The sequence below is a fragment of the Tsuneonella aeria genome (assembly GCF_009827495.1).
Taxonomy (GTDB): Bacteria; Pseudomonadota; Alphaproteobacteria; order Sphingomonadales; family Sphingomonadaceae; genus Tsuneonella; species Tsuneonella aeria.
This window is the reverse complement of the sequence record NZ_WTZA01000001.1, coordinates 1,724,957-1,838,301: the sequence shown is the minus strand read 5'-3', so window position 1 is coordinate 1,838,301 and position 113,345 is coordinate 1,724,957. Positions and strand designations below refer to the sequence as shown.

Here is a 113,345-nt window from a genome sequence, read left to right as displayed (position 1 = left end):
GTTGACGACCAATCTGCCTGAAGATGTCTACGCCAAGCTGGATCGTGCCGCCGGACATTTGGCCGAACTTGCGCGGGTGGAACAAGACCTGCTCGCCGCTGCTCGACCTCGAGTAGAGCTCGACCAAAGGGGCGAACAGCCATGCTATCGGTTCCGCCGCGACGCTCCGCCGGGACAGGTGATTGGCGCGGCTATCGGCGACGTCGTGCACAACTTGCGCTGTGCGTTGGACTACTCCGCTTGCCGGCTCGCCACGAGGCACTGCGCCGCTGCGGATCTTACGAAGGTGCAGTTCCCCTTCGGATCGGAAGACGAATGCTTAAGATCGCGCGATTTGCGGGCCTTTTCGGGGATTAGCACCGATGGCCGCGACCGCCTGGAACGCGCACGAACCGCTGGAGGCCGAGCACTTCATCTACTCCGCGCACTGAGTAATCAGGACAAGCACCGCCTGATCGTCACGCACTTCTTCCAAACCGAAGAGGCCGGCTTCACCGTCGATCTGGCCGGAGCAGAGGGCACCGTAACCGCTCCCGCACTCGACATGTGGAAGGTGAACGTGCCGCTCGAGGACGGCGATGTTCTCGCGGTTGGACACCACGCTCGGTTCACACCCAACTTTGCCTTCATGCTGAGCTTTTCGATCGACGGTTTCCACGGGACCTATCGGCTATCGGTACTTTCGGCCATTCAGGCGAAAGTCCATGAGGCACTGAGCGAACTCGCGCCGGCAATGGGATCGATACCGAAATGACTGGTCGCAAAGATGGCGGTGCTAGCAACGCAAGCGGCAAAGGCGCCAAGTCACTGAAGACCCTCGATCTCGATAAGCTGATATCAAAGTACGAAGCTGCCAGTCCGGTTGGTCCCGTAGTGATCCGACGGCTCACGATGAGCGATCACATCGCCATCGAGAAGGCGGACAACGAACAGCGGCTCGACGCCAATGAACTCGTCCGACTGCTAATCGAACGGTCGGTCAAGCGCAGGGGGCAAGACGAACCGCTCGCGTCTGATGAGGTCATTCGCCTTAGCGGCGACCCCGAGTTCCTGGAGGAGCTGATCGCGGGGCATCCGGATCTGACCACCTTCAACGAGAAAGATGCCCCTACCGATGCGCAGGAGGGATCTGTCGATGATGACGACATGCCGCCGGTTCGAGGGGACGGAGAAACAGCCGGTGAATACCTGTTGCGTGCCTGGCGGGCGTACCACCGGCACTTCACCGCGAAGTTCCGCGGCGTCGGAGAGGCCCTTGCCAAACAGTTGTCCGGGCTGACCGGTGCGTTGAGTGCATCGGGTCTGCAGTCACTCACGAAGAACTTCGCCGCTTCGAGGGGCCTTCAAGAGGCAATCGATAAGGCGACCACTCACGCTCAGCCGCGATGGTCTCCCACGTTCGAACCCTCGCGCTTCGAGCCGATCGAGTTGCCGCCCAACCCTATCCACGAGACCAATGAGCACCTTAACCAGTTGGTGGGTTCGATTGATCAGATGCGCGATCTCGCCGTGAAGACAGCGGAGATGCAGCGTGGTCTGAACGACGTCGCCACCGAGATACTCGACAAGTTCGTCACTGGGGCGAATGCGGCGGAACAGGCATCGACGAAAAACCTGAAGATCGCGAAGATCGGCTTGGGAATCGCCGTTGCCTCGATCATTGTGACGCTTTTGGTTTCGATAGCGCAGATCGTAATGTCGGGCCCGTCCCAGCAGGAAACTGAGCAGATGAGTCGTATGGAAGCGTTAGCGCGGGATGCGCGTAATCAGTCAGCGCGTCAGGAGGATCTGCTTAAGCAGGTAGTCGACTTTGAGCGGATGCGGGCGCGGGACGCCGCAGAAGCTCGCAGGGCGGCGCAGTCTCGCGGCAAACCTAATTGACCACCTGAACCGTTCGAAAAAGCGGTCAATCTGTGGTAGGGCAATGGCATGGACCCCGTTCTCCGCACCAGCCTGATCGTCTTCGCCGCCGTCCTGCTGAAATCGGTCATCCTCGGCTGGTGGGAGCGCTTCAGGACGGAGAAGGCCAACCAGCCGATCCGGATGAGGCTCCGGGCTGGGCGCTACGTCGCCTGGGGCCCGGTGCAGAAGGTGCAGCACTACGGCTGGCGCCTCACTCAGCTCTGGCTCGTCTACATCGCCGTGCTGCTCGCGCTGCTCACTTACACGAAGCTGATCGGGCCGATCTTCTAGCGCGCCAGCTCTGACGCAATTACCGCGGTCGTTCCCGCCCCAATGTGTCCGGCGCGCTCAGACGCGGACTTCATCAGCTCCTCAAGGATGATGTCGTAAGCGTCCGCCCGATCCTTGATGTCTCGCAGGCCAGCTGCAGCGGTGGCAGGCGCATCGTTCAGGGTGAGGGGCACGATCTGGTCCGCAAGTTCGGTCGCTCGCCGACCCAGGCCCAACGCCCGGTAATCGCGGATTGCACCCGTAAGGCCGCGTCCAGCACCGGCCCGAAGCGCGGTGGCGACCGGCGCACCGGTGACGGCCGTCTCAAGCGCACCTTGAAGCATGGTTCCGCCCAAGCTCTGTTGCCCAAATGCCTCGTCAGCGACTTGGCGCTCTGCCGTGAGCGAATTGCCGACCAGCCGGTTCGTCGAGCCTGCCAGCTGCCCCTCGAGGTCACGCTGAAGTAACAGCCGGGCGATATCGGCGTCAGGACTGTCGGCGTACATCGTTGCCAGCCGCTGCTCCATCGCCGGGGTGTTCAGCACGCTGTTGAACGGATTCGCGCTGTTGCGATACCGCCCCGCCTGCTCGCCGAGCGCGGACTGAAAACCGAGGCGCATCTGTTCGACCTGGGATGTCGAGGCATTGGCGACATTCACGCTGAGCTGATCAGGCGACATGCGCATGGCGTTCTGGCCACGACGCATCGCATCCCGCTCGGCGGCTGGACCGGCGTAGGCGGCGCGGGCGGCGGCATAGTCGGGATTGGCAGTGTCCGCCCGCTTGAGCAGTTCCCGCAGCGTGTCGTTCACCGCGCGGCCCTCGTCATCCAGCACGAGCTTGCCCGTGGTCTTGTCGCGGTAACCTTCCACGACGTCATCGAGTCCGCGTTTTACGTAGTCGATCGTCTGCCATGACGGCTGGCGGATCATAGTGGCATTGCCCGCGTCGTCGAATACGAAGCCGAGTTGAACAGGATCGCGCCCCTCTTCGCGTGCGATCCTCACGGCGTTGTCGAGCGCCTTGGACATCGACGGCCGCGATAGAAGATCGTCGATCCGGAACACCGAAGCCCCAGGCGCCGAATAGGCTGCTTCGTAGAGCGGGCCAGCCGCGGTGCGGGCCTGACCGATCAGATCCTCACTGCGTTGCGGGATGTTCTCGATCGGGCCCAGGTCGCGCTCCACCGCCCCGAGGAAGCGGTCGTATTGCCCCTGGCCCCGGCGAAATAGCGTCTCGCGCGCACTGCCGGCCGCATTGGGCGAGCGCCGGATTGCCGCGCCGGTGAGAGTGTTCGCGGCGGGCGAAACGTCGGCGATCGTCGCTGGCACGCCAAGCTGATCGGCTTGGGTCAACGCAACTACGACGGGGTCGATATCGCCCACCGCATTGTAGACGGCCCGCTCTCCGCGGCTCAGGGCGTCGGCAGGGCGCTTTGGGCCAAACGCGCCGGGCAGACGCTTCCCGACTTGGCTGCCGATGACATTGCCTGCCACCGCGCCGCCTGCCCCCATGACGGCCCCCAAGAGCGGGTCGTCGGGGTTCTCGGTGGCGCCGTAGACGGTGCCGTAGGCGAGATCGCCCAGCGGGGCAGCCTTGCTTGCCACGCCGGTCAAACCGTAGCGGCCGGCCAGCCCACCGACGGCTGCGCCACCCGTAATCGCGCCGCTGACGCCGCCAACGACTTCGCCCAGCATCGAAGCGGTGGGGCTTTCCTCCCGCAGAGCAGCCATCTGGTCGCGCAAGATCGCGTTGGGAATACCGAAGCCACCCGCATTGGCGACGCCGGCGACGAACGCGCCCGGGGCTGAGCTGACGATATTGTTGCGCACCTGCTCGGTCTCGGTGAGCTCGCGATTGACGGCCGGGATGTTCAATCCGTTCGGCGCACCGCCTTGAGCCGCCCTCGCGTTGAGGTCAGGCACGATGGCCCGGTAGGCGTCGAGGCGCGGTTCGAATCCATACCGGCGATCGAGTTGCGCACGGAATGCGGCGTAACCTTCCGGCGTCAATTTGCCCCAGTTGTCGCGCAGGTATGCTTCATGCGCCGCCTGCATTTCCGGCGGAATCAGCATGCTGCCCTCGGTGGCGCCGCCGCCCGCAGCTTTCGGCGGAGGAATGCCGTCGCCGCCGCCTCCGCCTCCGCCAGTGCGGTTGAGGAAGGTCTGGAAGCGGGCGTCCGCAAGAAGCGGATCGTTCTGATCCGTGAGCCCGAGCATTGAGCGCCCCTTGGTGCGGGCCGAACCGATCAATTCCTCGAGCGTCTTCAACTTGGCTTGGATCTGGCCATCGGTATCTCCGGCGGTCGGAAGAATGCTCTGGATGAACAGCTTCTGCTCCGCTGGCGTGTTGAACTGCTGCCCGGTTAGCCCCAGCGCCGTTGCGATGAATGCGGTGAGCGACCCGGAGCGATCGTTGAACACCCGGTCCTGCTCGCGAATGAACGGCACGTAGGCCCCGGCACCTTCGAGTGGATTGCGGCCCTTGAAGTTGGTGTCGAACTGGGTGCGAAGATCGTTCACCCCAGCCGCAAGGTTGGCCAGGGTGCCATACTGATTCATCGCAGCGCCGCGCATCTCCGCCGTCAGCGCTCCGGCTCCGCCAGCCGCTTCGCCAGGCTTCACCCACCCGGGGATCGGCTCGATCTGGCCATTCGCGCCGACGCGCAGGCCCTTCGAGTAGAGCTCTCCTGCCAGCTGGGTATCGGCGCGCTGGTTGTCCGCCGTCCGGTCAGCGATTGCCCCTTGCGTGTTGGCAAGATCCGCGGCCGCTTTGGGGGCCTCATAGGGCGCAGCGGGGTTCGGGCGACCCACCGTTACCGGTTCCGGAGCGCCCCGCTGTTGCGCCGGCTGGACCAGCCGAATGGGATTGCCCTGGGCGTCCACCTCCCAGACGTTACCTGCCTCGTCGCGTGCCTGTGCCATCAGCGATTCCTTAGGGTGGCGAGATTGCCGGAAATGTATTTGCGGGTTTCGGGCGGAGCATTCGCGAACCAGCCATGTTCACCGTGACGCGCGAGCAACCTGTCGAACGCCCCCGGTCCCATGTTGTAGGCGGCCCACATCTTGCGCAGGTCGCCGCCATAGCGCCGCTGCATCTCGGCTCGATATTCGCGCCCGAGCCGGTTCATGTCGGCGGGATCATTCGGATTGGCAGGACGAAGACCAAAGCCGGGGTCGCGCGCTGTCTCAGGCATCACCTGCATGGCGAACCGTGCGCCAGCCGGTGAGGTGACCGGCCTGCCGTTGATGTAGTCGCGATTGCGGCTCTCGCCGTGCGCCGTGACTGCATCGAGGGTGCTCGCGCTAACTCCCACCGGGAAACCTATCCGACGCGGGTTGCGTCGGTCCTCCTTCGGTAATCGGAGTGAGCTTGCCCACTGGCGCGGTGGGCAGAGAAGGCGCAGCAGCACCGCTGACGGGCCCCTCCGCATCGAACGGCATGAAGGTGAACGTGCCGTCGCCGTTGTCGACCTTCTGCCAGTTGAGCACCGGCTTCGGGTTCGGATCGGGACGGGTGAACATCACCTCACCGGTCATCGGATTCAGGCCGATGATGTCACCGTTGTTCGCACGCTGAATCACCGGTTCGACCGGCTTGGGAGTGCGAGCCTCGAGCGCGGCGAGTCCGGCCCGCTGCAACTGAGGGTCGAGCAAGGCCGCGGCAACCGGATCGGAGCCGTCGTCCAGCTTGGAGCCCGTCGATAGCGCCTGAGCGACAACCCTCTGCCGCTCGGCGTTCTGCGCTGCGGCGCGATCGGCCCGGCGCATTTCGAGCGCACCGGTTATACCGCCGAGGGCGCGCGCAGCCCCTTGAAGCCAGTGCCCGACGGGAGCCGTGCTGCCCGCTTCCTCGATCTCCTGAGCCGCGAGGTGGCGCGCGATCTCGATATCTTCGGGCGACATGCGCTTGCCACCGCTTCCCCAAACGAAGGCTTGCGGTGCGGGCGAGAGCGGCGTGCCAAGCCCGGGAGTGGCAGACGCCAAGTCCGCCGCGGGGGCGGGTGCTGGGAAGCGACCGGGATGCCGCATGTCGAAAAGCCCGGCAGGCAGAGCGAGCATTCTAGCCTCGGCCGCTGACTGGGGCTGGCGAGCGGTCATTCGGGCGCTCCTTCTGCGATACGAACGGTCGGCTCGCGCCTGCGCAGTCCGAAGAAACCGGCTGCGTTGCTTGCTACCAAGGCGCTCGCCACGATCGTATCGTGGTCAGCGGGCAGCGGCTGGCGCTTCTTAAGCCTCAGGGTTGGTCGACGCATCGGACGCCTCCTTTTCACGACGGGCGTAGAACTGGGCGCGCGCCACCACCTCGCATGGGAGCGTCGGAACCAGATCGTCGACGATGTCAGTGGCTTCTACGTCGCCTGCGGCGGACATGCGTTCATAGAGCGAGAGGCTCTCTGCGATGAACTCCCAGCCGAGCGGGACCCGACCGCTGTCATGCAGACGGGCGCCTGCCGTCAGCAGGAGCGTTGCTAGCATCTGTGCGTCGGAATGGTCGCCGTTGGCTGCGCACATGCGCGCGACGAAGAGACCGCTCGCGGCCATCATGTCGTCATTTGCGCCAGCCGGCCGGGCAGGATCGAGCCGATCGCACCAAGCCTGCCGTATGCGGCGCTGGGCCGCGAGGTCGCCGGAGGCGGCACTCCGAATTATCGCCGCAGCGATCGGCGGCAACGCCCCGTTCGGCTCTATCTGATCGCAGGATTCGGCCACAGCATGAACTCCGCTTCCAAGGTCTTCGGAAGCGCCTGAGGGAGTTCAACGGCACTTAGGATGCAGCGGACCTAACATTTTTCGGCCCGAAAGGCAAGCTTATGCGCAGGGAACGATCAACGGGCTGATCGCCTTCACAACCAGCCGAGCCGCAGTGTTATGCCTCTCCTGCGGATTCTCGCGCAATTGCGCCACTACTAGATCCCGCACCTGCACGCCCGTTACTCCTGCGGCGAAGCAACTCGGCTGGTTCGTTTCAGCGCGAAACGTCATGTAGGCGTCCATCGTGCCTTGAATATAGCCCATGCAGTTACCGTGCTCGATCAGGCCAGTGGGCGCATTCAGGTCGGTTCCGCATGCGGAGTGCAGATCATTGCCCGACTTGAAGATCGAGAGTTTCGTTTGAGATAGCGCCGGCTGACTCAGCGCAGCGAGAGCAATCAAGCTGACCAATCGAAACCTCATTTCATCATTCCCTGCCGCTGCCGTGAATTGGGCATGGTACCCCACCACCGCAGTCCTATCGAGTGTGTACTTCCTCAAAGACTGCACGTGCGAATGCCTTCCGCGTGGCCTCCGAGCGGCGACGGTCGTCCAGGGAAATGACACCGCCGTCAGTGGCGGGCTCGAGCGTGGAGAGATAGGCCTCCAGTTCGGACGCGCTTCCAACGGTTGCGGCCACCGCGCGAATCTGGCGCATGTCGCTCTCAGTGACGCCCGGGTCCCGGTCGGAATGCGCCGAAGAACGGGCGAGGTGCTCCAGTTTCGCGAGCCGCTTCTCCATGCTCATTTCAATTCCCCTCCGGCTTGCTTGCAAAAGGCTGAGCCGGACGGCCGGGCAGAACGCCAGTTTCGTTGAAACGGCGCAGATGCTCGTCGATCGCTTTCTCTGTCGGTGGAATCCCTTCGCCTTCGAGAATGTCGGCAATCAATTCACGGTCCGTCATGTCGGCGACACGTCGTGATCCACCTGACGCGGCTTGCTCGCGCTCCAGCTTTCCGAGGCGATTTGAGATTGAGGACATGTCTAGCTCCTTCTGGGGGTACGTGCTTCCTCGAGCGCCGCAATGCGGGCTGCGAGTTCGGCGGTTTCGAGAATGGTCCGGTGCGCGGTGAGGAGTGTCATCACCCGACCGGCTTCGTCGGGCGTAATCTCGCCGGTGCTGACGGCTTCGATGAGGGCCGCTGATGCCGCCACGGCGTCGGCAGGTTTCTCGATCCGCGGCAATTCGACAGAGACCGGCGCGTCCTTGCGCGCGGGAGCCAGCCGTTCGAGACAAAGACGCAGCGCGGTCGTGTCCCCTCCGAGTGCGAGCTCTACGGCCTTCCGCGTCAGCTTTTCGTGCTCGCCTTCCAGCAAGGCCTCGATCGCGAGCGTCGTGCGATGGCGCGCACCCTTCGGCCGTCCTGGATTGCCGGGTTCGAATGGCCGGCCTCGCGTTGTGGGCGCGTTTTTTCGCGGCTGGGTCATTACGCCGCCCCGACCGTGTCTTGCCTGGGCCTCGAAGAAGATGCTGCTAGTTGCTGCTTGCGCGCGCGATGCGTTTGGGAATTTCCTGCAAGAGAGAGGGCCGAGAATTTTTTATATCTCGTGCGCGCAAGCAGCATCTGACAGCAACTAGGCTGCGTATTCATATTGAGGGCGGAAAGCCTGAACGACGGCTGGTGCCGATGGGAGTCAGGACCTGAAATCGAATGTGGTCTCGTGACCCCTGACAGCAACTTACCGGCATAGCGTGCTCCTGATGATTTCACGGGCGGCAGCGCGCCGCTCGATCTCTTCCTTGCCCCGATCGGCGAATCGTTCGTGGACCAATGGATTGACGAGAAAGCGCGGCTTGTTGCTCTTGGGCGCAGGCTCGGCCCATTCGCCCCAGCCAAACGCCTCGAGCTTCTCACACAGCGTCCGAACTTCGTCCGCGGTTACGTGGCGGAACGACTGCGAAGAACTCTGGACGTCCCGAGCCTTCACCTCCTGGACGCCCGTGCCGACGATCCACGACGCCAGGTCGACCAGCTGCTCATGGCCAGCGGATAGCCCGAGAATGCCTGCATAGAAGGCGATCGCGCTCGGACGCAGGAATTGCTCCATGAAAGCGGCAACGCAGTTCGCTGTGTCGCCTGATACCTCGGCTGGCGGATGCAACTGCTCGGCGTTGTCGACGCAATGCCAAAGCACGCACAGGCGGGCGAACAGGCCGTCATACTTGCCGAAGTGGGCCGCGAGCTTCGGTGACACGCATTCAAGCGCGCGGACCAGATCCAGGTGCTCCTGCTCCAGCCTTTCGCGCACTGACCGTGCCGCATCGCTCAGCTTCAAAGGTGACGGCGTGTCGCCATAGCCGATCGGTCCGCTGCGTACCGGCGGCCGCATGACTTCCAGCCGTTCGATGAGCCGCTCGTAATCGGTCAACGTGGCGTCGGCCGGCACGTCGCGCCCAACCTTTCCGGGGCGCAGGATCACCGGCAGCAGGCGCTGGACCAGGCCATCGTCATGCGTGTCTCCGGCGATCGCACGCATTGGCTCCGGCTGGATGCCACCGAGCAGGCTGATCGAGCAGTTCGGAATGTACGACGCGCCGCGAGCAATGCGGTTGAGGCTGTAGGACCCGCCATTGAACGCCTGGAGCCAGAACCCCCGGTCCGCCTGCGAGCCCTTGCCGGGAGCGTACTTGTCCATCTGGCCGAACCAGCCGGAAAGCTCGTCCTGGGCGGAGAGCACTCCCCGCGGGGAATCACGCAGAACTTCCTGCGCGGCCTCGACCGTTGCGTCCGAGATGATCCGGCGCTCCTGCTTCGGTCGATCGGCTTCCTTGCGCTCCTTCGCCGTCAGCGCGTCGTATTGCTGCCGCTTCTCTGTGAAGGCCCGCATCAGGTTTGCATCGATGCGTTTCAGGGGACGAAGCGCAGCGCTCATGATCGGCGTCTTCTTCATTGACGGGGACCCGACGAGCCCGACCCATAGCCGGGCGCTTTCGCACCAAGTCGGATCGTGCCGTTTCACCTGTAGCTTGATCGAGTCAGGAATGGTCGCGGCGCAGACACACAGCGTCGCCATGGCGAGGCCAGCGGGATCTACGCCCATGATGTCCGCATGAGAGCGGACAAAGCGTTCCACGCTCTCGGGCAGAAGACCTTGTGGCAACTCGGGCGCGCCGTAGTGCTGCCAGAGGTCGACTGGCTCCGGCCTCGGAGACTGTTGAGCCGCCGCAGCTTTGGTAAGAGCGACGAGTTCCGCAGCAGTTCCGCCCCAATCAAGAATGTCACCTCCAGTGGGCAGGCCGGGGAGCTCGATCAAATGCGGTTTGCCCTCCGCCCGTTCGACCGCCTCGAAAGCACTCTGAGCCAGCCTGAGGCCGGTCTCGTCGTTGTCCGGAAGGATGAACACGGTGCGACCCTTCACGTATCCGGAGAATTCGAAGCTCTTCCAGTCCTTGTGAGAGGTGGCGAGGAGGCCCCAGCTTGCCAGCCGATCGGCCTTTGCCTCGCCTTCCGTCATGAACATGGGAACGTCGCGTGGCGCTGCGATCAAGTCAGTCAGGCGATAAGGAACCGGCTCGCATCCGCGCTTGGGGAGCCAGCCGCCTTTGCCGTCGGGATGATCGTAAAAGAAGTCCTTTGGACGCTCGCGCCCCGGCTCGACCCGGTGCTTGCGGTAAAGGAGGTCCCCGTCCGAACCGAAGTATTCAAAGGTCGCCACAACGGACTGACCGGCAGCCAGCCGCACGGCATGACTGGGGGCTACCTGCACCTCGCGAACGGGTGGACGCCACGGAATGACATCGTCACGGCGCTTAAGCGGCGCGAGAATGCCGCGATCACGGAGAAGGTCCTTTATCTCGAGCGCGGTCCGGCCATCCGCGTTGCTGCAATGAACGAGGAGCCCGTCCGGCGCACCAGGCTCGATGCTCGCCCAGCTTCCGCGATCCTTCGCGCTATGGCCCGGGGTGGGGAATATGGCGCGGTTGCCCTGAACATCACCGCCCATCACGTCTGCGATCTGGTGAAGAAGGCTCATGATTCCGGCCTCCGGACGCGATGCCCTGGCTGCCGATGCATTCGACAGCGCCGGTTCGGCTGGAACTTTGTCGATGAGATTGGCGTCGAGAACGTGAATTCGCCGCCACACTCGGCGCACTGCGAGAGCCAGCGAACGAGTGTTGTCTCCGTTCCGTCACGGCGCGCGTACGGAAGGCGGCCGCACTCGACATACCATTGTCCATCATGAAGGCGCGCGCTCATGCCGCGTCTCCCGACCGGACATCAAAGCGCCTCACGTTGGGGAGTGAGAGCTCCGGCGTCGCCGGTCCATCCTCGTCGACGATCGGGAGGCCGTGTCGCACGTCTGCTCGCAGGACTGCATCCCGGACGAGCCAACGTTCTCCCGGTGGGGTGTGAAACGGGCCTGTCCATTGATCGCCGGAGTAAGTCGCCTGCCATTGCCCTCCGGAAACCCGACGAAGGTAGATGGCTCGAACGGGCACCGCGCGATGAAGCGCCAGATTATCGAGGCGCCTCATACATCACCGCCGGCCATGAGCACAGCGAGGTGCGCGGCGCCAATATGCTTGGCGATCAAGGGCGGAATGACAGCGTTCGAAAGCTCTTCGGAGGCTTTCAAAACCTGCCGGCTAGTGCTAGATACTTGGTGTCCCGCCAGAGACATTTCGAGCCGCTGCCCTTGCCCAGGGTGGCGGCTTCGGCGTTTACGGGAGCCGAACCCGTTCATTTCGAGCATGGCCGATCACGCGGCCTGATCCACGAGGGCGCGAATGCTGTCGGTGCGCACCAGGGTGCGGCGACCGATTTTCACTACCTGGAGTTTTCCGTCGCCGATAAGCTCATACAGCTTCGTACGTCCAAGACCTGTTACTCGCTGGGTATCCGCGATCGTGACGGTGAGGGGTTCCATATTGCCGTACTCCAATGAACCAGCATGGGCGCTGGCGGACGGCAATCCAGTTATGGGACACGGCGATAGCGGGCCACCTATCGCACTTTACTGCGATAACCCGAGGTCGCGTAGCAGGTCTCTGTTGATCTGACGGAAGCATGTCCGATCTTCTGGGTCAGAGTCGAGCGCATGATAAATCTGCTCGATCGTTGCCCGGTCCAAGCCAGTGCCCGCATCAGTCTTCAGCGCTCGCTCTATTCTCGGGCCCGCCGCTTGGAAGTACTCGATCGACTTCTTACCCTTGCCTTCGCTGATGCCGAAGTGCTCGCTGGCATCCCAGATAGCCTGCTCTTTATTGCCGCTCGCCGCCCACCTTGAGCTGATCCAACGACCGATTTTCATCCAGTCGTGGCGCGCTGAAACGCTTTCCTGGTGGCGGCGATCCCCATCGTGATTAGCCAAGTTAAGTCGCGCCCCCGTGTCCTTTTCGTTGAGAAAGGCGGCCGCCAACCGCTCCCTAAGCCAAGGCTCAAGAGGGGCGTCGGATGAAAACAGTTCTGCGAGGTCGGAACGCCAAGACGCGCTTGCCCCCCCGAGGGCCGCGAGCGCTCTGATGTTGAGCCGAAGATCGTTGTCCTGCGCCACTATGCATTTGCCGACAGAGAGGATTGGTCAAGAAACTCGCCCCATGCGTCCAGCAACTTTCGCCGCATCTCTAGGAAGTTCGTGCGCTTGTATGCGCGGACAACCTTGTCGGGCACTTCGTGTGCAAGCGCCGCCTCGACCACGGGGTCAGGGATCTCCGGCATCTGCTCGGCCGCCCAGTCCCGGAATGAGCTGCGAAAGCCATGCACGTTCCACTTGAGCCCGGCATCGCGCAGCACCTTGTTCATGGTCATGTCGGAGATCGGCTCACCATGGCGATTGGCGAAGAAGAGCGCGTCCGGCTTCGTCGACCCGCCTGCCTCGGTGATCTCCGCGAGCAAAGCCAATGCCGGCTTATTCAGAGTGACGCTGTGCGCGATCCGCTCCTTCATGATGTCGGCTGGGCGGTTCCAAAGGCGTTTTGCCCGATCGACCTGGCCCCAGCGCCCGCGACGTATCTCGCCGGACCTTGATGCGGTCAGGATCAGCAACTGGAGTGCTTGGCGGCCCTGTGTCGGGGCTTTCGAACGCAGCTGCTGCACGAAGCCGGGCACGTCGGCATAGGGCATCGCGAGGTAGTTCTTGCCCTTCGGCTGCTTGGGCAGACCGATCGACACAGTCTTCCCGGGAGCCTCGGTCGATCTCCACCCTTTCGAATGGCTGAAATTCAGAACCTGGCCGACGCGCATGCGCACCTTCCGCGCCAGCTCCGGCTTCGTGGTCCAGATCGGCGCCAGCATGTCGCGGATGTGAGCAGCCTCGATGGTGTCGACGCGCAGGTTGCCGAGCGCCGGGTAGGCGTAGGTCTCAAGCGATGTCAGGAAAGCCGCGGCGTTCTTGTCGACCCAACCGGCCTTCATCTGCTCGTGGGTGTATTTGACGGCTTCGCGGAAGGTGGGCGCTGGCCGCCGGTCGCGGTCCCGCTCCGCAATCGGGTCGCGGCCATTCAGGGCGTGCTTGCGAAGCTCCGCCGCTTTCTCGCGCGCCTCAGACAGACTCAGAGCAGCAAGCGAGCCGAGCCCAACGTCCCGCCGCCTGCCATCGCGCTGGACACGCAACACCCATGATTTAGAACCGCTTGGCTTGACGAGCAGGTAGAGCCCGGCGCCATCCCCGTGGCGACCCGGCTTTGCATTTTTCACCTGCAGTGCATTCAGCTTCGCCATGTTCCCCACCTTGTTCCCACACTTTCGCGCGGTTCGGCGCGAAGGTCAACGAACAAAGGCGAAACGGGAGTGCGGAATCAACAGGGAACACAAGGGGAAGCGCGGCTGGTGGCGAATGATCGCGAATAGGCAGTTATGGTCCTGTCGGGTGCGCCAGTGCAGGAATGATGGGTTTTCAGCCGTTTCTTGATTCGCCCGGCATCGTGAAGACATGCACTCGCGGCCGATGCGGACGTTGTCCCGGAATATCTGCCCCGATCTGTACTGCAACGTGAGCGCAGAAGGCGTCACGAGGGGACGGCACGCCCTGCGGCTGTCGATGTTCGACGCTGGAGCTGATTCCCTGCGCCTTGGGAAAGACACGCCTTCACCAGCGCCAAGAGCGGGGAAAGTCGGAACAAGCGCCCCACTTCCCGAACACTCGGCGAAATCCTTGCTGCCAGGCGCGGCAGGCGCAAACAGGCCGCGCGATGTGGCGTTCGAATGCAGTGAGGAAAGCGGCGCCGCGACGCTGCCGCCCGACGTTCCGGCGGACCAGTCGAACATCTGATGCGCCCGGGCGGACCCGATCACCCGATCCGGCGGGTCATCCATCTGCTGCCGGGGCCATAGCCTTGCAGCTTCGGCCGAATTCGGGCCGCAGCCGCGCCTTCCGCGAAGCCGAGGCGTCTCCAGAACGGTTCCGCGCCGCCGACGGCGATGAGCTGCGCCTCTTTAATGCCATCGCCCGCGGCCAATTCCATCGCGCGTAGGGCGAGCGTCCGACCGATACCCGAGCCGCGGCCTTCGCGCGAAACGCCCAGGTCGTGGATGTACAGGACATCGCCTGGCGCTTCGGCGGTCAGGACCGCCCCCAGCGGCGGGGGCGCGTTCGCAAACCAGCCATGCGCGACCAGATAGCCGATGAGCCGCGCCCCTTCCCGCGCGGCCAGGCAGTAACTGCGCGGCAGCGCGATCCGGCTGAGGAAGACCGGGCGGTCCTCGACCAGCGCTGCGGGATAGACATCGTGCTGGATCGCAAGAACGGCCTCGACATCGGACACCTGGAGCGGATCGAGCCGAACCTGCGCTGTGCCCTGTGTCATCCCGCGCCTTCTAGCCGACCCGCGAACGTCGAGGGATCGTTTTGCTGAACGTCCGCGTCCGACCTGGGACACCGAGCCTGCCCGCGGGCGTTGCTTTCCTGCGCAATCGGGAGCCGGTCCGGAATGGCGGGGGACGCCCTTCAATTCACCTGCCGGTCGCGCCCTTCCCAGTATGGCGCGCGCAACTCGCGGCGCAGGATCTTGCCCGAAGGATTGCGCGGCAGGGCATCCACCACGTCCACGGTCTTGGGGCATTTGAAGCCGGCGATGCGCTGGCGGGCCCAGTCGATCACCCTGTCGGGTTCGGGCGCGGTGCCGGGGCGGGGGACGACGATGGCCTTCACCGCTTCGCCCCACAGTGAGTCCGGCACGCCGATCACGGCGACGTCGGCCACGTCGGGGTGGCCGTAGATCGCGCTTTCCACTTCGGCGGGATAGATGTTCTCGCCGCCCGAGATGATCATGTCCTTGATGCGGTCCTGGATGTAGAGATAGCCTTCCGCGTCCATGATCCCGGCATCGCCGGTCAGCAGCCAGTTGTCGGGGGACAGCACGCGCGCGGTTTCTTCCGGCTTGTTCCAGTAACCGGTCATGTTGGTCGGGCTGTTGATCGCCACTTCGCCGATCGTGCCGGGCGGCAGCGGGTTGCCGTCCTCGTCCAGGATGCGGATCTCGACCGAAGGCAGGGCCTTGCCGGCGGAGCGCATGACATGTTCCCGCCCCGGCCTGTGATCCTCGGGCGCCAGGCTGACGACGGTGCCGTAGGTTTCCGTCATGCCGTACATCTGCGCAAAATCGCAGCCCAGCCGCTCCACCCCGCGTTGCAGCAGGTCGAGCGGGATCGGGCTCGCGCCATAGGCCATACCTTCGAGCCCCGAGAAGTCGGCGTCCTTCGCATCGGGATGGTCCAGCATCATCGCCAGCGCGGCCGGCACCAGGAAGGCCCACTTGGCGCGGTAACGCTGGATGTCCTTCAGGATCAGCGCCGGATCGAACTCGGTATGGATGATGAGTTCCTGCCCGCCGTTCGCCGCGCTGGTGACCGATCCCACGCCGGCGATATGGCCGAACGGCATCGCGTGGATCAGCGTGTCGCCCGGGGCCGCGCTGAACCAGCCAAGGCCCTGGTCCTGCATGATCGGCCGCAGCACGGTGGCGTTGCGGTGCGTCAGCATGACCCCCTTGGGCATGCCGGTGGTGCCGGAGGTGTAGAGCTGCAGGAACACGTCGCCGCGGTCGATGGCGGCCGCGGCGGGCGCGTCGCTCTGCCCGTCGCGCCACGCGTCGAACGCGTCGTCCATCGTCATGCGCGGGCCCTCGAATGCCTGGCCTTCGAACATCGGTTCGACGAACAGCGCGGCGGCCTGCGCGTCCTCGACGATGTAGGCGATCTCCACCGGCGCGAGACGCCAGATAACGGGCACGATCACCATGCCTGCGCGCGCCGCGCCCATGGCGAGCTCGCAGGCGCGCCAGCCATTCTTGCCGAGATAGACCACGCGGTCGCCCCGCTTCAGGCCCATGGCGGCAAGGCCGTTGGCGACCTGTGTGGCGTGGCGATCATAGGTGCGCCAGTCGACCGTGACCTCACCATGGCGCAGCGCCACGCTGCCCGGAATGGCGCGCGCCCACTGGTCCAGCGCTTCGCTCAGGGTGCGCGAATTGTCGGGATAATTCATCAGCCTCTCCCCATCACGGCCCCGAGCGTCTGCCGTCTCGCGCGGCGAATCCCTCGGCTCGGGCAGGTTGCTGCACGCAGGCGGCGCGTGCAAGGCGCTAGTCGAAGCCGCGCTCCAGGAAACGCAGCGCGCAGCCGGCCAGCAGGGCGCTGCCGCGGGGCAGCGCGCGCTCGTCGACGTACATCCGGGGGCTATGGATGGCGCAGGCGCTGCGCCAGTCCTCGTTGTCCTCTGCCGCGACACCGAGGAAGAACATCGCGCCGGGCACCTGTTCGAGGACGTAGGAGAAATCCTCCGCCCCCATGATCGGCGCGGGCAGGGCGATCCAGTCCCGGGCGCCGAACAGCGCGGTCGTCACCCCCTCGCCGATGGCGACCGCGCGGGCGTCGCATACGGTGACCGGAAAGCCCGGGGTGATGGTGACGTGCGCCGCCGCGCCGTGGCCGGCCGCGATGCCTTGCGCTGTCTCGGCGACGAGTTCGTGAACGCGCGTCCGGTTGCGCGGGGTCAGCGTCCGGATCGTGCCGCGCAGGGTCACCTTGTCGGGGATCACGTTGTGGGCCGATCCGGCCTCGATCATCGTCACCGTCACCACGACCGCCTCCGCCGCGTTGAAGCGGCGCGTGACCATTGCCTGCAAAGCCGTCACCACGGCGCAGGCGGCCGGCACGGGATCGAGGGTGTGGTGCGGCATCGAGGCATGGCCGCCGCGCCCTTCGATCACGATGTCGAGCTGGTCCGCACTCGCCATCAGCGCACCGGCTCGCCCAGCGACCGCGCCGTGACGGGCGTTGGGCATGATGTGCAGCGCGAAGGCGGCTTCGGGCAGCGGCTCGATCAAACCGTCCTCGAGCATGTGGCGCGCACCATGAAACCCCTCTTCGCCCGGCTGGAACATGAATTGTACCTCGCCTGAGAATTCTCTTTGACGTGCCGCGAGCAGCTCGGCCGCGCCAGCGAGCATGGCCGTGTGGGTATCGTGGCCGCAGGAATGCATGCGTCCGGGGATGGTCGATGCGAACGCAAGGCCGCTCTGCTCCTCCATCGGCAGCGCGTCCATGTCGCCCCGCAGCAGCACCCGGCGGCCGGGCTTCGCGCCTTTCAACGTGGCAACCGCCCCCGTGGTGGAGCCCCCTTCCCGCCACTCGAGCGGCAGGTGGGCGAGGGCGGCACGCACCTTGGCAAGGGTCTTCGGAGTGTCCAGCCCCAGTTCCGGCTCGGCATGGATGGCGCGGCGCAGCGAGACGATCCGGTCGGAAAGCGCCTGGGCCGAATCGATGAGGTCGGGATGAAGCATGCCCGTGACGATAACGCGCGGCGCTGGCGCGGGCAAAAGTGTTCTGGCACGCCCCGCGGTGGGCGTCTAAAGGCGCCGGACCCATGTCCGCCATGCCGCCCGCACCATCAGCGTCGCCGAAGATCGGGCTGATCTTCAACCCGCGCAGCCACCGCAATCGTGCGCTGGCGGGCGAAGTGGCCGGCCGCCCCGACGTGATCGTCGCCACTCCCGCCCAGCGCGGTGAGCTGACTGCCGTCCTGGAAGGATTCCGCCAACAGGGCGTGCGGTGCATAGCGATAAGCGGCGGGGACGGTACGGTTCGCGACGTGCTGACCGCAGGTCTCGCGGTGTACGAGGACGACTGGCCCGAATTCGCGGTCATACCGGCAGGCAAGACCAATGCGCTCAATGTGGACCTGGGCGCGCCGAACCACTGGACGCTGGCGGGCGTGATCGATGCCGTGGCGCGCGGCAGCCGCATCGAACGGCGGCCGATGTGCGTGAGCGATCGCGAAGGCGGCGGGACGATGCTCGGCTTCGTGTTCGGGGCCGGCATCTTCACCACCGCCGTGCGCGCGGGTCAGGACGCGCATCGCCTCGGCGCGTTCGACAGCGTTGCGGTGGCGGCCACGGCCGCCTGGGGTGTCCTCCAGGGCCTGTTCGGGTCTGACCGCAACGTCTGGCGGCGGGGCGCCCCGATGCGCGTGCGCACCGGTGCCGATGCCGCCGAGCTGCCGCATGGTGGCCAGGGCGATCCGGACCGCCGTACGTTCCTGCTCGCTGCGACACTCGAACGCTATCCCTTCGGGATGAAGCCATTCGGCGATCTCCGCGGCCTGAAGCTGGCGGTGATGGATCACCCACGCCGGAGAGTGCTGGCAACGATTCCGATGATCGCGTTCGGGTGGAATGGCGACTGGCTGCGCGAGGCGGGCGTGCATCGTTGCTCCACGGACCGGATCGAACTCGATCTGGGCGACCGGTTCATTCTCGATGGCGAGGCGTTTCCGGCCGGATCGTACGTCATCACGCCCGGCCCTGCCTTGCGTTTCGTGGTGCCGTGACGTCCGCCCTGGAATCGCGTGTCAGCGCCACGCTTGACGCGCCGGTGACCGCCGAGGTGCGCGCAGCGGCAGCCATGATTGGGCAGGAAACCGGTGCGCGCGCGGTGCTGTTCTACGGGTCGAACCTCAGGACGGGATCGCTCGAAGGGGTGCTGGATTTCTACGTCCTTTTGCCGTGGCGGCAGCGGGAACGAATCTGGCCCCGGGTATCCTATCGTGAATGGGCGGGGACGCCCGGACCAGTGCGCGCAAAGATCGCCGCCATGTCGATGGAAACGTTCGCCCGGGCCGCGCGCGGGATGTCGCGCGACACTACCATCTGGGCGCGCTTCGTGCAGCCGTCAGCGCTGGCCTGGGCAGCGGATGAGGAGGCGCGTGCGCAGGTCGTGACGGCGATCGCCGATGCTGCGTGCACCGCCGGCCGACTTGCCGCCGCGCTCGGTCCGCCGCACGGGACGGCTGAGGATTTCTGGCGGGCGCTTTTCCGCGCCACCTACCGCGCGGAGCTGCGCGTGGAAAAGCAGGGGCGGGAGGACAGCATACTGGCGGCAGACCCTGGGCATTTCTCGGGCTTGTTGCCCCTCGCCTGGAGTGCAGCGGGCATCGCGTTCGAGCAGGACGGAAACGAAATCGCGCCACGCATTCCGCCGGCGGAGCGGCGGCGCGTCCTGGCATGGTGGAACGGCCGGGCGCGTCTTGGCAAACCGCTCAACGTGCTGCGTCTTCTGAAGGCCAGCACCACGTTCGACGGGGCGGCCGGATACGCCGCGTGGAAGATCGAGCGGCACACTGGGATTCCGGTCCCGCTCACCCCATGGCGCGAGCGGCACCCGGTGCTTGCGGCACCCGGAGTGCTGCTGCGGCTCTGGCGCGCCCGGCGAAAGGCCGCGCGCCGATCCGATCACATGTAGCGCATCCGGATGGAAATTGCTTTCGGCCCGTTGCCGACCGCGAACGAAGCCTTGTCGACGCCCGGCTTGCCGAGATTGAAGATGTTGATCGAAGGGTTGTTAGACATCCCGCCGCCGTCGCTGGAAAGATCGGTCTTGCCGTTGCCGTTGACATCGTGGCGGACCGCGATGGCATAGGAACCGGACTGAGGGAGCGGCACGCAGAATGTCATGGTGCCCGGCCGCGCCGGCGCTTCGATACGGTTCAGCCAGCGGCCGGACTTCAGCCAGTCGCCCGAAGTGGCGCGATAAGCCTGAACCCGCACCTTGCCGCCGCCCGTGATGCCGCTCACCGTGACCAGGGCGGCGGGTCCGCTGCCCGCGCGGCACTGGGCCATGTCGTTGCCGATCTTCTGACGATACTGCGCCTCGGCCGGCGCGGCGGTGCCGAGCGCGACAGTGCCAAGAGCAAGCAGGAAGGCGGTAATTCGGGTGGACTTCGCGAACATGGGGTATCCCTGTGGCGGGGCCGGCCGATGCGCAGGTTCATGGCCGCGCGCGGCCGAAACGCCCCTGTTTCGGGGGCCGATATGGTGTCGCGGGCCTTAATTGCCACTGAACTGGCGCTGCGGGCGCCCGCAGCGGGCGGGGATAGTGTGGTCGGGGGTAGTGTGGAAAAGGGTGTGCATCCGCTTGTGCCCTGCAGCGCGGGATGGTTTAGCGAAATGCAGGCATCAGGAAAGCGTCTGCCCCGTCCATGACCAGCCCGCTCATCAGCCCATCCATACTTTCGGCCGATTTCGCGCGGCTGGGCGAAGAAGTGCGCGCGATCGACGCTGCGGGCGCGGACTGGATCCACGTCGACGTTATGGATGGCCATTTCGTGCCCAATCTGACGATCGGCCCGGGCGTGGTGAAGGCGCTGCGTGCGCATACGGACAAGCCGTTCGACGTGCATCTGATGGTGAGCCCGGTGGACACATGGCTGCAGTCGTTTGCCGATGCCGGCGCGGATGTGATCACCGTTCACCCGGAGGCCGGTCCGCACGTCCACCGCACGGTGCAGGCGATCAAGGCGTTGGGCAAGAAGGCGGGCATCAGCCTGAACCCAGCCACGCCGGCCAAGATGCTGGACTACCTGATCGACGAGATCGATCTCGTGCTGGTCATGAGCGTGAATCCCGGCTTCGGCGGGCAGAGCTTCATCGCGAGCCAGCTCCGCAAGATCGAGGCAGTGCGCAAGATGATCGACAGGGCCGGCCGCCCGGTTCACCTGGAGGTTGATGGCGGTGTCGATGCGGTCACCGCGCGACAGTGCGTCGATGCAGGCGCGGACGTTCTGGTCGCGGGTTCGGCGACATTCAAGGGCGGGCCCGAACGATACGCGGCCAATATCGCCGCCCTCAAGGGCCTGGGCTGATGGCCGGCGCGGCGCTCGAGCAGCGGCGCGCCGCTTCGCAGCCGGCGGTCGGCGCGGCCATTCCCCTGAGCCCCAGATCCGAACCGCTGGTCACCGGGCCGTCGGTTCACGCGGAAAGCAACCCGACAAACGAAATCGGGGAAGCGGGTCGCGCACTTGCGCTTGCCGACTTTGCACCACCCGCCGTCGGCCCCGGCGATGCGCTGATCCGGTTTGCCTATCGCATGGGCGTTTCGTGTGCCACGCTCGCCCGGCCGTTCGGCAAGCCCGCCCGTCCGCGCCTCCTCGCGACGGTCGAAAGCTCGCTGACAGGCGATCGGTCCGCTGGAATGGCGCTTCGCGCAGGGCATTTCCTGATCCACGGGGTCAAGTTGCCGGTCACCCAGATGGACTTTTCGCCTCTCGCCCGGCTTGCTCCTCCCGTCGAGCGGACGGTGCACGGGTTCACCTGGCTTGACGACCTCGGCAGCTGCGCGGCGCGCGCGCAGTGCACCGCAACCGCCGAACGGGTCCTCACCGCCTGGCTCGACGCAAATGAGGCCGGCGGCAAGCGGACCCGGGCGGGGCCGGCGTGGAACGTCGAGTACGCAGGATGGCGCCTGCTTGGCTGGCTGGTGCACGCGCCCCTGATCCTATCAGGCCCGGACGCCCGCCTGCGCGGCCGCGTGCTCTCGGAAATGGAAGCGACCGCCCGTTGGCTCGACCGCAACGCCGGCAAGGCCCGGGACGGGCTGGGCGAGGTTGCAGGATGGTCGGCGGTCGTGGCGGCCGGCCTCCTTCTTCCCGACGGCAAGCCGCGCCGCCTTCATGGCGAGGCTGGACTGATCCGCGCATTGGGCGAACTGGTCGCGGACGATGGCGGTGTGCTGTCCCGCAGCCCCCTGGCGCAGGCCGAAGCGATCACGCTGCTGACCGCTCTCAGGGCCTGCTATCGCGCAGTTCGCCGCGACCCACCCGATGCCCTCGAGACGATGACAGGGCTGCTGGTGCCGCCGCTTCTCGGCTTGCTGCACAGCGACGGCGGGCTCGGTTCATGGCAAGGTGCCGGTGCCGTTTCGGCGGAGCGGATTTCCGCGCTGGTTGCGGCGAGCGGGGTGCGCACCCGCCCCCTCAAGGATGCGCGCCAATGGGGATACCAGCGGGTCACGGCGGGCAAGTCCGTGCTCCAGTTCGATGCCGCTCCGCCGCCGCTTGCGCGCCATGCTCGTTCCGGCTGCGCATCGACGCTCGCTTTCGAGTTCAGTCACGGATCGCAGCGTCTGATCGTCAATTGCGGAGGGGCCGCATTCGCCGGCGGGCAAGTTCCCGCCCGCATCGAACAGGGCCTCCGCGGCACTGCGGCCCACTCAACACTCGTGCTCGACAATGCCAATTCGACCGCAGTCCTCCTCCACGGCAAGCTGGGGGCCGGCGTCGGTGAAGTGGAAATCGACCGCCGCGTCCTCGCGCTCGAAAACGGCGGCGCCACCCGGCTCGAGGCGAGTCATGACGGCTACGTCAGCCGCCACGGGCTGCTCCACCGACGTATCTTGATCCTGCGCGACGATGGCGCGGAAATGCGGGGCGAGGACCTCCTCGTGCCGGCCGGCCGCCGCGGTAAACGGGGCAAGATCGCCTTCGCCATCCGATTCCATGTCGGGCCAGGCATCGAAATGGGCTTGAGCAAGGACGGCCGGGGCGCCGGCCTGTCCCTGCCCGATGGCAGCTACTGGCAGTTCCGCATCGGCAAGCTGGCCGAAGGGGTAGCGCTGTCCATCGAGGAAAGCCTGTGGGTGGATGGGCAGGGACGCCCGCAACCGATAGAGCAGATCGTTCTGCACGGTCTGACGCCGAGGAGCGGCGGCAGCTTTTCATGGCTGCTCAAGAAGATGGGATGATCTCGAAGTGACGGATGTGACAATCAGGCGGGCACTGCTTTCGGTGTCCGACAAGGACGGCGTGGTCGACCTCGGCATGAAGCTCGCCAAGGGCGGCGTGGAGCTTGTGTCGACCGGCGGCACGGCCAAGGCGCTGCGCGACGCGGGGTTGACGGTGCGCGATGTGAGCGACCTGACCGGCTTTCCGGAGATGATGGACGGCCGGGTGAAGACTCTCCATCCGATGGTCCACGGAGGATTGCTGGCAGTTCGCGACAACCCTGAACACGCCGCCGCGATGGAGGCGCACGAGATCGGCGCGATCGACCTCGTGGTCGTGAACCTCTATCCCTTCGAAGCGACCGTGGCGCGCGGTGCCGGGCGGGACGAAGTGATAGAGAACATCGACATCGGCGGACCGTCGATGGTGCGTTCGGCCGCCAAGAATCACCAGTTCGTAACGATCGTGACCTCTCCCGCCGATTATCCGGAACTGCTGGACGAGCTTGCCGCACATGACGGCGGCACTTCGCAGGCCTTCCGCCGGCGCATGGCGGCCAAGGCCTTCGCCGCCACCGCCGCATACGATTCCATGATCGGGCAATGGTTCGCCTCTGCCGACCAGCAGGAACGCTTCCCGCAATCCGTAAGCATGACCCGGACCCTCAAGGGCACTCTGCGGTATGGTGAGAATCCGCACCAGAACGCGGCACTTTACGTGCCGGCCGGGCCGCATACGAAAGGCCTCCCCCAGGCCGAACAGGTGCAGGGGAAGGAGCTGAGCTACAACAATTACAACGATGCCAATGCCGCGCTGGAGCTGGCGGCGGAGTTTCGCGGACAGCGGCCCGCTGTCGTGATCGTGAAGCACGCCAACCCCTGCGGTGTCGCGCAGGCCGGGACTTTGCTGGAGGCTTGGCAAGGTGCGCTCGCGTGCGACGACGTTTCGGCTTTCGGCGGCATCGTCGCGACCAACGTCCCGCTCGACGGACCGACCGCGGAGGCGATCTGCGAGATCTTCACCGAAGTCGTCGTCGCGCCGGGTGCCGACGCGGCGGCCCGCGCGGCCTTTGCAGCCAGGAAAAACCTGCGCCTGCTTCTTACGGACGATCTCCCCGATCCGCGCCGACCAGGGCAGACGCTGGCGATCATCGCGGGCGGCCTGCTTGTGCAGGATCGTGACAACGGCGCGATCACCAAAGCCGATCTCAAGGTCGTGTCCAGGCGCGCGCCGACCGAACAGGAATTGAAGGACTGCCTGTTCGCCTGGACCGTAGCGCGCCACGTCAAGTCAAACGCGATCGTCTATGCCAAGGACGGGATCACCGCAGGGATCGGGGCCGGTCAGATGAACCGCCGCGATTCAAGTCGCATCGCCGCAATGAAAGCTGCCGAAGCGGCAGACAAGTTCGGCTGGGCGGAGCCGCGCACCGTGGGCAGCGCGGTGGCGTCCGATGCATTCTTCCCGTTCGCGGATGGCCTCCTCGCGGCCGCAGAAGCGGGTGCCACGGCCGTAATCCAGCCCGGCGGCTCCATCCGCGACGAGGAGGTGATCCGCGCGGCGGACGAGGCCGGTCTCGCCATGGTATTTACGGGAATGCGCCACTTTCGGCACTGATCGCGGGCGGGCAGCGCGCGGCGCGGCGTGTTAAAGGCGCGCGGCCCGCCCCCACAGGGTCTGGCTGCGCAGGATCGCATGGGCGCAATTGTGCCCCGGCGCCCCGGTCACGCCTCCGCCGGGATGCGTGCCCGATCCGCACAACCACAGACCTGCGATTGGCGTGGCGTAGCTTCCCGCGCCGAGCGCCGGCCGCGCGGCCCATAGCTGGTCCAGGCTCATGCGGCCGTGGAAGATGTCTCCGCGCCACAGCCCGAACTTTGCCTCCAGCGCGCGGGGGCTGTGGACCTGTTTGTGGAGAACCAGTGCACGGAATCCGGGGGCGTGGTGTTCGACGGTATCCAGGACGGCCTCGACCGCCGCGTCCTCCAGCTCTTCCGGCATGTCGGGATCGACGTGCTGGCAGAACAGGCTTGCGACATGATGTCCCGGAGGCGCGAGGCTGTCATCCACCAGGGATGGGATCAACATCTCGACGATCGGCGCGGCGCTGAAACCGCGCTCGGATGCGTCGCGCCAGGCGCGGTCCATGTAATCAAGGCTGGGAGCGATCACGATTCCGGCCTTGAGATGGGAATCGCCGGGAGGGGCGAATGCAAAGCGCGGCAGTCCGGTCAGCGCGACGTTCATGCGCAATGACCCGGAGCCCCCTGCATACATGGCCATCGCGCGTGCGAAGTCCGCGGGAATGGCCTCCGCCGGAACGAGCGTATCGAACAGCGGCCTTGGTCCGAGGTTTGCAATCACCCTGCGCGCGCGCACGTCTTCGCCGCTGGTCAACCGCAGGCCGACGGCCCGCCTATCTTCCACAAGGACGCGCTCCACCGGTGCGTTCGTCACGATTTCGCCACCCGCCTCGCGGACGGCCGCGGCCATTGCCTGCGTTATCGTGCCCATCCCGCCCGGGACGTGGCCCCAACTTCCCTTGTTTCCATTCACCTCGCCGAACACGTGATGCAGGAGCACGTATGCACTGCCCGGCGCATCAGGGCTGGCATAGTTGCCCACGCAGGCATCGAAGCCGAACGCGGCCTTGACCGGCTCGCTTTCGAACCAGCTGTCGAGAACCTCGCGGGCAGAGCGGGTGAACAGCGCCAGCACGTCCCGCTGCGCTGAGAGCGGGAGGCGCGCGACCTTTCGCGACTGCATAGCCATGTCGGTCAGCGCGACGAGGCCCCCGTCCGCTCGCGGCGGGATCTTGAGCACGAGGTCGCGCAGAACGTCTGCGACGGTTTCGAGCATGGCATAGTATGCAGGCAGCGTGTCGGCATCCCGCGTGGAGAAGCGCGCAAACTCCGCCTGCGTTGCTGCGACACCCCCGCCCAGCACAAGATAATCGTCCGGGAGCGGAAGGAAATTCGACACCGGCCGCTCGATCACGCGGTATCCGCGCCGTTCCAGGGCCATGTCGGCGATGACCTTGGGCTGCAGCAGGCTGACGGTATAGCTGGCGGTCGAATTGCGATAGCCGGGCGCGAATTCCTCCGTCACCGCGGCGCCGCCAACGATGCCGCGCGCTTCATAGAGCCGCACCCGGTGCCCGGCGCGCGCCAGGTAGAAGGCGCAGACCAGGCCGTTGTGCCCCGCGCCGATGATGGCCGCGTCAAGCATACCGATTTCCCCCCAACGCCTTCCACCCATCGTCACGGCTCGATGAACCGCGGGCAACCCTTCGATTAAGGGCCTCGCAATTGGCGCAACGCTATCCACATCGGACGCACAAAGGAAAGACGCCATGCGACTGTTGAAGTCGGACCTCTATCGCAACATCGCTCTCGGCTTCGTCGTGGGCACCGGTCTTGCGATGTTCCAGATTGCCCCCGAACTCGGCGCGGATGCCGTTCCTGCGGCGCGCGCCGCGCCGATGGATGCACCCACCCGTTGAGGCGGGCGCCGCTGGCCCTTGCTGCGTCGGCGATGATCCTTGCCGGATGTCAGCCAGCCGCGGCTGACGTAACGGCCGTCAAGACACCGCACCCCGTTCGGCCCGCCGCGGAAGGCGCGGGTCTCAAGACCGCCGTGTTCGCCGGCGGCTGCTTCTGGGGCGTGGAGGCCGTATTCAGCCATGTGAAGGGCGTGCGCAGCGCGGTCAGCGGATACACCGGCGGGACGGCCGCCAGTGCTAGTTATGATGCCGTCTCGGGCGGATTTACCGACCACGCGGAAGCCGTCAGATTGACTTACGATCCGGCCATCATTCGCTACGATCAGCTCTTGCGAATATACTTCTCCATCATCGCCGATCCCACGCTCGAGAACCGGCAAGGACCCGATGTCGGCACGCAATACCGCAGTGCGCTGTTCCCGGTATCCGCTGAGCAGAACGCGGTCGCCAAGGCCTATATCGCTCAGCTTTCGTCCGCCAGGGTTTGGGCGAAACCGATCGTCACTCGGATCGAACGGGCGCAGGCATTCTACCCCGCTGAAACCTACCATCAGGATTTCGCGCGCAAAAATCCCGAGCACAGGTACATCCTTCAATTCGACGCGCCGAAGCTCGCGGCCCTGAAGGCGATGTACCCTGGCGTCTGGAAGACATCCTTTACCCCGGGATAAGGGTGACTGGCGCTTCTGCCGCGGGCGCATTACATCGCGATCATGGCAAACCCGCACCAGCACCATGAGCACGCCGGCGTGGATCTGGCACGCGCAGCCGAGCGTGCGCTGACCGACGCCGGCGAACAGTGGACTGACCTGCGAGCGGACGTTTTCGCCGCGCTCTCAGTCCATGCCTCGCCCACTTCGGCCTACGATATCGCCGACCAGGTGTCGGCCCGCCGCGGCAAGCGTATCGCGCCCAATTCGATCTATCGAATCCTCGACCTGTTCGTGTCGAACAATCTCGCCATGCGGGTGGAATCGTCGAATGCCTATCTCGCGAACAGCCACCCCGGATGCCTGCATGACTGCATATTCCTGGTTTGCGACGAATGCGGCGAAGCGACTCACCTCGATAACGATTCGGTATCGCGCAATGTTCGCGCCTTGGCCGAGGATGCGGGTTTCAAGGCGGAGCGGCCGGTAATCGAAATCAGGGGCCTGTGTGCCGACTGCCGCTAAAGACGATGCTCATGAATTGCTCAGCGTTTGCTGATCCGCCTTTGATCGACAGCGTTGCAGCCCGCGTGTAGGGCAGAGAGATGAATTCGCGCCCACAGACACCGCTGCTCGATACGGTCGACACGCCTCACGACCTCCGCAAGCTCCCGCCCGAGGCCTTGCGCCAGCTCGCCGACGAGCTGCGCGACGAAATGATCAGTGCAGTCGGATCGACGGGGGGGCACCTTGGTTCGGGCCTTGGTGTCGTGGAGCTGACGGTCGCTATTCATTACGTGTTCGACACACCGACTGACAAGTTGGTGTGGGACGTGGGTCACCAGGCCTACCCGCACAAGATCCTCACCGGACGGCGCGATCGCATTCGCACGCTGCGCCATGGCGGCGGCCTCAGCGGGTTCACCAAGCGCAGCGAGAGCGAATACGATCCATTCGGCGCGGCGCATTCCAGCACTTCGATCTCTGCCGCCTTGGGCTTTGCTATCGCCAACAAGCTCAACGACGCCCCCGGCAAGGGAATCGCCGTGATCGGCGACGGCGCGATGAGCGCGGGCATGGCGTACGAGGCGATGAACAATGCGGAAGCGGCCGGGAATCGCCTGGTCGTGATCCTCAACGACAACGACATGTCGATCGCGCCGCCCGTTGGCGGGCTTTCTGCCTATCTCGCGCGGATAGTTTCAAGCAGCGAGTATCTCGGACTGCGCAGCCTCGCCAAGCGGCTCTCCGCCAAGCTGAGCCGGCGGCTCAACCACGGCCTGGAAAAGGCCGAGGAATTTACCCGCGGGATGGTGACCGGTGGCACCCTCTTCGAAGAACTGGGCTTCTATTACGTTGGCCCTATCGACGGCCACAATCTTGAGCACCTGATCCCGGTGCTGGAGAACGTGCGCGACAGCGAACAGGGGCCTATCCTGGTTCACGTCGTGACCAAGAAGGGCAAGGGCTACGCACCGGCCGAAAATAGCGCCGACAAGTACCACGGGGTGCAGAAGTTCGACGTCATCACCGGCGAACAGAAGAAGAGCGCGGGCGGCCCCCCGGCCTACCAGAATGTTTTCGGGGACACGCTAGCTAGGCTGGCGGAGACCGACGACCGGATCGTCGCGATCACCGCAGCCATGCCGAGCGGGACGGGGGTCGATCGGTTTGCGAAGGCGCACCCCGACCGCAGCTTCGACGTCGGCATTGCGGAACAGCACGCAGTCACCTTTGCCGCGGGCCTCGCCGCGCAGGGCATGCGGCCGTTCTGCGCGATCTATTCAACGTTCCTGCAACGGGCGTTCGACCAGGTGGTGCACGATGTCGCGATCCAGAACCTGCCGGTTCGCTTTGCAATCGACCGCGCGGGGCTCGTTGGCGCCGACGGCTGCACGCACGCCGGCTCGTTCGACGTAACGTATCTCGCGACCTTGCCCAACATGGTTGTCATGGCCGCCGCGGACGAGGCGGAACTGGTCCACATGACGTATACCGCCGCCCAGTACGATGCCGGCCCCATCGCGTTCCGCTACCCGCGCGGCAACGGCACGGGCGTCGCCTTGCCCGGCGAACCCGAACTGCTTGAGATCGGCAAGGGCCGGTTGGTGCGGGAGGGCACCAAGATCGCGATTCTCTCACTCGGTACGCGCCTTGCCGAAGCGATCAAAGCGGCCGACGCGCTCGAGGCGAAGGGCTTGTCGACCACCGTCGCCGACCTGCGTTTTGCCAAGCCGCTCGATACCCGCCTCATCGACCGGCTCATGCGGACGCACGAGGTGGTGGTGACGGTCGAAGAAGGCGCGATCGGCGGCCTCGGTGCGCACGTCCTGACGCACGCCAGCGACGCGGGATTGCTCGACGGCGGGCTCAAGATCAGGACCATGCGCCTGCCGGACCTGTTCCAGGATCACGACGATCCGGCGAGGCAGTATGATGAAGCTGGCCTCAACGCGCCGCAGATCGTCGACACTGTGTTGAAGGCACTGCGTCATAACAGCGCCGGAACCGACCAGCGAGTTGAGGAAGCGCGGGCGTAAGGCCCGCGTTCAGGCGCGCGCGAGCGCTGCGGCAATCAACACTGCAAGATCATCGGCCGGCACCGGTTTGTGCGGCGCGAAATTGAGGCAGGACTTGCCGTGCATCCGCGCACGAAGCGATGCCGGCATCTCGAGGACAAGCTCCGGATGACAATAAAGCGGCATCAGGTGTAGGGCGACGTATCGCTTGCCGGCTTTCACCGCGACGACGAACGCGGCCGCCGAGCCGTCGGCCGGGGCCGTGCTGTAAGAGAGATGACCGGCTTCATCGATCGTCGCAATCAAACCTGACGCTTCTTGGCGAACGAGCGCAGCGATCGTGTCGAATGCTTCGTTCATCTCAAGGCGCCCCCTGTCAGCCGCTGATGCCTGTAGCCTGTTGCGGCAACCTGCCGGGACTCAGTCGGCCCGTTCGATATCCAGCAACCTGACCGTGAACAGAAGCGTGGCACCACCCGGGATCGGACCCTTGCCCTTGGCCCCGTAACCGAGATCGGAAGGCACCGCGATCTCGATGGTGTCGCCCACGCCGGCCTTTGGAATGGCCATCTGCCAGGCCGGGATGAGCTTGCCGAGTGGGAACGTGGCGGGCTCTCCGCCTTCGGAACTGTCGAACTGCGCGCCGTCCGCGAAAGTGCCGGTGTAATGGACCATCACGGTATCGGCCGGGGTTGGGCGGGCGCCGCGGCCGTCGCCGGCTACGCGGCGCCAGAGAAGGCCGCCGTCAAGCGCCTGCCAACCAGGTTGCGCGGCGCGCTCGGCAAGGGCGACCTGCTGCGCATTCATCCACGCGACATCCTGGCTGCGATCGGGCGGGCCGGCAGGTGACTGCGCCAGCGCCGCGGCGCCCACGATAAGCGCCGCGCCCAACGCGAGCGTCGCGCCGCCGTGGTTGGCGAAGCCGAGCTTCACCAGTCGTACGCCTTGGGCAAGTCGCTTTCATCGAGGTCGCGGTAACGATCACCGAGACGTTTCTGATGGCCATCGCGCGGCTGCTCCACGCCATCGATAAACACGCGTTCCGGAGCGCTGGCGTTTTCCAGCGGGTCACCGCTCCATACGACGACATCGCCCGCGGCGCCTGGTGCGAGCACGCCGGCCCGGCTGCCAAGGCCGGAGATTTCAGCCGGGACCGAAGTGATCGCGGCAAAAGCCTCGCCCCATGAAAGCCCGGTCGCGCCGGGCACTTTGGTCAGCGCGACCAGGTTGCCGGCAAACTGCTTCAGATTCCGTGGCTGGTCGCCGGTCGTGCCTGCGAGGCCTCCCAAGGCGACCTTGACGCCTGCGCGAACCATGCGGCCCACGTTGGACTGCGTCGCTGCGAGTTGTTCGAAGCTCGAAGGCAGGTCGTCGACGGGGTCGGCGATTACCGGCACATTTGCCGCGGCGATCTCGTCCGCCGCTCGCCACCCTTCGCTGGCGCCCACGAGCACGAGGCGCAAGCGCGGGAATTCGCTGCGAAGCGCCAGGACCGAGCGAATGTCGGATTCGCGCTCCACCGCAACATAGAGCGGTTGCTGTCCGTTGACGACTGGCACCAGCGCGGCAGCGTCGAAGCGGGTCAGCAGCACATCATCGCGTTCGGCCTGGGTATCGACAAGGCGCGTGTCGATCGGAATGTCATCGCCGGTCGAGATCGTCGCGGGACGACTCCCGCCGGGGATCACCCTGCTATCAGCGCCGTACTGGCGCGCTTCGCGCAGCGCATTGCGCAAGACTGCGTGGGCGCTGGTCCGGCTGCCGCCCGCAAGGCGCGCGCCGTATTCGCCCAGCGCCACGAGCTGGAACGCGCGCGGCCGCACGACCATGTCCCCATCCGCACCAAGGTCCACCAGGGCGCCCTGACCACCGAAGATCGAGCTCGCCGGCACCGGGAACACGCTGGCCCGGGTGATCCCGCCATCCCGCGCGACCCGGACATGTTGCGAGGCGGGGTTCAGCGCCGGCACCACGTCCAGCGCGGCCCCAAAGGGGGAATTGCGCGCCGCAGTGTCATTCGATTCCCCCACACCATCGGCATCCAGCAGGCCGAGTGACGTCATCGCGAGGAAAAGGCCCGGGGTCACCCACTTACCGGTTCCGTCGATCACCTGCATGCCGGCCGGAATCGCCGCGCCGGCACCGGCGGCAACGATGCGTCCGCCGCGCACGATGACCGTCGCCCCCTGGACCGGCTCGCTGCCGTCGCCGGTCGCGACGGTGGCGTTGGTGATAGCGAAATCCTGCGCCACGGTCGGCGCGGCGGAGAGCGCGAGCAGGCCCGCGCCAATCAGCAGGCGGGCGATCATTTCACGTCTCCTTCACCCGGTTGGCCGAGCTCGAAATCACTCACTGGCCGGCGCTTGAGATCGTTTGCGTCGTACATCAGCGCGCCATCGATCCAGACCTTTTCGGGCCGGGAATAAACGCTGAGCGGGTTGCCGTTCCACAGCACAACGTCGGCCATCTTGCCGGGAGCGAGGCTGCCCGTGACGCCGTCGATGCCCATCGCCGCGGCCGGGTTGAGCGTGAGCCAGCGGACAACTTGCGCATCCGAGATGTCGATCCCCGCGCGCCGACCGGCGGCCTGTGCCTTCGCTGCTTCCTGGTTCAGGCGCTGGATGCCGTTTTCATCGTCCGAATGAATCACCACGCACGCGCCTGCGTTCTGCAGATACGCAGCGTTTTCAGGAATGCCGTCATAGCTTTCCATCTTGAAGCCGTACCAGTCCGCCCAGACGGCCGAGCACACATCGTTGGCCTTGAGCAGATCCGCGATCTTGTAACTTTCGACAGCGTGATGGAACGCGGTGACCTTGTAGCCCATCTCCCTGGCCATATCGAGAACGAGAGCCATCTCGTCAGCGCGGTAGCAGTGGTTCTGGATCAGGATTTCGCCATCGAGCACGCCGGCCAGCGTCTCGTTCGCGAGGTTGCGGCCTTTGCGTCCATCAGCCACCCACTTCTTGGCGTCGAGCCAAGTCTGCCGGTTGACCGCGAAATTGCCCATACGAGTGGATGGCATGCGCCCCTTGCCGCCATAGACGCGCTTGGGGTTTTCGCCGCAAGCCATCTTCATGCCATAGGGTGCGCCCGGAAACTTCATCCCCTGCACGGTGCGTGCCGGCACGTTCTTGAGCGTGACGGAGCGGCCGCCCATGAGGTTGGCCGATCCGGGCAGTATCTGCAGGCTGGTGACTCCGCCATTCGCGAGCGCGCGGCTGAATCCCGGGTCCTGTGGCCATACAGAATGCTCCGCCCAGACTTCGGGAGTAGTGGGGTCGGTCGCCTCGTTGCCGTCCGAGTGCGCCTCAACGGACGGTGTCGGGTAATCGCCAAGGTGCGAATGGATATCGATGATGCCCGGGGTCACGAATTTGCCGGCACCCTCGATCCGCGTGTAGCCCGCCGGTACGGCAAGGTCCGGGCCGCCCACGGCCACGATCTTGCCTCCTTCGAAGAGCACCGTGCCCCCTTCGATCTGTCCGCCGGCCCCGTCGAATACTGTCGCGCCGACCAGCGCCATAGGCGCGCCGGGGTAGGGCCGGTAGGTCGAGGGATACGGGTTCTTGTCGATGGCCGCGGCTGTGGCGGAACTTGCGTCGGTCTCACCGCTGTGCGTCGTTGCACAGGCAGCGAGCGCCAGCGCGCACGTGGTGGTCACACTCAATCGGAGAAGGTTCATCGGGCCCCCGGAATAAAGCGGGGCGCGAAATCCATCGCGCCCCGGTTCGGTTTTTCAGCGTGTCAGGTGTTCGGGCGGGTTGCCGGATGGATGCCTGCCCCTTCAGGTTCACGCGGACCCTGCGCCTGCCCCAGAAGGTCGTCGCCCACCGTGTCGTCGCGCAGCGTGTCGAGGTGCATCAGCTTCTTGACCAGCGGGCTGACGACCAGAACAAAGACGCCGACGCCAACGGCGACCCAGCCGACCGTGGAGTAAACATCGAGCACGACCTGCTTGCCTGCTTCCTCGCCCACGCCTTCCGCGCCAGTCGCCGAGGCGATCAGGCCGGCGGCGAAGTTGCCGGTTGCCGAAGCAAAGAACCATACGCCCATGATCAGCGATGCCATGTGGGCCGGGGCCAGCCTGTTCATTGCCGACAGTCCGACCGGGCTGAGGCACAGCTCGCCAGTCGTGTGGAGCAGATAGATCAGGAAGATGAACAGGACCGGCGTCGGTACGTCCACGCCCACCGAGTTTGCACCCCAGACCAGCACCAGGAAGCCGAGACCCACCTGGACCACGCCGAGACCGAACTTGAACGGGGTGGACGGTTCCATCCCCTTGCGGCCGAGCACGGTCCAGAGCGTGGCAAAGATCGGCGCCAGCAGGATGATGTAGATCGCGTTGATCGACTGGAATACCGAGGCCGGAACTCCGCCGCGTTCGACGTGACGATCGGTGAACAAGTTGAGGCTCGATCCCGCCTGTTCGAACAGCGCCCAGAAGATGATCGACGTGATGATGAGCAGCAGCGCCGCGAAGATGCGGTCGCGATCTTCGGGCTGCAGCTTGGTGACTGCCGTGAACAGGACGTAAAGCACCAGCAGGCCGCCGAAAATGCCGAGCAGCCAGCCAACAACAGCCTGGTTCTGCACCAGTACCCAGGCGAGGGCGACCATCACCAGGCCAACACCGTACATCGTGAACTCGCGACCCTTCGCCAGCGGCGTCGGCGGCTCGCCGCGGCCAAGCAGAAGCCCTTTGCCGACCACGAACACGATCAGCCCTGCAAGCATGCCGATGCCGGCGAGCCCGAAGCCGTAGGCCCAGCCATAGGTTTCTCCGATGTACCCGCACAGGAGCGAGCCCAGGGCCGCGCCAAGGTTAATCCCCATGTAGAAGATCGTGTAGGCGCCGTCGCGGCGGACGTCGGTGCGGGGATAGAGCTGGCCAACGATCACCGAGATGTTCGCCTTTAGGAAGCCCGAGCCGACGATGATCAGCGCCAGCGCGAGCCAGAAGATGTTGATCATCGGGTTGTCGGTATGGCCGACCGCCGCCTCGCCCTCGAACGCCATGAAGAAGTGGCCGAGTGTCAAGAGCACGCCGCCGAACAACACCGCCTTGCGCTGCCCGAGATATCGGTCGGCGAGGTACCCGCCGACGACCGGCGTGATGTAGACGAGCGCGGTATAGGCACCGTAGATGATGCCAGCCTCGCTGTCCGAAAACAGCCAGTGCTTCGTCAGGTAGAAAATCAGCAGCGCCCGCATGCCGTAATATGAGAACCGCTCCCACATCTCGGCGAAGAAGAGCATGAAAAGTCCCTTGGGATGCCCCAGGAACGTGCCGGCGGAATCGCCGTGCGGTAGCGGTTGTGATGCCATGTAGGAAAACGCCCTCGTTGAATCCTCATGCGGGCCCGGTCTGTGCCGTTCCGCCCGCTGAACGGCGGCAACCTAGCGCCTTGTTCGCCCATGTGAAGCAATTGTTTCAGGCCAGGCGCACGGTACGGGCGTTGGGGGGAAACTTGACGCGAACCGCTGTATTATGTCACTGTAGCACCTCAGCCGAGGAACCGACATGACACAGCAGAGCCGCCCGGTGTACCTGCGACTGCGCGACCTGGTCGCCGCGGCGATCATCGAAGGCCGGTATCGCGAAGGCGAGATGCTGCCCTCGGTCCGCGCACTGGCTGCCGAGCAGGGGGCCAATCCGCTGACGGTCGCCAAGGCATACCAGCAATTCCAGAATGACGGCCTGGTAGAGGTTCAGCGGGGCGTTGGCATGTACGTCGCGAAGGGAGCTGCGGACAAGCTGCGGCGAGCCGAGCGGGCGAGGTTCCTGGATGAGGAATGGCCGGAACTGCGCGCACGGATGGAGCGCTTGGGGATCGACGCGCAAACCCTTATCGCGGGGATCGAAGCCTGAACCCGCCGGCTTGACGGTTGCGCATGCGCACACGGTCTGGCAGATTGATCCATTACGGACTGGTCGCGCGGTTACAAGGCGATCGAGAGGCTGACAATGATAAGGTCTGAACTGCTGCAGGCGCTGGCGCGAGAGAACCCCGAACTGCGCGCAGACGAAGTCGAGCAGGTGCTTGACATCTTCTTCGATGAAATCGGCAAGCGGCTGGCCGAAGGAGGCCGGGTGGAGCTTCGCGGATTTGGTGCGTTCTCGACCCGCGAGCGGGGCGAGCGCAAGGGCCGCAACCCGCGCACCGGGGAGGCGGTCGATGTCCCCGCCAAGAAGGTGCCCTATTTCAAGCCGGGCAAGGAAATGCGCCGCGTCGTTAACGACGGCTGATTGCCGGGCGTTTGCCCCTATTCGAACGTCGCGCTAGAGGGCGGCCCTGCGCGGGCGTGGCGGAATGGTAGACGCAGGGGACTTAAAATCCCCCGGGCCTTGCTCGTGTGGGTTCGAGTCCCACCGCCCGCACCACCATCCCGCCGCCCCTGACCCCGGCAATCTGTCGCCGACCGTGGGCTGTACGCAGTCGCCTGATAACCGGGCATTTACCTGTGTGCGCATAGCCACGGGACATGCGCCGCACCCAAACGGAGGGGCGCGCTGGCGGCGTCAGTGCCGCGAGCAGGGGGTTCGCGATGGATTTGAGCCGCATCGAGGTGCCGCGCGCTGGCGCGCGAGCCAGCGACAGGGACGTCCCGAACGCGCGGGCGGCGCCGCGTTTCACTCTCCTCATGCGTGCCGCGAAGCTGATCGGTCCGGATGGCGAATTCCTGTGCGTGATTCGCGACATCTCCGAAACAGGCATTAGCCTGCGGGGCTTTCACCGCCTCCCGAGCGGCCCCGCGCTCGAGCTGGAGTTGCAGAGCGGCGACCGCCATGCGATCGAACAGGTTTGGCAGCGTGGCACTGAATCGGGCTATCGATTTACCAGACCAGTAGAGGTATCGTCACTCGTGGTCGCCGCCGGGCGCTACCCCCGGCGCAAGCTGCGCCTCTCGATCCCTTTTGATGTGGACGTGTCGTTCCTGGGCGGGAAAGCCGAGGCAGGCGTCGTGAACCTGTCGCAACAGGGGGCGCTGGTTCGATGCACGGCTCGCCTTGCGATCGCCCAGCCATTGCGCTTGTCCTCGGCCGACCTGCCCGAAGTGCGGGCTCGCGTGCGCTGGCGGCGTGACGAGCACTACGGCGTGGTGTTCGATGACACCTTCACCTTGGACCAGCTGGCGTTGTTTGCCGCGCGTATCCAGTGTCCGGATCTCCTCGTCTGATCACGGGGCGCAAAGGTGAGCGCCGGAGGGCGTTTACCGTCCGGTAACCACTTTCCTTCATTTCCCTCCTCAATCTAACCGGGGGGTAAATGTGACTGCTGCAACCGAACTGAACGTCGATGTCGCCATCGTCGGCGCGGGGCCTGCCGGCCTCACTGCGGGTTACCTGCTGACCAGCCAGGGGAAAACCGTCGCGATCATCGAAAAGGATGCAACGTACGTCGGCGGCATCAGCCGTACGGTGGAACACGAAGGCTATCGCTTCGACATCGGGGGGCACCGGTTCTTTTCGAAGAGCCAGCAGGTCGTCGACCTGTGGAACGAGATCCTGCCCGACGACTTCATCCAGCGTCCGCGAATGAGCCGCATCTACTATGAAGGCAAATTCTACAGCTATCCGCTGCGGGCGTTCGAGGCGCTCGGCAATCTCGGCGTGCTCCGCTCCACGGCGTGCATGGCCAGTTTCGCCTGGTCGCAGCTTTTCCCGATAAAGGAAATCAAGAGCTTCGAAGACTGGACCAGCAACCAGTTCGGCAAGAAGCTCTATTCAATTTTCTTCAAGACCTACACCGAGAAGGTGTGGGGCATGCCGTGCAACGAGATGAGCGCCGACTGGGCCGCCCAGCGCATCAAGGGCCTCAGCCTGTGGGGTGCGGTCGTCGATGGCCTCAAGCGGAGCCTGGGTCTCAACAAGCGGCCCAACGACGGGCAGGAAGTGAAGACCCTGCTGGAAACCTTCCGTTATCCGCGGCTTGGCCCTGGGATGATGTGGGATGCCGCGCGTGACAAGATCCTCGCCACCGGCAATGGCCAGGTGCTGATGGGGCACTCCATGAAGCAGCTCGCCGCCGATGGCGCGGGCGGCTGGCGCCTCTCGGCCGAAGGGCCGCAGGGCGAGGTCGTGATCAAGGCGGCCCATGCGATCAGCAGCGCCCCGATGCGCGAGCTCGCCGCGCGCATGCACCCGCTGCCGGATACCACGCTCAACGCTGGCGCGCTCAAGTACCGCGACTTCCTGACCGTGGCGCTTAAGATTCGGTCGGAAGACCTTTTCCCGGACAACTGGATCTACATCCACGACAGCAAGGTGAAAGTCGGCCGTGTCCAGAACTTCCGTTCGTGGAGCCCCGAGATGGTGCCCGACCCCTCGGTCGCCTGCGTCGGCCTCGAATATTTCTGTTTCGAAGGGGACGGCCTGTGGTCGATGGCTGACGACGAGCTGATCGAACTGGCGGGCAGGGAAATGGAAATCCTCGGTCTGCTCGACCCCGGCGACGTGGTCGGCGGGGCGGTCGTGCGACAGGAAAAGGCCTATCCCGTCTACGACGAGGACTACGCCGCGAACGTGGCCGCGATGCGCTACGAGCTCGAGGAAAAGCACCCGACGCTACACCTGGTGGGCCGCAACGGAATGCACCGTTACAACAACCAGGATCACGCGATGATGACCGCCATGCTCACGGTCGAAAATATCCTTGCCGGCAAGCGCGTTTACGACACCTGGTGCGTCAACGAGGATGCCGAGTATCACGAGGCTGGCGACGAGGGCGCGGTCGCATCGATCCCGGCGCGGGAGGCCGGTGAGGCTACCGTGCGACCAACGCCGGACCAGGCAGCCGCGCTCGCCTCGGTCCGCGAGGTGCCCCAGCGAATCGTCAGTGGGCGGAAAGCGGCCTGAGGACGGGGTACAGGAACCGGGTGTCGGAAGACGATTGGCAATCCTTAAGAAGAATGCCTGATTATCGCCGGCACCCGTCCGTCTGCGAATGATCTTGGGGGAGATCACGATGTTTTCCGCAATAGCCAGACTGACCGATCAACGACTGGTCCGATACGTGCTCGCAAGTGTGGGGGCGCTGGCGGTCGATCTCGGATGTTTCCTGACCTTGTTGTCGCTCGGTCTTCCAGCCGCCCTGTCATCGGCAGCCGGGTATTGCCTCGGTATCGCAGCGCATTGGCTGCTCTCCAGTCGCGCCGTGTTTGCCGACGCGGTGGCTGAGCACGGGCGCGAACGGACCCGGCAGAAGGCGCTGTTCGTGGGTTCGGCCTTCGCGGGGCTCGCGCTCACGACGGTAATCGTAGGCGCGGCCGATCTTGCCGGCCTCGATCCGCGCATCGCCAAAGTCGGCGCGGTTGCGGCGAGTTTCGCGCTCACCTGGGCGCTTCGCAGCAGAGTAGTCTTCGCCGCCAGGGCGCCAGCATGAGCTCGTTCGTAGAGCGCCGCCGGCCGGCCTTCGCGCCCGAACTCCTCGCGCGCGTTGGCTTCGCGCTCGGGATTGTCACTCTGGTCGTCCTGCTGACCAGCATACCGACCATCCTCGCCATGCGATTCCCTGACCCGGACGATACGCTTCGCCTCGTTCAGGTGCGGGATCTCGTCGCCGGACAGGGATGGTTCGACCTCACTCAGCACCGGATCGACGCGCCGAACGGCGGGGTTCCCATGCACTGGTCAAGGCTGGTCGACATACCGGTCGCTATCGTCATCATCGCACTTTCTCCGCTGATCGGCACGGTCGCCGCAGAGACCGTCGCCCTCGTGGTCGTGCCGCTGGTTACGCTGGCCATCGCTCTGCTGCTCGCCGGGCGTATTGCCTGGCGCCTGATGGGCGAGGAAGTCGCCGTGCTTGCCTGCCTCGCGATGGCGCTGTCGGTGCCGTTGCTAAGCCAGATGCGTCCACTGCGCATCGATCATCATGGCTGGCAGGTGGTCTTTGCGCTCGCGGTATTGAACGGCCTTATGGCCCGTTCGCCGCGCATCGGCGGGTGGGTCGCCGGCGTGTCCATGGCAGCATGGCTGGCAATCTCGATCGAAGGGCTTCCGTTGGTTTTCGCCGTCTGCGGCGTGACCGCATTGCGCTGGATGCGGTCGGGTTCGGGATCGGCCTGGCTGGTCTCCACGACACAGGGCCTCGCGGGGGGATCGCTCATCCTGTTTCTTGCGCTGCGCGGACCCGTCGGCCTTACGCAATATTGTGACGTGGTGGGCGCCGGACACATCGCCGGGTTTGCCGTGGCCGCGATCGGTGTGCTGCTCCTGGCGCGTTGCGAACCAATGCCACCCGCTATGCGGGTGGGGGGACTCGTCGTGACCGGAATCGCCGCTGGCGCTGCGCTGCTCGCGGTCGCGCCATCGTGCGCTAACGGAACGTTCAACCAGCTCGATCCGCTGGTGTTCGAATTCTGGTATGACCGCGTTCACGAAGGCTTGCCCGTCTGGCGGCAGGATCTGTCCTTGGCACTGCAATCGATCCTGCCGCCGCTTATCGGCCTTGTCGCGTCCCTGCGTCTCGCAAGGGCGAGCGGAGGCTGGCTGCGCATATGGTGGACCGAATACGCGTTGGTTCTCGGCGCGGCGCTGCTGATTACGGTATTCGTCATACGTGCCGGGGCCGTGGCCGGCGCCCTCGCCGCCGTGCCACTGGGTTGGCAGATCAACGCGTGGTTGCGCGCGGCACGAACCGTGCAGCGTCCGGGCCGGCGAGCACTGGTGATGGCCACCCTGGTCCTCACAATCATGCCGGCCTTCCCGCTTACCCTGATGACCATGGCGATGCCGGCGCGCGCCGACGATGGTAAAAGAGCGCCCAGGGTTTCAGAGTGCAGGTTGTCGGAGGGAGTCGCGGCGCTGCGCAAGCTGCCTCGAGGGGAAATTCTCACCCCCATCGATCTCGGCCCGCAACTCCTCTACGAAACCCAGCACACCGTGGTCGCCAGTGGCCACCATCGCGGCGCGGCTTCGATGAAGACGGTGATCTCCACGTTCCTCGGTTCCGAGGCCGAGGCCCGCGACACGCTCCGCGCGCGGGGAACGCGATATGTCGCGATCTGTCCCGACCTCAACGAGCCGATGATGTACGAGCAGGACGCGCCGCGCGGCTTCATGGCCTCGCTGCTGCGCGGACGCGCGCCCCGCTGGCTCGAGCCCGTGCCCGTGCCACAGGGGAGTGCTCTCAAGGTGTGGCGAATCGCCGACTGAATCATTCGTCGGCCTGCAACGGGCGCCCATCGAGCCCGCGATTGCTACGGAGAGGACACGGGTCTATGGCAGCCACGCCGTGCTTGCGCGCGGTGACTTAGGCGTGCAATACACATGCGCCGGTCGCAAGGGCACTGGACAGATGAATTACGAGACGACGGTCGCAGCAGACGCTGCCGCCCCTTATTCTGCCGACGGTGGCGACCTTACGGGCGTGCCCGGCGAATCGCGGTCGCCGAACCGGCGCCGTTGGGCGATCGGCGCGATCGCCGCCGCGATCATCCTGGTGGCCGCGTTCTTTTTCATGAGCGGCGGCGAAGAAGCCGATCCTTTCGCGCCGCCCGAAGCGGGCCAGGTGCCGATTGTCAGCGTGACGGCGCCCGGCCGCGCCACCGTTGCTGGCACGATCGAGGCGACCGGAACGCTGTTCGCCCGCCGCGAGCTGCCGGTCGGCTCGGTTGGCGAAGGCGGTCGGGTGATCTCCGTCTCCGCGGACGAGGGTGACTGGGTACGTCAGGGCCAGGTCCTCGTTACCATCGACCGGTCGGTGCAGGTCCAGCAGATCGAAGGTGCGCGCGCCCAGATCGGCGTTGCACAGGCAGATCTCAACCTCGCCCAATCCAACCTCGACCGCGCGCTCAAGCTTGTCGATCGCGGTTTTATTTCGAAGGCCGATGTCGACCGGCTGACCGCCACGCGCGATGCGGCTCGCGCGCGAGTTGCCGTGGCCCGCGCCACCGTCGGCGAACTCCAGGCGCGGACGGCCCGGCTGAATATCTACGCGCCGGCCTCGGGCCTCGTGCTGACCCGTTCGGTCGAGCCGGGGCAGACCGTCGGTGCCGGGGGCACGCCGCTCTTCACCATCGCCCAGGGCGGCGAGATGGAATTGCGCGCGCTGCTGAGCGAAGAGAACCTCGCCAAGATCGCGGTCGGCTCGAGCGCCACCGTGACGCCTGTTTCCAGCGAGAAAAGCTTCACGGGGCAAGTCTGGCAGATCAGCCCCACCATCGACCAGCAAAACCGCCAGGGCGAGGCGCGCATCGCCTTGTCCTACGCGCCCGAGCTCAGGCCGGGTGGTTTCGCGTCCGCGACGCTGAGCAGCGGCACCGTCGTTGCTCCGCTGCTGCCGGAATCGGCGATCCAGAACGATGACGACGGCCGGTTCGTCTATGTCGTCGGCAATGACGATCGCGTGCGCCGCACCCCTGTGAAAACGGGCGCGGTCACCGCGCGCGGCGTCACCATCCTCGAAGGGCTGACCGGGAGCGAGCAGGTTGTCCTGCGTGCCGGTGGGTTCCTTGCCGATGGGGACAAGGTCAAGCCGCAGCGCGCCAGGTAAGGCGCCGGGAACCACGTATGAACCTCCGTAACATTTCGGCATGGTCGATCCGCAACCCGGTCATTCCGATCGTGCTGTTCATCGGCCTGTGCATTGCCGGCATCATCTCGTTCATTCGCATGGACGTGAACCAGATGCCCGACATCGAATTCCCCATGGTCATCGTCTCCGTGTCGCAGCCCGGCGCGGCGCCGACGGAGATCGAGACCCAGATCACGCAGAAGGTCGAGGCGGCGGCGCGGTCGATCAGCGGGGTCGAGACGATTTCCTCCACTGCGTCCGAAGGCAATTCGCAGACGATGGTGGAATTTTCCATCGGCACTGACATCAACGAAGCCGTCAACGAGATGAAGAACGCGGTCGACCAGATTCGGAGCGACCTCCCCGACGGCATCCTCGAGCCGCGCGTCTTCAAGGTGGAGGCCGGTGGCGGCGGCAGCCTCGCCTATTTCGCCGTCAATGCCGACGACATGACAATGGAGCAGCTGAGCTGGTTCATCGACGATACGGTGGCCAAGCGCCTGCTGTCGATCGAAGGCATGGCCGCGGTCAGCCGCGCGGGCGGCGTCGACCGGGAAATCTCCGTCGTGCTGGACCCGGCGCGTATGCAGTCGCTGGGCGTCACGGCGCGCGACATCAACAACGCCCTGCGCCAGATCAACACCGATGCCGCCGGCGGTCAGGCGGAAATTGCCGGCTCGCGACAGTCGGTACGCGTGCTGGGCAACGCGGAATCCGCCTACGAACTGGCGGAAACGCGGATCAATCTTGGTGCAGGGCGGACGATCCGCCTCGGCGACGTGGCCGAAGTCACGGACGGTTATTCCGAAAAGACCCGCACGGCGACGCTGCGTGGCCGCGAGGTCGTGACGTTCGGCTTCGAACGCGCGCGCGGGGCGTCAGACGTCACTGTTTACGACGCTGCAATGGAGGAGCTGGAGGCAATCCAGGCCGAGAACCCGGGCGTCCATTTCACCCGGCTGTATACCGAGGTGAATTACACCAAGGGCCAGTATTCTTCGTCGATGGAGGCGCTGGTCGAAGGCGCTGTCCTGGCGATCGTGGTGGTGTTCCTGTTCCTGCGCGACTGGCGGGCGACGCTGATCAGCGCGATCGCGATCCCCCTGTCGGCCATTCCCACGTTCTGGTTCATGGACCTCATGGGCTTCACGCTCAATTTCCTCTCGCTGCTCGCGCTGAGCCTGGTGGCGGGGGTGCTGGTTGACGACGCGATCGTGGAAATCGAGAACATCGTGCGCCACATGCGGATGGGCAAATCCGCCTATCAGGCCTCGATCGATGCGGCTGACGAAATCGGCCTCGCGGTCGTCGCGACGACGTTCTCCATCGTCGCGGTCTTCCTGCCGGTTGGCCTCATGCCGGGCATCCCGGGCCAGTTCTTCAAGGCGTTCGGTCTCACCGTGGTGGTCGCAGTGCTGATGAGCCTCGCGGTGGCGCGAATGATCACCCCGATGATCGCCGCCTATTTCCTCAAGGCGCATGGCCAGGCGGAACACGGCGAAGGCAAGGCGATGGACCTCTACATGAAGGTCCTCACCTGGACGCTCGACAGTCGCCGCAGCCAGGCGTTGCGCTCGCAGATCGTGCGCCATCCGGCGAAGGGCTGGTACGGGCTGGCGGCGATTCTGCCGATCCTGGTTATTCTCGCGGCCGGTATCGCCGCCGGCGTCTTGGCAGGCCAGGCCATGTCGGCGGTCATTCCGACGATCCTCGCCGTGCTCATTGCGCCGTTCATAGCGTTCGGCGCCGCCTGGCTGGCGGGCAATCTGCTGCGTGCCCTGGTGGGTGCCATGGGCCAGTTCGGCGCGTGGTACCGCTCGCTGGCGGATCGGTTCGGCGCCCGCATGCGCGATCACAGGTTCTTCGCGTTCATGCTGGGCGTGTACGCACTGGTGGTGACGTTCGGCCTGCTTGCGACTCTCCCGCAGCAGTTCCAGCCGAACGAGAACCAGGACACCAGCCGCGTTTCGCTGGAGATGGTGCCGGGTACGACGCTGGAGCAGACTGAAGCCGTTTCCAAGAGGGTGACGGCGATCCTCGAACGCCAACCCGAAGTCGTCCGCGTCATGCAGAGCGTGCGCGAAGGCGCAGCGACGCTGTTCGTGGCCCTTGTTCCAGCGGACGAGCGGGAAGCGACCAGCACGGAGTTCGAGCGCCGCCTCGCCCCGGAAATCCAGCAGATTGCCGACGCGCGGGTCAATTTCCAGTCCGGCGGCGGCGGTGGCCCCGGTGGATCGGGCCGCGATATCTCGGTCATGCTGTCGGGCAGCGATTCGGCGCTCCTTGAGCGCACGGCACAAACCCTTGTCGAACAGATGCGCACCGTCCCTGGGGTCCAGGCCCCGCGCATTGCAGCCGACCTCCAGAGGCCGGAGCTGGTGATCGTGCCGCGGCTCGACCTCGCCGCGCAGCTCGGCGTTACCACGGCCGCGCTCAGCCAGACGATCCGCATCGCAACCCTGGGCGAAATTGACCAGAACGCGGCCAAGTTCTCGTTGTCCGACCGCCAGGTTCCGATCCGGGTCAAGCTCGCCCGGTCGGATCGGCGCGACCTCAGCACGATCGAGAACCTGCCGGTTCCCACGGCTTCGGGCGGATCGGTGCCGCTTTCGCGGGTTGCCGAAATCCGCTTCGGCGCGGGCCCCACCCAGATTCAGCGCTACGACCAGCAGCGCCGCGTGTTCGTGGGTGCCGATCTCGGCGAAGGGGTCGTGAAGGGCCCCGCCATGGAAGCGATCCAGAAACTGCCGATCATGCAGAACCTTCCGCAAGGCGTGTCGAACGCGCCGGTGGGCGAGGACAAGTGGCAAGCCGAGATGATCACCAGCTTCGGCATTGCCGTGTTCAGCGGCGTTCTGCTGGTGTTCGCCGTGTTGGTGCTGCTCTACAAGCGCTTCGTTTCGCCGCTGGTGAACATGACATCGCTGCTGCTTGCCCCGCTCGGTGGCCTGCTGGCACTCGTCATCATCGGCGAACCGATATCGATGCCGGTCTACATCGGCCTGTTGATGCTGCTGGGCATCGTCGCGAAGAACTCGATCCTGCTGATCGATTTCGCCATAGAGGAGATGGCGGCAGGTGTCCCGAAGAAGGCGGCGATCATCGATGCCGGGCACAAGCGGGCGCAGCCAATCGTCATGACGACGGTGGCAATGACCGCGGGCATGGTGCCGACAGCGCTGTCCCTTTCGGGCGACGCGGCGTGGCGCGCACCCATGGGGATGGTGGTCATCGGCGGCCTCATGCTCTCGACACTGCTCACCCTGGTACTGATCCCAGCCGGGTTCAGCCTGGCCGATGGGTTCGAGAAGCGCGTCGGCCCGTGGCTGCGAACGCGTTTTCTCACTTACAAACCCGGTGATGAAGAACCCGGCTACGGCGCCCCGGGCGCGTTGCCGGCTGAGTGACGCGGGAAACCCCAGCGTCCGTCGACCGTTGGCGCGGCATGGGGGTTTCAGCGACCGTTCCCGATCGTGCGCGCACGATGCGCCGGACCGCAACGGGTCTGCTGGTCGCGATGGCTGGGGTGTTTGTCCTTTCCAGCCAGTACCTCGGCGTGCATCCCTCGGTCGGCTACGTCCGCGCTTTCGCGGAGGCGGCGATGGTGGGCGGCCTTGCCGACTGGTTCGCAGTGACCGCCTTGTTCCGCCGGCCGCTGGGCCTGCCCATCCCGCACACCGCCATTATTCCCGAGAACAAGGATCGTATCGCCGATACGATGGCCGCGTTCCTTCAGGACAATTTCCTCACCCCGGCCGTGGTCGCGCGGCGCATGCAGGATATGAACCTCGCCAAGGCGGTGGGCGATTATCTGGCAGCGCCGGCGCAAGGTGACACCGGGATACGGCTGCGCGCCGGGGCCGGTGCCCTGCTGGCGGAATTTCTGGAGTCGCTCGATCCGGAACGGCTCGGCACGCAAGTGCGCGGGGGCCTCAAATCGCTCGCCGCGCGCGTCGAGCTGGCACCCCTCCTGGGGCAGATGCTCTCCGCGGCGATCGCAGACAAGCGCCATCTTCCGTTGATCGATTCAGCTGTTCGCTGGGCTGGCTTGACGATCGAGGCCAACGAGGACCTGATCCGTACGATGATCCACGAGAAGGCCAATGGCCTTCTGCGCTGGACCGGCCTTGATGAACGGCTCGCCAACTCGGTTCTCGACGGCCTTTACAAGCTGCTGGCCGAGGTCCTGGTCGATCCCGAGCACCCTTTGCGCGGCAAGCTAGACGAAGGCCTGAGCGCGCTGGCGCACGATCTCGTCCACGATCCGGAAATGCGCGCGAAGGTTGAAAGGGCAAAGAACGACCTGCTGGACAATCCGGCCGTTGCGACATGGTGGATCGGCGTGTGGGAGCGGATACGCGCCAGCCTCATAAAGACGGCGCGGGAACCGGGGGGCGCCCTTGGCGGACAGCTCGGCGCAAGCGTGGCTGAACTCGGCAGGGTGCTGCGGGATGACCCGCGGATGCAGGTTCAGCTGAACCGCTTCGCCCGCCGCACGGCCGTGGGCGTCGCGACCCGATATGGCGGACAGATCGTCCGGCTCGTTTCCGAAACGGTTCGCCGATGGGACGCACGTACCGTGACTGACAGAATCGAAAGCGCGGTGGGCCGCGATCTGCAGTTCATCCGCATGAACGGTACGCTGGTGGGGGGGCTTGTAGGCCTGACCATCCACGCGGCGGGCCATCTTCTTTGAGCCATGCGCCCATGCTGACGACGGCGCGGCTGGAGTTGTGGCAGCCGTGCGCTGCGGACGAACAGGAACTCTTCGAACTGATGCAGGCCCCGGCCGTGTGGCGCCATTTCGGCGCACCATCCACTCGGCCGGATCATAACCTGCGGTTTATGCGAAACGCGGGAAGCTGGCTCCTCCATGGATACGGCGGATTTATCGTGCGCGAGATCGGCGGGTCAGCGATCGTGGGGAACTGCGGGGTGTTCCATTCGTGGCGCGGAGTGGGCGACGATTTTGACGACAAGCCGGAAGCAGGGTGGATACTCGCGGAAAGCCATTTCAGCCGCGGTTTCGCTCACGAAGCGATGCGCGCGGCACTCGCCTGGTTCGACGCGGCGCACGGTCCGCGCGAGGTGGTCTGCATGATTGCACCCCAGAACGCGCCCTCGATCGCGCTGGCCGGCAAGCTCGGCTTCGTGCCCACGCGTTCGGCGGAATTGCCGGGCGGCGAGCCGGTTCGCCTGTTCTCACGCCCGGTTTCGTCTGTCGCCGTGGAGGCGAACGCATAACCGCGCGTCAGTCGCCCTCGACGGGAGCGGGGGAGGGCGATGGTTGAGGCTCCGGTTCAGGCCGGACCAAAGCCGGCGTGATCTCCCAGTCGGAAAAGGCGGCCCGCAGCGGCGCGAGGTCGACGCTCGTGCCATCGGCGGACGCGTCTTCCGGCCGGGTTGCCGCCAAGCGCACGAGCGCCTGCCGCCGGTCGACATCGATCAGGATTGCTGCACTATCCAGCCGATAGGCTGCTGCGAGCGCAGCGCGGAGTTGCTGGCCTTCGTGCACGGAGTCGGCGTGAAGTTCCGCTTCGCGCGTCGCTGTACGGCGCGCGTCCTCCGCCTCGGCAGTTCCACTGCGCAACTGGACGACCCGCGTGCGTACGCCCGGCCCCAGCCGCGCACGCGCGGAGCGCGCTAATTTTTCCTCGAGCGCGGGTATGAACGACGGAGAGATAACCACTGTCGAGACCTCCGGCCGTTGACCGCCGAAATCGATGGCGAAGCTGTCGATGATCGCTGAATCGCCCGCGTGATCTGCGAGGTCCTGCCGCAGCACGGAATTGGCGCGCGCCTCGCGAATGATGTTTGACAGGCTGACGACAAGCGGCACCGCGACGACGCTCAGCGCCGCGATAACGCCGACTGTCTGAATGCCCGTCTGCCTGGGCGAGAGATCTGCCCCGAAGCCGTTGAACCGGGCGACCAGTGCGGCCATTGCTGCAATCGCCGCGGTATTGGTGATATAGAGAAGCAGCGCGCCACCTGCGCTTCCGTATCGGCCTGTCACCAGTGCCCACCCTACGGTGGCCAGTGGAGGGATCAGCGCGGTGGCGATGGCGACCCCGACGATCGTGGCGGACGATCGCTTGAGAATGGCATACGCCCCGGCGAGCCCGCCGAATATCGCCACAAGCAGGTCGAGCAGGCTGGGCCGCACGCGGGCCAGGAGTGCGGGCGTCGCGTCGGTCATCGGCGAGAAGGCCGTCAGCAGGGCCCCGACCGCGATCGCGATGACCGTGCCTGCCGCGAGGGTCTGAAGCGACCGCCGCAACAGGCGGCCATCGAACACGGCGATGGAGAAGCCAAATCCCATGATCGGGCCGAGCAGCGGCGAGATCAACATCGCGCCGATTACGACCGGCGGGGAATTCATCAGCAGGCCGAGTTGCGCCAGCGCGGTCGCAAGGACGACCTGCAGGACGTAGCCGCGCGATAGCCGCGCATCGCGGGCGATGGCGGCGAGCGTGGCCGCGCGGCTATAACCCTTGCGGTTGCCATCGCGGTTGCGCGCCGGTTTCTTGAACGCGTCTCCGCGCCCCATGCCGGTGTCGGCGCCGGGGGCGTCATCGGCGGATGTGTCCGGTGAGGCAGGCGCGCCGGTCATGCAGCGAAGTCCGGCCTGCCGCCTGGCGTTACAGCTTTCCGGTCAACTCCGGCACCAGCTTGAACAGGTCACCAACAAGCCCGATGTCCGCGACCTGGAAGATTGGCGCGTCTTCGTCCTTGTTGATGGCGATGATGGTCTTGGAATCCTTCATGCCGGCAAGGTGCTGGATCGCGCCGGAGATGCCGATGGCGATATACACTTCCGGTGCGACGATCTTGCCCGTCTGGCCAACCTGGTAGTCATTGGGGACATATCCCGCGTCAACCGCCGCGCGGCTGGCGCCGACACCGGCGTTGAGCTTGTCGGCAAGCGGCAGGATCAGTTCGCGGAAGGTTTCGCCGTCCTTGAGCGCGCGGCCGCCGGAAACGATCACTTTGGCACTGGTGAGTTCCGGCCGTTCGTTCTTGGCGAGCTCCGAACCTTCGAACGTGGAAAGACCGGCATCGCCGGGACCGGAGACTGCCTCGACCGTGCCGCTGCCGCCCTCGGCGGGGGCCTTGTCGAACCCGGTTCCGCGGACGGTAATGACCAGCTTGGGATCGCTCGATTCGACGGTCGCGATGGCGTTGCCGGCGTAGATCGGCCGCACGAAGGTGCGATCGCCTTCGATGCCGATGATCTCGGAGATCTGCATCACGTCGAGCAGCGCGGCTACGCGCGGCGCGATGTTCTTGCCCGTGGTGGTCGCAGGCGCGAGGAACGCGTCGTGCGAGTCCATCAGCGCGGCGACGAGGGGCGCGATGTTTTCCGCCAGATGATGCTCATAAGCCGCGTCGTCAGCCAGGTGGACCTTGCCAACGCCAGCGATTTTCGCGGCCGCCTCCGCCACGGCGGCGCAGCCCTTGCCGGCAACCAGCAGGTGCACTTCGCCCAGTTTGCCGGCAGCGGTCACCGCGCTCAACGTGGCATCCTTCACCGCGGTGTTGTCGTGTTCGACCAGAACCAGCGTTTTCATCTCAACTTCCCTTCAAACCAGGACCCGTCCTGACCGTGCGTCGACTGCGCGCGAGATCATCGGATGCGGGTGAAACCGTTAGGCGATGCCCAGCGCCTTCATCTTCGCGACCAGTTCGTCGACATCCGCGACCTTGATGCCGGCCTGGCGCACGGGCGGTTCGGAAACCTTGATGGTCTTGAGGCGCGGAGTCGTGTCGACGCCGAAGTCTGCCGGGGTCTTGGTGTCCAGCGGCTTTGACTTTGCCTTCATGATATTGGGCAAGCTGGCGTAGCGCGGTTCGTTCAGCCGCAAGTCGGTGGTGACGATAGCCGGCATCGACAGCTTCACCGTTTCGAGCCCGCCGTCGATCTCGCGCTTCACGGTCACCTGGTCGCCGTCAACAGTGACTTCGTTTGCGAAGGTGCCCTGAGGGCGACCCATCAGCGCTGCGAGCATCTGGCCGGTCTGGTTCGAATCGTCGTCGATCGCCTGCTTGCCGAGGATTACCAGGCCCGGCTGCTCCGCCTCGGCGATGGCCTTGAGGATCTTGGCGACGGCCAGCGGTTCCACTTCGTCGTCGGTCGAGACGTGGATGGCCCGGTCGGCACCCATGGCAAGGCCGGTGCGCAGCGTCTCGGTCGCCTTGGCCGGGCCGATGGAGACCACGATCACTTCGGTCGCGGCACCTTTCTCCTTGAGGCGCAGCGCTTCTTCCACCGCGATCTCGTCGAACGGGTTCATGCTCATCTTGACGTTGGCCAGGTCGACTCCGCTGCCGTCGGCCTTGACCCGCGGCTTGACGTTGTAGTCGATCACCCGCTTGACGGGGACGAGGATCTTCATCGCATCGTTTCCTTCGCTTCGGCGCAGTCCCCGCGCCGTCTAGATAACCTTTACGTAAGCGTCAACGTGGTCAGGCTGCCTTCTTCACCTCTGCCACGATCTTGCGCGCGGCGTCGCCCAAGTCGTCCGCGCTGACGATCGCGAGGCCCGAGTTGTCGAGGATGGCCTTGCCTTGCTCGACGTTGGTCCCCTCGAGGCGCACCACCAGCGGCACCTGCAGGTTCACGTCCCGCGCCGCGGCAACGATGCCGTCGGCGATCACGTCACACTTCATGATGCCGCCGAAGATGTTGACGAGGATGCCCTCGACCGCCGGGTCCTTGAGGATGATCTTGAAGGCGGCCGTCACCTTCTCGCGGCTCGCGCCGCCGCCTACGTCGAGGAAGTTCGCCGGGAAAGCGCCGTTCAGCTTGATGATGTCCATGGTCGCCATGGCCAGGCCCGCGCCGTTGACCATGCAGCCGATGTTGCCGTCCAGCTTGATGTACGCAAGGTCGTACTCGCTCGCCTCGACTTCCGCTGGGTCTTCTTCGGTGGTGTCGCGCAGCGCCTCGATATCTGGGTGGCGGTAAAGCGCGTTCGAATCGAAGCTCATCTTCGCGTCGAGCACCACCAGCTTGCCGTCGTCGGTTTCGACCAGCGGGTTGATTTCGAGCATGGAGCAATCGGTGGCGATGAACGCGTCGTAGAGCTGCTTCGCCAGAACCTGCGCCTGCTTGTTGAGGCTGCCCTTCAGCTTGAGGGCGAAAGCCACCGCGCGGCCGTGGTGCGGCTGGAACCCGCCGGCCGGATCGACGGTGAAGGTGGTGATTTTTTCCGGCGTGTCGTGGGCAACCGCTTCGATGTCCATGCCGCCTTCGGTCGAGACGACGAAGGCGATGCGCCCGGTCGCGCGGTCCACCAGCAGCGACAGGTAGTATTCCTTGGCGATGTCCACGCCATCGGTCACGTAAAGGCGGTTCACTTCCTTGCCCACGTCGCCCGTCTGGACCGTGACGAGGGTGTTGCCGAGCATTTCGCGGGCGTTCGATTCGACGTCCTCGACCGATTTGGCCAGGCGTACGCCGCCCTTGGCTTCGGCGCCCAGTTCCTTGAACTTGCCCTTGCCGCGGCCGCCCGCGTGGATCTGCGCCTTCACCACGTAAAGTGGCCCCGGAAGCTGCTTCGCCGCCGCGACGGCTTCGTCCACGCTCAATGCGGCATGGCCCGCCGGTACGGCGATGCCGAATTTCGCGAGCAGTTCCTTCGCCTGGTATTCGTGGATGTTCATGGCTGCGTGCAGTCCTCTGGCAATTCGAAGCGGGGAGTCGGCTGGGGCCTAAGCATGGATCGATGCTCTTGAAAAGGCCGCGCCTGCCCGCCAATGCCGGGCGGATGGACGAGGCGCGATGATCGATTCCGGCCGCCTGGAGGCTATCGTCCGTGAAGCGGGCCGAATTGCCCACGCGATGTGGCCCGGCAACGGCCATGCGCTCGACTCGTGGGAAAAGAGCCCGGGGAACCCGGTCTGCGCCGCAGACATCGAAGTCGATGCATTCCTGAAGCGCCGGCTGGGCGGCCTTCTGCCTGCCGCGGGTTGGCTCAGCGAGGAGACGGCGGACGATCCGTCCCGACTCGGCAAAGGGCTGATCTGGCTGGTGGACCCGGTGGACGGCACGCGGGATTTTATCCGCGGGCGCAGTGGGTGGGCGGTGTCCGTCGCCCTCATCAGCGAACGGCGGCCGCTCATGGGTTTCCTCGCGGCCCCGGCCCGGGATGAATTCTGGTACGCGATCGCGGGGCAGGGCGCCTGGCGCAACGGGCGGAGGCTTCACGCATCGCGCAGGCAGCAGTTTGCAGGTGCCCGGGTGCCCGCGGATTCGCTTCCAAAGGAAGATCGCGACCTTGCGAAAGTGGCCAAGCCCAATTCGATTGCGCTGAGGGCGGCCATGGTCGCGGCGGACGAGGCCGACCTGCTCGCCACCCTGCGCTGGGGGTGGGAATGGGACATTGGCGCCGCCGCGCTGATCGCGCGCGAAGCAGGAGCGGCGGTGACCGACGCCTTCGGCCAGCCGCTGAACTATAACAAACGCGATCCGCGCGCCTTCGGCCTGCTGATAAGCGCGCCGGCGATTCACGCGGCCGCGGTCGCACGACTGGCCGGGCGGGCGAAAGCGATCGCTGGGTAGGTGCCAGCCTCAGGCAAGGGCAATGCCCGCGTCTTATAACGATATTCACCTTACCATGGCATCTGCGGGCGATGTTCGACCGTTTGATCCATTCCAAGCCGGGCGCCGGGCGCGCGCGGGGGAGCGTGCCGGCTATCAGATCGGCCGGTGCGGGATGGACCGCCCTTGGCCTGGCGTTCTTCGCCGTCATTGCCATTCTTTGGGGTGCGACCGCATCTCCGGCGCCCGGCAGCGCTTCTGCCATTTCGGCTCCACCGCCTGTCGCGAGCCCGCAAGTTGCGCAAAGCGCTGACCTGCGCCTCTATCGTAGCATTGCCGAGCGGGTCCGCGCGGGCGAAAACTACTACGTTGCCGCCAGTACCGAGCAACGTGCGCGCTCCTTCCCGCTGAAGCCGGGCGTGGCGATCCGCCTTCCGACGCTGGCGTGGCTCCAGGCCGCTCTCGGGGCAACGGGCACGATGGCCGCAGCGATAGTCCTTCTGATCGGTATCGCTGCCGCATGGTGGCGGCGCTTTGCCGCCGAAGGGGCGAGCCCGGCGGAGCGCAGGGCGGGAACCGCGCTGGTTTTGATCGGGTCCGCGCTCCTCCTCAATCCCGATTACCACGTATTGCACGAACTGTGGGCCGGGGCTCTGATCGCGTTCGCCGTCGGCATTCATCGGCCGAACCAATGGCTGGGCGCCGTCCTGGTCGGCGCGCTTGCGCTGGCGATTCGGGAGCTGGCATTGCCGTTCGTCATGCTGATGGCCGCGATGGCGCTCTATCGGCGGAACTGGCACGAAACGGCCGCTTGGGGCATCGTCGTCAGCGGCTTCGCGCTCGTCCTCGCCTGGCATCTTCACATCGTCTCTGGCTATGTCCTGCCGGACGATACGGTGGGACCTGGCTGGCTCGCGCTCCGCGGCCCTGCGGGCTGGGTGGGCAGCGTGATCTTGTCGAGCCCGCTGCATGTGCTCCCGGCTGCGTTCGGCGCCTTTGCGATCGCCGCATCGCTGCTGGGGTGGGCGGCGATGAGGGGCGTGGCCGGGGCGACGGTGCTGATGTTGTCGGTCGGCTACGGACTTGGATTCATGCTGGCTGGCCGTGACGACAACTTCTATTGGGGCCTGATTGTCACCCAGCTGCTGCTGGGCGGGATGGCCTTCGTGCCAAGGTTGTTCCGTGCCCTTGTCGACCTGGCAACCGCATGGCGCGCCACCCGGGTCTCTCGCGCGCTCGCCGAATAGGTATTTCAAGAAAAAGGGCCGGCAGCTCGTGGCTGCCGGCCCTAAATTCGCAGACCTCAGTATGACCCGAAGGACTGCGTGCGGTATCCGCTCATCTGGCCGCCTGGGCCTCCTGCTGGCTGATCGGGATGATCTTGATCTCGACCCGGCGGTTGAGCGGTTCGTTGACATTGTCGCCGGTGGGCACCTTCAGGTTGGTTTCGCCGAAGCCCATCCAGCGGATGCGCGCCGAACTCACGCCGCGGCTGACCAGGTGATTGGTGACCGCCTGTGCGCGCTGTTCGGACAGGCGCTGGTTGAACGACGCGGCGCCCACTGTGTCGGTGTAGCCGTACACGTCGATCAAGCTGTTCGGATATTGCTGCAGGCTGGCAGCCACGCGATCGAGCAGGGTCTGGAAGCCCGGGTTGACGGTGTAGCTGCCGGTTGCGAACGTCACGCCGTCGGGCAGGTTGACGAGGATCGCCTGGCCGCCGTCCGTTTCACTGACATCGATGCCCGATCCGGCGGTCTGGTCGCGCAATTCCTTGATCTGCTGGTCCATCCGGTAGCCAGCATAGCCGCCAAGGGCGCCGCCGGCGACAGCGCCGGCGATGCGGGCCGTGCGCCCACCGATCAGTCCGCCGAGCAGCGCGCCACCGCCTGCGCCCAGCACGCCGCCGATGGCGGTGCGCGAAATCTTGCGCTCCCCGGTGTTCGGATCGGTCACACAGGCCGTCACGGTGGTCAGCGAAAGCACGGCGAGGCCGGCAGTGATCTTGCGCGAAATGGTCATGGGCAGTTCCCCTTTTTGTTTCCTGTAGGCTGGCATGTGCGCAAACGCGCCATGCCCCTGAGGCGGGTGCGCCCGACCCGCACCTCGAACCGCTAAACGGCATGGCGCCCGCGCCGTTCCCGCTGGCACGCCTTCGCTTTTGTGCTAGCGCAGCGGCGTGACACCTTTTCCATGGACCGACCTGGTCATTATTGCCGGACTGATCGTCCTCAACGGCGTGTTCGCGATGAGCGAGCTGGCGATCGTTTCTGCCAAGACCTCGCGGCTGAAGTCCGCCGCGGATAAGGGAAGCGGCGCGGCCCGGACGGCGATGGCCCTTGCGGCGGACCCGGGCAAGTTCCTTTCCACCGTGCAGATCGGCATCACGCTGGTGGGCATCGTCAACGGCGCTTATTCCGGCGCGAGCCTCGGCGGTCCGGTGGGGGAGCGGCTCGCTGCCTTGGGCGTGCCGGCCGAATACGCGCCCCAGGTCGGCTTCGCACTGGTGATCGCGGTCACTACGTATGCCAGCCTGGTGGTGGGCGAACTGGTGCCCAAGCAGATCGCCTTGCGCGCCGCGGTGCCGATCGCCCTGGTGGCCTCGCGGCCGATGGCGCTTCTCGCGAAGGTGGCCGCGCCCGTGGTCTGGCTGCTCGATACCTCGTCGTCGCTCCTCATCCGCTTGCTCGGTGTGCGCCCGGCCGGCCAGGCGAGCGTTACGGCGGAAGAACTGCACATGATCTTCTCCGAAGCGACGCATTCCGGCGTGATCGAGCACGGGCAGAGCGAAATCCTGGCCGGCGTCGTGCGCCTCGCCGAGCGGCCGGTGCGCGAACTGATGACCCCGCGTAACGAGCTCGACTGGCTCGACCTGCAGGGCCCCGAGGTGGACTTGCGGGCGCGTATCGATGCCAGTCCGCACTCGTTGCTGCCGGTGGCCGACGGGTCGCCCGACAGGGTCGTGGGCGTGGTCAAGGTGCGCGAGGTGCTCAGCGTGCTGTTGGCGGGGGAAGCGGTCGACTTGCCCTCGCTGATCCGCAAGCCGGAGGTGATTCCCGACCAACTCGATGCGATGGACGCGTTGCGCACACTGCAACAGGCCGAAGTCGCGATGGCGATGGTGCACGATGAGTATGGCCACCTCGAAGGGATCGTCACCCCGGTGGACCTGCTCACTGCCATCGTCGGAAATTTCGCGTCAGATCAAGACCTTGGCGAGGCGCCGACGATCACGGAGCGTGACGACGGGTCGTTGCTGATTTCGGGCGCGCTGCCGGTGGACCAGCTCGCCGACCGACTGTGCATCGACCTGCCGGAGGATCGCGAATTCGCGACGGCGGCCGGTTACGTGTTGTGGAGCCTCAAGAAATTGCCGAGCGAGGGCGAGAGCTTCGTCGACCAGGGCTGGCGGATCGAGGTGGTCGACATGGACGGGCGCAAGATCGACAAGCTGCTCGCCATCTGCCTCTGACGCGCCCCGCGCCGTGCACGCGGCGTGTCAAAGAGAATTCTTATCAGGCGCGACATGCGCCGTGACGGGTTCTCCCCTTGCCACGTTGCGCCCGCACGGCTTCGCGGCGTGGTAGTCGGGACATGCCGCGCGCCCGATTCACGCGTTCATGGGAGAATCCGGGCCCGGCGCGGGCCCCGAATTCGTCAGCCCGGGATGACAGCCTGCGCGCCGGCCCCGTCGCCTTCTGGGGCGGCGATGATGTCGCGCGTCACGCGGCCTTTCGCGACGGTGTTCGTCTGCGGATCGCCGACCGCGGTACGGATGCCCGGAGCAGGGGTGCCCGCCCGGTCGAGCGCGCTGGTTTCCACGGCGCTGCGCGGGGCCGGGCCGCCGAACAGCACGTCGAGCGCCTGTTCGGCCGCGGTGCCTTCCGCCGGGCGCGGGGCGCCGGGGGTGGGCGGGGTGAGGCTGAAGTCAGGCGGCACGACCAGCGGCGCCTGGCGCTGCACGGCGAATTCGTCCGGCCGTTCGCGGTTGAGGAGCCCGCTCGACCCGCAGCCGGCAAGTGCCGTGCAGGCAAGGGCGATGAAAACCAGTTTGCGCATGTCTGTCAGCTCTCGAATTGCCGGTCCGGAACCGTGTCGGCCGGACTGTCGGGTGCCTTTTCGCGGATAAGCAGCGATCGGGCAAGGATGATCAGCACGCCGATGGTGATGGCCGCATCGGCGAGGTTGAAGATGAGGAAAGGGCGAAATTCGCCGAAATGAAGGTCGAGGAAATCGACGACGTAGCCGTAGTCGTAGCGATCCTTGATGTTCCCCAGCGCCCCGCCGAGGATGAGCGCCAGGGGCACGATGTCGGCCAGCTTGCGTTCGCGCATCAGCCACACCGTCACCACCACCGCGATCAGCCCCGTAAAGGCGACGAGGCCCCAGCGCATGGTATCGGACGTCGCGGTGAACATGCCCAGCGACACGCCGTAGTTGTGCGTCAGCGTGTAGTTGAAGATCGGCAGCAGCTCGATCGACTGGCCGAGCTGCATGCCGAGATCGTGGAGGATATACCCCTTGTAGGCCTGGTCCGCGACGAACAGCGCCAGCGCCAGGGCGAGGCCGATGAGGCGGTTGCGCAGCACCGGCGTCATGACAGCACCGTGTGGCAGCGGGTGCACAGCGCGCCGTCTTCGGGCACCTCGGGCAGCAGCCGCCAGCAGCGGCCGCACTTGGCGTCAGAGGTGCGGGCGGCGATCACCCGGTCGCCTTGCCCGCGGTGGACTGACGCGGTGATGAACAGTTCGGCGAGCGCGTCATCGGTAAAGCCTTCCGGCACCGCGTCAGCCGGCACCTCCACTTCCGCCTCCAGCCCGGAACGGACGATCTTGTCACGGCGCAGCGGCTCGATGGCTTCGTTGACCTGGTCGCGAAGGTTCCTGAGGCCCTGCCAGCGTGCGAAGTAACCGTCGTCGCCGGGCGCGAGCGCGTCCTGGCCCGGAAGCTCCGGCCATTCCAGCAGATGCACGCTCCCGCCGCCGGGATAACGGGTGCCCCACACCTCTTCGGACGTGAACACCAGCACCGGCGCGGCCCAGCGCACCAGCGCGTGGAACAGCGTGTCGAGCACGGTGCGGTACGCGCGCCGCCTGGGGTCGCCGGGCGCGTCGCAATAGAGCGAATCCTTGCGGATATCGAAGTAGAACGCGGACAGGTCTTCGTTGCAGAAGTCGATCAGCGTGCGGACGTAGGTGTTGAAATCGTAAGTCTCCGCCGCCTGGCGCAGCGCCGAGTCCACCTGGCCCAACAGGGCGAGCACGTAGCGCTCCAGCTCCGGCATATCCGCCGCCGCCAGCCGCTCGCCCTCGTCGAAGCCGTCGAGTGCGCCCAGCAGGTAGCGGAACGTGTTGCGCAGTTTGCGATACTGGTCCGCGACGCCCTTCAGGATTTCGTCACCGATGCGGTGATCTTCGGTGAAATCGACCGACAGGGCCCACAGGCGGATGATGTCCGCGCCGTAGGTTTCCATCACCTTGTTGGGATCGACCGTGTTGCCGAGGCTCTTGGACATTTTCATGCCCCTGGCATCCATCGTGAAGCCGTGGGTGAGGATCGCGTCGTACGGCGCGCGGCCGCGGGTGGCGCAGCTTTCCAGCAGGCTGGACTGGAACCAGCCGCGGTGCTGGTCGGAGCCTTCTACATAGATGTCGGCCGGCCACGACAGGTCGGGCCAGCGCCCGCTATCCAGCACGTAGGCGTGGCTTGTGCCGCTGTCGAACCACACGTCGAGGATGTCGGTTGCCGGTTCCCACTCGGCGGGATCGTAGGCCTCGCCAAGGAAGCGGTGCGCGGTGTCGGGCGTCCAGGCGTCGATGCCCTGCTCGCGCACAGCCGCGACGATGCGCGCGTTGACCGCTTCGTCGACGAGGTGTTCGCCGGTCTTGCGGTTGATGAACAGCGTGATCGGCACGCCCCACGCGCGCTGGCGGGAAAGGACCCAGTCGGGCCGCCCGGCGACCATCGATCCGATCCGGTTGCGGCCCTTTTCGGGGATGAACTTCACACGCTCGATTTCCGCGAGGGCGATCTCGCGCAGGGTCGGCGCGGCGCACAGATCCTCGTCCACGGGGTCGATCGCGCCACCTTCGTTCTCCCAGCGCTTTTCCTCGCGCGTCTTGGGGGAAAACTGCGTCAGCACCTTGTCCATCGGCACGAACCACTGCGGCGTGGCGCGGAAGATGACTTTCGCCTTGGATCGCCACGAGTGGGGATAGGAGTGCCTGTAATCCGCGCTCGCCGCCAGCAGCGCGCCCGCTTCGCGCAAATCCGAACAGATCGGCCCGTCGGGCGCGTTGAACTTGGGGTTGATGACGCTGCCCTGCCCGCCGAGCCAGGCCCAGTCGGCGCGGTACTTGCCGTCGGCCTCCACTGCGAACTTCGGGTTCAGCCCGTGCGCCTTGCACAGCTCGAAATCGTCCTCGCCGTGGTCGGGCGCCATGTGGACCAGCCCGGTGCCGGTGTCGGTGGTGACGAACTCGCCCGGCAGGAACGGTCGCGGCTCGGCGAAGAACCCGCCGAGGTGGTGCATCGGGTGGCGGGCGACGGTTCCGGCGAGGCGGGAGCCTTTAATCTGGGCTGCCACCATTTTGCCTACTGTCGCTGCCAAGTCTTCTGGCTCATCCGCGCTAAGCCAATGAAGGCTTTGGCCGATGCGCTGCTCGAGCTCACTTTTGAGATCGAAGGCGATCAAGAGTTTCCTGCCATCGAGCAATCCAAATAAGAAGTAGTCCTCCTCCGGCCCATAAGCGATCGCCTGGTTCACCGGGATCGTCCATGGCGTGGTGGTCCAGATCACCGCGTGCGCGCCGACCAGCTCAGGGATCGGGCTTTCCGTGATCTCGAACGCCACGTCGATCTGGGTCGAGACCACGTCTTCGTACTCGACCTCGGCCTCGGCGAGCGCGGTCTTTTCGACCGGGGACCACATCACCGGCTTGGCCCCGCGATAGAGCTGGCCGCTTGTCGCGAACTTCAGCAGTTCCTCGACGATGGTCGCCTCGCTCTCGGGCTGCATCGTCAGGTAGGGGTTGTCCCAGTCCGCCATTACGCCGAGCCGCTTCAGCTGCGCGCGCTGCACGTCGACCCAGTGCTGCGCGTAGGCGCGACATTCGGCGCGAAATTCGAGCAGCGGCACCGAATCCTTGTCGCGCTTCGCCTTGCGGTATTGTTCCTCGACCTTCCATTCGATCGGCAGGCCGTGGCAGTCCCACCCGGGGACGTAGGGCGCGTTCCTGCCCATCAGGTTCTGCGTGCGGCAGACCATGTCCTTGATCGTGTGGTTCAGCGCGTGGCCCACGTGCATGTCGCCGTTCGCGTAAGGCGGGCCGTCATGGAAGATGAAGCTGGGCCGGCCCCGCCGCGCGTTGCGCAGCTGTTCGTACAGCTTGTCGGCTTCCCACTTCGCCGCGATGCCCGGCTCTTTCTGCGGAAGGCCCGCCTTCATCGGGAAGTCGGTTTTCGGCAGGAACACGGTGTCGCGGTAATCGCGCGCGGGCTGGGGGTCGTCGCTCATGGCGCCGGTGGCCTTAGCGAGCGCCACGCGGGTAGCAAAGGCTTTGCATCGCCGGGGCGGCGCGGATCATGCGAGCAGCGCCCGCGCCGTGTCGCAATCGCGGGCCATCTGCGCCTGCAGGGCATCGATCGACGCGAACTTCGCCTCGGGCCGCAGGAAATGGTGGAAGGCAACCTCGATCTCCTGCCCGTAGAGATCGCCCGCGAAGTCGAAGAAATGCGGCTCCAGCAGCTCCTTGGGCGGATCGAACGTCGGCCGCACGCCCAGGTTGGCGGCGCCCTTCAGCGTCTCGCCGCTCGCCAGCAGGCGTCCGGTAACGGCATAGATGCCGTATCGCGGGCGGAGATAGTTTTCGAGCGCGAGGTTCGCGGTGGGATAACCGATGCTGCGGCCCAGCTTGTCGCCGTGCTGCACCACGCCGCGAATGGCGAACGGGCGGGTGAGCAGGCGCGTGGCGGTTTCGCAATCGCCATCCTGCAGCGCGCGCCGTATCCGGCTGGAGGAAACCGGCGCGCCCTGGTCCAGCACCGGCGGCACGGTGCGGGTGGCGATGCCGACCTCGCGGCCCAGCGTTTCCAGCAACGCGCGATTGCCGCTGCGCCCCTTGCCGAAGGTGAAGTCCTCCCCCGTCACGACGCCCGCTGCGCCGATCCGCCGGCACAACAGGTCCGCGACGAATGCTTCCGCCGATGTTCCGGCCAGCGCGCCGTCGAAATGGAACACCAGCATCGCGGTGGCACCGGCGGCGAGGTAGAGCGCGTGCCGCTGTTCCAGCGTGGTCAGCCGGAACGGCGCGGCGTCGGGCTTGAAGTAGCGCACGGGGTGCGGATCGAACGTGGCGACGATGCTCGGCCGGCCTTCCGCCCGCGCCCAGCGTATCGCCTCCCCCGTCACGGCTTGGTGGCCCAGGTGGAAGCCGTCGAAATTGCCCAGGGCCAGGATCGCCCCGCGCAGGGCTTCGGGCACGGGTTCCCGGTGGTCGAGCCAGCGCATCAGGCGGCGCGTTCCAGCGTCACGAAGGAGAACGCGGGCGCGGCCCCGTCCGCCGCATGATCTTCGCGCGCGATCTCCCGCCACTCGGGGTCGAAGGGCGGCACCGTGGTGTCGCCGGGCACGTCGGCGTGCACTTCGGTGAGCTCGATGCGGGTGGTGTGGGGAAGCATCAGGCGATAGATCTCCGCGCCGCCGATCACCGCGACCGGGCCGTCGCCCGCGCGCGCCAGGGCCTGGCGTGCGGAATGGACCACCTCCGCGCCCGGTGCCTGCCAGCCGGGATCGCGGGTCAGCACGATGTGTCGCCGGCCGGGGAGCAGCCGGCCCAGGCTCTCGAACGTCCTGCGGCCCATGATCATCGGGCGGCCCATCGTCAGCGCCTTGAACCGCTTGAGGTCCGCCGGGATGTGCCAGGGCAGCGCGCCGTCGCGCCCGACGGTGCCGTTGCGCGCGCGGGCGAGGATGGCGGTTACGCTGTGTACCACAGGCGCGTCACGTGGCCCATCTTGCGCCCCTCGCGCGCCTCGCGCTTGCCGTAGAGGTGCAGGTGCGCCGCCGGGTCGGCGAGCAGGCCGGGCGCGTGGCCGATGTCGCCGATGAGGTTGTCCATCGCGATCCGGCGGGCGAGGGTGGCGGTGTCGCCAAGGGGGAGCCCGGCGACGGCGCGGATGTGGTTTTCGAACTGGCTCGTCGCCGCGCCTTCGATCGTCCAGTGCCCCGAATTGTGGACCCGCGGGGCCATTTCGTTGAACACCGGCCCGTCCGCCGTGGCGAAGAATTCGCAGGTCATCACGCCGACATAGCCGAGCTCCGCCGCGATGCGGGCGGCGAGCGTGCGCGCGGCGGGGACCTGGGCCGCGACCGATGCGCCCGCCGGCAGGACCGACTGGCGCAGGATGCCGCCCTCGTGCCGGTTCTCCGCGCTGTCCCAGAACGCCACCGTGCCGTCCGCGCCGCGCACCAGGATGACGGAAAATTCCGCTTCGAACCGCACCAGCCCTTCATAGACGCAGGCGCCCTGCGGCAGGCGGATCGCCTCGGCATCGCGGACAGAGGAAATGCGCCACTGGCCCTTGCCGTCGTACCCGTCGCGCGCGGTCTTGAGGATGCCGGGCGTGCCCACCCGCTCGATCGCGCGGGCGAGGTCGTCGACGGATTCGACGCTGGCGAACGGGGCGGGCCGCCCGCCGAGCCGTTCGGCGAAGCGTTTCTCCTTCAGCCGGTCCTGCGCGGTTTCCAGCGCGCGCAGGTTCGGCGCGATCCGGTCGGCGAGGAAGGCGAGCTGCCCGGTGGGGATGTTCTCGAACTCGAAGGTCAGCACGTCGCACGCCGCGGCGAAGCGGTGGAGGGCGAGCGGGTCGGTGAAGGGCGCCACCGTCGCCTCCGCCGCAACCTCCGCCGCCACGCTGTCACGCTCCGGCGTGTAGATGTGCACGCGGTAGCCGAGCTGCGCCGCGGCCACGGCGAGCATCCGGCCGAGCTGGCCGCCGCCAAGGATGCCGATCGTCCCCCCGATGGCGAGCATCAGCCCTCCGGCACCTCGGCCACGGACCCGGTGCGGTCCGCGCGCCACGCCTTGAGGCGCTGCGACAGGTCCGCGTCGGACAGCGCCAGGATGGCCGCGGCGAGGAGGCCGGCGTTGGTCGCGCCGGGCTCGCCGATGGCCAGGGTCCCGGTCGGCACGCCGGCGGGCATCTGGACGATGGACAGCAGGCTATCGAGGCCCTTCAGCGCCTTTGATTTCACCGGCACGCCCAGCACGGGCAGGTGCGTGAGCGCCGCGATCATGCCGGGAAGGTGCGCCGCGCCGCCCGCGCCGGCGATCACCACCTTGAACCCGTCCGCATGCGCGGACTTGCCGAAGGCGAAGAGCCGGTCGGGCGTGCGGTGGGCCGAAACGATGCGGGCCGAATAGCTGACGCCCAGTTCGTCGAGCACGTCCGCGGCGCAGCGCATCGTGCTCCAGTCCGACTGGCTGCCCATCACGATCGCGACGTCGGCGCGTTCGCCCGTTGCCGCCACCGTCTCGTCCGCGCCGGCCACGTCAGCGATCCTTGAGGTAGTAGCGGGGGCCGGGCGCCATGTCCGCGCCGAATTCGAACACGATCGGCTGGCCGGTGGGGATTTCCAGTTCCGAAATCTCTTCGTCGGAAATGGCCGAAAGGTGCTTCACCAGCGCGCGCAGGCTGTTGCCGTGCGCCGAGACGATCACCGTCCTCCCCGCGGCCAGCACGGGGAGGATATCGCTTTCGTAATAGGGCAGCACGCGCTCGATGGTCAGCTTCAGGCTTTCCGCACCCGGCACCGCGATCCCGGCATAGCGGGGGTCGGCGGCAAGGTCGAATTCGCCGCCGGCCTCCAGCATCGGCGGCGGCACGTCGAAGCTGCGGCGCCAGATGTGCACCTGTTCGTCGCCGTGGCGGTCGCGCGTCTGCTGCTTGTCGAGCCCGGTCAGCCCACCATAGTGCCGTTCGTTGAGGCGCCAGTCCTTGGTTTCCGGGATCCACAGGCGCCCGCACGCTTCCAGCGCCAGGTGCAGGGTCTTGATCGCGCGGGTCTGCAGCGAAGTGAAGGCCACGTCCGGCAGCAGGCCCTTGTCCGCCAGCAGCGCGCCGGCGGCGGTGGCCTCGGCCACGCCCTGTTCGGTCAGGTCAACGTCCCACCATCCGGTGAAGCGGTTTTCCAGGTTCCATTGGCTCTGGCCGTGGCGGACCAGGATCAGCGTGGCGCGGGGCGTGGACAAAGCGGGCAGGCTCCTGCAGCAAATCGGGAGCGCCCGCCCCTAGCGGCGGGGCGTTTCTTTGGGAAGGCTTGGCGCGCCGCCTGCCTCGGCGTCCGCTCCGGCATCGGAGGCCGCGGCCATCGCGCGGGCCTGCGCCTTGCGCCGGTGCAGGTTGGCGCGCAAGCTGGCGGCCAGGCGCTCCTCGCGCGGCGACTTGGCATCCTGTGTCATAGGCCCAACCGATTGCCCTGCCGGGACGCGGCTGACAAGACCGGCGCTGGCAAGACCGGCGCTTGACAAGGAAGGGCCGCCCTGTAAGGCGCGCCGCCTCGACTGGCACGCTGCTGTAGCTCAGTGGTAGAGCGCACCCTTGGTAAGGGTGAGGCCGGGAGTTCAATCCTCCCCAGCAGCACCATTCTTCCCCAGCCGGTTCCCGCACCGATTCGGCGGACGCCAGTCGCCCCGCCCCTCCGCCCGCCGCACCGCCCACAACGCGCGAATGCGCTTGCATCGGCGCGGCGTGTTATTCATCTAAGGCACCATGGAAACAGGCGCGGCGCAGCAGGGTCTTTCGTCGGATGCGGCGGGCAGCACGGTGCCGGCTGTGGGCCAGGCCGTGAGCCAGGCCGTGGACCACGATGCGGACGGGCTGACGCCGCTCCACCCGAATCACGTGAACCTGCTCCGTGTCCAGACCGCGCTCGGGACATTGCCTGCGGTCATCGCGTCGCTGGTGATCGAAACGGCCGGGCTGCTGCCGACCGGCGTGTTCATCGTGCCGGTTTTGCTGGCCGCCGCGTTCCTGATCCTGCGTGTGCCCCTGCGGCGCCACGCCGCGCGCGGTTTTGGCCTGGGGGCCGATCGGCTGCGGGTGGTGCGCGGGCTGCTGTTCCGGTCCGACACGGTGGTGCCGTTCGGGCGCATCCAGCATATCGACGTGACGCAGGGGCCGCTCGAACGCGCATTCGGCCTCGCCACGCTGGTGGTGCACACGGCGGGCACGCACAACGCCAGCGTGGCGCTGCCCGGCCTTGCCGAAAGCGACGCGGCCGCCATGCGTGAAGCCATGCGCGCGCACATCCGCCGCGAGACGGTGTGACCGCCGAAACCTTTGACACGCCGGGCGGGGCCACGCCCGGGGAGGCCACCCGCGGGGCGACCGTTTCCCAGCCGCGCCGCACCGCGCCCATCGGCATCGTCGTCGGCGCGCTTTCCGACATGCGCAAGGCCGTGCTGCCCGCCATCGCCGGTGCCATCGGCCTGCGTTCCGAACTGAGCGGGATCGGCTTTGTCGCCGGTATCGCCATCCTGGCGATCGCGATCGGCGCGGGCGTTGCGGTGCTGCGCTGGTGGCGAACGACCTATACCGTGGGCGCGGAGGATATCCGGCTGGAGACGGGCGTCGTCTCGCGCGCGGCGCGCTCCGTCCCTTACGAGCGCATCCAGGACGTCAGCCTGGAGCAACCGCTGCTGGCGCGCCTGCTGGGCCTGACCCAGGTTCGGTTCGAGACCGGGGCCGGCGGCAGCGACGAGATCGCGCTCGCCTACCTCCCGGTTGCGGAGGGCGAGGCGCTGCGCGAACTGGTGCGCGAGCGGCGCGACGATCATGCCGCCGTGCCCGCCGCCGGCGCGACGGCGGAGGACGCGAACGCGCAGCCGGTCGGCGCCGTCCTGTTCGCCATGAAGCCGGCGCGCGTCGTTACCTTTGGCCTGTTCGAATTCTCGCTCGCCGCGGTGGCGGTGGTCGCGGGCCTGGCGCAGCAATTCGATTTCCTGCTGCCGTTCGACGTGTGGGACTGGGACGAATGGCAGGGTGTGCTGGGGGTTCCGGTGGACCGGCTCGCCGCGCTCGGTCCGGTGATGCAAGTGGTGATCGGGCTCGCGACGCTGGCGGCCCTGTCGGTGGTCGGTTTCGCCACCGGCATCCTGCGCACCGCGCTGCGGGACTGGGGGTTCGTGCTGGAGCGCACGGCCAGGGGATTCCGCCGGCGTCGCGGGCTCCTCACCACGACCGACATGGTCATGCCCGCGCACCGCGTCCAGGCGCTGGAGCTGCGCACCGGATGGCTGCGCCGCCGGTTCGGCTGGCACGGGCTGAAGTTCGTCAGCCTGGCGCAGGATGCCGGTTCCGGCAGCCATGTCGTGGCGCCGTTCGCGCAGATGGAAGAACTGGCACCGATCGCGGCGGCGGCGGGGTTTGCGCTGCCGGGCGACGGCACCCTTTGGCAGCGGCCGGCGCGCCGCGCGTTCGTGGATAGGGCCGTGCTGGGCGCAGCGGTGCCAATCCTGGCCGCCGCTGCCCTGGCAATCTTCGCCGATCCGCGCCTTGCGCTCGTGCCATTGCTGGCCGTGCCGGTCATTGCGGCAGGACAGGCGCTGGCCTGGCGGCGCGCGCGCCATGCGCTGGATGCGCGGCAGGTGTTCACGCGGCGCGGCTGGCTCGCCCCGCGTATCGATGTTGCCCAGCGGGTGAAGCTGCAATCGGTCGAGATCCGCCAGGGTCCGCTCGGCCGGCGAGGCGGCTATGCCACGCTCCACCTGGGTCTGGCCGGCGGCACCATGGCGATCGACGCACTGCCCGCCGGAGAAGCGCAGCGGATTCGCGATGCGGTTGTCGAAAGCGTCGCGGGGCTGGACTTCTCGCAGGTCAGCTAGGCGGGTTTCAGCTCGGCGTCTCGGCCAGCAGGTCGGCCCACTCCGGGTGGCGGCGGAACTGGGCATCGACATAGCTGCACGCCGGCACGATCGTGAAGCCTTCCGCCCGCGCATCCGCCACCAGCGCGTCCACCAGCGCCGCCGCCACGCCGCGCCCGCCGATTTCGGGCGGCACCAGCGTGTGATCGGCGATCCGCGCGTTGCCCCGGCCTTTCCACGTCAGCCGGCCCACGGCTCTGCTGCCGGGTACGGTGGCGCGGTATTCCCCGCGCGCTTCGTCGCCCTGGTGCGTGATCTCGATACCCTCGATTGTCATGGTGTCCACGTCTCCTTCTTGCGCTCAACGCGCGCCGCGCTAGGGCCGTTCCGCCATGGTCCGCACCGCGCAATTCCTCTCCGACAACGCCGCCTCCGTGCATCCCGCCGTGTGGGACGCGATGCGCGCCGCGGACGAAGCGCAGCCGCCCTATGACGGGGACGCGCTGTCGAAGGAGCTCGACGCGCGGTTCAGCGACCTGTTCGGGCGCGAAGCCCACGCGCTGTGGGTGGCGAGCGGCACCGCCGCCAACTGCCTGGCGCTCGCCACGATGTGCCCGCCCCACGGCGGGGTCGTCTGCCACCGCGAGGCGCATATCGAGATGGACGAAGGCGGCGCGCCGGGCTTCTTCCTCCACGGCGCCAAGCTGCTGCTGGCGGACGGGGAGGGGGCCAGGCTGACCCCGGATGCCGTGCGCGCGGTGGTCGACCCGATCCGGCCCGACGTGCACTGGGTGCAGCCGCACGCCCTCAGCGTCACGCAGGCGAGCGAATACGGGCGCGCCTACCGCCCGGGCGAGCTTGCGGCGCTGGGCGAACTGGCGAAGGCGCGCGGGCTGGGCTTTCACGTGGACGGTGCGCGCTTTGCCAACGCGGCGGCGTTCCTCGGGTGCTCTGCCGCCGAGGCCGCCGGGCCGTGCGACGCGCTGAGCTTCGGGTTCATCAAGAACGGCGGCATGGGCGCCGAAGCGATTGTGTTCTTCGATGGCGAGGCGGCAGCGCTCGCCCGCTGGCGACGCAAGCGCGCGGGGCACCTGCAATCCAAGGGGCGCTATCTCGCCGCGCAGATCCTGGCGATGCTGGACGGCGACCTGTGGCTGGCGAACGCCCGCGCCGCCAACGCCGCCGCGGCGGAGATCGCGGGCGCCTGCGCCGACCGCCTGCTCCATCCGGTCGAGGCCAACGAGGTGTTCGTCCGCGTCAGCGCGGCGGAGCGTGAAGCCCTGCGGCGGCAGGGCTATGCCTTCTACGACTGGGGCAGCGATGCCGCGCGCTTCGTCGCCGCATGGAACAGCCGGGCCGAAGATGCCTCCGCGCTTGCCAGGGCCATCGCCGCGCTGTGAGCCAGGATCCCAACCCGCCGCACGCGCTGCTGCGGCCGCGCATCGCGATCCCCTTTATCCTGACGGCACTGATCTGGGGTTCGACCTGGTATGTCATCCGGGGGCAGATCACCGACGTTCCCGGACAGTGGTCGATCGCCTACCGCTTCGCGATGGCGGCCCCGGCGATGTTCGCGCTCGCCATCGCGATGCGCAAGTCACTGGCGATGCCGGCCCGCGCCCATGGGCTGGCGATGGCGATGGGCCTGCTCCAGTTCTGCGGCAACTACACGTTCGTCTACGCGTCCGAAGCGCATCTCACGTCGGGCGTGGTCGCGCTGCTGATCGGGATGATGTTCGTGCCCAACGCGCTGCTGGCCCGCGCGCTGCTGGGCCAGACGGTGACGCGCCGCTTCGTCCTGGGCAGCGCCATCGCGCTGGCGGGCATTGCGGTCCTGCTGGTGAACGAGGCGCGGGCGGCCCCGATGGGCGGGGCCGACGTGCCGCTCGGCACCCTGCTCGCGCTGGGCGGCATGCTGGTGGCCTCCGTCGCCAACGTGATCCAGGCCGGACCCGCGGGGCGGGGCGTGCCGCTCGTCACCCTGCTGGCCTGGGCGATCCTGTACGGCACGGGGATCGACGTGGCGGCGGCGTGGATCGTGGCGGGGCCGCCGGTGTTCCCGGATGCGCCCGCGTACTGGCTGGGCACCGCGTGGCTGGCGATCGCCGGCACGGTCGTCACGTTCCCGATGTACTACCAGCTCGTGCGGGAGCTTGGCGCGGGCCGCGCGGCTTACAACGGTGTGCTGGTGGTGGTGATCGCGATGGCGATCTCGACCCTCCTGGAAGGATACGTCTGGTCGGCACTGGCCATAACTGGCGCCGCGCTCGCCACCGCCGGGATGATCGTGGCCTTGCGCGCCCGCCAGGTCGCCCCCTAGCTGCCGGCTGAAAGCAGCGCGCGCAGGCCTTCGCGATAAGTCGGATAGCGCGGCCGCCAGCCGAGCACCCGCCTGGCCTTGCCGTTCGCGATGCGGCGGTTTTCCGCGTAGAAGCCGCGCGCCGCGGGCGAGAGGCCCGCGTCCTCCAGCGCTTGCAGCGGCGGCGGGGGCGTGCCGAGAAGGCGGCAGGCTTCATCGACCACGGCGTTCGCGCTCGCGGGAAGGTCGTCCGCCAGGTTGTAGGCGCCGGCGGGCTTGCCGAAGGACTGCGCCACGCCATCCGCGATGTCCGCCACGTGCACGCGGCTGAAGACCTGGCCCGGCAGGTCGATGCGATGCGCCGTCCCGGCCAGCACCCGGTCGAGCGGGCTGCGCCCGGGGCCGTAGATCCCCGGCAGGCGGAACACATGCGCGCCGCGTTCCAGCCAGGCGGCGTCCGCCGCGCTGCGCGCGCTGCGCCGCCCGGTGCCTGTGGGCGCGCTTTCGTCCACCCACGCCCCGCCGGTATCGCCATAGACCCCGGTGGAGGAGAGATAGCCGATCCAGCGACCGCCCAGCGCGTCGCCGTAACGGTCCAGCACCGGGTCGGCGCCGTCGGCTGGCGGGACGCAGGAAAGCACGTGGCTCGCGCCGGCAATGGCGCGGCGCACGCCATCGTCGTCCGCGAAGTCCACCGATCCGTCCCGCCCGGTCGCCGAAACCGTCCAGCCATCCAGCCGCGCCGCGACCGCGCGGGCCGTGTAGCCGAAGCCGAAAATGAACAGATGGCCCATGTCGTGCGTTTAGCGACTCGACACGCGCCCGATAAGCTTGGATCGATCTTCCCCATGGATATTGCCCGCACCCCATCGACGCCCGACGGCAACCCCGAAATGGCCGACGTGCCGCCCTCCACCCGCGAGCGTGACGCCGAACCGCCGCTGATCCGGCGTGAGAATTACGCCCCGTTCCCCTGGCTCGTGCCCGAGACGCACCTCGCCTTCACCCTCGGCCTCGAAGAGACGCTGGTGGTCGCCACCCTCACGCTCGAGCGCAATCCTGCGGCCGATCCGTCCCCGGCCATCCGCCTCGACGGCGACGGCATTTCGCCCCGCTCCGTCGCCATCGACGGCGAGCCGGCGGGCGACTGGTGGCTGGACGACGGCGACCTCGTCATCACGTTGCCGGCTGAATCCCACACGCTCAGGATCGAGACGGTCATTTCCCCGACCGCCAATTCCCAGCTCATGGGTCTTTATGCGTCGAACGGGATGCTCTGCACCCAGTGCGAGGCGGAAGGGTTCCGGCGGATCACGTTCTTCCCCGACCGGCCGGATGTGCTCAGCACCTATACCGTGCGGATGGAAGGACCGAAGGACGCCTTCCCCGTACTCCTGTCGAACGGCAACAAGGTGGCCGAAGGCGGCGAGGGCGCCGTGCACTGGGCCGAATGGCACGATCCCTGGCCCAAGCCGAGCTACCTGTTCGCCCTGGTGGCCGGCAACCTTGTGGCGCGAAAGGACAGCTTCACCACCATGAACGGGCGCCACGTGGACCTTGCCATCTGGGTCCGCGGCGAAGACCTTCCACGCACCGGGCACGCGATGGAATCGCTTAAGAAATCGATGCGCTGGGACGAAGAGGTGTTCGGCCGGGAATACGATCTTGACGTGTTCAACATCGTCGCCGTGGGCGATTTCAACATGGGCGCGATGGAGAACAAGGGCCTCAACGTCTTCAACACCAAGTACGTGCTGGCCGACCCCGAGACCGCGACCGACGGCGACTACGACGGAATCGAGGGGGTGATCGCCCACGAATACTTCCACAACTGGTCGGGCAACCGCGTGACCTGCCGCGACTGGTTCCAGCTGTCGCTGAAGGAAGGCTTCACCGTCCTACGCGACCAGCTGTTCAGCCAGGACATGCAGGGCGAAGCGGTCAAGCGGATCGAGGACGTGCGCCTGCTGCGCGGCGTGCAGTTCCCGGAGGATTCCGGCCCGCTGGCGCACCCCATCCGGCCCGACAGCTTCCGCGAGATAAGCAACTTCTACACCCCGACGATCTACAACAAGGGAGCCGAGGTGATCCGCATGATGCGGACCATGGCGGGGCCGGAACGGTTTCGCCGCGGCACCGACCTCTATTTCGAGCGCCACGACGGCGAGGCGGCGACGTGCGAGGACTTCATCCGCGCGATGGAAGAAGGGGCCGCGCTCGACCTCGCGCAGATGCGCCTGTGGTACTCCCAGGCCGGAACCCCGAAGGTGGACGTCACGCTCGCCCATGATGGCGAGACCGCCACTCTACGCCTGCGGCAAACCGTACCGCCCACGCCCGGCCAGCCTGACAAGCAGCCGATGCCGATTCCCCTGCGCCTCGCCCTGTTCGACCGCGAAAGCGGCCGTCATCGCGGCGAGGAACTGATCGTGCTGGCGGGCGAGGAGGAGACTTTCTCCTGGTCCGGCTTTGCCGAGCGGCCCATCCTGTCGATCAACCGCGGCTTTTCCGCGCCCGTCACGATCGAGCGGGACATGCCGGCGGACGATCTCCTGTTCCTTGCCGCGCACGATGACGATCCGTTCGCCCGGTATGAAGCGATGCAGGAACTGGTTCTCGGCCACCTCGTCGCGGCCGTGGGCGACGGGCTGTCGGACCAGGCGATCGAGGCCGGACGCGCCGCGATCGGCGAGGCCCTGCGCGCCGTGCTCAACGACCCGGGGATCGATGACGCCATGCGGGGCGAACTGATGATGCTCCCCAGCCAGACCTACATCGCGGAAGCGCTGCTGGTCGCCGACCCAGCCCGCATCCATGCCGAACGCGAAAGCCTCAAGGCATGGCTGGCGCGCGCCCTCGAAAGCGATCTCCTTCCCCTCTACGAACGGACGAGCGGCGCGGTCGCCGGCATGGACCCGGCCGCGCGCGGCGCCCGCAAGGTGCGCACGCAGGTGCTGGTGTTCCTCGCCGCCGGCAATCCCGATCGCGCCGCGCAGATCGCGGCCGCGCAATATGACGGTGCGCGGACGATGACCGACCGGCAAGGCGCGCTGATGGTGCTGACCGGCCTGTCGGCCCCGCAGCGGACGCACGCGCTGATCGACTTCTACAACCGTTACCAGGGCAACGCGCTGGTGATCGACAAGTGGTTCAGCCTGCAGGCAAGTTCGCTGCATCCTGCCGCGATCGAGCATGTGAAGGCGCTGGCACATCACGCCGATTTCACCCTGCGCAATCCCAACCGGGTGCGCAGCCTCTACATGGCGTTCGCCGGCAATCCGCACGCGTTCCACGCGGCAAGCGGCGAAGGCTACCGGATGATCGCCGATCTCATCATCGCGCTCGATCCCATCAACGCGCAGACGGCGGCGCGCTTCGTCACGCCGCTGGGGCGCTGGCGGCGGATAGAGCCGGGGCGCGCCGCGCTCATGCGGGCGGAGCTGGAGCGGATCGCCGGGCAGCCGGGGCTGTCGCGCGATACCTTCGAACAGGTGAGCCGCTCCCTTGGTTGAGGCGATCACCGTTCCCGCGCTGCGGGGGGTGCCGCACGGCTTCATGTCGCGCCGCGGCGGCGTGTCGCACGGCGCGGTCGCCGGGCTCAACTGCGGTTTCGGGGCGGGGGACGACCCTGTGGCCGTGGCGGAAAACCGCCGTCTTGCCGCCAATGCCGTGCTCCCCGGCGCGGCGCTGATCGGCCTGCACCAGGTCCATTCGGCCGACGTGGTGACGGTGCGCGATGCGTGGGGCGACGACGCGCGGCCGCACGCGGATGCCATGGTGACGGACCGGCCGGGCGTGCTGCTCGGCATCCTCACCGCGGACTGCGCGCCGGTGCTCCTCGCCGATGCGGAAGCGGGCGTGGTCGGCGCGGCGCATGCCGGCTGGCGCGGGGCGCAGGGCGGGGTCGTCGCCAACACGGTCGCCGCGATGGTCGCGCTGGGTGCGCGGCTCGATCACATCGCCGCCGCCGTGGGGCCCTGCATCGGGCAGGCGAGCTACGAAGTGGGTACCGACATGCGCGCCGCCTTTGCCGAGCGGGACGCGGCGTTCTTCCGCGAAGGCGAGCCGGGCCGCTGGTGGTTCGATCTGGCGGGTTACGTCGCGCGTGCCATCGTCGATTCGGGTGTGCGCGCGCCCGAGGTCGCGGGGCGGGATACGTACGCCGAACCGGCGCTGTTCTATTCCTATCGCCGCGCGACCCATCTCGGCGAGCCGACATATGGCCGTCAACTCTCGCTGGTCGGGCTGCGCTGAAACCCGCGCAACGGGCCGCAAATGGCGGTTGGCAAGGCTCTGTCTTGCGTATATGCGCGCCGCAAACCGGCACCATGCGGGCGTTTCGCGCGCCTTTGTGGTGAACCGCGACGACAGGGGCTCCAGCTTCGTTTCTCGCGATTGACCGGCAGGTATATCACGCGTTTCGCCATTCCCGGCGGGGCGCATGCGAAGACGATAACAAGGCAGGCACGGCTGATGGCTGACACGACTGGCGACGCGATCCCCGGCACCGTTACGGTGGCCGACGACGGGATCCGGCGGCGCGACTTCATCAACGTGGCGGCGGTCGCCGCGGCAGGCGCGGGCGGGGTCGTCGTCCTCTATCCGCTGATCAGCCAGATGGCCCCTTCGGCCGACGTGCTCGCCGAAAGCAGCACGGAAATCGATACCTCCACGATCCAGCCCGGCCAGGCCATCAAGGCGGTGTTCCGCAAGCAGCCGCTGTTCGTGCGCCGCCTGACCCCGCAGGAAATCGCCGCGGCCAACGCGGTCAACGTCGGCTCGCTGCGCGATCCGCAGACCCTGCAGGAACGCACCAAGGAAGGGCATGAGGACATGCTCATCACCATGGGCGTGTGCACGCACCTCGGCTGCGTGCCGCTGGGCGCCGCCGAGGGCGAGGTGAAGGGCGAATTCGGCGGGTATTTCTGCCCCTGCCACGGTTCGCACTACGATACCGCCGCGCGCATTCGCAAGGGCCCGGCGCCCACCAACCTCGAAGTGCCGGAATACGAGTTCACCAGCGACACCGTCGTCAGGGTCGGCTGAGGCGAGAAAGAGCAAGAACGATGAGCTTCCCCTGGGCCAAGCAATACGAACCCGTTAACCCGGTCATGCGGTTTCTCGACGAGAAGCTGCCGCTGCCGCGCCTCGTCTTCAACGCGGTGGGCGCCGGCTATCCCGTGCCGCGCAACCTCAATTACATGTGGAATTTCGGCGTTCTCGCCGGTTTCTGCCTGGTGTTGCAGATCGTCACCGGCGTCATCCTGGCGATGCACTACGCGTCGAACGCTTCGGTGGCCTTCGCCTCGACCGAACACATCATGCGCGACGTCAACTGGGGCTGGATGCTGCGCTATGCGCACGCCAACGGCGCCAGCATGTTCTTCGTGGTGATCTACCTCCACATCTTCCGCGGCTTCTTCTATTCGAGCTACAAGGCCCCGCGCGAGATGATCTGGCTGATCGGCGTGGTCATATTCCTGCTGATGATGGCCACCGCGTTCATGGGCTATGTCCTGCCGTGGGGCCAGATGAGCTTCTGGGGGGCCAAGGTCATCACCGGCCTGTTCGGCGCCATTCCGGTGGTGGGCGAGCCGATCCAGGTCTGGCTGCTGGGCGGTTACGCGCCCGACAACGCCGCGCTCAACCGCTTCTTCAGCCTGCACTTCCTGCTGCCGTTCGTGATCGCGGGCGCGGTGATCCTGCACATCTGGGCGCTGCACATCCCGGGTTCGTCGAACCCGACCGGGATCGAGGTGAAGCAGGAAAGCGACACCGTGCCGTTCCACCCGTACTACACGGCGAAGGACGGCTTCGGGCTGGGCGTGTTCCTGCTGATCTACTGCGGCCTGCTGTTCTTCGGCCCCAACCTGCTGGGCCACCCGGACAACTACATCGAGGCGAACCCGCTTTCGACGCCGGCGCACATCGTGCCCGAATGGTACTTCTGGCCGTTCTACGCCATCCTGCGCGCCTTCACCGCGGACTTCTTCTTCATCCCCGCCAAGCTGATGGGCGTGCTGGCGATGTTCGGCGCGATCCTGCTGTGGTTCTTCCTGCCGTGGCTGGACAAGGGCCCGGTGCGCAGCGGCCACTACCGCCCGCTGTTCCGCAAGTTCTGGTACGTGTTCCTCGTCGCCATGGCGATCCTGTTCTGGTGCGGCGGCGCGCCGGCGGAAGAGCCCTACGTCATGCTCAGCCAGCTGGCGACGGCGTACTACTTCCTCCACTTCCTCGTCATCCTGCCGATCGTCTCGATGATCGAGCGACCGGAGCCGCTGCCCTATTCCATCACCGAAGCGGTGCTGGGCGAAGACAAGGCGGCCGTCCTCGGCGAGAACGCCACGCCGGCGACGTAAGCGACAGGTTCAAGGAAAACGACAATGATCCGCCTTATCGGAATCCTCGCCGGCCTGTTCTTCAGTGTCGCTGCCCTCTGGGGCCTCGGCAACGGGCTCGCCACGGTCATCGCCGACGGACAGCTCAAGGAGCCGACCGTCGAGCATGAATTCCACTTGCCGGCCCGCCCGGCGAACCTGCAGTCGGACGGCCCCTTCGGCACCTGGGACCTGGCGCAGCTCCAGCGCGGCTTCCAGGTTTACAAGGAAGTCTGCGCGGCGTGCCACAGCCTGAAGTTCGTGGCGTTCCGCGACATGGCGGCGCTCGGCTATTCCGAAGCCGAAGTTAAGGCGCTGGCCGCCGGCTTCCAGGTGCCGGGCATCGATCCCGCCACGGGCGAGGCGACCCTGCGGCCCGGCCTGCCGACCGATTACTTCCCCTCCCCCTATCCCAACGCGGTGGCGGCAGGCGCGGCGAACAACAATGCCATCCCGCCCGATCTTTCGCTGATCACCAAGGCGCGCCACCACGGCACCGACTACGTCTATTCGCTGCTGACCGGCTATCGCAACGTCGATACCTTCAGCATCGGCGGCAAGAACGTGCGCGACGAATTCCCCGAATTCGCAACGCCGCCCAACACGCATTTCAACCCCTATTTCGCGAACCTCAACATCGCGATGGCGCCGCCGCTCACGGCCGAAGGCCAGGTGACCTATGCCGAAGGGCAGCCGCGCGCCACGGTGGACCAGATGAGCAAGGACGTTGCCGCCTTCCTCACCTGGACGGCTGAACCCAAGAAGGTGAAGCGGACCCAGGTCGGCTGGCCGGTGATGGGCTTCCTGCTGTTCGCGACGATCCTTGCCTACCTCGCCAAGGGGCAGGTCTGGGCCGCGATCAAGCCGAAGAAGAAGCACGCCTGAGGCCGACGGCGGGGCAGCCCGCATGCTCGATATCGCAGCGGTGCGGGCGCTGGTCCGCACGGTGCCCGATTTTCCTGAACCGGGGGTGATGTTCCGCGACATCACCCCGCTCGTCGCCGACGCGCAGGGCTTGCGCTCCGCCGTCCGGCACCTCGCCCATCGCGCACGCGCGGGCGGGGCGGATGCCATCGCCGGGATGGAGGCGCGGGGGTTCATCTTCGGTGCCGCGGTGGCGGTCGAACTCGGGATCGGGTTCGTTCCCATCCGCAAGCCGGGAAAGATCCCGGTCGCCACCCTCGGGATCGACTATGCGCTGGAATACGGCACGGACCGGCTCGAAATCGACCCCACCGCCGTCACCCCTGGCCAGCGCATCGCGATCGTCGACGATCTGATCGCCACCGGCGGCACGGCAATTGCGGCCGCGCAACTGATGCGGCGTGCCGGCGCTGCGGTCGACCAGGCGCTGTTCGTGATCGACCTGCCCGATCTCCAGGGCGCGGAGCGGCTGCGCAGCGCCGGTTTGACGGTCGAGGCGTTGATGGAATTTCCCGGCCACTGACGCCAGGCGCGCAACGATCCGGTTGACGCACGCGGGCACCGCGTGGCAAGCGGCGCGCTGCCCAGATTGTCTGGTCCGGGCGGGTATAGCATAGTGGTAATGCTCTAGCCTTCCAAGCTAGCTAGAGGGGTTCGATTCCCCTTACCCGCTCCATCTTCCCCGCTCCATTTCACCCACTCGATCGCCGCGACGTGCGAGCCGCCTCGGGCCACTCCGCCGATTCCCCCAAGACGCGCAGTCCCGGCGCGCGCGCGCTTCAGGCGACTGGCATGTTGTCGATCAGGCGCGTGCCGCCGATGCGGGCGGCGACGAGCAGCCGGGCAGGCTCCGGCCCGAGCGCGGGGAGAGGTGCGAGCGTGGCGGCATCGGCAAGATCGGCGTAATCGACGCTGGCAAATCCTGCCGCGACGATTTCGGCCTCCATTGCGGTGAGTGTGCCACCTGCATCCGCGCCGGCAAGCAGCGCGACGATCGCCCGGCGCATCGCGCGGGGCAGCGCGCCCGCCCGGGTGCGGGCCTCCGGCGTCAGGTACCGGTTGCGGCTCGACAACGCGAGCCCATCCGCTTCGCGCACGGTCGCCACGCCCACGATCGCATCGGCGTGCGGCGCGGTGAGGTCGAGGTCGCGCGCCATGCGGCGGATGACGGCGAGCTGCTGCCAGTCCTTTTCGCCGAACAGCGCCACATCGGGCCGAACCTGGTTGAACAGCTTGCAGACGACGGTCGCCACCCCGTCGAAATGCCCCGGCCGTGCCGCGCCGCACAGCCGCTCGCTCACGCCCGTCACCGAAACATTGGTGGCGAACCCCGCCGGGTACATCGCGCCGACTTCGGGCGCCCACAGCAGCTCCACCCCTTCGTTCTCCAGCAGCGCGGTGTCGGCCGCCAGCTGGCGCGGGTAAGCGTCGAGATCCTCGTTGGGCCCGAACTGCCGCGGGTTGACGAAGATGGAGACCACCACCGCGTCGGCATGGCGGCGTGCCTCGCGTACCAGGGTCAGGTGCCCTTCATGCAGTGCGCCCATCGTGGGCACGAGAGCGACACGCGCACGATCCTGGCGCAGGCCCGCCACGGCCTTTCTCAACACTTCCAGCGTCGTCGCCGTTTGCACGTCCGCCCGTCCCTCAGCTATTCTGCCCTGCGATCAACGCCCCTAGCGGGGGCCAAACGGGAATGCACGCGTGACCAAGTCCGCCACAAAGGCCGCTCATCGCATCGTCTTCGCCAACGAGAAGGGCGGCACCGGCAAATCGACCACAGCGGTGCATATCGCCGTCGCGCTCGCCTACCGCGGGGCGAAAGTGGCGGCCATCGATCTCGATCCGCGCCAGCGCACGCTGTATCGCTATTTCGAGAACCGGCAGGAAACCGCCGCCCGGCGCGGCATCGACCTGCCCACCGCCCGGTTCGAAGTGTTCGAGGACGGAACCCCGGAGGAACTGGAGGCCGTGGTCGCGAACCTTGCGGAAGGTCACGACTTCGTGGTGTTCGACACCCCGGGGCGCGACGATCCCCTGGCACGCCATGCCGCGACCGAGGCGGACACGCTCGTCACCCCGCTCAACGACAGTTTCGTCGATTTCGACCTCATCGGCCAGGTCGACGCCGAAACCTTCAAGGTGCGGCGCCTGTCTTTCTATGCGGAGCTGATCTGGGAAGCCCGCATCAAGCGCAGCCGCAGCCAGATCGAACAGAACCGGCGCGAAATGGACTGGGTCGTCGTGCGCAACCGCACCGGCCATACCGAGGCGCGCAACATGGCCCGCATCGAACGCGCGCTGGCGGAACTGTCCAAGCGCGTCGGCTTCCGCGTGGCGCACGGCCTGTCCGAACGGGTCATCTATCGCGAACTGTTCCCCAGCGGGCTGACGCTGCTGGACAAGGGCCATCTCGGCGAACTCGGGACCAGCCACCTGGTGGCGCGGCAGGAACTGCGGGCGCTGGTCGCCGCGCTGAACCTGCCTGCCAGCACGGCCAGGGAAGCGGAACTGGCGCTGGCCTGACTTAACCGCTAGCCCCGCCGGCGATGCTCAAGCTGCTGTTCTTCGCCGCGCTGATCGCGCTCGCCGTCCGGGTGGTCCTGGGCCGCTGGCCATGGGAATACCTGACCGCGAAACCGACCCGCGGCTTGGCCGTTTTCGAAGCGCGTCAGTTGCTGGCGGTGCGCGAAGGCGCTTCGCGTGCCGAGATCGTGGAGGCTCACCGCCGCAAGCTTGCCGCAGTCCATCCCGATCGGGGGGGCACGAACGCACAGGTGCACGCGGTGAATGCGGCGCGCGACCTGCTGCTGGCGCAGCTACCCGGATCCAGTTGAGGAATACGCGCGTGAGCCACACTTTCGATCCCACTATCCTCCGCGAATACGATATCCGCGGGATCATCGGCGAAACCCTGGGCGCGGATGACGCCCGCGCGATCGGGCGCGGCTTTGCCACCATGCTGCGGGAAGCGGGGGGGACCAGGGTCGCCGTGGGATACGACGGCCGCGTCAGCTCCCCCATGCTGGAGCACGCGCTGATCGAAGGGCTCACCGCCAGCGGATGCGACGTGGTGCGCGTGGGGATGGGCCCCACCCCGATGCTCTATTACGCCGAAGCCTCAGCCGAAGATGTAGATGGCGGCATTCAGATAACTGGCAGCCACAATCCCGCCAATTACAACGGCTTCAAGATGGTATCCCAGGGCCGGCCGTTCTTCGGGGCCGACATCCTCGAGATCGGCCGCCGCGCGGAGGCCGGCGAATGGGCGGATGGCTCCGGCTCGGTCGAAAGCCGCGAGATCATGGCCGAATACATCGATCGCCTGGTCGCCGGGCTGGAGGGGATCGGCCACGAAGCGCTGGCCGGACTTCGGATCGGCTGGGACGCGGGCAACGGCGCCGCCGGCCCCGCGCTCGAGGCGCTCGCCGCCCGGCTTCCCGGCGAACATCATCTTCTCTTCACCGAAGTCGACGGGAACTTTCCCAACCATCATCCTGATCCTACCGTTCCGGAAAACCTTGAAGACCTGCGCCGGCTTGTCAGCGAGAAGAACCTCGACTTCGGAGTGGCTTTCGACGGCGACGGCGACCGGATCGGCGCGATCGACGGGGAAGGCCGCATCATCTGGGGCGATCAGCTCCTGATGATCTATGCCGAAGACCTGCTTCGCGAACGGCCCGGCGCGACGATCATCGCCGATGTGAAGGCCAGCCGCGCGCTGTTCGAACGCGTGGCGGAACTCGGCGGCAAGCCCTTGATGTGGAAGACCGGGCACAGCCTGATTAAGTCCAAAATGAAGGAAACAGGCGCGCCGCTGGCCGGCGAGATGAGCGGCCACGTCTTCTTTGCTGACACGTATTACGGCTATGACGACGCGCTTTATGCCGGCGTTCGGCTGATCGCGGCGTCAGCAAGGCTCGGCAAGTCGGTGACGGAATTGCGCAGCGCGATGCCGGCGATGGTCAACACGCCCGAACTGCGGTTCCAGGTCGATGAAAGCCGCAAGTTCGCCGCGATCGAGGAAGTGAAGGCGCGCCTGTCCGGCACCGGCGCAGACGTGGACGGCACCGACGGGGTCCGCGTCACAACGCCCGACGGGTGGTGGCTGCTGCGCGCATCGAACACGCAGGACGTGCTGGTGGCCCGCGCCGAAAGCACCGACGAAGCCGGGCTGGCGCGGCTGATGGAGCAGATCGACGCGCAGCTGGAGGCGTCGGGCCTCAAGCGGGGCCCGCAAGCCGGGCACTAGGGCCTGCTTCAAACGAGGCGACAATGAAAAAAGGGCCCGCGCGATGCGGGCCCTTCTCGCTAGCAGAAATAGCGTGCGATCAGCTTTCGGCCGTGCCGCTACCCGTTCGGGACAGTTCGGCGTTGCCGCCCATGCGCGGGCTTTCATTCGAAGCCAACCCGGACGTGCCTGTGGTCTGAACACGCAGGTTGTTCTGCACGTGCTTCACGCCCGAGAGGTCTTCGACCAGGTCTTCCGCCCGGCGCTTGGCCTGGCGGCTGTCGACCGTGCCATCGAGGGTCACTTCGCCTTCGTGCACCGTCACCTGGATGTTGCGCGCGTCAAGGGTCCAGTCTTCGGTCAGGCGGTCGCAGGCATCCTCCAGCACGCGCTCGTCGGACCGGTTGTAGTTTGCCGGGCCGTTGCCGCGATGGTCCTGCTTGCGCCGGCGGGCGGCGTCCTCGTCGCCGAACCAGCTCGCCACCTCGTCGCTGGCGCGTTCGAAGAAGCCGCGGTCATGCCCGCTGTCATCCCAGCTCCCGCTGCGGCCGTGGACCGACCGGTTGTCCGCCCGGCCGTATGTCGCGCCGTATCCGCTATCGCCTTGCAGGCCATAAGCGCTGCTGGCGCGCGAACGGTCGTCGTATGCGCCGCCGTATCCGCCGCCGGACCACCCCATGCCGCGATCACGCTGCGAGGAACCGAAGCTGCTGCGGTGGCTGTCGCCATAGGCGCCTTGCGCGAACCGGTCGTGCTGGGCGCCATAGCCGCGGCGCTCCATTCCGCCGCCGCCCCACGCGCCGTGGTCGGACATGCGCGACTGCGAATCGTCATAGGAACGCCAGCGGCTCTCGCCCATCTGGCTTCCTCCACCATAGCCGAAATCCTGGCTGTAATTGCCGTCATCTTCGAACTGTTCGGCCTGGCGGCTGCCGTATGACTGCGACGGGTCACGATAGTCGCCGCGCTGGCCGCGCCTGTAGCGGTTGCGGTCGCTGCGATTGCGGTCGTCCATTTTTCGCTCTCCTTGGTTCGTGTCTCGTATCAAATCAAACAATGGGCGCGCCGTCGGTTTCCCGGCTCGGCGCAACCGCGTCGCAGTTCGGCGCATGTGTCGTGTGCCGGGCGGCTGGATATCGTTGCGCTGTGGAGCTTTGTTCCGCTTCGTGCTTTGCCCCATGGATGGCCCAGCGTGCATCGATCGTCCCGCCCGAGATTGCCGGCTGGTTTGCCGGGCGCGGCTGGCGCGTGCGGCGGCACCAGGCCGAGATGCTCGCCGCCAGCGACGCGGGGCATCACGCGATGCTCGTGGCCGATACGGGCGCCGGCAAGACCCTGGCGGGGTTCCTGCCGACGCTCGCGGCCTTCTGCTCATCGCGCGGAGCGCCGCCGGGCGACGGGATCCATACCCTTTACGTCTCCCCCCTGAAGGCGCTGGCGCACGACGTGCAGCGCAACCTGGTGACGCCGGTCGAGGAGATGGGGCTTCCCATCCGCGTCGAGACGCGCAGCGGCGATACCCCTTCGGACCGGAAGCGGCGCCAGCGGGAGAAGCCCCCGCACGTCCTGTTGACGACGCCGGAATCGCTGTCGCTCCTGCTCAGCTATCCCGAAAGCTTCACCCTGTTCGCCAGCCTCAGGCGGGTGGTGATCGACGAAGTGCACGCCTTCGCGACCGGTAAACGCGGCGATCTTCTCGCGCTCGCGCTGTCCCGCCTCCAGGCAATCGCGCCGCGGATGCAACGCGCCGCTTTGTCGGCAACGGTCGCCAATCCGCAGGGCTTCCGCGAATGGCTCGCCCCCTGGGGTGATATCGACAGCGTGGCCCTGGTCGAAGGGGAAGAGGGCGCGCCGCCCGAAGTCGAGATCCTCTTGCCGATCGAGGAGCGGGTGCCCTGGGGCGGCCACGCCGGGCGGTGGGCAATTCCCCAGCTTTATCAGGCGATCCGCCAGAACCGCACCACGCTTGTGTTCACCAACACGCGCTTCCTGGCGGAATACATCTTCCAGATGCTGTGGGAGGTGAACGAGGACACCCTGCCGATCGGCATTCACCACGGCAGCCTGTCGAAAGAGGCGCGGCGCAAGGTGGAAGGGGCGATGGCGCGGGGAGAACTGCGCGCGCTGGTAGCCACCGCCAGCCTCGACCTGGGGGTCGACTGGGGTGATATCGACCTCGTGGTGCAGATGGGCGCGCCCAAGGGCTCCAGCCGCCTGCTGCAGCGTATCGGGCGCGCGAACCATCGGCTCGATCAACCCAGCCGCGCGATCCTGGTCCCCGGTAACCGGTTCGAATTCCTCGAGGCAACCGCCGCCAAGGATGCGGTGGACGAAGGGCAGCGCGACGGGGAGGACTTCCGGCCCGGAGGGCTCGACGTTCTGGCCCAGCACGTCATGGCGTGCGCCTGCGCCGCGCCGTTCAACGAGGAGGAACTGCTGAGGGAGGTGCGCTCCACGCTCGCCTACGCCTGGGTCGATGCGGCCGTGTGGGAACGCGTGCTCGCGTTCGTCGCCACCGGCGGGTACGCGCTCAAGGCCTACGACAAGTTTCGCCGCATCGTGCGAACGAGCGATGGAAGCTGGCGCCTCGCGCACCCCGAACACGCAGCCCGCCACCGGCTGAACGCCGGGATCATCGTCGATTCCGAAATGCTCGACGTCCGCTTCAGAAACGGCCGCTCGCTGGGCAAGGTGGAAGAACGCTTCGCCGCTTCGCTGACACCGGGAGATACATTCCAGTTCGCCGGCCTGAACCTGGAGGTCGAGCGGATCAAGGATATGGAACTGACGGTCCGCGCCAGTTCGAAGGCCGCCATGATCCCGAGCTATGGCGGCCAGCGACTGCCGTTGACGACTCACCTCGCCACCCGGGTCCGCCAGATGCTGGTGGACCGCGCGGGCTGGGCCCGGTTCCCGGACGACGTCCGCGAATGGCTGGAAGTGCAGGACTGGCGCAGCCAGATGCCGGGCCCCGAGACGCTGCTGGTGGAAACCTTCCCGCACGCAAGGAAGCACTACGCGGTATTCTATACCTTCATCGGCTGGAACGCGAACCAGTCGCTGGGCATGCTGATCACCAAGCGCATGGAGGACCGCGGACTGATGCCGCTTGGTTTCAACGCCAACGACTATTGCCTGGCGGTGTGGAGCCTCAAGCCGATCCCGGATCCCGCGCCGCTGCTCTCGCCGGACATCCTGCAGGACGAATTCGTCGAATGGGTGCAGAACTCGCACCTCCTCCGCCGCGCCTTCCGCGAAGTGGCGGTGATCGGCGGGTTGGTGGAACGCCAGCACCCGGGCAAGCGCAAGACCGGCAAGCAGGTCACGTTCTCCACCGACCTCATCTACGATGTGCTGCGCAAGTACGAGCCGGACCACGTGCTGCTGGAAGCGGCCTGGGCCGATGCCCGCGTGCTGATGACCGACATCGGGCGGCTGGGCGACCTGCTGGACAAGGCGTCCGATCAACTGCTGCACGTCGAGCTGGAGCGGGTCAGTCCGCTCGCCGTGCCCGTGATGACGCTGATCGGCCGCGAGCGGCTGCCCGAAGGGGCCGCCGACGACGTGCTGCTGCTGGAGGCCGAGGGCCTGGCGGCCGAGGCAATGCGGGTGGAGGAGACCGCCTCGATCGAGGGTGACTAGCCGCGGAAGGGATGCACGGGCGCTGGTATTTACAGCCACACGCTCGAACGAAAAAGGGCGGCCCCTGGAGGCCGCCCTTTCCGTGTCTCGCAAAGGAGACGAGGCTGGTGAGCGTAACGCTTACTTGAGCTCGACGGTGCCGCCGGCTTCCTCGATCTTCTTCTTGATGTCTTCGGCTTCGGCCTTGTTGACGCCTTCCTTGACGGCCTTGGGCGCGCCTTCGACGAGCGCCTTGGCTTCGGTCAGGCCGAGGCCCGTGATCGCACGGACTTCCTTGATGACCTGGATCTTCTTGCCACCGTCGCCGGTCAGGATGACGTCGAATTCGGTCTGCTCTTCAGCAGCGCCACCGGCGTCGCCACCACCGGCGGCCGGGGCGGCAACGGCCACGGCAGCGGCGGCGCTCACGCCCCACTCTTCTTCAAGCGCCTTGGCAAGCTCGGCGGCTTCCAGGACGGTCAGCTTCGAAAGGTCTTCAACCAGTTTGGCGATGTCGGCCATGATGTCTTAACTCCAGTGTTCGTGCTGGGGGCGAACCCCCGATTTGATGCGTTTGACGTCGGAAAAACCGCTTACGCGGCGTCCTTGGCGGCATAGGCGCCGAAGACGCGGGCAAGCTTGCTCGCCGGGGCGTTGACCAGCTGCACCACCTTGGTGGCGGGTGCATTGACCAGGCCCACGAGCTTTGCGCGCAGCTCGTCGAGGCTGGGCATCGAGGCGAGCGCCTTGATCCCTTCCGCGTCGAGCATCTGCCCGCCCATCGAACCACCGACGATCTCGATCCGATCGTTGGTCTTGGCGAAATCCACCGCAGCCTTGGCTGCCGCCACCGGGTCGGTCGACCAGGAAAGGCCCGTGGGACCGGAGAGGTATTCCTCCAGGCCCTTGTAGGGGGTGTCATTCAGGGCGAGACTGGCGAGACTGTTTTTCGCAACCTTGTACGTCGCACCGGCTTCCCGCATCTTCGTGCGCAGGGCGGTGGATTGGCCCACCGACATGCCGAGGTTGCGGGTGACGACCACCACGCCAACTTCGTTGAAGACTGCATTCAGCTCGGCGACGGACGCGGCTTTCTGCGAACGATCCATGCCTTGCTCCTTCGTATGGCCGCAGGGGCGCGAAAGCGCCATGCGACCGGCTCACATTGCCATGCGTGCGGATGCGCGCATGGGCGAGTCCATCGATGGGGAAGGAGCGGTGCGAACACCGGGATGGGCGCGCCCCGCGAACGGGTGCAGCGCCGATAGAATCTCGTTTCCCCGCCTAGGCTGGAGATTAAGGGGAAAATTCCCCACCAGCGGTCTCGGACGGACGCCCGGAAAACCTGCCGCATAATGCGAAGAGGCCCGCCGGGACGGGCGGGCCTCTAGAGGATTGCGGCGCGGAGTCAACCCGCGCCGCCTGTTTCAGCCGGCGATCACCGCTTGGCGTCGCGCTCGTTCTGCAGGCGCTTGGCTTCGGCTTCGAGCCGGTCGGCTTCGGCCTCGCTCACGTCTTCGACCGCGTCGGCCCGCTCTTCCAGGTCCTCGGCCGTCTCGTCGGCGACTTCGGCCTGCTGCGCCGTGGTCATCGCACCGGTGCCGGTAGCGACCGGGGCCGTGCCTGCGGCATCGGTGCCGGTGGCGGCGGCGGCGCCATCGGCTGCTACCGTGTCATCGGTGGTCGCAGCGGCGGTCACATCGCCATCGGCGGCGTCGGGGGTGCTGTCACCGCAAGCGGCAAGGCCCAAGGCGAAGGGCAGGGCGACGATCATGGCAATCTTCTTCATGGGATTATTCTCCATCCAGAGGTTGCCATTAAATCGCCACAATTCGACGTGGTTCCCGTAAAATCCGCACGCGGTCAGCCTGGGTCCTGCGGCTTGTAGGCGAGAAGATCGCCCGGCTGGCATTCCAGTTCTCGGCAGATCGCCTCCAGCGTGGAGAAGCGGATCGCGCGTGCCTTGCCGGTCTTGAGGATCGACAGGTTGGCAAGCGTTATGCCGACGCGTTCGGCAAGCTCGGTGAGCGTCATTCGCCGGGCGTGGAGCAGGTCGTCGAGGGTGACCACGATGCCGGCTCCTTCTTCGTTTTCCGGGGACGGGGGCATCACACGGTCCCTTCCAGGTCGTCGCGCATCGCGGCGCCGTGGCGGAACACCCGGGCGAGGATGAACAGCACAATCGTCAGCAGCAGCAGCCCGAAATCGACCTTGCCGCCGGTGGCGAAGTGGACGGTTTGCGCCTCGTCGGCTGCTCGTGCGATCGGCATGATCAGCCAGTTCGCCGGGACCGCGAGCAGCTGAACCGACAGGATCAGCCAGCCCATCTGGCTGAGCCGATTCGCGTTCCCGGGCTGGAAAGGGTCGCCTTCGCCGACGGTGGCGATGATCCGCCGCAAACGGTCGAAAAAGAAGAACAGCAGCCCGACGACCGCAAGCCCGATGAGCATGATGCCGATGAGCGCGCCGATAGGCAGCGAAGCAGCCGGGTCGTTCACCTCGCGGGCGAACGCATCGATCACGTCTTCGTGGTAGAAAGTGACGACCGGAATGGCGATCAGCAACGCAAGTGCGCCGATTGCCATGGCGGCCTGCATCAGCAGCGCCATCACCTTGCCGGCGAGGAGCAGCGGATCCTTGGGGCGGATCGACATCTGGGTTCTCCCTCCTGCCTCGGACTAGGCGAGTACGGCGGTCGCGAAGCCAGGCGCGCGGTCGACCGGGACGACGATCGTCTGCTGGAAAAGGGTCAGCGTGAGCAGGAGGGCGGCGCAGAAAGCCGCGATGTGGTTGTTGGTCTTGGTCATTTCCGTTCTCCGATAAGCGTCATGCCGATTATCGATAAGGACATCCTGTAATATCGTCAATCGATAAATATCGAAAAACGATAAGTGACTGATCGAAAAACGGGAACGTTCGCGATCGCGACGGTGGCCCGGCGCGAATCGCGCTTGCAGGCGTTTGACTCCGGTGCACCGTGCACCTATATGCCCGCCCGACCGCACGCTTCGAGCACGGTCCGTCGATGCGCGGCGACGGGCCCCGGATGGAAGCGGCGTTTCCATAATCGCGATGCAAGACCTGTAGCGGGCCCCCGGAAGAGGTGCGCCCACGCTGCGGGTTTTCTGCGTCCCGGTTCTCGCCCGCACACGATTCTACACGGCACCGCCGCATCCGTGCGGCGACGAGACAAGGCGAATTCTCCCTTATGGCTACCAAGGCGAAGGCTCCGGCCCCGAACCGCACCCGGCAGACCGGCACCGCGAAGAAGCGCATCCGCCGCATCTTCGGCGACGTCCACGAAGTGGTGAAGATGCCGAACCTCATCGAGGTGCAGCGCGAATCGTACGAGCAGTTCCTGCGTTCGGACAAGAGCATCGGCTACGTGTCGGGCCTGGAGAAGACGCTGCGCAGCGTGTTCCCGATCCGCGATTTCGCCGGCACGGCCGAGCTCGACTTCGTGCACTACGAGCTCGAGGATCCCAAGTACGACACGACCGAATGCCGCCAGCGGGGCATCACCTACGCCGCGCCGATGAAGGTGACCCTGCGCCTGATCGTGTTCGAAGTGGACACCGAGACCGAGACCCGCAGCGTCCTCGATATCAAGGAACAGGACGTTTACATGGGCGACATGCCGCTCATGACTCACAACGGCACTTTCATCATCAATGGCACCGAACGCGTCATCGTGTCGCAAATGCACCGTTCGCCGGGTGTCCTGTTCGATCACGATCGGGGCAAGACCCACGCGTCGGGCAAGCTGCTGTTCGCCGCGCGCGTGATCCCTTACCGCGGTTCGTGGCTCGATTTCGAATTCGACGCCAAGGACATCGTCAACGTCCGCATCGACCGCAAGCGCAAGCTGCCGGTCACCGCCCTGCTTTATGCGCTGGGCCTGACGGCGGAGGATATCCTCCAGCACTTCTACGAGACCGTGAGCTGGCAGCGCGTCAGCGGCAAGCAGGGCGACGGGTGGAAGATACCCTACAACCCGGAAGCGTGGCGCGGCCAGAAGCCCGCCTTCGCGCTGGTCGATGCCGTCACGGGCGAGGAAGTGTTCCCCGCCGGCACCAAGATCTCCCCCCGCGCCGCGAACAAGGCCGCCAAGGACGGCCTTGCCGAACTGCTGATCCCGACGGAGGAAATCTTCGGGCGCTACGCCGCGGGTGACATGATCGACGAATCGACCGGCCGCATCTGGATCGAGGCGGGCGACGAAGTCTCGCCGGAAAATCTCGATGCGCTCGACAAGGCGGGCGTGGACCGGATCGAGCTGCTCGACATCGACGACATCAACACCGGCCCGTGGATCCGCAACACGCTGAAGGTCGACAAGGCGGAGAACCGCGACGAAGGCCTCGAGGCGATCTACAAGGTCATGCGTCCGGGCGAACCGCCGACCAAGGAAACCGCCGAAGCCCTGTTCGAAGGTCTGTTCTTCGATGCGGAACGCTATGACCTGTCGGCTGTCGGCCGCGTCAAGCTCAACATGCGCCTCGGTCTCGATGCCGAAGACACCGTCACCACGCTGCGCAAGGAAGACATCCTGGCGGTGGTGAAGGAACTCGTCGGCCTGAAGGACGGCAAGGGCGAAGTCGACGATATCGACAATCTCGGCAACCGCCGTGTGCGTTCGGTGGGCGAGCTGCTCGAAAACCAGTACCGCGTCGGCCTGCTGCGCATGGAGCGCGCGGTGAAGGAGCGGATGAGCTCGGTCGACGTCAGCACGGTGATGCCGAACGACCTCATCAACGCCAAGCCCGCGGTCGCCGCGGTGCGCGAGTTCTTCGGCTCCAGCCAGCTCTCGCAGTTCATGGACCAGACCAACCCGCTGTCGGAAGTGACGCACAAGCGCCGCGTTTCCGCCCTCGGGCCGGGCGGTCTCACGCGCGAACGCGCGGGCTTCGAAGTGCGCGACGTGCACCCGACGCATTACGGCCGCATCTGCCCGATCGAGACGCCGGAAGGCCCGAACATCGGCCTCATCAACTCGCTCAGCACGTTTGCCCGGGTGAACAAGTACGGCTTCATCGAAACGCCATACCGCAAGGTCCAGGACGGCAAGGTCACCAGCGACGTCGTGTACCTTTCCGCGATGGAGGAACAGCGCCACGCGGTGGCCCAGGCCTCGGCCGAAACCGACGGCGAAGGTCAGTTCACCGAAGATCTCGTATCGGCCCGCCAGGAAGGCGAGTTCGTGATGCTTCCGAACGACCAGATCACGCTGATGGACGTTTCGCCCAAGCAGCTCGTCTCGGTCGCGGCGTCGCTCATTCCGTTCCTGGAAAACGATGACGCCAACCGCGCGTTGATGGGTTCGAACATGCAGCGCCAGGCGGTGCCGCTGGTTCGCGCCGAGGCGCCGTTCGTGGGCACCGGCATGGAAGAAACCGTGGCGCGCGATTCGGGCGCCGCGATCACCGCCAGCCGCGGCGGCGTGGTCGATCAGGTCGACGCAACCCGCATCGTGATCCGCGCCGTGGGCGACGTGGAGGCCGGCCAGTCCGGCGTCGACATCTACCGCCTGCAGAAGTTCGAACGGTCGAACCAGTCCACCTGCATCAACCAGCGTCCGCTGGTGAAGGTGGGCGAAGTGATCGAAGCCGGCGACATCATCGCCGACGGTCCCTCGACGGAGTACGGCGAACTCGCGCTGGGGCGCAACAGCCTCGTCGCGTTCATGCCGTGGAACGGGTACAACTACGAAGACTCGATCCTGATCTCCGAACGCATCGTGAAGGATGACGTGTTCACCTCGATCCACATCGAGGAATTCGAGGTCATGGCCCGCGATACCAAGCTTGGGCCGGAAGACATCACGCGCGACATTCCTAATGTCGGAGAGGAAGCCCTGCGCAGCCTTGACGAAGCGGGCATCGTCTACATCGGGGCCGAAGTGCACCCGGGCGATATCCTGGTCGGCAAGATCACGCCCAAGGGCGAAAGCCCGATGACGCCGGAGGAAAAGCTCCTCCGCGCCATCTTCGGCGAAAAGGCCAGCGACGTGCGCGACACCTCGCTTCGCCTGCCGCCGGGTGTTGCCGGCACGATCGTGGACGTGCGCGTGTTCAACCGCCACGGTATCGAGATCGACGACCGTACCCGCGCGATCCAGAACCAGGAAATCGAACAGCTCCGCAAGGACAGCCAGGACGAACGCGCCATCCTCAACCGGGCGACCTACAACCGCCTGAAGGACATGCTCGTCGGCCAGGTCTCTTCGGCCGCGCCCAAGGGCGTGAAGAAGGGCGAGCCGATCACCGACGAGGTGCTGGGTTCGGTGGACCAGTTCGAATGGTTCAAGTTCGCGGTGGCCGACGATTCCCGCCAGGCACAGATCGAAGCGATCAAGGGCCAGTACGACGAGGCCGTGAAGGTCATCGACGACCGGTTCGAGGATCGCCGCGAGAAGCTGGAGCGGGGCGACGAGCTGGCACCGGGCGTGCTGAAGATGGTCAAGGTCTTCGTCGCGGTGAAGCGCAAGCTGCAGCCGGGCGACAAGATGGCCGGCCGCCACGGCAACAAGGGCGTGATCAGCCGCATCCTGCCGGCCGAAGACATGCCCTTCATGGAAGACGGCACCCCCGTCGATCTCGTGCTCAACCCGCTGGGCGTGCCGAGCCGCATGAACGTGGGGCAGATCTTCGAAACGCACCTCGGCCTCGCCGCCCGCGGCCTCGGCCAGCAGGTGACGCAGGCGCTCGAGGAATGGCGCGAGGCCAATCCCGATCCCAAGGCGGCCGCGGCCCCCACGGCGGTCGTGGAGAAGCTGAAGGAAGTGTACGGCGCCCAGTATCACGAGGATATCGAAGGCCGCACGGCCGAGGATATCGTCGAGATGGCCGGCACGCTGAAGAACGGCGTTCCGTTCGGCACCCCCGTGTTCGACGGCGCGCGCGAGGCGGACGTTTCGGCGATGCTCGAACAGGCGGGCCTGCCCACTTCGGGCCAGGTGACGCTTTTCGACGGCCGCACCGGCGAGGCGTTCGACCGCAAGGTGACCGTCGGCTACATCTACATGCTCAAGCTGCACCACCTCGTGGACGACAAGATTCACGCGCGTTCGATCGGGCCGTACAGCCTCGTCACCCAGCAGCCGCTGGGCGGCAAGGCGCAGTTCGGCGGCCAGCGCTTCGGCGAGATGGAGGTCTGGGCGCTTCAGGCCTACGGCGCCGCCTACACGCTGCAGGAAATGCTCACCGTGAAGTCGGACGACGTCGTCGGCCGGCAGAAGGTCTACGAAGCGATCGTCAAGGGCGACGACACGTTCGAGGCCGGCATTCCCGAAAGCTTCAACGTGCTCGTCAAGGAAATGCGCAGCCTCGGCCTCAACGTCGAACTCTCCTCGCTCGGCGAAGATGGCGACGAAGACGGCCTGCAGATCGCGGCGGAGTGAACCTGGGAGCCCTGCCTCCCGAAGGCAGGGCTCTACCGCTCGCTCGAGAATTCTCCCTCAAGGGAACTGAAAAATGAACGAACTGTCCAAATTCACCAACCAGCTCGCGAAGCCCGAAACCTTTGACCAGATACAGATCGGCATCGCCTCGCCGGAGCGCATCCGTTCGTGGTCGTTCGGCGAGATCAAGAAGCCCGAAACGATCAACTACCGCACGTTCAAGCCGGAACGTGACGGCCTCTTCTGCGCGCGCATCTTCGGTCCGGTAAAGGATTACGAGTGCCTGTGCGGCAAGTACAAGCGGATGAAGTACAAGGGCGTCGTGTGCGAAAAGTGCGGCGTCGAGGTGACGGTGACCAAGGTCCGCCGCGAGCGCATGGGCCACATCGAGCTCGCCGCCCCGGTCGCGCACATTTGGTTCCTGAAGTCGCTGCCCAGCCGCATCGGCCTGTTGCTCGACATGCAGCTGAAGCAGCTGGAACGCGTGCTCTATTTCGAAGCCTACATCGTCACCGAGCCCGGCCTGACCCCGCTGGAGAAGTTCCAGACCCTCACCGAGGACGAGCTGCTCGACGCGCAGGATGAATACGGCGAGGATGCGTTCACCGCCGATATCGGCGCGGCCGCGGTCAAGACCATGCTGATGGACCTCGACCTCGAGGCCGAGCGTGATGCGCTACTGGAAGAGCTGGAAACCACCAAGTCCACGCTCAAGCCCAAGAAGATCATCAAGCGGCTGAAGGTCGTCGAAAGCTTCATCGATTCCGGCAACCGCCCGGAATGGATGATCCTGGAAGTCGTCCCCGTCATCCCGCCCGAACTGCGCCCGCTGGTGCCGCTCGATGGCGGCCGGTTCGCGACGTCCGACCTCAACGACCTCTATCGCCGCGTCATCAACCGCAACAACCGGTTGAAGCGCCTGATCGAACTGCGCGCACCGGACATCATCGTCCGCAACGAAAAGCGCATGCTGCAGGAAGCGGTCGATGCGCTGTTCGACAACGGCCGCCGCGGCCGGGTCATCACGGGCGCCAACAAGCGCCCGCTGAAGTCGCTCAGCGACATGCTCAAGGGCAAGCAGGGCCGCTTCCGCCAGAACCTGCTCGGCAAGCGCGTCGACTATTCGGGCCGTTCGGTCATCGTGACCGGTCCCGAACTCAAGCTGCACCAGTGCGGCCTGCCCAAGAAGATGGCGCTCGAGCTGTTCAAGCCGTTCATTTACGCCCGCCTCGACGCCAAGGGTCTCTCCATGACCCTGAAGCAGGCTAAGAAGTGGGTCGAGAAGGAACGCAAGGAAGTCTGGGACATCCTGGACGAGGTGATTCGCGAACACCCGGTGCTGCTGAACCGCGCGCCGACGCTCCACCGCCTCGGCATCCAGGCGTTCGAGCCGGTGCTGATCGAAGGCAAGGCGATCCAGCTTCACCCGCTTGTCTGCGCCGCCTTCAACGCGGACTTCGACGGCGACCAGATGGCCGTTCACGTCCCGCTGAGCCTCGAGGCCCAGCTTGAAGCGCGCGTGCTGATGATGAGCACGAACAACATCCTCAGCCCCGCCAACGGCAAGCCGATCATCGTGCCGTCGCAGGACATGGTGCTGGGTCTCTATTACCTGTCGATGGAACGGCAGGAGAAGACGCCCGAGTTCATCGACGGCGAGAACGGCGAGCAGATCGAGAAGCTGCCCCGCTTCGGCGACATGGCCGAAGTGCACCAGGCGCTGGAAACGAAGCACGTCACCTTGCACTCCAAGATCATCACCCGCGTCCCGCAGGTTGATGACAAGGGCAAGGAGTACATGAAGCGCGTGGTGACCACGCCGGGCCGCATGCTGATCGGCGAATGCCTGCCGAAGAAGCACACGGTGCCGTTCGAGGTGATCAACCGGCTCCTCACCAAGAAGGAGATCGGCGACGTCATCGACCAGGTCTATCGCCACACCGGCCAGAAGGACACCGTGCTGTTCGCCGACGCCATCATGGCGCTGGGCTTCCGCCACGCGTTCAAGGCCGGCATCAGCTTCGGCAAGGATGACATGATCATCCCCGACAGCAAGGAAGCGATGGTCGAAGAGGCCAAGGCGCTGGTTGCCGATTACGAGCAGCAGTACCAGGACGGCCTCATCACCCAGCAGGAAAAGTACAACAAGGTGATCGACGCCTGGAGCCGCACCGGCGACCAGGTGGCCGCGGCCATGATGGACGAGATCAAGGCCCAGCCGACCGACGAGAACGGCAAGGAAGCGCAGATCAACTCGATCTACATGATGAGCCATTCGGGTGCGCGCGGCTCGCCGGCGCAGATGAAGCAGCTCGCCGGTATGCGCGGCCTGATGGCCAAGCCCTCGGGCGAGATCATCGAGACGCCGATCATCTCGAACTTCAAGGAAGGCCTGACCGTTCTTGAATACTTCAACTCCACTCACGGCGCCCGCAAGGGTCTGGCCGACACGGCGCTGAAGACGGCGAACTCGGGCTACCTGACCCGCCGTCTCGTCGACGTGTCGCAGGACAGCGTGATCGTGCAGGACGACTGCAAGACGCAGAACGCGCTGGAAATGCGCGCGATCGTCCAGGGTGGTTCGGTAATCGCCTCGCTCGGCGAGCGTATCCTCGGCCGCACCACGGCCGAAGACTTGGTGAACGCCAAAACCGGCGAAGTCATCGTGAAGGCGGGCACCCTGCTCGACGAAGCGATGGTCGCGGCGATCGAGGCGGCCGAAGTGCAGTCCGCGAAGATCCGCAGCCCGCTGATCTGCGAAGCCGACCAGGGCGTGTGCGGCACGTGCTATGGCCGTGACCTTGCACGCGGGACGCCGGTGAACATCGGCGAGGCCGTGGGTGTCATCGCGGCCCAGTCGATCGGCGAGCCGGGCACGCAGCTGACCATGCGCACGTTCCACATCGGCGGCGCGGCGCAGCTCAACGAGACCAGCCATCTCGAAGCGATCTCGGACGGACGCGTGGAATACCGCGACATGCCGACCATCGTCGACAAGCGCGGCCGGATCCTGAGCCTCGCCCGCAACGGCGAGATCGTGGTCATCGACGCCGAAGGGCGCGAGCGTGAAATCCACAAGGTGCCCTACGGCACGGTGCTGATGCACAAGGACGGAGAGAACGTGGCCGAAGGCGAACGCCTGGCCGAGTGGGATCCGTTCAGCTTGCCGATCATCACCGAACAGTCGGGCATCGTGCGGTTCCAGGACCTGATCGACGGCACGACGATGGAAGAGCGGGTGGACGATGCCACCGGCATCGCCCAGCGCGTGGTCACCGAGCTTCGCGCCAGCAGCCGCAAGAAGAAGGACGATCTGCGTCCCCGCCTGACGCTGCTCAACGAAGCGGGCGACGAGACCGAGGCCGCGCGCTACATGCTGGCGCCGGGCACCTCGCTGTCGGTCGAGGATGGCCAGCAGGTGGAAGCAGGCGACATCCTCGCCCGTGCCAGCCGCGAAGCCGCCAAGACCCGCGATATCACCGGCGGTCTGCCGCGAGTGGCCGAACTGTTCGAGGCGCGCATGCCCAAGGACGTGTCGGTCATCGCCAAGATCAGCGGCAAGATCGAATTCGTCCGCGACTACAAGGCCAAGCGCAAGATCGCGATCGTTCCGGAAGAAGGCGATCCGGTTGAGTACCTGATCCCCAAGACCAAGGTGATCGACGTCCAGGAAGGCGACTTCGTCAAGAAGGGCGACACGCTTGTCGCCGGCAGCCCCAACCCGCACGACATCCTGGAAGTCCTGGGGGTCGAGGCGCTGGCCGAGTACCTGGTCGACGAGATCCAGGAGGTCTATCGTTTGCAGGGCGTGAAGATCAACGACAAGCACATCGAGGTGATCGTTCGCCAGATGCTGCAGAAGGTCGAGATCACGGACGGCGGCGACACGGTGCTGCTGCCCGGCGAACAGGTCGATCGCGAGGAGATGGACGAAGCCAACGCCAAGCTCGGCAAGGGCAAGAAGCCGGCTTCGGGCAACCCGGTGCTGCTCGGCATCACCAAGGCCAGCCTGCAGACGCGTTCGTTCATCTCGGCCGCCTCGTTCCAGGAAACCACCCGCGTGCTCACGCAGGCGGCGGTCGAAGGGAAGAAGGACTCGCTGATCGGGCTGAAGGAAAACGTCATCGTCGGGCGTCTCATCCCGGCCGGCACCGGCGCGGGGATGAACCGCATGCGGATCGCGGCGGGCAGCCGCGACGCCGCGCTGCGTGCCGCCTGGCGCAAGGCGCAGGATCACCTCGTCATGGCGAACACCGCTGCCGAGGAGCATGCCGCCGAGCTCGAACAGGGACCGGAAGCTGCGATCGGCGACGATCCGCTGGCGATGATGGAAGGTGAAACCCACGGCACGGATGCCGACGCGGGCGATTACCTGATGCAGTCGGACGAGGGGCCGGTGGAAACCGATGCCGCTGCCGACGCCGGTTCGGAAACCGACTCTGCAGCGGACATCGAGACGCTGGCGGACCCCGGCGACGAAACCGAAGAGTAACGCGCGCATTACGCCGCAAACCGAGGCCCCGCCGGCGCAAACCGGCGGGGCTTTTTTTGCGTTCGCGCGTTCTGGATGGTGTCAAAGAGAATTCTTACGATGCGCCATTCCGTTCTCGTTCTCGCCGCAGCACTTGGAGCGTGCACCGCGCCCTCCGGCCCCGCGCCGCAGGAAGCCGAAACAGCCGCGGCACAGCCCGCCGCTCCGTCCTTTGATGGCCACTATGTCGTGACCTTGGTCGACGGCGCGGCGCCGGTGATCGGCATCGCCGGGCATCAGCCGATGGTGACGATCAAGGGAGCGCGCGTCCATTTCCAGTCGCAGTGCATCTACGCCGACTGGACGCTCCACCGCGATGCCGGGAAAGTTTCCGCCCGGCCCTATTACGAACCCGGCAGCGCGATGTGCGCGCGGGCGCTGGCGCCTGGGGAACGCGCGATCCAGGACGCCTTCACGAACCTGGAAACGCTGGAACCGGCGGGCGACGCCCGGCTGGTCGTAGTTGGCGGCGGGCACCGGCTCGAACTGCGCGAAGCGGCGGAGGCGCCGCGCCCCGCGGCGGCCGAGACCGGCACCCTCGCGCTGACGCCCGTGACCACGCTCGCCGGGGAATGGCGCGTGGCCGGTATCGACGGCAAGCCGCTCGACGCGCCGCAGGGCATCGCGCTGTCGGGCAGCGACCGCGAACTGTGGTGGGAGCCGCGCTGCGCCGGGTTCGTGCGCAGCTACCGCATCGACGGGCTTCGCTTCACGCCCGGTCCCCGGCTCGATGCGCCGGCGCCGCCCCCGCCGGGAACGCCGCCCCCGCCGGTCTGCACGATCGGCCTGCTCCCGGGCCTCCAGGACGTGTTCCGCGCGGTGAATGCGGCCACCACCGTCGGCCGCGATCCATCGAACGGCATCCTGCTGTCCGGCGGCGGGCACAGCGTGCTCCTCTATTCGCAATAGCCGCCGCTTTCCCTGGCGCGGGCGACCCGCTAAGCGCCGCGGGCACGCGAGGGAACCGACGATGACAGGCGATACGAAAGCCATGCTGGCCAAGGCCGAAGTGCTGATCGAGGCGCTGCCTTACCTCCAGCGCTACGCCGGGCGCACGTTCGTGGTGAAATACGGCGGCCACGCCATGGGCGACCCGGCCGCCGCGCGCGATTTCGCGGAGGACATCGTCCTGCTGAAGGCGGTGGGCATCAACCCGGTGGTGGTCCACGGCGGCGGGCCGCAGATCGGGGCGATGCTGAAGAGGCTGGGTGTCGAAAGCACGTTCGTCGACGGGTTGCGCGTCACCGACAAGGCGACGGCCGAAGTCGCCGAGATGGTCCTGTCGGGTGCGATCAACAAGGAACTGGTCGGCTGGATCGCCGCCGCCGGGGGCAAGGCGGTGGGCATTTCCGGCAAGGACGGCGGCATGGTCAGCGCGGCCAAGGTCCGGCGCACGGCCAAGGATCCCGAAAGCAACATCGAACAGGCGATCGACCTCGGCTTCGTGGGCGAACCGACGCGGGTCGATACGCTGCTGATCGATACCGCGGTGGCGGCCGACATGATCCCGGTGATCGCCCCGATCGGCGCCGGCGAGGACGGCCATACCTACAACATCAACGCCGATACGATGGCAGGCGCCGTGGCCGCGGCGCTCGGCGCGGCGCGCCTGTTCCTGCTGACGGACGTGGCGGGGGTGCTGGACAAGTCAGGCGCCCTCCTCTCCGATCTCACCCCGGCCGGCATCGCCGCGCTCAAGGCCGATGGCACCATCACCGGCGGGATGATTCCCAAGCTCGACACATGTGTCCACGCGGTCGAGGCGGGGTGCGAGGCGGCGGTCGTGCTCGACGGGCGGGTGCCGCACGCGATGCTGCTGGAATTCTTCACCACGCGCGGTGCCGGCACGCTGATCCGCGCGGATCGATGACCGCCCGCCCCGATGATCGCCACACCCGTATTGCCCCATTGATACACCGCCCGCCCCTCGGCTAGAGGCTGAGGGGCACGAGATCGCCGAAGGACACCCATGGACGCCCTCATCCAGATTTTCATCATGCTCGCCAACACCGCGAACATGCTGGTCATCATCTGGTTCATCATCGGACTGCTGTTCAGCTTCAACGTGATCGGGCGGGACAACCAGTTCTTCGTGGCGGTGCACGACGCGATCGCCCGCCTGTTCGAACCGATCCTGCGGCCGATCCGCCGCGTCCTGCCCGATACCGGGGCGATCGATTTCTCGCCGATGGTGCTGCTCCTGCTGATCTATGCCGTCGTGATCGTCCTCGAAAGCCTGCGGCCGGTCTGATGGCGGGCGACGTGATTGACGGGAAGGCGTTCGCCGGGGCCTTGCGCGAACGTATCGGGACCGGGGCCGCGGCGTTCGCGGAACAGGCCGGGCGCAAGGCGGGCCTCGCCGTGGTGCTGGTCGGCGACGATCCGGCCAGCCAGGTCTATGTCGCGTCCAAGGGCAAGGCGACGGTCGCCGCCGGGATGGAGAGCTTCGAACACCGGCTGCCGGCCGATGTGGACCAGCCCGCGCTGGAGGAACTGGTCAGGCGATTGAACGCCGATCCGGCGGTCGACGGCATTCTGGTCCAGCTGCCCCTGCCGCGCCATCTCGACGACAAGGCGGTGATCGCGCTGATCGATCCGGCCAAGGACGTCGATGGGCTGACCGATGCCAACATCGCCGCGCTCGCCAACCAGCAGCCGGGGCTGTTCCCGTGCACCCCGTTCGGCTGCATGATGCTGCTTCAAGACCGGCTCGGCGATCTCTCCGGCCTCGACGCGGTGGTGATCGGCCGCTCGCAGCTCGTCGGCCGCCCGATGGCCCAGCTCCTGGTCAACGCGAACGCCACCGTCACCATCGCGCACAGCCGCACGCGCGATCTGGCAGATGTCGTCCGCCGGGCCGATATCGTCGTTGCCGCGGTCGGCCGGCCGGAAATGGTCCGGGGGGACTGGATCAAGCCCGGCGCCTGCGTGATCGACGTGGGCATCAACCGGCTGGACCCGGAACCGGGCGCGGCCAAGGGGCGGCTGGTGGGCGACGTTGCCTTTGAAGAGGCGCGCGCGGTGGCGGGCGCGATCACGCCCGTTCCGGGAGGCGTCGGGCCGATGACCATCGCGGTCCTGCTGCGCAACACCCTGGTGGCGGCGCACCGCAATGCCGGCATCTCCGTGCCGGCGGGGCTGTAACGGCGTCCGGCCGCAAGGCATGCCGCCGGGGCGGGTGTTGTGCTCCGTCCACCAGACACCCTATGAACGGGGTTCCGACAAACCGAGCAGGAACGTGACCGGAAGATGCGTAGAACGCTGACAGCAATCGCCGCCGTCCTCTGCCTTGCCGGATGCGCGACGGCCAATCCCCATTCGGCGCGGGAACTGCGCCCCGCCGCCAGCCCCAGCGATGTCATCGCCGTCGAACTCGCCTTCGCCCGCGCGGCCCGCGAAACGGGCACGTGGACGGCATTCCGCCGTTTCGCCACGCGCGATGCCGTCTGGCCGGGCCCGCAGTGGGAAAACGTCCACCAGGCCTTGCGGGGCGCCGCCGATCCCTCCCAGCCGATCGTGTGGGAACCGGACATGGTCTGGGCCAGCTGCGACGGCAGCTTCGCCCTGTCCACCGGCCCGGCGACCTGGCCCGACGGACGCCGCACCCGCTTCGCCACCATGTGGCAGCGCCAGGCCGATGGCGAATACCGCTGGGTGCTTGACCAGGGCTTCGATCTCGAAGCCGGATATGCCCGGCCCGAGATGATTCCGGCGCGGGTCGCCGAATGCCCCGAACAGCGCGCCCGGCGCGCATCGCCGCCCCGCCGCGGGGAAGCATGGCATTCGGGCCGTTCGGACGATGGCTCGCTCGCCTGGCAGACCACGCTCGCGGCCGATTGCCGCCGCACGATGGTGGTGACCGCGATGCGCGACGGCGCGATGCACGAGGTGTTCCGGCGCACCTCCTCCACCCCGCCGGTGGCCGCGGGCGCTGCGGCGGCGCGGTGCTGACGCGATGGCCGAACTGTTCCTCTCCGCCTTCATCACGCTGTTCGTGGTGATCGATCCGCCGGGCTGCGCACCGATCTATGCCGGGCTGACGAAAGGGGCGACCCGCGCCCAGTCGCGCAGCATGGCCCTGCGCGCCTGCCTGATCGCGGGCGTCATCCTGGTGGTCTTCGCCCTGTTCGGCGAAGATCTTCTGGGCGCGCTGCATATCGAACTCGACAGCTTCCGCATCGCCGGCGGCATCATGCTGTTCCTCATCGCGCTCGACATGGTGTTCGAAAAGCGCACCCAGCGACGCGAGGAACGGGCGGTCAAGATCATGGCCGCGAACGAGACCACGCCGGAAATCGAGGACGTGTCCGTCTTCCCGATGGCCATGCCGATGCTGGCGGGCCCGGGCGCGATCGCCAGCGTCATGCTGCTGACGTCCAAGGCACAAGGCTGGGAAAACACGCTGGTCGTGCTGGGCGCGCTGGCCGCCGTGCTGTTGCTCACCCTGCTGGCATTGATCGCCGCCAGCCCGCTGATGAAGTTGTTCGGCGCGCGGGTGGAAGCGGTGATCACCCGCCTGCTCGGCGTGCTGCTGGCCGCGCTGGCGGCGCAGTACGTGATCGATGGCCTGCGGGAGAGCTTCGGCGTCTGAAGGCTTATTGCAGCGTCACGCGGCCTTCTTCGGGATCGCCGTGGCCGAAGAACTGCATGAGCTGGATCAGCAGTTCGCACCGGGTGGAAAGGGTCGGTGCCTCGAGCAGCGCCTGCTTCGCGGCGGTATCGAACGGCGCGATCTGGCTGACACCGTCGATCAGCGTGCGATCATCCAGCCGTGCGACGGAATCCCAGTCCACCAGGTAGCCCTGCATGTCGGCAAAGGCGCGCGCTTCCTGTTCGAACGCGGCACGCTCCACGCTGGAGAGGGCGGCGCTCTCGTCATCGGGCAGCAGTTCGCCCTCGACCTGGCGGAAAGCGGTCGTGACCTCCAACTCGCGAACCACCCGGAAGCGGGCCTCGCCGGTGAGGACGATGTTGTAGCGCCCGTCGTCCAGCGCCTCGACCTCCTCGATCTTGCCCACGCAGCCGACGTCGAACAGCGGCGCATCGGGCCCGGCGCCCTGCGGCTGGATCATCGCGATCCGCCGGTCGCGCGCCAGGGCGTCGCCCACCAGCGCGCGGTACCGCGGCTCGAAGATGTGGAGCGGCAACTGTAGCCCGGGAAACAGGACGGCGCCGGGCAGGGGAAAGATGGACAGGCGGGTCGCCACGATCAGCCGAACAGCACGGTCGAAAGCTTGCGCCGGGTGGCCACGGCCCACGGGTCTTCCAGGCCGACCGCCTCGAACATGCGGACGAGGCGCGCGCGTGCGGCGCCATCGTTCCATTCGCGGTCGGCGCGGATCATGGCGAGCAGGGTGTCGCCGGCAGCCTCGCGGTCGCCCGCGGCGAAGGCGGCATCGGCGAACGCCATCTGCGCGTCCATGTCGGCCGGCCGTTCGGCGGCAGCGGCGCGCAAGGCCTGCAGCTCGCCTTCGTCCACCTTGTCGCCGGTCAGTTCGAGCGCGGCGAGGGCCGCCTTGACCGGGGGCGCGGCGGCCAGGGTCTCGTCCAGCCCTTCGGCCGCGGCGCGCGCCTCGTCAGCGCGGCCCGCCAGCGTCAGCGCGCGGATGAGGCCGGCGTGCGCGGCCGGTTCCTGAGGCGCCATCTCGACCACCTGGCTGAAAATCCCCGCGGCGCGATCCCCGTCACCGTCTGCCAGGATTTCCTCGCCCATGGCGATGAACTGGCTGACGTCGGGCGCCGCCTCTCCGCCGGCGGCGATCGGGAGCTGTTCCAGCAACTGGTCGAGCATGGACTTGAGCTGCGATTCGGTACGCGCGCTGGTCAGGTCCGCCACGGGCTGGCCCTGGTACATCGCATAGACCGTGGGGATGGAACGCACCTGGAACTGCGCGGCGATGAACTGGTCCTCGTCCACGTTGATCTTGGCCAGGAGGACCCCGCGGTCGGCGTAATCGGCGCAGACCTTTTCCAGCACCGGGGTCAGCGCCTTGCACGGGCCGCACCATTCGGCCCAGAAATCAAGCACGACGAGGCTGGTCATGGACGGTTCGACGATATCCTTGCGGAACCGGTCCACGGCTTTCTGTTCTTCTAGGTTGAGACCCATGCTGGCCACGGCGTGTTCCCCTTCGGATGCGGCGTTATGCGGGCGGCGCCTGTGCCGGCCCGTCCGGTGCGATCGTTGCCCGCACAATGTGGGCCTTGAGGGGGATTTGTGAAGCGATTTCGCTTCGTGCAAATAGCGCTTGCCGGGTCAATGGCGCTTTGCTAACCGCGCGCCTCCACCGGGGGGCACGCCCCCCGATCGCCGCGCGGAACGCTTTTCCACACGCGGCGGCCAGCGCCTGAGCGGGCGTAGCTCAGTGGTAGAGCGTCTGCTTGCCATGCAGAAGGTCGAGGGTTCGACTCCCTTCGCCCGCTCCAGCTTTCTTCCCGAATATGTGCAGGACCGCCTGGCTCATGCTCGGCGGTTCGTCGCGCGGGTCACGCGTTCTGTCCGCAGTCCGCTAAAACAGGCTTGGCAGAAGCGGGCGAGCCTGCGAAGGGCCTACGCGTGACTATATATCATCATGTGCCGCGCGCGTTCGCCCTTCTCCTGTCCACCTCCATCGCCGCGCTCGCCGCGCCCGTTGCCGCCCAGCAAGCGCCCGCGGAGGACGACGCGCGCGCGGCGGCGCGCGACGATTATCATAACCGCGCCGATGGCGAAATCGTGGTCACGGCTTCGGGCCTCACCCAGCTCGACACGCTGGCGGGTACGTCGGTCATGCAGGGAATCGAATTGCAGCGCAGCCTCGCCGGCCAGATCGGCGATGTGCTGGCGAAGGAGCCAGGCGTCACGGCCACCAGCTTCGCGCCCGGCGCTTCGCGCCCGGTCCTTCGCGGATTTTCAGGCGAGCGGGTGAAAGTCCTGGTCGACGGGATCGGCGCGATCGACGTGTCGAACACGTCGGCCGATCACGCCGTGAGCATCGACCCGCTGACGGCCGAGCGGATCGAGGTCCTGCGCGGGCCCGCCGTCATGCTCTATGGCAGCCAGGCGATCGGCGGCGCGGTGAACATCATCGACAAGCGCATCCCCCGGCGCCTGCTCGCGGACGAGCCGTACCATTTCGACGCCACCGCCGCGGCCGACACGGCATACGACCTGCGCGAAGCCGGCGCTTCCGCCGATGTCGCGCTGGGCGGGGGCTTCGTGGCGCACGTCGACGGGACGTGGCGCCAGACCAACGACGTGCGCATTCCCGGCCATGTCGCCAGCGACGCCTTGCGCGCCGACTTGCTGGCGGACGCGGAGGAAGAGGCGCTCGAGGGCCACGCCGACGAGGCGGAAGAACTGCGCGAAGCCGCCGAGGTTCGCGGCCGGCTGCCCGACAGCGCGACGAAAACCTGGAGCGCCAATGCCGGCCTGGCGTTCTTCCGCGACGGCAGCAATCTCGGCGCGTCGGTGGGAATCTACGACACGACCTACGGGGTGCCGAGCCGGCCCGGCGCGGGGCACCTTCACCACGGCGAGGAAGACGGCGCGGAACATGACGCGGAGGGCGAGGACCACGACCACGCGCACGAACATGGCGCCGTGCCTATCTCGATCGGGCTTCGCCAGTATCGTGCGGACCTTCGCGGCACGCTCGACCTGGGCGACGGGTTCTTCCGCGCGCTGAACACACGCGCCGGATATTCCGATTACACGCACACCGAATTCGAAGGCGACGAGATCGGCACGGTGTTCGATGTCGAAGGCATCGAAAGCCGGGTGGAACTGGTGCAGGCGCGCCGGGGCACTTGGCAGGGCCAGGTCGGCGGCCAGTATTATTTCCGCGACTTCCGCGCGACCGGTTCGGAAGCCTACATCCCGCCCAACACCACCGATCAATGGGCGCTGTTCGCGTTGCAGGAGGTGCACGCGGGCCCGGTTCAGCTCGAATTCGCCGGCCGCTACGAACGCACCCATGTCGCGGCGGGCACGGTCGGCTTCGACCGCAGTTTCAACGCCGGCTCCGGCGCGGTGAGCCTTGCCCACGAGACAGCGGACGGGCTGCGTTTCGGCATCAACGTCAGCCGCGTCGCGCGGGCGCCCAGTGCCGAGGAGCTGCTGGCCGACGGTGCGCACATCGCGACCCAGGCATACGAGATAGGCAACCGTGACCTGTCGCTGGAAAAGGCATGGGGTTTCGAAGCGTTCGTGCGCGGCCGGATCGGGCCCGGGACGATCAGCGTCGCGGCCTATCGCAACCACTTTTCAGGCTACATCTACCAGGATGCGGTCGATGCCGAGATCGACGGGCTGCCCGTGCTGCAGACGGTGCAGCGCGCGGCGCGCTATAGCGGGATCGAGGGCGAGATCAGCTACCCCTTCATCGATAGCGGCCCGTTCCGCCTGATCGCCGACGTGCGGGGCGATTACATCCGGGCGTCGCTGAAGGACGGGACGCCGCTGCCCCGGATACCGCCGCTGTCGCTGCTGGGTGCGCTGGAGGCCCAGACCGAGCGGTTCGACGTCCGCGGGGAAGTGCAGTGGACATCGGCCCAGGAACGCCTTGCGCCGGGCGAGACGCGCACGGACGGGTTCGTGTTCGTCAACGCGTCGCTCGCCTGGAAGCCGGTGCGCGGCAACGATTCCGTCACCGTGCTGCTGCAGGGCGAAAACCTGTTCGACGTGGAGGGCCGCCGGCACGTGAGCTTCACGAAGGATTTCGTGCCCCTGGCGGGCCGCAACGTGAAGCTGAGCGTGCGGACCAGCTTCTAGAACCAGCGCCGCTTGCGCACTTCGGGCCGGCCGTCGTGGTCGATGTCGGTCACCGCCAGGCCCGCCCCGTCGGCCCGGCCTTCCGCGCGGGCGGCGCGCAGCTCCGCCTCGTGCACGCGCGTCGAGGCGTCGGCCGCCGCCAGCTCGCCCTTCCGCGCGGCGCGCATGTGGTCATAGCTCCAGCGCATCTGGCCATAGGCGAACACGACCAGCAGACCCCCGAGGATCGCCAGGTGGAGGAGGAAGGAGGTCATCCCTTCCTGCGTGCCGAAATCGTGATGGTAGAACAGGATCGTGAGCGCCACGAATCCGGCCAGCAGGATCGACACCAGGCGGGTCATCACGCCCAGCGCCAGCAGCAGGCCAGCGACCACTTCGAATATCCCCACCGCCATGGCCAGGTTGCCGGGCAGGCCCGCTGCCTGCATCATCTGGGCCGGGCCCGATGGATCGATGATCTTGGGTATGCCGGACAGGATGAACAGCAAGGCGATCATCACGCGGCCGAAGAATGCAGCGATGGCAGGCATGGCGTTTTCCTTTCCCCGTTTCCTTGTCCGTAACGCGCGGAAAGGACGAAAAGTGCCGCGCGCTCAATCTTCCGGCGCGAAGGTGATTTCCGCGTGCGCGCGCAGGCGTTCCACCAGCGCTTCGCCAAGGATGGAGCCGGGCGTTCCGATTCCGCCCGGCGCCTCGCTGGCGAGCAGGGCCATGCCGGTTTCCGCCAGCATCCGGCTGGTGGAGCCGTAACCCGGATCGTAACGGCCGCGGACGCCGTAGTGCAGGCGTTCGCCCGTGGCCATGTCACCCACGAACAGCACGTCGTAATGCCCATTCGCGCGCTCTTCGGCGGTGGGGCCTTCGCCCGGGGCGGGCGGTTTTGCGCCGAAGGGGTTCTTGAGGAGGGCGGCGACCGCGTTGGCGGCGGCCTTCCCCGCATCCCCCGGGCTGGTCAGCATCATTTCGTCGTAACGGAAATCCCGGCCATAGGGGAACGCCTTGAGGTAGTTGGTCCGGTGCACGTTCTTCACGTTGATCGTGGCCATGATGAACGGCGCCGCCCAGCGGCCGAGATCGTCTTCGTAATGCGGCACCAGGCCGAGCGGCTGGTCGGGCCCTTCGAACCCGGGGGTGAGGGCAAAGGGGCTTTGCAGCAGCAGCGCGAGGCGCGGGTTCCGGGCCACCGCCTTCATCGTCGCGGCGAGACTGGCCGCGGTGCCGCCCGAGAACGTGCCCTGCATCGACCGCACCCGGCCGCGCACGCGCGGCGCAGGCTTGCCGAACCGGGCGACAGCCTCTTTCTGAAGCATCAGGACGCCGAGATCGAACGGTATCGAATCGAACCCGCTGGAAAAGGCGATGCGCGCCCCGCTCGCCTGTGCCTGGTCATGGTGGGCGTCGATCATCTCGCGCATCCAGCCCGGTTCCCCGCACAAGTCGGCGTAGTGCGTGCCGGTGTGGGCGCAGGCGGCGACGAGTTCGCTGCCGTAGAGCTGGTAGGGTCCGACCGTCGTCAGGACCACGCGCGTTCGCCGGCACATGGCATCGAGCGTGCCCGGATCGTCCGCGTCGGCGATCACCAGGGGCGTGTCGGCGGGCGCCCCGATCAGGGAGCGGACTTCGGCCAGCCGGGCGCTGCTTCGGCCGGCGATCGCCCACTTCGGGGCGCCGGGCTTGCCTTGATATTCGCGCACGAAGTGTTCGGCCACCAGGCGCCCGGTGTATCCCGTCGCGCCGTATACGACGATGTCGAATTCCCGGTCAGCCATTGTCGCGCTCTCCCGTCATCCCGGCGCACGCCGGTCGCCCGGGACAACCTGCGCCATAAACCGGCGGGATGCCAGCGTTTCGCTGGCCCTGGTCAAGGCTAGAGCCTGGGCAGCGTCACCCCGCGCTGGCCCATGTATTTGCCGGCACGGTCCTTGTAGCTCACCTCGCACCGTTCGTTCCCTTGCAGGAAGAGGAACTGGCACGCGCCTTCGTTGGCGTAGATGCGGGCCGGCAACGGTGTGGTGTTGGAGAATTCCAGCGTCACGTGGCCTTCCCAGCCCGGTTCCAGCGGCGTCACGTTCACGATGATGCCGCAGCGGGCATAGGTGCTTTTGCCGAGACAGATGACCAGTACGTCTTCCGGCACGCGGAAGTATTCGACCGTGCGGGCCAGCGCGAAGGAGTTCGGCGGGATCACGCAGACGTCGGTCTTGCGGTCGACAAAGCTATTGGCCGCGAAATCCTTCGGATCGACGACCGCGGAATCGACATTGGTGAAGATCTTGAAATCGTCCGCCACGCGCGCATCGTAGCCATAGGACGACAGTCCATAGCTGATCACGCCGTCGCGCCGCTGCGCTTCCACGAAGGGTTCGATCATCCCGCGCGTCGTTGCCGCCTCGCGGATCCACCTGTCGGACAGAATCGCCATGGCCGTGTGATTCCCCAGCCGCACCGGCGGGGCAAGCCGGACCGGCGGCTTATCCTGCGCTAATTAGCCGGGCAGCCTGTCCCGATTGAGCGCGCGGACATGTTCCAGCCAGGTTCCGGGCTTGCGCGTCATCGACTTGGGCACCGGGGCGTTCAGCCCGGCAAGCTCCGCCAGCCGGCCCACGAAGTGGATGCAGTTGCGGGTGTCGAGATCGTAATACTTGCCCGGTGCATCGCGCCAGGCGGCGACCTCGCGCCGGATCGCGTCGAACTGCGCCTGCGTCAGCTCGATCGAGAAATGGCGCCGAGTGCGTGCGATGTAGTCGGGCTTTTCGGTCATGACGATGTGTTCGACCGGGCCCATCAGGATGCGCGGGCTGATCCGCCGGGCGCTGAACCCGTAGTTTTCGTCCACCGCGTTGCCGGTCGCGTCGTCGATGCCGCGCAGGACCACGAACGTGTGCGCGAAGCGGCCGAAGTTCCGCGATCCGTCATAGCTGTGGAACGTGGCCGTGACTTTCGCCAGGGCACTGGCGGGCAGGGCCAGCGCCAGCATTGCCAGCAAAAAGGAAAGGGCGCGACGCATGTGCATCGCGCCCTATCATCTGGCGGCGCGGGATAGAACCCCGCGATTCAACCGGAAATTCCGTCCGTCAGAACTTAACCGAGCCGGTCACGAAGATCTGGCGCGGGCTGCCGTAGAATGCCGTCAGCGTGCCTTCGCGGCCCAGCGTCGGAGCCGGGTAACCGTTCGCGGCAAGCGGGATCTGGCCCGTGACCGCGTTGGCGCCGATGAAGGTATAACCGCTGGTCTTGTATTCCTTGTCGGTCAGGTTGCGGCCGTGGATGCCGATCGACCAGCGCTTGTCAGGCGCGTTGTAGACCAGGTTGGCGTCGAGCAGGGCGTAGCCCTCCTGGTCGATGTACGGGTTCGGGATTTCGAACTGGTAGGTCTTCGAACGGTACGAAAGGGTCGTGCTGAACGACACGTCGCCATCGCCCACCGGGGTGGAATAGCCGAGCGTGCCGCTGGCCGTCCACTTGGGCGTGTTCTGGACTTCGCGGAAGTCGGCGACGTCGGTCGGCACGCCGCCGATGTTGGTGATGTACTGCTTGTACTGCGCGTCGATGTAGCCGAGCGACCCCGCGAAGGTCAGCCGGTCGCCGGCGGCCATCAGGTCCTGGGCGAGGCGCGCGGTCGTTTCCAGCTCGACACCCTTGAAGGTCGCCTTGCCGGCGTTCGACACGATGCCGCAGAAGCTCTGCACCGGCTGGCCGTTGACGAACGTGGTGCAGCCGACCGAGCCGGGGATCTGCACGTCGGTGTAGTCGGCGTAGAAACCGGCCAGCGCGAAGTACACCGCACCGCCTAGCAGGTTGCCCTTGTAGCCCACTTCGTAGCTGTCGACCTGCTCCGGCGCGAAGCTGAGGAACGCGGTGACTTCCTCGTCGGTTGGCCGGCCCGGAATGGCGGCCGGGGCATTGGTGCCGACCCCGCGCGGATCGAACCCGCCGCCCTTGAAGCCCTGGCTGAAGCTTGCGTAGAGGTTGTGGTCCGGCGTCGGCTTGAAGCTGAGCGAAGCGCGCGGCGTGAACTTGTTGAAGTCGCGGCTGCCGGAGAAGTTGGTGCCGGGCGCGCCGACCGGGATGCCAAGGCCGCCGAACGTGGGCGACCCGCCGCCGAGATAGCTCTGCCGCAGGATTTCCGCGGTCCGGGTATCCCAGGTGTAGCGGCCGCCGACCGACAGGCTGAGCTGGTCGGTGATGTCGAAGGTCGCGTCCGCGAAGATCGCGTAGGTTTCGGTGTCGACGTTCGCCTCGGTAAAGGCGGTGAAGCCGTTGAGCGTGGTCGACAGCCGCACGTCGAACAAGGTGTCTGCCTTGGCATCGAGGTAGTACAGCCCGACCAGCGCCGAGATCGGACCCTGGCCGTAGAGCAGCTGCAGTTCCTGGCTGATCTGTTCGTTGGCGTAGATGCCGGGAACGTCCACGTCGACCGCCGGCAGCGCATCGAAGTCGATCGGCGTGGCGGTGTAGTCCTTGCGCCAGGCGCTGATCGAGCGGAGCGTCAGCGCGTCCGACAGGTCCACGCTGATGTTCATCGCCAGCCCGTAGGCCTCGATATCCTGTTCCGGATCGTTGAGCCCGCCGCGGGTGTCGTACACGTCGTCGAGCACGGGCGCCCCGTTCAGCAGGCCCGGGATCAGGCGGTGGCCGCCGCGCGGATTGCTCTTGTCCTTGGTGTAGTCGCCCGAAATGCGGACGAGGACCGGTTCGCCATAGCCGCCCATTTCGAGCGTGCCGCGCGCGGCCCAGACGTTCTTGTCGTAGTTGTCGAGCCCGGTGGTGAGGTTCTTGCCGAACCCGTCACGCGTCAGGCGGGCGACGGCGGCGCCGACCCGGATGATGTCGTTCACCGGGACCGAGCCGCTGATCACACCGTCAAGCTGGTTGTAGGTGCCGTAGGTTGCGCGGATGTTGAGCGACGGGTCCTGCGGCAGCATGCGGGTGACGTACTTCACCGCGCCGCCGACCGTGTTACGGCCGTAGAGCGTGCCCTGCGGGCCGCGCAGCACCTCGATCCGCTCCACGTCGTAGATGTCGAGCACGGCCGCCTGCGGGCGGTTGAGGTACACGTCGTCGAGGTAGATGCCGACGCCCTGTTCGAAGCCCGAGACAGGGTCCTGCTGGCCCACGCCGCGGATGAATGCGGTGAGGGTGGAGTTGGTCCCGCGGCTCGCCTCGAGCGTGGTGTTGGGCGTGGTCTGGCCGATGTCGGTGATGTCGATGGCGCCGGCCTGGGCGAGCGCGTCGCCGCTGTAGGCCGTGACCGCGATCGGCACGTCGACCAGGTTTTCCTCACGCCGGCGGGCCGTGACGACGATCGCGCCCTCGTCGGTCGCGACTTCGGCTTCTGCCGCCCCGGTGTCCGGGGTGTTCGGCAGGTCCTGCGCGGCTGCCGGCACGGCGTATGCGCCCAGCGCAATCGATGTGGCGAGAGCGATGCGGCTGGCGCGGTGGAACGTGCGGATCATGGATTTTCTCTCCTGCGCGGCGCGCAGCCAATTGCCGCGTCACCCTTATTTCAACAGCACTCTATTGAAACCTGAACCACCCTTCAACTTTTTTCGTTGCGTGCGGCCTCTTCTCGCCATAGCGTTGCGCGATGGACACAACCGAAGCCGCCACGTCGAGCGCCGCCAGCCCGGGCAAGGAGCCCCGCACAGCGCGCGGCCGTGAAACGCTGCGCAAGCTGCTGGACGCGGCGGCCAAGGAATTCGGCGATCTGGGGTTCCATGCCGCCTCGATCAGCGGAATCACCCGCCGCGCCGGCACGGCTCTCGGCAGCTTCTATACCTACTTCGACAGCAAGGAGGCGATCTTCTCAGCCCTGGTCCGGGACATGAGCCAGGCGGTCGCAGACGCGGCCGCGGCCGCCATGCCCCAAGGCGTGACCGGGGTTGCGCGGGAACAGGAAGTGCTCACCGCCTTCCTCGACTTCGCGCGGAGCCACAAGGAAATCTACCGCATCATCGACGAAGCCGAATTCGCTGATCCGGCCAGCTACCGCGCGCACTACGAAGGCGCCGCCCGCCGCATCGCCGCGCGCCTCGACGATGCGGAGAAAGCCGGCGAGCTGGTGCCCGGCGACAACGAAGTGCGCGGCTGGGCGATCATGGGCGCGAACGTGTTCCTGGGCCTGCGCTACGGCGTATGGGACGAAAGCCGGCCCGCCGAGGAGATCGCCGCCACCGTCGCTGCCCTGCTGCGCGACGGCATGGCCGCGCGCTAGCTCGCCAGCAGGCTCGCGTTGCCGCCCGCAGCGGTCGTGTCGATGCACACGACGCGTTCGGTGGCGAAGCGCAGGACATAATGCGGCCCGCCGGCCTTGGGGCCGGTGCCCGACAGGCCTTCGCCCCCGAACGGCTGGCTTTCCACCACCGCCCCGATCTGGTTGCGGTTGACGTAGAGGTTGCCCACCCGGGCCAGGCGTTCCACCGTGCGGCGCGTCTCGGCAATGCGGCTGTGCAGGCCCAGCGTCAGCCCGTATCCGGTGGCGTTGATATCCGCGATCACCTGTTCGAGCTCTCCCGCGGCGAACCGCGCCACGTGGAGCACGGGCCCGAAGTTCTCGCGCGCCAGGTCGCGGATCGATGCGATTTCGATGATCGTGGGCGCGACGAAGCAGCCGCCCCGCGCCTGTTCGGGCAGTCCGCGCCGCCAGACGGGGCGCCCTTCGGTCTGGCGCCTGGCGACGTGCCGTTCCAGCTGGCTGCGCGCGTCCTCGTCGATCACCGGGCCGACATCGGTGTCGATCGCCAGCGGATCGCCGATCACCAGCGCGGCGAAAGCGCCCTTGATCATCTCGATCATGGCATCGGCGACATCGTCCTGCACATAGAGGACGCGCAGCGCGCTGCATCGCTGGCCGGCGCTCTGGAATGCGCTCGCCACCACGTCGCGCGTTACCTGTTCGGGGAGGGCGGAGCTGTCGACGATCATCGCGTTCTGTCCGCCGGTTTCGGCCACGAGCGTGGCGATCGGCGCGTCGCGCGCCGCAAGGCTGCGGTTGATCGCCTGCGCGGTCTGGGTGGAACCGGTGAAAGCGACCCCTGCGATCCGCACGTCGGAGGTGATGGTCTGCCCCACCTCGCCCGCCCCGGGGAGAAGCTGGAACACCTCTTCGGGAATCCCGGCCTCATGGCACAGGCGCACCGCGAGCGCGGCGATCAGCGGCGTCTGCTCCGCCGGCTTGGCGATCACCGTGTTGCCAGCAGCCAGCGCCGCGGCGGCAGGGCCGATGAAGATCGCCAGCGGGAAATTCCACGGGCTGATGCTGGCGAAGACGCCGCGGCCCGCCAGGGTCAGGCGGTTTTCCTCCCCGGTCGGGCCGGGGAGCGGCATCGGCGCGGCGAACAGGCGGCGCGCCTCCCCGGCATAGAACCGCAGGAAATCGACCGCTTCGCGCAACTCCAGCACGGCGTCGACCAGGGTCTTGCCGGCTTCGCGCTGGCACAGGCTGATGAATTCGGCGGTGTGCGCCTCGAACGCGTCTGCCGCTGCCTCCAGCAGCAGGGCGCGTTTCTCTCCGCCCAGCGCGTTCCAGCCCGGCTGGATCGCCTCGGCCCGGCCGATCGCCTCGGCCACCTCCACCGCCGTCGCGTCGCGCCGCGTGCCCACCTGGCGGGACGTATCCTGGGGCGAGGTGATCGGTGCGATCTCGCCCGGGTCGCGATGCGGAAAGGTCGGCTCGGCAGTCCAGGAGCGGTCTTCGAGGCGGGCGAGCTCGGCCAGAAGGGGTTCGCGCACCAGCGGGTCGGCCAGGTCCACCCCGGCGCTGTTCGAACGGCTCCCGAAGATTGCCGTCGGCAGCGGGATCGCCGGATTGCGGCGCGGCGACAGGGCGGCGAGCTCCGCCACGGGATCGCCGGTGAGGTCGCTCACCGGAACGGCCGCATCCGCCATGCGGTTGACGAAGCTGGAGTTCGCCCCGTTCTCCAGCAGGCGCCGGACGAGATAGGCCAGCAGGTCCTTGTGCCCGCCGACCGGCGCGTAGATCCGCACCGGCGTGGGCGCGTTGCCTTCGCTGCGGGCGAGTTCGGCGAAGACGTCTTCGCCCATGCCGTGAAGGCGCTGGAATTCGAACGCGCGGTCGCCGGCCAGCGCCTTGATCGCGCCGATGGTGTAGGCGTTGTGCGTGGCGAACGCGGGGTAGATCGCGTCCGCCGATTCCAGCAGTTTTGCGGCGCAGGCGAGGTAGGACACGTCGGTCGCCACCTTGCGGGTGAACACGGGATAATCGCGATAGCCGCCGACCTGGCTCAGCTTGATCTCGGTATCCCAGTACGCGCCCTTCACCAGCCGGACGAACAGGCGCCGCCCGTGCCGCCGGGCGAGCTTCGCCACCCAGTCGCAGACGAAGACGGCACGTTTCTGGTACGCCTGCACGGCCAGCCCGAAGCCGCCCCACGCGCCGCCGTCCGCCCGCGTGAACAGGCTGTCGTCTGCGACGAGCGTCTCGATGATGTCCATCGACAGTTCCAGCCGCTCGGCCTCTTCGGCGTCGATGGTGAAGTGCATGCCCCCGTCGCGCGCCTTGCCCGCCAGATCGCGGAGCATCGGCACCAGCGCGGCTTTCGCGGCATCGGCGTGGAGGAAATCGTAGCGGGGATAGAGCGCCGACAGCTTCACCGAGATGCCCGGCGACCGTTCCCACCCCTGCGCCGTCTCGCGCGAGAGGCGCGCGATCGCCGCTTCGTAGCTGGCGCGGTAGCGTTCGGCGTCGGCGAAGGTCATCGCCGCTTCGCCCAGCATGTCGAAGCT

Annotated in this window: 104 protein-coding genes and 4 tRNA genes (1 of these 108 cut by a window edge); 53 read left to right on the top strand and 55 right to left on the bottom strand. The window is 66.7% G+C overall.

What is annotated here, in order from left to right; all coding sequences use genetic code 11:
• The first annotated feature begins 1 nt into the window (after position 1).
• The 3 genes from GRI40_RS08965 to GRI40_RS08955 are packed head-to-tail and all read left to right on the top strand — an operon-like array spanning position 2 to position 2,193.
• A complete protein-coding gene (locus tag GRI40_RS08965) occupies positions 2-754 on the top strand; it encodes a hypothetical protein (protein ID WP_160610996.1) in 753 nt (250 codons plus the stop codon).
• The gene (locus tag GRI40_RS08960) at positions 751-1,881 is read left to right on the top strand and encodes a hypothetical protein (RefSeq protein ID WP_160610995.1); all 1,131 of its coding nucleotides are present in this window, start codon (positions 751-753) and stop codon (positions 1,879-1,881) included. Before GRI40_RS08965 ends, GRI40_RS08960 begins: the two co-directional genes overlap by 4 nt.
• Before the next feature lie 48 nt (positions 1,882-1,929).
• A complete protein-coding gene (locus GRI40_RS08955; RefSeq protein WP_160610994.1) occupies positions 1,930-2,193 on the top strand; it encodes a hypothetical protein in 264 nt (87 codons plus the stop codon).
• On the opposite strand, the gene GRI40_RS08950 is transcribed toward GRI40_RS08955, so the two are convergent.
• From GRI40_RS08950 to GRI40_RS08875, 16 genes are all read right to left on the bottom strand, one after another.
• Positions 2,190-4,748, bottom strand: coding sequence for a hypothetical protein (locus GRI40_RS08950; RefSeq protein ID WP_160610993.1), 2,559 nt, complete (start codon positions 4,746-4,748; stop codon positions 2,190-2,192). The genes GRI40_RS08955 and GRI40_RS08950 overlap by 4 nt on opposite strands.
• Before the next feature lie 347 nt (positions 4,749-5,095).
• The gene (locus GRI40_RS14025; protein WP_160610992.1) at positions 5,096-5,488 is read right to left on the bottom strand and encodes a transglycosylase SLT domain-containing protein; all 393 of its coding nucleotides are present in this window, start codon (positions 5,486-5,488) and stop codon (positions 5,096-5,098) included.
• Entirely contained in the window at positions 5,478-6,272 is a 795-nt protein-coding gene (locus GRI40_RS08940) for a hypothetical protein (RefSeq protein ID WP_160610991.1), read from the bottom strand. Before GRI40_RS08940 ends, GRI40_RS14025 begins: the two co-directional genes overlap by 11 nt.
• Positions 6,273-6,401: 129 nt before the next feature.
• Positions 6,402-6,884, bottom strand: coding sequence for a hypothetical protein (locus tag GRI40_RS08935; RefSeq protein WP_160610990.1), 483 nt, complete (start codon positions 6,882-6,884; stop codon positions 6,402-6,404).
• Positions 6,885-6,983: 99 nt separating this feature from the next.
• Positions 6,984-7,349, bottom strand: a complete 366-nt coding sequence (locus GRI40_RS08930) for a Rap1a/Tai family immunity protein (protein WP_160610989.1) — start codon at positions 7,347-7,349, stop codon at positions 6,984-6,986.
• A 55-nt stretch (positions 7,350-7,404) separates the two neighbouring features.
• Positions 7,405-7,674 carry a hypothetical protein gene (locus GRI40_RS08925; RefSeq protein WP_160610988.1) on the bottom strand — a complete coding sequence of 90 codons (270 nt, stop codon included), beginning with the start codon at positions 7,672-7,674 and terminating at the stop codon, positions 7,405-7,407.
• A gap of 1 nt (position 7,675) precedes the next feature.
• Positions 7,676-7,909: a hypothetical protein gene (locus tag GRI40_RS08920; RefSeq protein WP_160610987.1), complete on the bottom strand. Its 234-nt coding sequence runs from the start codon at positions 7,907-7,909 to the stop codon at positions 7,676-7,678.
• Positions 7,910-7,911: 2 nt separating this feature from the next.
• Entirely contained in the window at positions 7,912-8,355 is a 444-nt protein-coding gene (locus GRI40_RS08915; RefSeq protein WP_160610986.1) for a hypothetical protein, read from the bottom strand.
• Positions 8,356-8,607: 252 nt separating this feature from the next.
• Positions 8,608-10,902: a DUF3987 domain-containing protein gene (locus tag GRI40_RS08910; RefSeq protein WP_160610985.1), complete on the bottom strand. Its 2,295-nt coding sequence runs from the start codon at positions 10,900-10,902 to the stop codon at positions 8,608-8,610.
• Between the two features lie 726 nt (positions 10,903-11,628).
• Positions 11,629-11,796: a helix-turn-helix domain-containing protein gene (locus GRI40_RS08905; RefSeq protein WP_160610984.1), complete on the bottom strand. Its 168-nt coding sequence runs from the start codon at positions 11,794-11,796 to the stop codon at positions 11,629-11,631.
• Between the two features lie 87 nt (positions 11,797-11,883).
• Positions 11,884-12,423, bottom strand: coding sequence for a hypothetical protein (locus tag GRI40_RS08900; RefSeq protein WP_160610983.1), 540 nt, complete (start codon positions 12,421-12,423; stop codon positions 11,884-11,886).
• The gene (locus GRI40_RS08895; protein ID WP_160610982.1) at positions 12,423-13,589 is read right to left on the bottom strand and encodes a tyrosine-type recombinase/integrase; all 1,167 of its coding nucleotides are present in this window, start codon (positions 13,587-13,589) and stop codon (positions 12,423-12,425) included. Before GRI40_RS08895 ends, GRI40_RS08900 begins: the two co-directional genes overlap by 1 nt.
• Before the next feature lie 45 nt (positions 13,590-13,634).
• Positions 13,635-14,135 (bottom strand): hypothetical protein, encoded by a 501-nt coding sequence (locus GRI40_RS08890; RefSeq protein WP_160610981.1) that lies wholly within the window; start codon positions 14,133-14,135, stop codon positions 13,635-13,637.
• A 23-nt stretch (positions 14,136-14,158) separates the two neighbouring features.
• Entirely contained in the window at positions 14,159-14,674 is a 516-nt protein-coding gene (locus GRI40_RS08885) for a GNAT family N-acetyltransferase (RefSeq protein ID WP_160610980.1), read from the bottom strand.
• A gap of 140 nt (positions 14,675-14,814) precedes the next feature.
• On the bottom strand, positions 14,815-16,353 hold the full coding sequence (locus tag GRI40_RS08880) for an AMP-binding protein (RefSeq protein WP_160610979.1): 1,539 nt from the start codon (positions 16,351-16,353) through the stop codon (positions 14,815-14,817).
• A gap of 97 nt (positions 16,354-16,450) precedes the next feature.
• Entirely contained in the window at positions 16,451-17,650 is a 1,200-nt protein-coding gene (locus tag GRI40_RS08875; RefSeq protein WP_160610978.1) for a M20 metallopeptidase family protein, read from the bottom strand.
• Positions 17,651-17,733: 83 nt separating this feature from the next.
• On the opposite strand from GRI40_RS08875, the gene GRI40_RS08870 reads away from it, so the two are divergent.
• Together GRI40_RS08870 and GRI40_RS08865 are read left to right on the top strand one after the other, a co-directional pair.
• Complete coding sequence (locus GRI40_RS08870) at positions 17,734-18,696, top strand: diacylglycerol/lipid kinase family protein (protein ID WP_160610977.1); 963 nt, start codon at positions 17,734-17,736, stop codon at positions 18,694-18,696.
• Positions 18,693-19,607, top strand: a complete 915-nt coding sequence (locus GRI40_RS08865) for a hypothetical protein (protein WP_160610976.1) — start codon at positions 18,693-18,695, stop codon at positions 19,605-19,607. Before GRI40_RS08870 ends, GRI40_RS08865 begins: the two co-directional genes overlap by 4 nt.
• Here the strand turns inward: GRI40_RS08865 and GRI40_RS08860 are convergent.
• Positions 19,598-20,095 carry a DUF2141 domain-containing protein gene (locus GRI40_RS08860; RefSeq protein ID WP_160610975.1) on the bottom strand — a complete coding sequence of 166 codons (498 nt, stop codon included), beginning with the start codon at positions 20,093-20,095 and terminating at the stop codon, positions 19,598-19,600. The genes GRI40_RS08865 and GRI40_RS08860 overlap by 10 nt on opposite strands.
• Before the next feature lie 248 nt (positions 20,096-20,343).
• Between GRI40_RS08860 and rpe the strand changes: the two genes are divergently transcribed.
• The 3 genes from rpe to purH are packed head-to-tail and all read left to right on the top strand — an operon-like array spanning position 20,344 to position 24,480.
• Complete coding sequence (gene rpe / locus GRI40_RS08855) at positions 20,344-21,006, top strand: ribulose-phosphate 3-epimerase (protein ID WP_160610974.1); 663 nt, start codon at positions 20,344-20,346, stop codon at positions 21,004-21,006.
• On the top strand, positions 21,006-22,883 hold the full coding sequence (locus GRI40_RS08850) for a heparinase II/III family protein (RefSeq protein WP_160610973.1): 1,878 nt from the start codon (positions 21,006-21,008) through the stop codon (positions 22,881-22,883). The genes rpe and GRI40_RS08850 overlap by 1 nt, the downstream gene beginning before the upstream one ends.
• Positions 22,884-22,890: 7 nt before the next feature.
• Positions 22,891-24,480: a bifunctional phosphoribosylaminoimidazolecarboxamide formyltransferase/IMP cyclohydrolase gene (purH, locus tag GRI40_RS08845; RefSeq protein ID WP_160610972.1), complete on the top strand. Its 1,590-nt coding sequence runs from the start codon at positions 22,891-22,893 to the stop codon at positions 24,478-24,480.
• A gap of 30 nt (positions 24,481-24,510) precedes the next feature.
• Here the strand turns inward: purH and GRI40_RS08840 are convergent, their stop codons facing one another.
• The gene (locus GRI40_RS08840; protein ID WP_160610971.1) at positions 24,511-26,091 is read right to left on the bottom strand and encodes a phytoene desaturase family protein; all 1,581 of its coding nucleotides are present in this window, start codon (positions 26,089-26,091) and stop codon (positions 24,511-24,513) included.
• 124 nt (positions 26,092-26,215) lie between these two features.
• Here GRI40_RS08840 and GRI40_RS08835 point away from each other — a divergent pair, with 124 nt between their 5' ends.
• From GRI40_RS08835 to dxs, 4 genes are all read left to right on the top strand, one after another.
• Positions 26,216-26,365 carry a hypothetical protein gene (locus GRI40_RS08835; protein WP_160610970.1) on the top strand — a complete coding sequence of 50 codons (150 nt, stop codon included), beginning with the start codon at positions 26,216-26,218 and terminating at the stop codon, positions 26,363-26,365.
• Between the two features lie 32 nt (positions 26,366-26,397).
• The gene (msrA, locus tag GRI40_RS08830; protein ID WP_160610969.1) at positions 26,398-27,036 is read left to right on the top strand and encodes a peptide-methionine (S)-S-oxide reductase MsrA; all 639 of its coding nucleotides are present in this window, start codon (positions 26,398-26,400) and stop codon (positions 27,034-27,036) included.
• Positions 27,037-27,078: 42 nt separating this feature from the next.
• On the top strand, positions 27,079-27,540 hold the full coding sequence (locus GRI40_RS08825; protein ID WP_202390174.1) for a Fur family transcriptional regulator: 462 nt from the start codon (positions 27,079-27,081) through the stop codon (positions 27,538-27,540).
• Between the two features lie 80 nt (positions 27,541-27,620).
• The gene (gene dxs / locus GRI40_RS08820) at positions 27,621-29,555 is read left to right on the top strand and encodes a 1-deoxy-D-xylulose-5-phosphate synthase (protein ID WP_160610968.1); all 1,935 of its coding nucleotides are present in this window, start codon (positions 27,621-27,623) and stop codon (positions 29,553-29,555) included.
• 9 nt (positions 29,556-29,564) lie between these two features.
• Here dxs and GRI40_RS08815 read toward each other — a convergent pair whose 3' ends face one another.
• The 5 genes from GRI40_RS08815 to GRI40_RS08795 all read right to left on the bottom strand — a co-directional run bounded on the left by GRI40_RS08815 (position 29,565) and on the right by GRI40_RS08795 (position 34,865).
• Positions 29,565-29,894, bottom strand: coding sequence for a hypothetical protein (locus tag GRI40_RS08815; protein ID WP_160610967.1), 330 nt, complete (start codon positions 29,892-29,894; stop codon positions 29,565-29,567).
• A 60-nt stretch (positions 29,895-29,954) separates the two neighbouring features.
• Positions 29,955-30,467, bottom strand: coding sequence for an FKBP-type peptidyl-prolyl cis-trans isomerase (locus GRI40_RS08810; protein WP_337190530.1), 513 nt, complete (start codon positions 30,465-30,467; stop codon positions 29,955-29,957).
• Positions 30,464-31,843, bottom strand: a complete 1,380-nt coding sequence (locus GRI40_RS08805) for an amidohydrolase family protein (protein WP_160610966.1) — start codon at positions 31,841-31,843, stop codon at positions 30,464-30,466. Before GRI40_RS08805 ends, GRI40_RS08810 begins: the two co-directional genes overlap by 4 nt.
• Positions 31,840-33,219: an amidohydrolase gene (locus GRI40_RS08800; protein ID WP_160610965.1), complete on the bottom strand. Its 1,380-nt coding sequence runs from the start codon at positions 33,217-33,219 to the stop codon at positions 31,840-31,842. Before GRI40_RS08800 ends, GRI40_RS08805 begins: the two co-directional genes overlap by 4 nt.
• Before the next feature lie 62 nt (positions 33,220-33,281).
• Positions 33,282-34,865, bottom strand: coding sequence for a peptide MFS transporter (locus GRI40_RS08795; protein WP_160610964.1), 1,584 nt, complete (start codon positions 34,863-34,865; stop codon positions 33,282-33,284).
• Positions 34,866-35,061: 196 nt separating this feature from the next.
• On the opposite strand from GRI40_RS08795, the gene GRI40_RS08790 reads away from it, so the two are divergent.
• The 11 genes from GRI40_RS08790 (at position 35,062) to GRI40_RS08740 (ending at position 47,302) form a co-directional block, all read left to right on the top strand.
• A complete protein-coding gene (locus GRI40_RS08790; RefSeq protein ID WP_160610963.1) occupies positions 35,062-35,409 on the top strand; it encodes a GntR family transcriptional regulator in 348 nt (115 codons plus the stop codon).
• 96 nt (positions 35,410-35,505) lie between these two features.
• The gene (locus GRI40_RS08785; protein ID WP_160610962.1) at positions 35,506-35,787 is read left to right on the top strand and encodes an integration host factor subunit beta; all 282 of its coding nucleotides are present in this window, start codon (positions 35,506-35,508) and stop codon (positions 35,785-35,787) included.
• Between the two features lie 50 nt (positions 35,788-35,837).
• A tRNA-Leu gene (locus tag GRI40_RS08780) sits at positions 35,838-35,922 on the top strand.
• Between the two features lie 101 nt (positions 35,923-36,023).
• A complete protein-coding gene (locus GRI40_RS08775; protein ID WP_160610961.1) occupies positions 36,024-36,719 on the top strand; it encodes a PilZ domain-containing protein in 696 nt (231 codons plus the stop codon).
• Positions 36,720-36,810: 91 nt separating this feature from the next.
• On the top strand, positions 36,811-38,397 hold the full coding sequence (locus GRI40_RS08770; RefSeq protein ID WP_160610960.1) for an NAD(P)-binding protein: 1,587 nt from the start codon (positions 36,811-36,813) through the stop codon (positions 38,395-38,397).
• 109 nt (positions 38,398-38,506) lie between these two features.
• Complete coding sequence (locus tag GRI40_RS08765) at positions 38,507-38,923, top strand: GtrA family protein (protein WP_160611518.1); 417 nt, start codon at positions 38,507-38,509, stop codon at positions 38,921-38,923.
• Positions 38,920-40,698 carry a hypothetical protein gene (locus GRI40_RS08760; protein WP_160610959.1) on the top strand — a complete coding sequence of 593 codons (1,779 nt, stop codon included), beginning with the start codon at positions 38,920-38,922 and terminating at the stop codon, positions 40,696-40,698. Before GRI40_RS08765 ends, GRI40_RS08760 begins: the two co-directional genes overlap by 4 nt.
• 142 nt (positions 40,699-40,840) lie before the next feature.
• Positions 40,841-42,037, top strand: a complete 1,197-nt coding sequence (locus tag GRI40_RS08755; RefSeq protein ID WP_160610958.1) for an efflux RND transporter periplasmic adaptor subunit — start codon at positions 40,841-40,843, stop codon at positions 42,035-42,037.
• Positions 42,038-42,054: 17 nt separating this feature from the next.
• Positions 42,055-45,465 (top strand): efflux RND transporter permease subunit, encoded by a 3,411-nt coding sequence (locus GRI40_RS08750; RefSeq protein WP_160610957.1) that lies wholly within the window; start codon positions 42,055-42,057, stop codon positions 45,463-45,465.
• Between the two features lie 38 nt (positions 45,466-45,503).
• A complete protein-coding gene (locus tag GRI40_RS08745; protein ID WP_237489030.1) occupies positions 45,504-46,754 on the top strand; it encodes a DUF445 domain-containing protein in 1,251 nt (416 codons plus the stop codon).
• Complete coding sequence (locus GRI40_RS08740; protein ID WP_237489029.1) at positions 46,751-47,302, top strand: GNAT family N-acetyltransferase; 552 nt, start codon at positions 46,751-46,753, stop codon at positions 47,300-47,302. The genes GRI40_RS08745 and GRI40_RS08740 overlap by 4 nt, the downstream gene beginning before the upstream one ends.
• A gap of 7 nt (positions 47,303-47,309) precedes the next feature.
• On the opposite strand, the gene GRI40_RS08735 is transcribed toward GRI40_RS08740, so the two are convergent.
• From GRI40_RS08735 to sucC, 4 genes are all read right to left on the bottom strand, one after another.
• Positions 47,310-48,671 (bottom strand): TIGR00341 family protein, encoded by a 1,362-nt coding sequence (locus GRI40_RS08735; protein ID WP_160610956.1) that lies wholly within the window; start codon positions 48,669-48,671, stop codon positions 47,310-47,312.
• Positions 48,672-48,699: 28 nt separating this feature from the next.
• Complete coding sequence (locus GRI40_RS08730) at positions 48,700-49,629, bottom strand: electron transfer flavoprotein subunit alpha/FixB family protein (protein WP_160610955.1); 930 nt, start codon at positions 49,627-49,629, stop codon at positions 48,700-48,702.
• 78 nt (positions 49,630-49,707) lie between these two features.
• The gene (locus GRI40_RS08725; RefSeq protein ID WP_160610954.1) at positions 49,708-50,454 is read right to left on the bottom strand and encodes an electron transfer flavoprotein subunit beta/FixA family protein; all 747 of its coding nucleotides are present in this window, start codon (positions 50,452-50,454) and stop codon (positions 49,708-49,710) included.
• A gap of 70 nt (positions 50,455-50,524) precedes the next feature.
• On the bottom strand, positions 50,525-51,724 hold the full coding sequence (sucC, locus tag GRI40_RS08720) for an ADP-forming succinate--CoA ligase subunit beta (RefSeq protein ID WP_160610953.1): 1,200 nt from the start codon (positions 51,722-51,724) through the stop codon (positions 50,525-50,527).
• Positions 51,725-51,842: 118 nt separating this feature from the next.
• On the opposite strand from sucC, the gene GRI40_RS08715 reads away from it, so the two are divergent.
• Both GRI40_RS08715 and GRI40_RS08710 read left to right on the top strand, forming a co-directional pair.
• On the top strand, positions 51,843-52,622 hold the full coding sequence (locus GRI40_RS08715; RefSeq protein WP_160610952.1) for a 3'(2'),5'-bisphosphate nucleotidase CysQ: 780 nt from the start codon (positions 51,843-51,845) through the stop codon (positions 52,620-52,622).
• 71 nt (positions 52,623-52,693) lie between these two features.
• Positions 52,694-53,848, top strand: a complete 1,155-nt coding sequence (locus GRI40_RS08710; RefSeq protein WP_160610951.1) for a hypothetical protein — start codon at positions 52,694-52,696, stop codon at positions 53,846-53,848.
• Between the two features lie 91 nt (positions 53,849-53,939).
• On the opposite strand, the gene GRI40_RS08705 is transcribed toward GRI40_RS08710, so the two are convergent.
• Positions 53,940-54,623: a YiaD family glycine zipper/OmpA-like lipoprotein gene (locus tag GRI40_RS08705; protein ID WP_160610950.1), complete on the bottom strand. Its 684-nt coding sequence runs from the start codon at positions 54,621-54,623 to the stop codon at positions 53,940-53,942.
• Between the two features lie 157 nt (positions 54,624-54,780).
• Here GRI40_RS08705 and GRI40_RS08700 point away from each other — a divergent pair, with 157 nt between their 5' ends.
• Positions 54,781-56,073, top strand: coding sequence for a CNNM domain-containing protein (locus GRI40_RS08700; protein WP_160610949.1), 1,293 nt, complete (start codon positions 54,781-54,783; stop codon positions 56,071-56,073).
• 185 nt (positions 56,074-56,258) lie between these two features.
• Here the strand turns inward: GRI40_RS08700 and GRI40_RS08695 are convergent, their stop codons facing one another.
• From GRI40_RS08695 to GRI40_RS13705, 9 genes are all read right to left on the bottom strand, one after another.
• Positions 56,259-56,660 carry a DUF3035 domain-containing protein gene (locus GRI40_RS08695; RefSeq protein WP_160610948.1) on the bottom strand — a complete coding sequence of 134 codons (402 nt, stop codon included), beginning with the start codon at positions 56,658-56,660 and terminating at the stop codon, positions 56,259-56,261.
• A gap of 5 nt (positions 56,661-56,665) precedes the next feature.
• Positions 56,666-57,199 (bottom strand): signal peptidase II, encoded by a 534-nt coding sequence (lspA, locus tag GRI40_RS08690; RefSeq protein ID WP_202390173.1) that lies wholly within the window; start codon positions 57,197-57,199, stop codon positions 56,666-56,668.
• Positions 57,196-60,117 (bottom strand): isoleucine--tRNA ligase, encoded by a 2,922-nt coding sequence (ileS, locus tag GRI40_RS08685; protein WP_160610947.1) that lies wholly within the window; start codon positions 60,115-60,117, stop codon positions 57,196-57,198. Before ileS ends, lspA begins: the two co-directional genes overlap by 4 nt.
• 66 nt (positions 60,118-60,183) lie before the next feature.
• Positions 60,184-61,110, bottom strand: coding sequence for a bifunctional riboflavin kinase/FAD synthetase (locus tag GRI40_RS08680; protein ID WP_160610946.1), 927 nt, complete (start codon positions 61,108-61,110; stop codon positions 60,184-60,186).
• On the bottom strand, positions 61,110-61,595 hold the full coding sequence (locus GRI40_RS08675) for a dihydrofolate reductase (protein WP_160610945.1): 486 nt from the start codon (positions 61,593-61,595) through the stop codon (positions 61,110-61,112). Before GRI40_RS08675 ends, GRI40_RS08680 begins: the two co-directional genes overlap by 1 nt.
• Complete coding sequence (locus GRI40_RS08670) at positions 61,580-62,635, bottom strand: 5-(carboxyamino)imidazole ribonucleotide synthase (protein WP_160610944.1); 1,056 nt, start codon at positions 62,633-62,635, stop codon at positions 61,580-61,582. The genes GRI40_RS08675 and GRI40_RS08670 overlap by 16 nt, the downstream gene beginning before the upstream one ends.
• The gene (gene purE / locus GRI40_RS08665; RefSeq protein WP_160611514.1) at positions 62,635-63,093 is read right to left on the bottom strand and encodes a 5-(carboxyamino)imidazole ribonucleotide mutase; all 459 of its coding nucleotides are present in this window, start codon (positions 63,091-63,093) and stop codon (positions 62,635-62,637) included. Before purE ends, GRI40_RS08670 begins: the two co-directional genes overlap by 1 nt.
• Before the next feature lie 61 nt (positions 63,094-63,154).
• A complete protein-coding gene (gpmA, locus tag GRI40_RS08660; protein WP_160610943.1) occupies positions 63,155-63,853 on the bottom strand; it encodes a 2,3-diphosphoglycerate-dependent phosphoglycerate mutase in 699 nt (232 codons plus the stop codon).
• A gap of 39 nt (positions 63,854-63,892) precedes the next feature.
• Entirely contained in the window at positions 63,893-64,063 is a 171-nt protein-coding gene (locus GRI40_RS13705) for a hypothetical protein (protein WP_202390172.1), read from the bottom strand.
• A 109-nt stretch (positions 64,064-64,172) separates the two neighbouring features.
• On the opposite strand from GRI40_RS13705, the gene GRI40_RS08655 reads away from it, so the two are divergent.
• The 3 genes from GRI40_RS08655 (at position 64,173) to GRI40_RS08645 (ending at position 66,487) form a co-directional block, all read left to right on the top strand.
• A tRNA-Thr gene (locus tag GRI40_RS08655) sits at positions 64,173-64,247 on the top strand.
• 126 nt (positions 64,248-64,373) lie between these two features.
• Complete coding sequence (locus GRI40_RS08650; RefSeq protein WP_160610942.1) at positions 64,374-64,931, top strand: PH domain-containing protein; 558 nt, start codon at positions 64,374-64,376, stop codon at positions 64,929-64,931.
• On the top strand, positions 64,928-66,487 hold the full coding sequence (locus GRI40_RS08645; protein ID WP_337190529.1) for a PH domain-containing protein: 1,560 nt from the start codon (positions 64,928-64,930) through the stop codon (positions 66,485-66,487). Before GRI40_RS08650 ends, GRI40_RS08645 begins: the two co-directional genes overlap by 4 nt.
• A gap of 7 nt (positions 66,488-66,494) precedes the next feature.
• Here the strand turns inward: GRI40_RS08645 and GRI40_RS08640 are convergent, their stop codons facing one another.
• Positions 66,495-66,803 (bottom strand): GNAT family N-acetyltransferase, encoded by a 309-nt coding sequence (locus GRI40_RS08640; protein WP_160611512.1) that lies wholly within the window; start codon positions 66,801-66,803, stop codon positions 66,495-66,497.
• 55 nt (positions 66,804-66,858) lie between these two features.
• Between GRI40_RS08640 and GRI40_RS08635 the strand changes: the two genes are divergently transcribed.
• Together GRI40_RS08635 and GRI40_RS08630 are read left to right on the top strand one after the other, a co-directional pair.
• Positions 66,859-67,866, top strand: coding sequence for a threonine aldolase family protein (locus tag GRI40_RS08635; protein WP_160610941.1), 1,008 nt, complete (start codon positions 66,859-66,861; stop codon positions 67,864-67,866).
• A complete protein-coding gene (locus tag GRI40_RS08630; RefSeq protein WP_337190528.1) occupies positions 67,863-68,786 on the top strand; it encodes a DMT family transporter in 924 nt (307 codons plus the stop codon). Before GRI40_RS08635 ends, GRI40_RS08630 begins: the two co-directional genes overlap by 4 nt.
• Here the strand turns inward: GRI40_RS08630 and GRI40_RS08625 are convergent.
• A complete protein-coding gene (locus GRI40_RS08625; RefSeq protein ID WP_160610939.1) occupies positions 68,783-69,559 on the bottom strand; it encodes a Rossmann-fold NAD(P)-binding domain-containing protein in 777 nt (258 codons plus the stop codon). The genes GRI40_RS08630 and GRI40_RS08625 overlap by 4 nt on opposite strands.
• 54 nt (positions 69,560-69,613) lie before the next feature.
• On the opposite strand from GRI40_RS08625, the gene pepN reads away from it, so the two are divergent.
• The 7 genes from pepN (at position 69,614) to GRI40_RS08590 (ending at position 76,742) form a co-directional block, all read left to right on the top strand.
• Positions 69,614-72,277: an aminopeptidase N gene (pepN, locus tag GRI40_RS08620; RefSeq protein ID WP_160610938.1), complete on the top strand. Its 2,664-nt coding sequence runs from the start codon at positions 69,614-69,616 to the stop codon at positions 72,275-72,277.
• A gap of 43 nt (positions 72,278-72,320) precedes the next feature.
• Positions 72,321-73,019, top strand: a complete 699-nt coding sequence (gene pgeF, locus GRI40_RS08615; RefSeq protein ID WP_160611511.1) for a peptidoglycan editing factor PgeF — start codon at positions 72,321-72,323, stop codon at positions 73,017-73,019.
• 219 nt (positions 73,020-73,238) lie between these two features.
• Positions 73,239-73,811: a ubiquinol-cytochrome c reductase iron-sulfur subunit gene (gene petA / locus GRI40_RS08610; protein WP_202390171.1), complete on the top strand. Its 573-nt coding sequence runs from the start codon at positions 73,239-73,241 to the stop codon at positions 73,809-73,811.
• Between the two features lie 20 nt (positions 73,812-73,831).
• Positions 73,832-75,124, top strand: a complete 1,293-nt coding sequence (locus GRI40_RS08605; RefSeq protein WP_160610937.1) for a cytochrome b — start codon at positions 73,832-73,834, stop codon at positions 75,122-75,124.
• Between the two features lie 24 nt (positions 75,125-75,148).
• A complete protein-coding gene (locus GRI40_RS08600; protein ID WP_160610936.1) occupies positions 75,149-76,027 on the top strand; it encodes a cytochrome c1 in 879 nt (292 codons plus the stop codon).
• Positions 76,028-76,049: 22 nt separating this feature from the next.
• Entirely contained in the window at positions 76,050-76,589 is a 540-nt protein-coding gene (locus GRI40_RS08595) for an adenine phosphoribosyltransferase (protein ID WP_160610935.1), read from the top strand.
• 79 nt (positions 76,590-76,668) lie between these two features.
• Positions 76,669-76,742: transfer RNA gene (locus tag GRI40_RS08590), tRNA-Gly, on the top strand.
• 103 nt (positions 76,743-76,845) lie between these two features.
• On the opposite strand, the gene panC is transcribed toward GRI40_RS08590, so the two are convergent.
• Positions 76,846-77,700, bottom strand: a complete 855-nt coding sequence (gene panC / locus GRI40_RS08585; protein WP_160610934.1) for a pantoate--beta-alanine ligase — start codon at positions 77,698-77,700, stop codon at positions 76,846-76,848.
• Positions 77,701-77,770: 70 nt separating this feature from the next.
• On the opposite strand from panC, the gene GRI40_RS08580 reads away from it, so the two are divergent.
• The 3 genes from GRI40_RS08580 to pgmG are packed head-to-tail and all read left to right on the top strand — an operon-like array spanning position 77,771 to position 80,318.
• Positions 77,771-78,592 (top strand): division plane positioning ATPase MipZ, encoded by an 822-nt coding sequence (locus GRI40_RS08580; RefSeq protein ID WP_160610933.1) that lies wholly within the window; start codon positions 77,771-77,773, stop codon positions 78,590-78,592.
• A gap of 23 nt (positions 78,593-78,615) precedes the next feature.
• The gene (locus GRI40_RS08575) at positions 78,616-78,903 is read left to right on the top strand and encodes a J domain-containing protein (RefSeq protein WP_160610932.1); all 288 of its coding nucleotides are present in this window, start codon (positions 78,616-78,618) and stop codon (positions 78,901-78,903) included.
• 11 nt (positions 78,904-78,914) lie between these two features.
• Positions 78,915-80,318, top strand: a complete 1,404-nt coding sequence (pgmG, locus tag GRI40_RS08570; RefSeq protein WP_160610931.1) for a phosphoglucomutase/phosphomannomutase PgmG — start codon at positions 78,915-78,917, stop codon at positions 80,316-80,318.
• A 79-nt stretch (positions 80,319-80,397) separates the two neighbouring features.
• Here the strand turns inward: pgmG and GRI40_RS08565 are convergent, their stop codons facing one another.
• Positions 80,398-81,312 (bottom strand): BON domain-containing protein, encoded by a 915-nt coding sequence (locus GRI40_RS08565; RefSeq protein WP_202390169.1) that lies wholly within the window; start codon positions 81,310-81,312, stop codon positions 80,398-80,400.
• A gap of 167 nt (positions 81,313-81,479) precedes the next feature.
• Between GRI40_RS08565 and GRI40_RS08560 the strand changes: the two genes are divergently transcribed.
• Positions 81,480-83,939 carry a ligase-associated DNA damage response DEXH box helicase gene (locus GRI40_RS08560; protein ID WP_160610930.1) on the top strand — a complete coding sequence of 820 codons (2,460 nt, stop codon included), beginning with the start codon at positions 81,480-81,482 and terminating at the stop codon, positions 83,937-83,939.
• A gap of 120 nt (positions 83,940-84,059) precedes the next feature.
• Here the strand turns inward: GRI40_RS08560 and rplL are convergent, their stop codons facing one another.
• From rplL to GRI40_RS14020, 6 genes are all read right to left on the bottom strand, one after another.
• Positions 84,060-84,440: a 50S ribosomal protein L7/L12 gene (gene rplL / locus GRI40_RS08555; RefSeq protein WP_160610929.1), complete on the bottom strand. Its 381-nt coding sequence runs from the start codon at positions 84,438-84,440 to the stop codon at positions 84,060-84,062.
• A gap of 71 nt (positions 84,441-84,511) precedes the next feature.
• Complete coding sequence (gene rplJ, locus GRI40_RS08550) at positions 84,512-85,027, bottom strand: 50S ribosomal protein L10 (RefSeq protein WP_160610928.1); 516 nt, start codon at positions 85,025-85,027, stop codon at positions 84,512-84,514.
• Positions 85,028-85,356: 329 nt separating this feature from the next.
• Positions 85,357-85,707, bottom strand: coding sequence for a hypothetical protein (locus GRI40_RS13700; protein ID WP_202390168.1), 351 nt, complete (start codon positions 85,705-85,707; stop codon positions 85,357-85,359).
• Between the two features lie 74 nt (positions 85,708-85,781).
• Positions 85,782-86,027, bottom strand: coding sequence for a helix-turn-helix domain-containing protein (locus GRI40_RS08545; protein WP_160610927.1), 246 nt, complete (start codon positions 86,025-86,027; stop codon positions 85,782-85,784).
• Entirely contained in the window at positions 86,027-86,572 is a 546-nt protein-coding gene (locus GRI40_RS08540) for a DUF2975 domain-containing protein (RefSeq protein WP_160610926.1), read from the bottom strand. The genes GRI40_RS08545 and GRI40_RS08540 overlap by 1 nt, the downstream gene beginning before the upstream one ends.
• 24 nt (positions 86,573-86,596) lie before the next feature.
• A complete protein-coding gene (locus tag GRI40_RS14020; RefSeq protein ID WP_272916551.1) occupies positions 86,597-86,725 on the bottom strand; it encodes a hypothetical protein in 129 nt (42 codons plus the stop codon).
• 401 nt (positions 86,726-87,126) lie between these two features.
• On the opposite strand from GRI40_RS14020, the gene rpoB reads away from it, so the two are divergent.
• The 8 genes from rpoB to GRI40_RS08500 all read left to right on the top strand — a co-directional run bounded on the left by rpoB (position 87,127) and on the right by GRI40_RS08500 (position 100,439).
• Positions 87,127-91,317, top strand: coding sequence for a DNA-directed RNA polymerase subunit beta (rpoB, locus tag GRI40_RS08535; protein WP_160610925.1), 4,191 nt, complete (start codon positions 87,127-87,129; stop codon positions 91,315-91,317).
• A 73-nt stretch (positions 91,318-91,390) separates the two neighbouring features.
• On the top strand, positions 91,391-95,809 hold the full coding sequence (gene rpoC, locus GRI40_RS08530; protein WP_237489028.1) for a DNA-directed RNA polymerase subunit beta': 4,419 nt from the start codon (positions 91,391-91,393) through the stop codon (positions 95,807-95,809).
• A 99-nt stretch (positions 95,810-95,908) separates the two neighbouring features.
• Positions 95,909-96,757 (top strand): hypothetical protein, encoded by an 849-nt coding sequence (locus tag GRI40_RS08525; protein ID WP_160610924.1) that lies wholly within the window; start codon positions 95,909-95,911, stop codon positions 96,755-96,757.
• A 61-nt stretch (positions 96,758-96,818) separates the two neighbouring features.
• Positions 96,819-97,718 carry an acetylglutamate kinase gene (gene argB, locus GRI40_RS08520; RefSeq protein WP_160610923.1) on the top strand — a complete coding sequence of 300 codons (900 nt, stop codon included), beginning with the start codon at positions 96,819-96,821 and terminating at the stop codon, positions 97,716-97,718.
• 99 nt (positions 97,719-97,817) lie between these two features.
• Positions 97,818-98,099 carry a YggT family protein gene (locus GRI40_RS08515; RefSeq protein WP_160610922.1) on the top strand — a complete coding sequence of 94 codons (282 nt, stop codon included), beginning with the start codon at positions 97,818-97,820 and terminating at the stop codon, positions 98,097-98,099.
• On the top strand, positions 98,099-98,992 hold the full coding sequence (gene folD, locus GRI40_RS08510; RefSeq protein WP_160610921.1) for a bifunctional methylenetetrahydrofolate dehydrogenase/methenyltetrahydrofolate cyclohydrolase FolD: 894 nt from the start codon (positions 98,099-98,101) through the stop codon (positions 98,990-98,992). Before GRI40_RS08515 ends, folD begins: the two co-directional genes overlap by 1 nt.
• Positions 98,993-99,097: 105 nt before the next feature.
• On the top strand, positions 99,098-99,799 hold the full coding sequence (locus GRI40_RS08505; RefSeq protein WP_160610920.1) for a Cif family virulence factor: 702 nt from the start codon (positions 99,098-99,100) through the stop codon (positions 99,797-99,799).
• A gap of 4 nt (positions 99,800-99,803) precedes the next feature.
• Positions 99,804-100,439, top strand: a complete 636-nt coding sequence (locus tag GRI40_RS08500) for a MarC family protein (protein ID WP_160610919.1) — start codon at positions 99,804-99,806, stop codon at positions 100,437-100,439.
• 4 nt (positions 100,440-100,443) lie between these two features.
• On the opposite strand, the gene GRI40_RS08495 is transcribed toward GRI40_RS08500, so the two are convergent.
• Positions 100,444-101,061 (bottom strand): LON peptidase substrate-binding domain-containing protein, encoded by a 618-nt coding sequence (locus tag GRI40_RS08495; protein WP_237489130.1) that lies wholly within the window; start codon positions 101,059-101,061, stop codon positions 100,444-100,446.
• The gene (locus tag GRI40_RS08490; protein ID WP_160611508.1) at positions 101,058-101,957 is read right to left on the bottom strand and encodes a tetratricopeptide repeat protein; all 900 of its coding nucleotides are present in this window, start codon (positions 101,955-101,957) and stop codon (positions 101,058-101,060) included. Before GRI40_RS08490 ends, GRI40_RS08495 begins: the two co-directional genes overlap by 4 nt.
• A gap of 242 nt (positions 101,958-102,199) precedes the next feature.
• Between GRI40_RS08490 and GRI40_RS08485 the strand changes: the two genes are divergently transcribed.
• Together GRI40_RS08485 and GRI40_RS08480 are read left to right on the top strand one after the other, a co-directional pair.
• Positions 102,200-102,274 (top strand) — tRNA-Gly (locus GRI40_RS08485).
• A 130-nt stretch (positions 102,275-102,404) separates the two neighbouring features.
• Entirely contained in the window at positions 102,405-104,600 is a 2,196-nt protein-coding gene (locus GRI40_RS08480) for a TonB-dependent receptor domain-containing protein (protein WP_160610917.1), read from the top strand.
• Here the strand turns inward: GRI40_RS08480 and GRI40_RS08475 are convergent.
• The 5 genes from GRI40_RS08475 to GRI40_RS08455 form a co-directional block, all read right to left on the bottom strand.
• On the bottom strand, positions 104,597-105,130 hold the full coding sequence (locus GRI40_RS08475) for a DoxX family protein (RefSeq protein ID WP_160610916.1): 534 nt from the start codon (positions 105,128-105,130) through the stop codon (positions 104,597-104,599). The genes GRI40_RS08480 and GRI40_RS08475 overlap by 4 nt on opposite strands.
• A 63-nt stretch (positions 105,131-105,193) precedes the next feature.
• Positions 105,194-106,369 carry a saccharopine dehydrogenase family protein gene (locus tag GRI40_RS08470; RefSeq protein ID WP_160610915.1) on the bottom strand — a complete coding sequence of 392 codons (1,176 nt, stop codon included), beginning with the start codon at positions 106,367-106,369 and terminating at the stop codon, positions 105,194-105,196.
• A gap of 98 nt (positions 106,370-106,467) precedes the next feature.
• Positions 106,468-107,022: a dCTP deaminase gene (gene dcd / locus GRI40_RS08465; RefSeq protein ID WP_160610914.1), complete on the bottom strand. Its 555-nt coding sequence runs from the start codon at positions 107,020-107,022 to the stop codon at positions 106,468-106,470.
• A gap of 63 nt (positions 107,023-107,085) precedes the next feature.
• Positions 107,086-107,607, bottom strand: coding sequence for a hypothetical protein (locus GRI40_RS08460; RefSeq protein ID WP_160610913.1), 522 nt, complete (start codon positions 107,605-107,607; stop codon positions 107,086-107,088).
• A gap of 67 nt (positions 107,608-107,674) precedes the next feature.
• Positions 107,675-110,056: a TonB-dependent receptor gene (locus GRI40_RS08455; protein ID WP_160610912.1), complete on the bottom strand. Its 2,382-nt coding sequence runs from the start codon at positions 110,054-110,056 to the stop codon at positions 107,675-107,677.
• Positions 110,057-110,187: 131 nt separating this feature from the next.
• Between GRI40_RS08455 and GRI40_RS08450 the strand changes: the two genes are divergently transcribed.
• On the top strand, positions 110,188-110,814 hold the full coding sequence (locus tag GRI40_RS08450; RefSeq protein ID WP_160610911.1) for a TetR/AcrR family transcriptional regulator: 627 nt from the start codon (positions 110,188-110,190) through the stop codon (positions 110,812-110,814).
• Here the strand turns inward: GRI40_RS08450 and putA are convergent.
• Positions 110,811-113,345, bottom strand: partial view of a bifunctional proline dehydrogenase/L-glutamate gamma-semialdehyde dehydrogenase PutA gene (gene putA / locus GRI40_RS08445; protein WP_160610910.1) — the 3' portion only. It continues 600 nt past the right edge of the window; only the last 2,535 of its 3,135 coding nucleotides appear in the window; its start codon lies beyond the right edge, outside the window; it ends in the stop codon at positions 110,811-110,813. The two genes, GRI40_RS08450 and putA, sit on opposite strands and share 4 nt — an antisense overlap.

Bases quoted from the DNA above. Each gene is read 5' to 3' on its own strand.
- GRI40_RS08825 (WP_202390174.1), top strand. From the start codon at position 27,079: ATGGCAAACCCGCACCAGCACCATGAGCACGCCGGCGTGGATCTGGCA.
- GRI40_RS08625 (WP_160610939.1), bottom strand. From the start codon at position 69,559: ATGGGCCATCTGTTCATTTTCGGCTTCGGCTACACGGCCCGCGCGGTC.
- sucC (WP_160610953.1), bottom strand. From the start codon at position 51,724: ATGAACATCCACGAATACCAGGCGAAGGAACTGCTCGCGAAATTCGGC.
- GRI40_RS08560 (WP_160610930.1), top strand. From the start codon at position 81,480: ATGGCCCAGCGTGCATCGATCGTCCCGCCCGAGATTGCCGGCTGGTTT.
- GRI40_RS08790 (WP_160610963.1), top strand. From the start codon at position 35,062: ATGACACAGCAGAGCCGCCCGGTGTACCTGCGACTGCGCGACCTGGTC.
- dcd (WP_160610914.1), bottom strand. From the start codon at position 107,022: ATGGCGATTCTGTCCGACAGGTGGATCCGCGAGGCGGCAACGACGCGC.
- GRI40_RS08880 (WP_160610979.1), bottom strand. From the start codon at position 16,353: ATGAATTATCCCGACAATTCGCGCACCCTGAGCGAAGCGCTGGACCAG.
- GRI40_RS08860 (WP_160610975.1), bottom strand. From the start codon at position 20,095: ATGTTCGCGAAGTCCACCCGAATTACCGCCTTCCTGCTTGCTCTTGGC.
- GRI40_RS08725 (WP_160610954.1), bottom strand. From the start codon at position 50,454: ATGAAGATCCTCGTCCCCGTCAAGCGGGTGATCGACTACAACGTCAAG.
- GRI40_RS08885 (WP_160610980.1), bottom strand. From the start codon at position 14,674: ATGACACAGGGCACAGCGCAGGTTCGGCTCGATCCGCTCCAGGTGTCC.
- GRI40_RS08600 (WP_160610936.1), top strand. From the start codon at position 75,149: ATGATCCGCCTTATCGGAATCCTCGCCGGCCTGTTCTTCAGTGTCGCT.
- pgeF (WP_160611511.1), top strand. From the start codon at position 72,321: ATGTCGCGCCGCGGCGGCGTGTCGCACGGCGCGGTCGCCGGGCTCAAC.
- GRI40_RS08800 (WP_160610965.1), bottom strand. From the start codon at position 33,219: ATGAACCTTCTCCGATTGAGTGTGACCACCACGTGCGCGCTGGCGCTC.
- GRI40_RS08915 (WP_160610986.1), bottom strand. From the start codon at position 8,355: ATGACCCAGCCGCGAAAAAACGCGCCCACAACGCGAGGCCGGCCATTC.
- GRI40_RS08640 (WP_160611512.1), bottom strand. From the start codon at position 66,803: ATGACAATCGAGGGTATCGAGATCACGCACCAGGGCGACGAAGCGCGC.
- GRI40_RS08745 (WP_237489030.1), top strand. From the start codon at position 45,504: ATGGGGGTTTCAGCGACCGTTCCCGATCGTGCGCGCACGATGCGCCGG.
- GRI40_RS08595 (WP_160610935.1), top strand. From the start codon at position 76,050: ATGCTCGATATCGCAGCGGTGCGGGCGCTGGTCCGCACGGTGCCCGAT.
- GRI40_RS08650 (WP_160610942.1), top strand. From the start codon at position 64,374: ATGGAAACAGGCGCGGCGCAGCAGGGTCTTTCGTCGGATGCGGCGGGC.
- GRI40_RS08490 (WP_160611508.1), bottom strand. From the start codon at position 101,957: ATGGGTCTCAACCTAGAAGAACAGAAAGCCGTGGACCGGTTCCGCAAG.
- GRI40_RS08515 (WP_160610922.1), top strand. From the start codon at position 97,818: ATGGACGCCCTCATCCAGATTTTCATCATGCTCGCCAACACCGCGAAC.
- rpe (WP_160610974.1), top strand. From the start codon at position 20,344: ATGACCAGCCCGCTCATCAGCCCATCCATACTTTCGGCCGATTTCGCG.
- GRI40_RS08695 (WP_160610948.1), bottom strand. From the start codon at position 56,660: ATGCGCAAACTGGTTTTCATCGCCCTTGCCTGCACGGCACTTGCCGGC.
- GRI40_RS08565 (WP_202390169.1), bottom strand. From the start codon at position 81,312: ATGGACGACCGCAATCGCAGCGACCGCAACCGCTACAGGCGCGGCCAG.
- GRI40_RS08635 (WP_160610941.1), top strand. From the start codon at position 66,859: ATGGTCCGCACCGCGCAATTCCTCTCCGACAACGCCGCCTCCGTGCAT.
- GRI40_RS08840 (WP_160610971.1), bottom strand. From the start codon at position 26,091: ATGCTTGACGCGGCCATCATCGGCGCGGGGCACAACGGCCTGGTCTGC.
- GRI40_RS08955 (WP_160610994.1), top strand. From the start codon at position 1,930: ATGGACCCCGTTCTCCGCACCAGCCTGATCGTCTTCGCCGCCGTCCTG.
- folD (WP_160610921.1), top strand. From the start codon at position 98,099: ATGGCGGGCGACGTGATTGACGGGAAGGCGTTCGCCGGGGCCTTGCGC.
- rpoC (WP_237489028.1), top strand. From the start codon at position 91,391: ATGAACGAACTGTCCAAATTCACCAACCAGCTCGCGAAGCCCGAAACC.
- GRI40_RS08795 (WP_160610964.1), bottom strand. From the start codon at position 34,865: ATGGCATCACAACCGCTACCGCACGGCGATTCCGCCGGCACGTTCCTG.
- lspA (WP_202390173.1), bottom strand. From the start codon at position 57,199: ATGACGCCGGTGCTGCGCAACCGCCTCATCGGCCTCGCCCTGGCGCTG.
- GRI40_RS08450 (WP_160610911.1), top strand. From the start codon at position 110,188: ATGGACACAACCGAAGCCGCCACGTCGAGCGCCGCCAGCCCGGGCAAG.
- GRI40_RS08605 (WP_160610937.1), top strand. From the start codon at position 73,832: ATGAGCTTCCCCTGGGCCAAGCAATACGAACCCGTTAACCCGGTCATG.
- GRI40_RS13705 (WP_202390172.1), bottom strand. From the start codon at position 64,063: ATGACACAGGATGCCAAGTCGCCGCGCGAGGAGCGCCTGGCCGCCAGC.
- GRI40_RS08910 (WP_160610985.1), bottom strand. From the start codon at position 10,902: ATGAGCCTTCTTCACCAGATCGCAGACGTGATGGGCGGTGATGTTCAG.
- GRI40_RS08905 (WP_160610984.1), bottom strand. From the start codon at position 11,796: ATGGAACCCCTCACCGTCACGATCGCGGATACCCAGCGAGTAACAGGT.
- GRI40_RS08930 (WP_160610989.1), bottom strand. From the start codon at position 7,349: ATGAGGTTTCGATTGGTCAGCTTGATTGCTCTCGCTGCGCTGAGTCAG.
- GRI40_RS08835 (WP_160610970.1), top strand. From the start codon at position 26,216: ATGCGACTGTTGAAGTCGGACCTCTATCGCAACATCGCTCTCGGCTTC.
- GRI40_RS08505 (WP_160610920.1), top strand. From the start codon at position 99,098: ATGCGTAGAACGCTGACAGCAATCGCCGCCGTCCTCTGCCTTGCCGGA.
- GRI40_RS08680 (WP_160610946.1), bottom strand. From the start codon at position 61,110: ATGCGCTGGCTCGACCACCGGGAACCCGTGCCCGAAGCCCTGCGCGGG.
- GRI40_RS08715 (WP_160610952.1), top strand. From the start codon at position 51,843: ATGATCGATTCCGGCCGCCTGGAGGCTATCGTCCGTGAAGCGGGCCGA.
- GRI40_RS08710 (WP_160610951.1), top strand. From the start codon at position 52,694: ATGTTCGACCGTTTGATCCATTCCAAGCCGGGCGCCGGGCGCGCGCGG.
- dxs (WP_160610968.1), top strand. From the start codon at position 27,621: ATGAATTCGCGCCCACAGACACCGCTGCTCGATACGGTCGACACGCCT.
- GRI40_RS08850 (WP_160610973.1), top strand. From the start codon at position 21,006: ATGGCCGGCGCGGCGCTCGAGCAGCGGCGCGCCGCTTCGCAGCCGGCG.
- GRI40_RS08670 (WP_160610944.1), bottom strand. From the start codon at position 62,635: ATGCTCGCCATCGGGGGGACGATCGGCATCCTTGGCGGCGGCCAGCTC.
- GRI40_RS08805 (WP_160610966.1), bottom strand. From the start codon at position 31,843: ATGATCGCCCGCCTGCTGATTGGCGCGGGCCTGCTCGCGCTCTCCGCC.
- GRI40_RS08750 (WP_160610957.1), top strand. From the start codon at position 42,055: ATGAACCTCCGTAACATTTCGGCATGGTCGATCCGCAACCCGGTCATT.
- GRI40_RS08705 (WP_160610950.1), bottom strand. From the start codon at position 54,623: ATGACCATTTCGCGCAAGATCACTGCCGGCCTCGCCGTGCTTTCGCTG.
- GRI40_RS08455 (WP_160610912.1), bottom strand. From the start codon at position 110,056: ATGATCCGCACGTTCCACCGCGCCAGCCGCATCGCTCTCGCCACATCG.
- GRI40_RS08765 (WP_160611518.1), top strand. From the start codon at position 38,507: ATGTTTTCCGCAATAGCCAGACTGACCGATCAACGACTGGTCCGATAC.
- GRI40_RS14020 (WP_272916551.1), bottom strand. From the start codon at position 86,725: ATGACCAAGACCAACAACCACATCGCGGCTTTCTGCGCCGCCCTCCTG.
- GRI40_RS08775 (WP_160610961.1), top strand. From the start codon at position 36,024: ATGCGCCGCACCCAAACGGAGGGGCGCGCTGGCGGCGTCAGTGCCGCG.
- GRI40_RS08545 (WP_160610927.1), bottom strand. From the start codon at position 86,027: ATGCCCCCGTCCCCGGAAAACGAAGAAGGAGCCGGCATCGTGGTCACC.
- GRI40_RS08500 (WP_160610919.1), top strand. From the start codon at position 99,804: ATGGCCGAACTGTTCCTCTCCGCCTTCATCACGCTGTTCGTGGTGATC.
- rpoB (WP_160610925.1), top strand. From the start codon at position 87,127: ATGGCTACCAAGGCGAAGGCTCCGGCCCCGAACCGCACCCGGCAGACC.
- GRI40_RS08895 (WP_160610982.1), bottom strand. From the start codon at position 13,589: ATGGCGAAGCTGAATGCACTGCAGGTGAAAAATGCAAAGCCGGGTCGC.
- GRI40_RS08735 (WP_160610956.1), bottom strand. From the start codon at position 48,671: ATGACCGGCGCGCCTGCCTCACCGGACACATCCGCCGATGACGCCCCC.
- GRI40_RS08815 (WP_160610967.1), bottom strand. From the start codon at position 29,894: ATGAACGAAGCATTCGACACGATCGCTGCGCTCGTTCGCCAAGAAGCG.
- purE (WP_160611514.1), bottom strand. From the start codon at position 63,093: ATGGGCAGCCAGTCGGACTGGAGCACGATGCGCTGCGCCGCGGACGTG.
- GRI40_RS08785 (WP_160610962.1), top strand. From the start codon at position 35,506: ATGATAAGGTCTGAACTGCTGCAGGCGCTGGCGCGAGAGAACCCCGAA.
- GRI40_RS08940 (WP_160610991.1), bottom strand. From the start codon at position 6,272: ATGACCGCTCGCCAGCCCCAGTCAGCGGCCGAGGCTAGAATGCTCGCT.
- rplJ (WP_160610928.1), bottom strand. From the start codon at position 85,027: ATGGATCGTTCGCAGAAAGCCGCGTCCGTCGCCGAGCTGAATGCAGTC.
- GRI40_RS08540 (WP_160610926.1), bottom strand. From the start codon at position 86,572: ATGTCGATCCGCCCCAAGGATCCGCTGCTCCTCGCCGGCAAGGTGATG.
- GRI40_RS08575 (WP_160610932.1), top strand. From the start codon at position 78,616: ATGCTCAAGCTGCTGTTCTTCGCCGCGCTGATCGCGCTCGCCGTCCGG.
- GRI40_RS08760 (WP_160610959.1), top strand. From the start codon at position 38,920: ATGAGCTCGTTCGTAGAGCGCCGCCGGCCGGCCTTCGCGCCCGAACTC.
- GRI40_RS08925 (WP_160610988.1), bottom strand. From the start codon at position 7,674: ATGAGCATGGAGAAGCGGCTCGCGAAACTGGAGCACCTCGCCCGTTCT.
- GRI40_RS08950 (WP_160610993.1), bottom strand. From the start codon at position 4,748: ATGCGCGGCGCTGCGATGAATCAGTATGGCACCCTGGCCAACCTTGCG.
- GRI40_RS13700 (WP_202390168.1), bottom strand. From the start codon at position 85,707: ATGAAGAAGATTGCCATGATCGTCGCCCTGCCCTTCGCCTTGGGCCTT.
- GRI40_RS08890 (WP_160610981.1), bottom strand. From the start codon at position 14,135: ATGTTCGACTGGTCCGCCGGAACGTCGGGCGGCAGCGTCGCGGCGCCG.
- GRI40_RS08525 (WP_160610924.1), top strand. From the start codon at position 95,909: ATGCGCCATTCCGTTCTCGTTCTCGCCGCAGCACTTGGAGCGTGCACC.
- argB (WP_160610923.1), top strand. From the start codon at position 96,819: ATGACAGGCGATACGAAAGCCATGCTGGCCAAGGCCGAAGTGCTGATC.
- msrA (WP_160610969.1), top strand. From the start codon at position 26,398: ATGATCCTTGCCGGATGTCAGCCAGCCGCGGCTGACGTAACGGCCGTC.
- rplL (WP_160610929.1), bottom strand. From the start codon at position 84,440: ATGGCCGACATCGCCAAACTGGTTGAAGACCTTTCGAAGCTGACCGTC.
- ileS (WP_160610947.1), bottom strand. From the start codon at position 60,117: ATGAGCGACGACCCCCAGCCCGCGCGCGATTACCGCGACACCGTGTTC.
- GRI40_RS08730 (WP_160610955.1), bottom strand. From the start codon at position 49,629: ATGAAAACGCTGGTTCTGGTCGAACACGACAACACCGCGGTGAAGGAT.
- GRI40_RS08875 (WP_160610978.1), bottom strand. From the start codon at position 17,650: ATGCTTCATCCCGACCTCATCGATTCGGCCCAGGCGCTTTCCGACCGG.
- GRI40_RS08920 (WP_160610987.1), bottom strand. From the start codon at position 7,909: ATGTCCTCAATCTCAAATCGCCTCGGAAAGCTGGAGCGCGAGCAAGCC.
- GRI40_RS08960 (WP_160610995.1), top strand. From the start codon at position 751: ATGACTGGTCGCAAAGATGGCGGTGCTAGCAACGCAAGCGGCAAAGGC.
- GRI40_RS08755 (WP_160610958.1), top strand. From the start codon at position 40,841: ATGAATTACGAGACGACGGTCGCAGCAGACGCTGCCGCCCCTTATTCT.
- GRI40_RS08460 (WP_160610913.1), bottom strand. From the start codon at position 107,607: ATGCGTCGCGCCCTTTCCTTTTTGCTGGCAATGCTGGCGCTGGCCCTG.
- GRI40_RS08470 (WP_160610915.1), bottom strand. From the start codon at position 106,369: ATGGCTGACCGGGAATTCGACATCGTCGTATACGGCGCGACGGGATAC.
- GRI40_RS08870 (WP_160610977.1), top strand. From the start codon at position 17,734: ATGTCCGCCATGCCGCCCGCACCATCAGCGTCGCCGAAGATCGGGCTG.
- pepN (WP_160610938.1), top strand. From the start codon at position 69,614: ATGGATATTGCCCGCACCCCATCGACGCCCGACGGCAACCCCGAAATG.
- GRI40_RS08475 (WP_160610916.1), bottom strand. From the start codon at position 105,130: ATGCCTGCCATCGCTGCATTCTTCGGCCGCGTGATGATCGCCTTGCTG.
- petA (WP_202390171.1), top strand. From the start codon at position 73,239: ATGGCTGACACGACTGGCGACGCGATCCCCGGCACCGTTACGGTGGCC.